Annotated in this window: 114 protein-coding genes and 1 pseudogene (1 of these 115 running past the window's edge); 59 read left to right on the forward strand and 56 right to left on the reverse strand. The window is 59.2% G+C overall.

The window, feature by feature from the left end; translation table 11 throughout:
• Positions 1–450: 450 nt before the first annotated feature.
• The 4 genes from ACRZ9X_RS18050 to ACRZ9X_RS18065 all read right to left on the reverse strand — a co-directional run bounded on the left by ACRZ9X_RS18050 (position 451) and on the right by ACRZ9X_RS18065 (position 3,584).
• Positions 451–1,092: a helix-turn-helix domain-containing protein gene (locus ACRZ9X_RS18050; RefSeq protein WP_480521389.1), complete on the reverse strand. Its 642-nt coding sequence runs from the start codon at positions 1,090–1,092 to the stop codon at positions 451–453.
• 10 nt (positions 1,093–1,102) lie between these two features.
• Positions 1,103–1,285: a helix-turn-helix transcriptional regulator gene (locus ACRZ9X_RS18055; RefSeq protein WP_480521391.1), complete on the reverse strand. Its 183-nt coding sequence runs from the start codon at positions 1,283–1,285 to the stop codon at positions 1,103–1,105.
• Between the two features lie 50 nt (positions 1,286–1,335).
• A complete protein-coding gene (locus tag ACRZ9X_RS18060; RefSeq protein WP_480521393.1) occupies positions 1,336–2,376 on the reverse strand; it encodes a hypothetical protein in 1,041 nt (346 codons plus the stop codon).
• Between the two features lie 116 nt (positions 2,377–2,492).
• A complete protein-coding gene (locus ACRZ9X_RS18065; RefSeq protein WP_480521395.1) occupies positions 2,493–3,584 on the reverse strand; it encodes a tyrosine-type recombinase/integrase in 1,092 nt (363 codons plus the stop codon).
• Between the two features lie 514 nt (positions 3,585–4,098).
• On the opposite strand from ACRZ9X_RS18065, the gene ACRZ9X_RS18070 reads away from it, so the two are divergent.
• Positions 4,099–5,988, forward strand: a complete 1,890-nt coding sequence (locus tag ACRZ9X_RS18070) for a PhoX family protein (RefSeq protein WP_480521397.1) — start codon at positions 4,099–4,101, stop codon at positions 5,986–5,988.
• Positions 5,989–6,038: 50 nt separating this feature from the next.
• On the opposite strand, the gene ACRZ9X_RS18075 is transcribed toward ACRZ9X_RS18070, so the two are convergent.
• A complete protein-coding gene (locus tag ACRZ9X_RS18075; RefSeq protein WP_480521399.1) occupies positions 6,039–6,605 on the reverse strand; it encodes a tetratricopeptide repeat protein in 567 nt (188 codons plus the stop codon).
• 30 nt (positions 6,606–6,635) lie between these two features.
• Entirely contained in the window at positions 6,636–7,124 is a 489-nt protein-coding gene (locus tag ACRZ9X_RS18080; protein ID WP_480521401.1) for an Lrp/AsnC family transcriptional regulator, read from the reverse strand.
• Between the two features lie 102 nt (positions 7,125–7,226).
• On the opposite strand from ACRZ9X_RS18080, the gene putA reads away from it, so the two are divergent.
• Positions 7,227–10,628, forward strand: coding sequence for a bifunctional proline dehydrogenase/L-glutamate gamma-semialdehyde dehydrogenase PutA (putA, locus tag ACRZ9X_RS18085; RefSeq protein WP_480521403.1), 3,402 nt, complete (start codon positions 7,227–7,229; stop codon positions 10,626–10,628).
• A gap of 42 nt (positions 10,629–10,670) precedes the next feature.
• Positions 10,671–11,414: a rhomboid family intramembrane serine protease gene (locus ACRZ9X_RS18090; RefSeq protein WP_480521405.1), complete on the forward strand. Its 744-nt coding sequence runs from the start codon at positions 10,671–10,673 to the stop codon at positions 11,412–11,414.
• Here ACRZ9X_RS18090 and ACRZ9X_RS18095 read toward each other — a convergent pair.
• Positions 11,379–12,221, reverse strand: a complete 843-nt coding sequence (locus ACRZ9X_RS18095) for an IclR family transcriptional regulator (RefSeq protein WP_480521407.1) — start codon at positions 12,219–12,221, stop codon at positions 11,379–11,381. The genes ACRZ9X_RS18090 and ACRZ9X_RS18095 overlap by 36 nt on opposite strands.
• A 188-nt stretch (positions 12,222–12,409) precedes the next feature.
• On the opposite strand from ACRZ9X_RS18095, the gene bhcA reads away from it, so the two are divergent.
• The 4 genes from bhcA to bhcD are packed head-to-tail and all read left to right on the forward strand — an operon-like array spanning position 12,410 to position 16,757.
• Positions 12,410–13,600 carry an L-aspartate--glyoxylate aminotransferase BhcA gene (bhcA, locus tag ACRZ9X_RS18100; protein ID WP_480521409.1) on the forward strand — a complete coding sequence of 397 codons (1,191 nt, stop codon included), beginning with the start codon at positions 12,410–12,412 and terminating at the stop codon, positions 13,598–13,600.
• A gap of 11 nt (positions 13,601–13,611) precedes the next feature.
• Entirely contained in the window at positions 13,612–14,598 is a 987-nt protein-coding gene (gene bhcB, locus ACRZ9X_RS18105; RefSeq protein ID WP_480521411.1) for a beta-hydroxyaspartate dehydratase BhcB, read from the forward strand.
• Positions 14,595–15,758 carry a 3-hydroxy-D-aspartate aldolase BhcC gene (bhcC, locus tag ACRZ9X_RS18110; protein ID WP_480521413.1) on the forward strand — a complete coding sequence of 388 codons (1,164 nt, stop codon included), beginning with the start codon at positions 14,595–14,597 and terminating at the stop codon, positions 15,756–15,758. Before bhcB ends, bhcC begins: the two co-directional genes overlap by 4 nt.
• 33 nt (positions 15,759–15,791) lie before the next feature.
• Positions 15,792–16,757, forward strand: coding sequence for an iminosuccinate reductase BhcD (gene bhcD, locus ACRZ9X_RS18115; RefSeq protein WP_480521649.1), 966 nt, complete (start codon positions 15,792–15,794; stop codon positions 16,755–16,757).
• A gap of 51 nt (positions 16,758–16,808) precedes the next feature.
• On the opposite strand, the gene ACRZ9X_RS18120 is transcribed toward bhcD, so the two are convergent.
• Together ACRZ9X_RS18120 and ACRZ9X_RS18125 are read right to left on the reverse strand one after the other, a co-directional pair.
• Positions 16,809–17,594: an inositol monophosphatase family protein gene (locus ACRZ9X_RS18120; RefSeq protein ID WP_480521415.1), complete on the reverse strand. Its 786-nt coding sequence runs from the start codon at positions 17,592–17,594 to the stop codon at positions 16,809–16,811.
• A gap of 95 nt (positions 17,595–17,689) precedes the next feature.
• On the reverse strand, positions 17,690–18,595 hold the full coding sequence (locus tag ACRZ9X_RS18125) for a LysR family transcriptional regulator (RefSeq protein ID WP_480521417.1): 906 nt from the start codon (positions 18,593–18,595) through the stop codon (positions 17,690–17,692).
• Positions 18,596–18,688: 93 nt separating this feature from the next.
• On the opposite strand from ACRZ9X_RS18125, the gene metF reads away from it, so the two are divergent.
• Positions 18,689–19,555, forward strand: a complete 867-nt coding sequence (gene metF / locus ACRZ9X_RS18130; RefSeq protein ID WP_480521419.1) for a methylenetetrahydrofolate reductase [NAD(P)H] — start codon at positions 18,689–18,691, stop codon at positions 19,553–19,555.
• A gap of 200 nt (positions 19,556–19,755) precedes the next feature.
• Positions 19,756–20,418, forward strand: coding sequence for a J domain-containing protein (locus ACRZ9X_RS18135; RefSeq protein ID WP_480521420.1), 663 nt, complete (start codon positions 19,756–19,758; stop codon positions 20,416–20,418).
• 60 nt (positions 20,419–20,478) lie between these two features.
• On the opposite strand, the gene ACRZ9X_RS18140 is transcribed toward ACRZ9X_RS18135, so the two are convergent.
• Entirely contained in the window at positions 20,479–20,997 is a 519-nt protein-coding gene (locus tag ACRZ9X_RS18140) for a YHS domain-containing (seleno)protein (protein ID WP_480521422.1), read from the reverse strand.
• A 245-nt stretch (positions 20,998–21,242) separates the two neighbouring features.
• Between ACRZ9X_RS18140 and yghU the strand changes: the two genes are divergently transcribed.
• Complete coding sequence (yghU, locus tag ACRZ9X_RS18145; protein WP_480521424.1) at positions 21,243–22,118, forward strand: glutathione-dependent disulfide-bond oxidoreductase; 876 nt, start codon at positions 21,243–21,245, stop codon at positions 22,116–22,118.
• Between the two features lie 26 nt (positions 22,119–22,144).
• On the opposite strand, the gene ACRZ9X_RS18150 is transcribed toward yghU, so the two are convergent.
• Both ACRZ9X_RS18150 and ACRZ9X_RS18155 read right to left on the reverse strand, forming a co-directional pair.
• Positions 22,145–22,933 (reverse strand): SseB family protein, encoded by a 789-nt coding sequence (locus tag ACRZ9X_RS18150; RefSeq protein ID WP_480521426.1) that lies wholly within the window; start codon positions 22,931–22,933, stop codon positions 22,145–22,147.
• A complete protein-coding gene (locus tag ACRZ9X_RS18155) occupies positions 22,926–23,513 on the reverse strand; it encodes a uracil-DNA glycosylase family protein (RefSeq protein WP_480521428.1) in 588 nt (195 codons plus the stop codon). Before ACRZ9X_RS18155 ends, ACRZ9X_RS18150 begins: the two co-directional genes overlap by 8 nt.
• 216 nt (positions 23,514–23,729) lie before the next feature.
• On the opposite strand from ACRZ9X_RS18155, the gene ACRZ9X_RS18160 reads away from it, so the two are divergent.
• The 4 genes from ACRZ9X_RS18160 to ACRZ9X_RS18175 are packed head-to-tail and all read left to right on the forward strand — an operon-like array spanning position 23,730 to position 28,295.
• Positions 23,730–24,389 (forward strand): ABC transporter ATP-binding protein, encoded by a 660-nt coding sequence (locus ACRZ9X_RS18160; protein ID WP_480521430.1) that lies wholly within the window; start codon positions 23,730–23,732, stop codon positions 24,387–24,389.
• Positions 24,367–25,944 carry a KpsE/RkpR family capsule polysaccharide export protein gene (locus tag ACRZ9X_RS18165; RefSeq protein ID WP_480521432.1) on the forward strand — a complete coding sequence of 526 codons (1,578 nt, stop codon included), beginning with the start codon at positions 24,367–24,369 and terminating at the stop codon, positions 25,942–25,944. Before ACRZ9X_RS18160 ends, ACRZ9X_RS18165 begins: the two co-directional genes overlap by 23 nt.
• A gap of 5 nt (positions 25,945–25,949) precedes the next feature.
• On the forward strand, positions 25,950–26,783 hold the full coding sequence (gene kdsA / locus ACRZ9X_RS18170; protein ID WP_480521434.1) for a 3-deoxy-8-phosphooctulonate synthase: 834 nt from the start codon (positions 25,950–25,952) through the stop codon (positions 26,781–26,783).
• 15 nt (positions 26,784–26,798) lie between these two features.
• Entirely contained in the window at positions 26,799–28,295 is a 1,497-nt protein-coding gene (locus tag ACRZ9X_RS18175) for a phosphomannomutase/phosphoglucomutase (RefSeq protein WP_480521436.1), read from the forward strand.
• A gap of 45 nt (positions 28,296–28,340) precedes the next feature.
• On the opposite strand, the gene ACRZ9X_RS18180 is transcribed toward ACRZ9X_RS18175, so the two are convergent.
• Positions 28,341–30,305, reverse strand: coding sequence for an AsmA family protein (locus tag ACRZ9X_RS18180; RefSeq protein ID WP_480521438.1), 1,965 nt, complete (start codon positions 30,303–30,305; stop codon positions 28,341–28,343).
• Positions 30,306–30,403: 98 nt separating this feature from the next.
• Here ACRZ9X_RS18180 and rimO point away from each other — a divergent pair, with 98 nt between their 5' ends.
• Positions 30,404–31,798: a 30S ribosomal protein S12 methylthiotransferase RimO gene (gene rimO / locus ACRZ9X_RS18185; protein ID WP_480521440.1), complete on the forward strand. Its 1,395-nt coding sequence runs from the start codon at positions 30,404–30,406 to the stop codon at positions 31,796–31,798.
• A 61-nt stretch (positions 31,799–31,859) separates the two neighbouring features.
• On the opposite strand, the gene ACRZ9X_RS18190 is transcribed toward rimO, so the two are convergent.
• The 3 genes from ACRZ9X_RS18190 to ACRZ9X_RS18200 form a co-directional block, all read right to left on the reverse strand.
• Complete coding sequence (locus ACRZ9X_RS18190; protein WP_480521442.1) at positions 31,860–32,723, reverse strand: sulfotransferase family 2 domain-containing protein; 864 nt, start codon at positions 32,721–32,723, stop codon at positions 31,860–31,862.
• Positions 32,724–32,804: 81 nt separating this feature from the next.
• A complete protein-coding gene (locus ACRZ9X_RS18195) occupies positions 32,805–33,164 on the reverse strand; it encodes a diacylglycerol kinase (RefSeq protein WP_480521444.1) in 360 nt (119 codons plus the stop codon).
• Between the two features lie 135 nt (positions 33,165–33,299).
• Positions 33,300–33,488, reverse strand: a complete 189-nt coding sequence (locus ACRZ9X_RS18200; protein WP_480521446.1) for a hypothetical protein — start codon at positions 33,486–33,488, stop codon at positions 33,300–33,302.
• A gap of 214 nt (positions 33,489–33,702) precedes the next feature.
• Here ACRZ9X_RS18200 and ACRZ9X_RS18205 point away from each other — a divergent pair, with 214 nt between their 5' ends.
• Complete coding sequence (locus tag ACRZ9X_RS18205) at positions 33,703–33,945, forward strand: CDGSH iron-sulfur domain-containing protein (protein ID WP_480521448.1); 243 nt, start codon at positions 33,703–33,705, stop codon at positions 33,943–33,945.
• A gap of 5 nt (positions 33,946–33,950) precedes the next feature.
• On the opposite strand, the gene ACRZ9X_RS18210 is transcribed toward ACRZ9X_RS18205, so the two are convergent.
• From ACRZ9X_RS18210 to ACRZ9X_RS18230, 5 genes are all read right to left on the reverse strand, one after another.
• Positions 33,951–34,208 (reverse strand): DUF6455 family protein, encoded by a 258-nt coding sequence (locus ACRZ9X_RS18210; RefSeq protein WP_480521450.1) that lies wholly within the window; start codon positions 34,206–34,208, stop codon positions 33,951–33,953.
• A complete protein-coding gene (locus ACRZ9X_RS18215; RefSeq protein ID WP_480521452.1) occupies positions 34,208–34,477 on the reverse strand; it encodes a DUF6455 family protein in 270 nt (89 codons plus the stop codon). The genes ACRZ9X_RS18210 and ACRZ9X_RS18215 overlap by 1 nt, the downstream gene beginning before the upstream one ends.
• A gap of 13 nt (positions 34,478–34,490) precedes the next feature.
• Positions 34,491–34,742 (reverse strand): DUF6455 family protein, encoded by a 252-nt coding sequence (locus ACRZ9X_RS18220; RefSeq protein WP_480521454.1) that lies wholly within the window; start codon positions 34,740–34,742, stop codon positions 34,491–34,493.
• A gap of 70 nt (positions 34,743–34,812) precedes the next feature.
• Positions 34,813–35,181 (reverse strand): YigZ family protein, encoded by a 369-nt coding sequence (locus ACRZ9X_RS18225; RefSeq protein WP_480521456.1) that lies wholly within the window; start codon positions 35,179–35,181, stop codon positions 34,813–34,815.
• On the reverse strand, positions 35,178–35,882 hold the full coding sequence (locus ACRZ9X_RS18230) for a M48 family metallopeptidase (RefSeq protein ID WP_480521458.1): 705 nt from the start codon (positions 35,880–35,882) through the stop codon (positions 35,178–35,180). Before ACRZ9X_RS18230 ends, ACRZ9X_RS18225 begins: the two co-directional genes overlap by 4 nt.
• A 120-nt stretch (positions 35,883–36,002) precedes the next feature.
• Here ACRZ9X_RS18230 and ACRZ9X_RS18235 point away from each other — a divergent pair, with 120 nt between their 5' ends.
• The 3 genes from ACRZ9X_RS18235 to ACRZ9X_RS18245 all read left to right on the forward strand — a co-directional run bounded on the left by ACRZ9X_RS18235 (position 36,003) and on the right by ACRZ9X_RS18245 (position 37,663).
• A complete protein-coding gene (locus ACRZ9X_RS18235) occupies positions 36,003–36,251 on the forward strand; it encodes a hypothetical protein (RefSeq protein ID WP_480521460.1) in 249 nt (82 codons plus the stop codon).
• 144 nt (positions 36,252–36,395) lie between these two features.
• Positions 36,396–36,974 (forward strand): nitroreductase family protein, encoded by a 579-nt coding sequence (locus ACRZ9X_RS18240; protein WP_480521462.1) that lies wholly within the window; start codon positions 36,396–36,398, stop codon positions 36,972–36,974.
• Complete coding sequence (locus ACRZ9X_RS18245; protein WP_480521464.1) at positions 36,971–37,663, forward strand: EI24 domain-containing protein; 693 nt, start codon at positions 36,971–36,973, stop codon at positions 37,661–37,663. Before ACRZ9X_RS18240 ends, ACRZ9X_RS18245 begins: the two co-directional genes overlap by 4 nt.
• A gap of 3 nt (positions 37,664–37,666) precedes the next feature.
• On the opposite strand, the gene ACRZ9X_RS18250 is transcribed toward ACRZ9X_RS18245, so the two are convergent.
• Both ACRZ9X_RS18250 and mce read right to left on the reverse strand, forming a co-directional pair.
• Entirely contained in the window at positions 37,667–37,942 is a 276-nt protein-coding gene (locus ACRZ9X_RS18250; RefSeq protein ID WP_480521466.1) for a DUF1467 family protein, read from the reverse strand.
• A 16-nt stretch (positions 37,943–37,958) separates the two neighbouring features.
• On the reverse strand, positions 37,959–38,363 hold the full coding sequence (gene mce / locus ACRZ9X_RS18255; RefSeq protein ID WP_480521468.1) for a methylmalonyl-CoA epimerase: 405 nt from the start codon (positions 38,361–38,363) through the stop codon (positions 37,959–37,961).
• Between the two features lie 134 nt (positions 38,364–38,497).
• Between mce and ACRZ9X_RS18260 the strand changes: the two genes are divergently transcribed.
• On the forward strand, positions 38,498–39,217 hold the full coding sequence (locus ACRZ9X_RS18260; protein ID WP_480521470.1) for a response regulator: 720 nt from the start codon (positions 38,498–38,500) through the stop codon (positions 39,215–39,217).
• A 216-nt stretch (positions 39,218–39,433) separates the two neighbouring features.
• Here ACRZ9X_RS18260 and aspS read toward each other — a convergent pair whose 3' ends face one another.
• The 4 genes from aspS to ACRZ9X_RS18280 form a co-directional block, all read right to left on the reverse strand.
• On the reverse strand, positions 39,434–41,209 hold the full coding sequence (gene aspS / locus ACRZ9X_RS18265) for an aspartate--tRNA ligase (RefSeq protein ID WP_480521472.1): 1,776 nt from the start codon (positions 41,207–41,209) through the stop codon (positions 39,434–39,436).
• 79 nt (positions 41,210–41,288) lie between these two features.
• Complete coding sequence (locus tag ACRZ9X_RS18270) at positions 41,289–41,960, reverse strand: CPBP family intramembrane glutamic endopeptidase (RefSeq protein WP_480521474.1); 672 nt, start codon at positions 41,958–41,960, stop codon at positions 41,289–41,291.
• Complete coding sequence (locus ACRZ9X_RS18275; protein ID WP_480521476.1) at positions 41,957–42,604, reverse strand: aminotransferase class IV family protein; 648 nt, start codon at positions 42,602–42,604, stop codon at positions 41,957–41,959. The genes ACRZ9X_RS18270 and ACRZ9X_RS18275 overlap by 4 nt, the downstream gene beginning before the upstream one ends.
• Positions 42,559–43,680: an aminodeoxychorismate synthase component I gene (locus ACRZ9X_RS18280; RefSeq protein ID WP_480521478.1), complete on the reverse strand. Its 1,122-nt coding sequence runs from the start codon at positions 43,678–43,680 to the stop codon at positions 42,559–42,561. Before ACRZ9X_RS18280 ends, ACRZ9X_RS18275 begins: the two co-directional genes overlap by 46 nt.
• A 183-nt stretch (positions 43,681–43,863) precedes the next feature.
• On the opposite strand from ACRZ9X_RS18280, the gene carB reads away from it, so the two are divergent.
• From carB to ACRZ9X_RS18295, 3 genes are all read left to right on the forward strand, one after another.
• Positions 43,864–47,208: a carbamoyl-phosphate synthase large subunit gene (carB, locus tag ACRZ9X_RS18285; RefSeq protein ID WP_480521480.1), complete on the forward strand. Its 3,345-nt coding sequence runs from the start codon at positions 43,864–43,866 to the stop codon at positions 47,206–47,208.
• A 141-nt stretch (positions 47,209–47,349) separates the two neighbouring features.
• Positions 47,350–48,474: a beta-ketoacyl-ACP synthase III gene (locus ACRZ9X_RS18290; RefSeq protein ID WP_480521482.1), complete on the forward strand. Its 1,125-nt coding sequence runs from the start codon at positions 47,350–47,352 to the stop codon at positions 48,472–48,474.
• Positions 48,475–48,623: 149 nt separating this feature from the next.
• Positions 48,624–49,196, forward strand: a complete 573-nt coding sequence (locus tag ACRZ9X_RS18295) for a hypothetical protein (protein ID WP_480521484.1) — start codon at positions 48,624–48,626, stop codon at positions 49,194–49,196.
• An 87-nt stretch (positions 49,197–49,283) separates the two neighbouring features.
• On the opposite strand, the gene ACRZ9X_RS18300 is transcribed toward ACRZ9X_RS18295, so the two are convergent.
• Positions 49,284–49,745 carry a hypothetical protein gene (locus ACRZ9X_RS18300; RefSeq protein ID WP_480521486.1) on the reverse strand — a complete coding sequence of 154 codons (462 nt, stop codon included), beginning with the start codon at positions 49,743–49,745 and terminating at the stop codon, positions 49,284–49,286.
• A 355-nt stretch (positions 49,746–50,100) separates the two neighbouring features.
• Between ACRZ9X_RS18300 and ACRZ9X_RS18305 the strand changes: the two genes are divergently transcribed.
• Entirely contained in the window at positions 50,101–50,679 is a 579-nt protein-coding gene (locus ACRZ9X_RS18305; RefSeq protein WP_480521488.1) for a thymidine kinase, read from the forward strand.
• Here the strand turns inward: ACRZ9X_RS18305 and ACRZ9X_RS18310 are convergent.
• The 5 genes from ACRZ9X_RS18310 to ACRZ9X_RS18330 form a co-directional block, all read right to left on the reverse strand.
• On the reverse strand, positions 50,676–51,626 hold the full coding sequence (locus tag ACRZ9X_RS18310) for a 2-hydroxyacid dehydrogenase (protein ID WP_480521490.1): 951 nt from the start codon (positions 51,624–51,626) through the stop codon (positions 50,676–50,678). The two genes, ACRZ9X_RS18305 and ACRZ9X_RS18310, sit on opposite strands and share 4 nt — an antisense overlap.
• Complete coding sequence (locus ACRZ9X_RS18315) at positions 51,626–51,964, reverse strand: tRNA-binding protein (RefSeq protein WP_480521492.1); 339 nt, start codon at positions 51,962–51,964, stop codon at positions 51,626–51,628. The genes ACRZ9X_RS18310 and ACRZ9X_RS18315 overlap by 1 nt, the downstream gene beginning before the upstream one ends.
• The gene (proC, locus tag ACRZ9X_RS18320; RefSeq protein ID WP_480521494.1) at positions 51,957–52,772 is read right to left on the reverse strand and encodes a pyrroline-5-carboxylate reductase; all 816 of its coding nucleotides are present in this window, start codon (positions 52,770–52,772) and stop codon (positions 51,957–51,959) included. Before proC ends, ACRZ9X_RS18315 begins: the two co-directional genes overlap by 8 nt.
• Before the next feature lie 33 nt (positions 52,773–52,805).
• On the reverse strand, positions 52,806–53,306 hold the full coding sequence (locus tag ACRZ9X_RS18325) for a type III secretion system chaperone family protein (RefSeq protein ID WP_480521496.1): 501 nt from the start codon (positions 53,304–53,306) through the stop codon (positions 52,806–52,808).
• 311 nt (positions 53,307–53,617) lie between these two features.
• Positions 53,618–53,866, reverse strand: coding sequence for an accessory factor UbiK family protein (locus ACRZ9X_RS18330; RefSeq protein WP_050604795.1), 249 nt, complete (start codon positions 53,864–53,866; stop codon positions 53,618–53,620).
• Positions 53,867–53,963: 97 nt separating this feature from the next.
• Here ACRZ9X_RS18330 and lgt point away from each other — a divergent pair, with 97 nt between their 5' ends.
• The 4 genes from lgt to ACRZ9X_RS18350 all read left to right on the forward strand — a co-directional run bounded on the left by lgt (position 53,964) and on the right by ACRZ9X_RS18350 (position 58,179).
• Positions 53,964–54,848: a prolipoprotein diacylglyceryl transferase gene (gene lgt, locus ACRZ9X_RS18335; RefSeq protein ID WP_480521498.1), complete on the forward strand. Its 885-nt coding sequence runs from the start codon at positions 53,964–53,966 to the stop codon at positions 54,846–54,848.
• The gene (locus ACRZ9X_RS18340) at positions 54,845–55,912 is read left to right on the forward strand and encodes a class I SAM-dependent methyltransferase (RefSeq protein WP_480521500.1); all 1,068 of its coding nucleotides are present in this window, start codon (positions 54,845–54,847) and stop codon (positions 55,910–55,912) included. The genes lgt and ACRZ9X_RS18340 overlap by 4 nt, the downstream gene beginning before the upstream one ends.
• On the forward strand, positions 55,909–56,667 hold the full coding sequence (gene pgeF / locus ACRZ9X_RS18345) for a peptidoglycan editing factor PgeF (RefSeq protein ID WP_480521502.1): 759 nt from the start codon (positions 55,909–55,911) through the stop codon (positions 56,665–56,667). The genes ACRZ9X_RS18340 and pgeF overlap by 4 nt, the downstream gene beginning before the upstream one ends.
• A gap of 729 nt (positions 56,668–57,396) precedes the next feature.
• Positions 57,397–58,179, forward strand: coding sequence for a Hint domain-containing protein (locus tag ACRZ9X_RS18350; protein ID WP_480521504.1), 783 nt, complete (start codon positions 57,397–57,399; stop codon positions 58,177–58,179).
• Between the two features lie 118 nt (positions 58,180–58,297).
• On the opposite strand, the gene ACRZ9X_RS18355 is transcribed toward ACRZ9X_RS18350, so the two are convergent.
• A complete protein-coding gene (locus ACRZ9X_RS18355) occupies positions 58,298–58,798 on the reverse strand; it encodes an Lrp/AsnC family transcriptional regulator (RefSeq protein ID WP_480521506.1) in 501 nt (166 codons plus the stop codon).
• A 227-nt stretch (positions 58,799–59,025) separates the two neighbouring features.
• Here ACRZ9X_RS18355 and trxB point away from each other — a divergent pair, with 227 nt between their 5' ends.
• The 4 genes from trxB to ACRZ9X_RS18375 all read left to right on the forward strand — a co-directional run bounded on the left by trxB (position 59,026) and on the right by ACRZ9X_RS18375 (position 64,104).
• Positions 59,026–59,967, forward strand: a complete 942-nt coding sequence (trxB, locus tag ACRZ9X_RS18360; protein WP_480521508.1) for a thioredoxin-disulfide reductase — start codon at positions 59,026–59,028, stop codon at positions 59,965–59,967.
• Between the two features lies 1 nt (position 59,968).
• Positions 59,969–60,427, forward strand: coding sequence for an RES family NAD+ phosphorylase (locus ACRZ9X_RS18365; protein ID WP_480521510.1), 459 nt, complete (start codon positions 59,969–59,971; stop codon positions 60,425–60,427).
• 73 nt (positions 60,428–60,500) lie between these two features.
• The gene (locus ACRZ9X_RS18370; protein ID WP_480521512.1) at positions 60,501–62,186 is read left to right on the forward strand and encodes an adenylate/guanylate cyclase domain-containing protein; all 1,686 of its coding nucleotides are present in this window, start codon (positions 60,501–60,503) and stop codon (positions 62,184–62,186) included.
• 199 nt (positions 62,187–62,385) lie between these two features.
• Positions 62,386–64,104 carry a bifunctional sulfate adenylyltransferase/adenylylsulfate kinase gene (locus ACRZ9X_RS18375; RefSeq protein ID WP_480521514.1) on the forward strand — a complete coding sequence of 573 codons (1,719 nt, stop codon included), beginning with the start codon at positions 62,386–62,388 and terminating at the stop codon, positions 64,102–64,104.
• A 68-nt stretch (positions 64,105–64,172) separates the two neighbouring features.
• Here the strand turns inward: ACRZ9X_RS18375 and ACRZ9X_RS18380 are convergent, their stop codons facing one another.
• From ACRZ9X_RS18380 to ACRZ9X_RS18390, 3 genes are all read right to left on the reverse strand, one after another.
• Positions 64,173–65,051, reverse strand: coding sequence for a PhzF family phenazine biosynthesis protein (locus ACRZ9X_RS18380; RefSeq protein WP_480521516.1), 879 nt, complete (start codon positions 65,049–65,051; stop codon positions 64,173–64,175).
• 90 nt (positions 65,052–65,141) lie between these two features.
• Entirely contained in the window at positions 65,142–65,366 is a 225-nt protein-coding gene (locus ACRZ9X_RS18385) for a DUF1150 family protein (RefSeq protein WP_480521518.1), read from the reverse strand.
• Positions 65,367–65,371: 5 nt separating this feature from the next.
• A complete protein-coding gene (locus ACRZ9X_RS18390) occupies positions 65,372–65,785 on the reverse strand; it encodes an Hsp20 family protein (RefSeq protein ID WP_010441788.1) in 414 nt (137 codons plus the stop codon).
• A 164-nt stretch (positions 65,786–65,949) separates the two neighbouring features.
• Between ACRZ9X_RS18390 and ACRZ9X_RS18395 the strand changes: the two genes are divergently transcribed.
• The 4 genes from ACRZ9X_RS18395 to ACRZ9X_RS18410 all read left to right on the forward strand — a co-directional run bounded on the left by ACRZ9X_RS18395 (position 65,950) and on the right by ACRZ9X_RS18410 (position 68,881).
• Positions 65,950–66,174, forward strand: coding sequence for a YdcH family protein (locus ACRZ9X_RS18395; protein ID WP_480521520.1), 225 nt, complete (start codon positions 65,950–65,952; stop codon positions 66,172–66,174).
• Between the two features lie 399 nt (positions 66,175–66,573).
• Positions 66,574–67,059 (forward strand): 5-(carboxyamino)imidazole ribonucleotide mutase, encoded by a 486-nt coding sequence (purE, locus tag ACRZ9X_RS18400; RefSeq protein WP_480521522.1) that lies wholly within the window; start codon positions 66,574–66,576, stop codon positions 67,057–67,059.
• Positions 67,056–67,817: an NAD(P)-binding domain-containing protein gene (locus ACRZ9X_RS18405; protein ID WP_480521524.1), complete on the forward strand. Its 762-nt coding sequence runs from the start codon at positions 67,056–67,058 to the stop codon at positions 67,815–67,817. The genes purE and ACRZ9X_RS18405 overlap by 4 nt, the downstream gene beginning before the upstream one ends.
• Positions 67,814–68,881, forward strand: a complete 1,068-nt coding sequence (locus ACRZ9X_RS18410) for a 5-(carboxyamino)imidazole ribonucleotide synthase (RefSeq protein ID WP_480521526.1) — start codon at positions 67,814–67,816, stop codon at positions 68,879–68,881. Before ACRZ9X_RS18405 ends, ACRZ9X_RS18410 begins: the two co-directional genes overlap by 4 nt.
• 71 nt (positions 68,882–68,952) lie before the next feature.
• On the opposite strand, the gene ACRZ9X_RS18415 is transcribed toward ACRZ9X_RS18410, so the two are convergent.
• The 6 genes from ACRZ9X_RS18415 to ACRZ9X_RS18440 all read right to left on the reverse strand — a co-directional run bounded on the left by ACRZ9X_RS18415 (position 68,953) and on the right by ACRZ9X_RS18440 (position 74,828).
• The gene (locus tag ACRZ9X_RS18415; protein WP_480521528.1) at positions 68,953–70,104 is read right to left on the reverse strand and encodes an alpha-D-ribose 1-methylphosphonate 5-triphosphate diphosphatase; all 1,152 of its coding nucleotides are present in this window, start codon (positions 70,102–70,104) and stop codon (positions 68,953–68,955) included.
• The gene (locus tag ACRZ9X_RS18420) at positions 70,101–70,874 is read right to left on the reverse strand and encodes an esterase/lipase family protein (protein WP_480521530.1); all 774 of its coding nucleotides are present in this window, start codon (positions 70,872–70,874) and stop codon (positions 70,101–70,103) included. Before ACRZ9X_RS18420 ends, ACRZ9X_RS18415 begins: the two co-directional genes overlap by 4 nt.
• Before the next feature lie 38 nt (positions 70,875–70,912).
• Entirely contained in the window at positions 70,913–71,755 is an 843-nt protein-coding gene (locus ACRZ9X_RS18425) for a DMT family transporter (protein ID WP_480521532.1), read from the reverse strand.
• Positions 71,756–72,013: 258 nt separating this feature from the next.
• Positions 72,014–73,657, reverse strand: a complete 1,644-nt coding sequence (gene groL / locus ACRZ9X_RS18430) for a chaperonin GroEL (RefSeq protein ID WP_480521533.1) — start codon at positions 73,655–73,657, stop codon at positions 72,014–72,016.
• 54 nt (positions 73,658–73,711) lie between these two features.
• Complete coding sequence (locus ACRZ9X_RS18435; protein WP_480521535.1) at positions 73,712–73,999, reverse strand: co-chaperone GroES; 288 nt, start codon at positions 73,997–73,999, stop codon at positions 73,712–73,714.
• Between the two features lie 142 nt (positions 74,000–74,141).
• Positions 74,142–74,828, reverse strand: coding sequence for a DUF2161 domain-containing phosphodiesterase (locus ACRZ9X_RS18440; RefSeq protein WP_480521537.1), 687 nt, complete (start codon positions 74,826–74,828; stop codon positions 74,142–74,144).
• Positions 74,829–74,946: 118 nt separating this feature from the next.
• Here ACRZ9X_RS18440 and ACRZ9X_RS18445 point away from each other — a divergent pair, with 118 nt between their 5' ends.
• The 7 genes from ACRZ9X_RS18445 (at position 74,947) to ACRZ9X_RS18475 (ending at position 81,096) form a co-directional block, all read left to right on the forward strand.
• Positions 74,947–75,927, forward strand: coding sequence for a TraB/GumN family protein (locus ACRZ9X_RS18445; RefSeq protein ID WP_480521539.1), 981 nt, complete (start codon positions 74,947–74,949; stop codon positions 75,925–75,927).
• 108 nt (positions 75,928–76,035) lie between these two features.
• Positions 76,036–76,956, forward strand: a complete 921-nt coding sequence (locus ACRZ9X_RS18450) for a manganese-dependent inorganic pyrophosphatase (RefSeq protein ID WP_480521541.1) — start codon at positions 76,036–76,038, stop codon at positions 76,954–76,956.
• Between the two features lie 226 nt (positions 76,957–77,182).
• On the forward strand, positions 77,183–78,058 hold the full coding sequence (locus tag ACRZ9X_RS18455; protein ID WP_480521543.1) for a TIGR01459 family HAD-type hydrolase: 876 nt from the start codon (positions 77,183–77,185) through the stop codon (positions 78,056–78,058).
• Between the two features lie 100 nt (positions 78,059–78,158).
• Positions 78,159–78,602: a MaoC family dehydratase gene (locus ACRZ9X_RS18460; RefSeq protein WP_480521545.1), complete on the forward strand. Its 444-nt coding sequence runs from the start codon at positions 78,159–78,161 to the stop codon at positions 78,600–78,602.
• A 57-nt stretch (positions 78,603–78,659) separates the two neighbouring features.
• Positions 78,660–79,592 (forward strand): bifunctional riboflavin kinase/FAD synthetase, encoded by a 933-nt coding sequence (locus tag ACRZ9X_RS18465; protein ID WP_480521650.1) that lies wholly within the window; start codon positions 78,660–78,662, stop codon positions 79,590–79,592.
• Positions 79,589–80,062 (forward strand): YcgN family cysteine cluster protein, encoded by a 474-nt coding sequence (locus tag ACRZ9X_RS18470; protein ID WP_480521547.1) that lies wholly within the window; start codon positions 79,589–79,591, stop codon positions 80,060–80,062. Before ACRZ9X_RS18465 ends, ACRZ9X_RS18470 begins: the two co-directional genes overlap by 4 nt.
• Positions 80,062–81,096: a threonine aldolase family protein gene (locus tag ACRZ9X_RS18475; RefSeq protein ID WP_480521549.1), complete on the forward strand. Its 1,035-nt coding sequence runs from the start codon at positions 80,062–80,064 to the stop codon at positions 81,094–81,096. The genes ACRZ9X_RS18470 and ACRZ9X_RS18475 overlap by 1 nt, the downstream gene beginning before the upstream one ends.
• 55 nt (positions 81,097–81,151) lie before the next feature.
• On the opposite strand, the gene ACRZ9X_RS18480 is transcribed toward ACRZ9X_RS18475, so the two are convergent.
• Both ACRZ9X_RS18480 and ACRZ9X_RS18485 read right to left on the reverse strand, forming a co-directional pair.
• Positions 81,152–81,967, reverse strand: coding sequence for an alpha/beta fold hydrolase (locus ACRZ9X_RS18480; protein WP_480521551.1), 816 nt, complete (start codon positions 81,965–81,967; stop codon positions 81,152–81,154).
• A gap of 8 nt (positions 81,968–81,975) precedes the next feature.
• The gene (locus tag ACRZ9X_RS18485) at positions 81,976–82,578 is read right to left on the reverse strand and encodes a DsbA family protein (protein ID WP_480521552.1); all 603 of its coding nucleotides are present in this window, start codon (positions 82,576–82,578) and stop codon (positions 81,976–81,978) included.
• 108 nt (positions 82,579–82,686) lie between these two features.
• Between ACRZ9X_RS18485 and ACRZ9X_RS18490 the strand changes: the two genes are divergently transcribed.
• From ACRZ9X_RS18490 to ACRZ9X_RS18525, 8 genes are all read left to right on the forward strand, one after another.
• Positions 82,687–83,706, forward strand: a complete 1,020-nt coding sequence (locus tag ACRZ9X_RS18490; protein ID WP_480521554.1) for a ribose-phosphate pyrophosphokinase — start codon at positions 82,687–82,689, stop codon at positions 83,704–83,706.
• 135 nt (positions 83,707–83,841) lie between these two features.
• Positions 83,842–84,861 (forward strand): carbon-nitrogen hydrolase family protein, encoded by a 1,020-nt coding sequence (locus ACRZ9X_RS18495; protein WP_480521556.1) that lies wholly within the window; start codon positions 83,842–83,844, stop codon positions 84,859–84,861.
• A gap of 393 nt (positions 84,862–85,254) precedes the next feature.
• Positions 85,255–85,683 carry a hypothetical protein gene (locus tag ACRZ9X_RS18500; RefSeq protein WP_480521558.1) on the forward strand — a complete coding sequence of 143 codons (429 nt, stop codon included), beginning with the start codon at positions 85,255–85,257 and terminating at the stop codon, positions 85,681–85,683.
• Positions 85,680–86,342, forward strand: a complete 663-nt coding sequence (locus tag ACRZ9X_RS18505) for a MotA/TolQ/ExbB proton channel family protein (protein ID WP_480521560.1) — start codon at positions 85,680–85,682, stop codon at positions 86,340–86,342. Before ACRZ9X_RS18500 ends, ACRZ9X_RS18505 begins: the two co-directional genes overlap by 4 nt.
• Positions 86,343–86,373: 31 nt before the next feature.
• A complete protein-coding gene (locus ACRZ9X_RS18510; RefSeq protein WP_480521562.1) occupies positions 86,374–86,700 on the forward strand; it encodes an ExbD/TolR family protein in 327 nt (108 codons plus the stop codon).
• A 4-nt stretch (positions 86,701–86,704) separates the two neighbouring features.
• The gene (locus tag ACRZ9X_RS18515) at positions 86,705–87,082 is read left to right on the forward strand and encodes an ExbD/TolR family protein (protein WP_480521563.1); all 378 of its coding nucleotides are present in this window, start codon (positions 86,705–86,707) and stop codon (positions 87,080–87,082) included.
• Positions 87,079–88,212: an energy transducer TonB family protein gene (locus tag ACRZ9X_RS18520; protein ID WP_480521565.1), complete on the forward strand. Its 1,134-nt coding sequence runs from the start codon at positions 87,079–87,081 to the stop codon at positions 88,210–88,212. The genes ACRZ9X_RS18515 and ACRZ9X_RS18520 overlap by 4 nt, the downstream gene beginning before the upstream one ends.
• A 164-nt stretch (positions 88,213–88,376) precedes the next feature.
• Positions 88,377–88,817: a hypothetical protein gene (locus ACRZ9X_RS18525; RefSeq protein ID WP_480521567.1), complete on the forward strand. Its 441-nt coding sequence runs from the start codon at positions 88,377–88,379 to the stop codon at positions 88,815–88,817.
• 7 nt (positions 88,818–88,824) lie between these two features.
• Here ACRZ9X_RS18525 and ACRZ9X_RS18530 read toward each other — a convergent pair whose 3' ends face one another.
• The 5 genes from ACRZ9X_RS18530 to ACRZ9X_RS18550 form a co-directional block, all read right to left on the reverse strand.
• Positions 88,825–89,070: a MoaD/ThiS family protein gene (locus ACRZ9X_RS18530; protein WP_480521569.1), complete on the reverse strand. Its 246-nt coding sequence runs from the start codon at positions 89,068–89,070 to the stop codon at positions 88,825–88,827.
• Complete coding sequence (locus ACRZ9X_RS18535; protein ID WP_480521571.1) at positions 89,063–91,318, reverse strand: xanthine dehydrogenase family protein molybdopterin-binding subunit; 2,256 nt, start codon at positions 91,316–91,318, stop codon at positions 89,063–89,065. The genes ACRZ9X_RS18530 and ACRZ9X_RS18535 overlap by 8 nt, the downstream gene beginning before the upstream one ends.
• Positions 91,318–91,797: a (2Fe-2S)-binding protein gene (locus ACRZ9X_RS18540; RefSeq protein WP_480521573.1), complete on the reverse strand. Its 480-nt coding sequence runs from the start codon at positions 91,795–91,797 to the stop codon at positions 91,318–91,320. Before ACRZ9X_RS18540 ends, ACRZ9X_RS18535 begins: the two co-directional genes overlap by 1 nt.
• Positions 91,794–92,660, reverse strand: coding sequence for an FAD binding domain-containing protein (locus ACRZ9X_RS18545; protein WP_480521575.1), 867 nt, complete (start codon positions 92,658–92,660; stop codon positions 91,794–91,796). Before ACRZ9X_RS18545 ends, ACRZ9X_RS18540 begins: the two co-directional genes overlap by 4 nt.
• Positions 92,661–92,788: 128 nt before the next feature.
• Positions 92,789–96,001, reverse strand: coding sequence for a reductive dehalogenase (locus tag ACRZ9X_RS18550; protein ID WP_480521577.1), 3,213 nt, complete (start codon positions 95,999–96,001; stop codon positions 92,789–92,791).
• A 76-nt stretch (positions 96,002–96,077) separates the two neighbouring features.
• Between ACRZ9X_RS18550 and ACRZ9X_RS18555 the strand changes: the two genes are divergently transcribed.
• A complete protein-coding gene (locus tag ACRZ9X_RS18555; protein ID WP_480521579.1) occupies positions 96,078–96,980 on the forward strand; it encodes a LysR family transcriptional regulator in 903 nt (300 codons plus the stop codon).
• Here ACRZ9X_RS18555 and ACRZ9X_RS18560 read toward each other — a convergent pair.
• Positions 96,971–97,822, reverse strand: a complete 852-nt coding sequence (locus ACRZ9X_RS18560; RefSeq protein WP_480521581.1) for a LysR substrate-binding domain-containing protein — start codon at positions 97,820–97,822, stop codon at positions 96,971–96,973. The genes ACRZ9X_RS18555 and ACRZ9X_RS18560 overlap by 10 nt on opposite strands.
• A gap of 104 nt (positions 97,823–97,926) precedes the next feature.
• Here ACRZ9X_RS18560 and ACRZ9X_RS18565 point away from each other — a divergent pair, with 104 nt between their 5' ends.
• Positions 97,927–98,628, forward strand: a complete 702-nt coding sequence (locus ACRZ9X_RS18565; RefSeq protein WP_480521583.1) for an SDR family oxidoreductase — start codon at positions 97,927–97,929, stop codon at positions 98,626–98,628.
• Between the two features lie 3 nt (positions 98,629–98,631).
• Here the strand turns inward: ACRZ9X_RS18565 and ACRZ9X_RS18570 are convergent, their stop codons facing one another.
• From ACRZ9X_RS18570 to ACRZ9X_RS18580, 3 genes are read right to left on the reverse strand one after another with little or no spacing between them, the layout of a single operon-like run.
• Complete coding sequence (locus ACRZ9X_RS18570; protein ID WP_480521585.1) at positions 98,632–99,903, reverse strand: NAD(P)/FAD-dependent oxidoreductase; 1,272 nt, start codon at positions 99,901–99,903, stop codon at positions 98,632–98,634.
• A 41-nt stretch (positions 99,904–99,944) separates the two neighbouring features.
• Positions 99,945–100,979, reverse strand: coding sequence for an ACP S-malonyltransferase (locus tag ACRZ9X_RS18575; RefSeq protein WP_480521587.1), 1,035 nt, complete (start codon positions 100,977–100,979; stop codon positions 99,945–99,947).
• Complete coding sequence (locus tag ACRZ9X_RS18580; protein WP_480521588.1) at positions 100,976–103,168, reverse strand: dehydrogenase E1 component subunit alpha/beta; 2,193 nt, start codon at positions 103,166–103,168, stop codon at positions 100,976–100,978. Before ACRZ9X_RS18580 ends, ACRZ9X_RS18575 begins: the two co-directional genes overlap by 4 nt.
• Positions 103,169–103,340: 172 nt before the next feature.
• Here ACRZ9X_RS18580 and ACRZ9X_RS18585 point away from each other — a divergent pair, with 172 nt between their 5' ends.
• Entirely contained in the window at positions 103,341–104,231 is an 891-nt protein-coding gene (locus ACRZ9X_RS18585) for a LysR substrate-binding domain-containing protein (protein ID WP_480521589.1), read from the forward strand.
• Position 104,232: 1 nt separating this feature from the next.
• Here ACRZ9X_RS18585 and ACRZ9X_RS18590 read toward each other — a convergent pair whose 3' ends face one another.
• Together ACRZ9X_RS18590 and ACRZ9X_RS18595 are read right to left on the reverse strand one after the other, a co-directional pair.
• Positions 104,233–104,985: a nuclear transport factor 2 family protein gene (locus ACRZ9X_RS18590; RefSeq protein WP_480521590.1), complete on the reverse strand. Its 753-nt coding sequence runs from the start codon at positions 104,983–104,985 to the stop codon at positions 104,233–104,235.
• A gap of 147 nt (positions 104,986–105,132) precedes the next feature.
• Positions 105,133–106,290 (reverse strand): acyl-CoA dehydrogenase family protein, encoded by a 1,158-nt coding sequence (locus ACRZ9X_RS18595; protein WP_480521591.1) that lies wholly within the window; start codon positions 106,288–106,290, stop codon positions 105,133–105,135.
• 232 nt (positions 106,291–106,522) lie between these two features.
• Between ACRZ9X_RS18595 and ACRZ9X_RS18600 the strand changes: the two genes are divergently transcribed.
• From ACRZ9X_RS18600 to ACRZ9X_RS18620, 5 genes and pseudogenes are all read left to right on the forward strand, one after another.
• Positions 106,523–107,149: a pyridoxamine 5'-phosphate oxidase family protein gene (locus ACRZ9X_RS18600; RefSeq protein WP_480521592.1), complete on the forward strand. Its 627-nt coding sequence runs from the start codon at positions 106,523–106,525 to the stop codon at positions 107,147–107,149.
• 128 nt (positions 107,150–107,277) lie between these two features.
• Positions 107,278–109,758: a heavy metal translocating P-type ATPase gene (locus ACRZ9X_RS18605; protein WP_480521593.1), complete on the forward strand. Its 2,481-nt coding sequence runs from the start codon at positions 107,278–107,280 to the stop codon at positions 109,756–109,758.
• A complete protein-coding gene (gene cueR / locus ACRZ9X_RS18610; RefSeq protein WP_480521594.1) occupies positions 109,755–110,144 on the forward strand; it encodes a Cu(I)-responsive transcriptional regulator in 390 nt (129 codons plus the stop codon). Before ACRZ9X_RS18605 ends, cueR begins: the two co-directional genes overlap by 4 nt.
• Before the next feature lie 96 nt (positions 110,145–110,240).
• A pseudogene (locus tag ACRZ9X_RS18615) lies at positions 110,241–111,119 on the forward strand (NAD(P)-dependent oxidoreductase); the annotation flags it as partial.
• 107 nt (positions 111,120–111,226) lie between these two features.
• On the forward strand, positions 111,227–111,494 hold the 5' end (the start) of the coding sequence (locus tag ACRZ9X_RS18620; protein WP_480521595.1) for an aminotransferase class III-fold pyridoxal phosphate-dependent enzyme. It continues 2,798 nt past the right edge of the window; the window shows 268 of its 3,066 coding nt (coding positions 1–268); its start codon is at positions 111,227–111,229; its stop codon lies off the right edge, out of view.

Raw genomic sequence — 111,494 nt, forward strand, 5'->3', positions numbered from 1 at the left:
TGACCGCAGTTCGAGAGGTCCCGCGTTAAAACCACTTTGCCCGGCAGATGACGACTTTACTTGCCGATCAGTGGGGGCAACGAATGTCGCGGCGATGAGAAAGAACTTCCTAAAGAGGAGCAAATATAACTTCACTCTTTACAATTGCATTCCGGGCTCAGAACGGTTCCGACTACATGGTCGATACAGCGCCAAAGACAACTTCACTCTTCAGACCATGTTTGGGAAATTGCCTGAACAGATGATCCTCTTTCCAACATTACGGCAAGTGCAATAAAAGCTGGTGGAGTAGCCCCCTGAAAGTGGTCCACCAACTGGGATACCCCCCCTTTAATTTTGCTCCCGAAAAAATCTGGTTACCCCCACCGGTCCCTTGGCTTAAAGGCTGCAACTTTTGATACCCCCCTCAAGGTATTAGCGCAGTAAAGCGATGACGCCGTGTAACCTGTCCTAGCCGAGCTCTTTGCCGTTCGTTGCCGTGACCCAATTGAAAAATGCAAGGTAACGAGCTGTGTCTTCGTCTTTCGGAAAGCGCGACGGGAACATGTAGTTCCCTGCTCTCCTGAGCAATTGCAGAAGCGCGGCGACGTCACCTGGCCAGTGGTTTTCAAACCAGAGCTTCCAACTCTCCAGAGCACCGCTCTCAAGGTCGGAAATCAGGAGATATGGCATCGGCAAGTTAACCACACTGCTGTCTTTTATGTTCTTTCCTTGGTTTTTATAGGGGGTGACAGCTGTGTCACCCTTGAGCGACAGCAATGTCACTTCTTGGGGTGACAGGCTGTCACCCTTTAAGTCGGGCAGGCAGATCTGATGCGCCCGGTGCGCGCACCGGACTTTGACCCGACGCAGGTACCCTGCCTGCTCCAGCATCTTGATGTAGCGCTGCACCGTTCTCTTATCGACGCCCAAACTTTTTGCCAGAGTCGCATTTTTCGGCCAACAGCGTCCCGTTTCCTTGTTCACAAAAGTATCACACAAACAGCTGGCCAATTGCTTTGCGCCGCGTGACAGGTCGGCGTCTTCATTCACCAGCCTTTTCCAGGTGAAGCGCAGCTTGCTAAACGGGGCGATGCTCTGCGGCTTTTCCATCTGCACCCACCTACACCGTGTTTTCTTCGATCCAGGAATGGATGTCCGCCAACTTATAGCGGACCAGGCGGCCGACACGCACAAAACGCGGGCCTGTCGCGCTCCCCGCCCTGCTTTCAAGAAAGCGTTTGCTGATACCAAACAGCTCTTCCACTTCCGCTCTCGACAGAAGCCTTTCATCATTGGGTTTCATGTAATTACTCCAATAGCGATCCCATTGCCTGGAGCATCACACAAACCGGCCTAGGGCGACTTGGATTGGTTTGGATACTTTTGGAGCAGTTGGGACAGCTCCTCGTTTTTTGCCCATTTGCCTTTATGATTCAGTGCCGCAGAGATCCCTTTTCTCAAACGAGAGACCCTAGCATCGATACTATTCCCCAAGATCTCACTGCCGTGTTTTTCCACGACTTTTTCAGCCGCTCGATACATCGAAATCGCAGGATCAGACAGATAAAGTTCGACTCCGAATAGAATGAATTTCTCATCAGCACGCCCGAACCCACGCTCACGCCTTTTAGGAAACTTGCTCTTATTCGACTGCGCCGCACCCATCGCAGGCGTTGCCTGACTGATATCCCGAGACGCGCTATTGATGCCTACAGTAGCACACGGCACTTGCTCTGCGCCAATGAACATCCAGGTGCAATGCCCCGGATATGGATCAGAATGTGGGTAGTTTTCTAATCCAAGATCACTTTCCGCTTTGTCGAAGCCATAAAGATAGGTCGCCCTATCGATTTCATAGTGACCACCGGTTCCAAACCCCGTGCCGGGCATCATCGGAACATATGCGCCCTCATCTGTTGGCATGAACCCAATCCAATGACCATGCGCGTGCCCGTCCTGCAAATGCCTCCAAAAGATTTGACGACATTCGTACTCTGCCCTGGCATAAGGCCGCAGGACTTGCGACAGATAGTCCTCGCTCAAGAACTCTCGATCAGGGATAGGCAGCCCCGGGCATAAATGCGCACCGCGAAGTGCTGGCCGTTTGCTTCCGGTTCCGGCAGGCGTGTCATACCGCTTTTTGAAGCTGTAGTCTTTCTCGCGCCAGTTGAGATACAGGCGCTGAGTGTGCTCTTGGTGAAGCTTTGCTGCTGCCCCAACTTGGCCTTCAATCTCCGGACGGCAGAGAGAGGCAAGCCCCCTATGCCACTGCAAGCTCTGTTCACCTAGCGCTGGCGCTAAACGCCCATTGGGACAGATCCTGTGTATGACGTCTTGAAAGGCGGCAAGATCGATCTTCGGCTCATCCAAGGCGCATGCTGCATAGTCCAGCAATATCTTATCATAGGGCTCCCGTTTGCAGCGTGGATTCCCATTTAGGTTCGTTCGCAATGGTTTTGTTGGGTCGATCTTTCTACCCTGTGACACGGAAGTGGCCTCCCCCTTGGCAATCAAATAACTGTCCGCTCCCGCCCCGAGCGAGCTTTCAGTTCTTCGCATACAGAGGCCATAGCGGGTCTGAGCGCGTCCAGGGACGGTTTCACATAACGCTGACCGGTGATCGAAAGCGGCGTGTGGTTCAGCAAACGGCCAACTATCTCTTCGAGTATCCCTGCCTCCATTGCCACTGTTGCAAAGGTTCGACGATGGGCGTGGCAGGACCATTGCATACGCTCAGGTCCCTTCAGATGACCTGTGGGGGATTTGGGTGACGGAAACACCCATTGCCGATGCAGGCCGCGCACAGGAGCCAGTATCTCGTGATGTACCTGTGAGATGGGCAGATCAAAGCTGCGCCCATTCTTGGTCATCGGCAAGTGGATGTGATCTTCATGGATCTGCTTCCATTCCAATGTCAACGCCTCGGTCTTGCGAAAGCCTGTGAACAAAAGCAGCTCGTAGAAGACCTTATGAATGGGGTTGTAGAGATCGTCCACTGTTTGACGCCAGAGGCGTAGATCACCGATGATCGCCCCTTCTGGCTTTTCTTCATACCATTCGATGCCCATCGTCGGGCTTTCCGGCAAGTCATGAATACGACGCGCATGGTTCCAGACCGTCCGGAAGTACTTCAAAAGGTGGTTTGCCGCAGATGGCGTTGCCGCCATGGATCTGTGACGCTCGACAACCATCGACTTAGTGATCTCATCCAGTGGCAAGCGCAGCCAATCTTTCAAATGCAGCTCGAACTGCTGGCGCACGCCGGACCGGTGAGCCTCAGACCGAAGCTTGGGACGGGCGAGATAGGTTTCCATGGCAGCCTCAAGCGTCGGCGTTCCTATCTGAATACGCTTGCCCGCTCCCCTGCCCCAGTCCAACGCATATCCCAGTGCTGTCTGGCGTGCAGTATCTGCAGAGATCATCGGATAGCGCCCGATTAAAACCCGTCGCGTTTGACCCCCAACATCTTTCTGAAAGTACCATGTCTTTGACTGTTTCCCGACAAAGAGAACAAGCCCCTTTATCTCGCCATCCCAGTGCTTGGCGGTGCCCCGTTTTGTCTGCGGAACCTTGCGTGCGAATGTCTCTGTGAGCTTTGGCATTTTATCGGCTTTTTGTCGGAAACGGTATGATAGCAACTGTTACCACATGATACGTGGTGAAACATATTATTGAACTAAATGAAATATATAGCAACTACACGATGCTCAGTGAAACTGAGCATCATTGCTTGGAAGGCTGAGGTAATAGCCAGTATACGACGCCCGCTCAGCGAGAGTGGTCTTAGAATACGTAAAGTAGATCGTCAAGCCGCGTTCGGGATCGAAAGAGTGCATTTTTACGGCCCCCTGCGGCGAGCGCCCACGGGGGTTTCGATACCTCATCACAAAATAGTTATCGACCGAGTTGCTGACGCAATCTGCACGGTCAGGATTGGCCGGTCGGACGGCTCGCCTCGGCTCTGCGCCATATAAAAACCTTGATCAGCGCGGGATTGACCACAAGAATGGACGGGCGTGTGTACTGTCGTGATCATTCATCTACCTGTTAACCAACTGTCACATACGCCTCTTACATGCATTCCGTGAACTACCCTCTGAAAGCCAGGAGCCATCCATGAAAGACGTAGATCCAAACACCCTTTCCCCGGACGATTGGGACGAACTGCATTTTCCCCGTCCCGAAGAAAACGACTTTGACCGCGTTGTAGAAAGCGCCATCTCGCGTCGCGGTTTCCTTGCCGGCGTCGTTGCCTTTGGCTCGGGTGCTGCTGCGATGGGCACGGGTCTGCTGAGCTCGACCTCGGCACAGGCGGCAAATGCATCGCGCTTTGCGTTCACACCGATTGCGGCGCAAACCGATGGCACCGTTCACGTGCCGGAAGGGTACGAGTGGAAGATGCTCATGCGTTGGGGCGATCCGTTGTTTTCGGATGCAGACGGGTACGACGTCACCGATGGCGGGCCTGTCGAGAAGTCCGACCGCGTCTTTGGCGAAAACACCGACGGGATGGAGACCTTTTCCTTCCAGGGTCATGAACTGATCGCGATCAACCATGAATACCCGAACGGCAAGATCAACCTGCCTGCCGCGCAGGAAGGCGTTCCGGCCAATGCCGGTGACGTTCTGAAGCTGCAGAATCTTCAGGGTGTTACCGTTATGGAAATCACTGAGGGTGCCGAGGGTTGGTCCGTGGTCAAGGACAGCCCCTTCAACCGCCGTATTCACCACAACACCCCGATGACGCTTGTCGGCCCTGCGGCCGGTCACGATCTGCTCAAGACCGAAGCCGATCCGACGGGCACATCTTCACTGGGCACCATGAACAACTGTGGTGCGGGCAAAACGCCCTGGGGAACCTACCTGACCTGCGAAGAGAACTTTAACGGCTATTTCGGCTCGTCGGACGAAAACGCCAGCTATGACCAAAAGGTTGCGGATGGCTTCAAACGATATGGTGTGAGAGCCGAAAGCTGGAATGGTTACGAACTGTTCGACCCCCGCTTCGACACCTCGAAAAACCCCAACGAGCCGCACCGGGTCGGATGGGTCGTCGAAATCGATCCGACCAAGCCCGACAGCACTCCGGTCAAGCACACCGGTCTGGGTCGTTTCAAACACGAGAATGCCGAGGTCACTTTGGCCGCCGATGGTCGTGTGGTCGTGTATATGGGCGACGATGAACGCGGCGAGTACCTGTACAAGTTTGTCTCGAACGGCACGTATCAGCCGGGCGCGGAAACTCAGAGCTTGCTGAATGACGGCACCTTGTATGTCGCCAAGTTCAACGACGACATGTCAGGCGAGTGGTTGGCGCTGACCCCTGAAACCACAGGCATGGACGCTGCAGACATTGCGATCTTCACACGTATGGCGGCCTCGAAGGCCGGCGGCACCACCATGGACCGCCCCGAATGGGTTGCCTCCAGCCCTGTTGCGGTCGAGGCCTATTGCTGCCTGACCAACAACAAGAACCGGGGCGTGAAGCCCAACGCCGGTGGCGACGACACCTCGGCCAATGGTCCGAATCCGCGCGACGCCAACAATTACGGCCAGATCGTGCGCTGGCGGCCGGCAAATGACGATCACGCCGCGACCGGCTTTGACTGGGATTTGTATGTCATGGCGGGTAACCCGACCGTGCATTCCGATGCCAATGCCGGGTCCTCGAATGTGAACGAAGGCAACCTGTTCAACTCGCCCGACGGCATGGCCATCGACTCGACGGGTCTGGTCTGGATCCAAACGGACGGCAATGACGATAACGAGGAAGACTTCGCAGGCAACGGCAACAACCAGATGCTGGTTGGTGATCCGGTCACCGGAGAAATCGTGCGTTTCATGACCGGCCCGAATGGTTGTGAAGTGACCGGGCTGGCGTGGTCCAGCGACCTGCGCACCATGTTTGTCGGCATCCAGCACCCGGGCAGCAACTGGCCCGACGGCGGAACGCCACGCTCGGCCATCATCACGATCAAGCGCGCCGATAACGGTCTGGTCGGGTAAGAAAACACACTTAAAAGCCCCCGTCCTTTCTGGTTCGGGGGCTTTTTTTGTCAAATATCCTCGCCGGGTATGTCCAACGGCCCACCTGGGGCCATCAGGTGCCGTTCGGACAGCCAGGGATTCAGTTCCAGAGCTTGTAGCAGCGCATCGCGCGCCTCATCCAGCCGTTGAAGTCCCAGTAAGGTCAGCGCCCGACCGCTGATGGCTGCAACATGATCCGGTGACAGTTCGATTGCTTTGTCCAGATCCGGCAGGGCAGCGCCAAAATCCTTTTGCAGAAAATTCGCAAAGGCGCGTTGGTTGTATCCTTCTGCATAAGCCGGGCAATAGGCGATCAGCTTGTCAAAGTCTTCAACAGCGCCCACAAAGTCTCCTGCTCTGAGGCGGGCAACCCCACGATCCAGGGCCTGTTGCGCATTGTCGTCCGGTGCATCGGTCCACAATTCCCACAACTCGCTGGATAGAACACGCGCCGCCTGTTCATCGTCCGCACCTTGTATCCGCGCGATGATCTCGGACACCTGATCCGAGTGATCCGGCGCGGCAGGGCAGTCTGCGGCGACAGCAGGAACGCTGCATGCAGCACACAGACCAAAAGCGATGGCTACGATTTTCATGCACCTATGGTGGCCCGTCTCATCCTTTCGTCAACCCACCCCATCCAACGCACCGGACAAACCAGTTTCCTTCACCGCCTCCATCGCCACGAATGTTGAGGTGCTGGCCACATGCGGCAAGGACGAGAGTTTCTCGGCCAGAACCGCGCGGTATTCTGTCATCGAGCCGGTGCGAATTTTCAGCAAGTAATCGAAATTTGATGCAATCATATGGGCTTGTTCGATCTCGGCGATTTTGCGGACCGCCGCGTTGAATTCGGCCAGCGCTTTCTCGCGCGTGTCCGTCAGGCGGACCTCGACAAAGGCGACGTGGTCAAGCCCAAGACGGATCGGATCAAGCAGCGCGCGATACCCGGTGATGATCCCTTCGGCCTCCAGTCGTTTGACCCGCGCCTGCGTAGGGGATTTCGACAAGCCGATGCGCCGGGCCAGATCCGCGATCGGGATACGCCCCTCCTCGGACAGAATCGACAGGATCGCCTGATCAAACCGATCCAGATCGGGACAGTTCATTTGCATTTCAAAACCTCAAAACTTCAGGTCATTCGCCTTTCAATGCTTCAATGTAAGACGATTGTCCCTGAAAATCGACGATATACTCTCTGAAAGCCCGGAGGACACATGACACACTGCCTGCGCACCCATATCGACACCCAAACCTATGCGGATCAGTCCGACGTTCTGGATCACCTGATCACGCAGGCCAGCCTATCCGACACGGATCGTACGGCGATCTGCGCGGCGGCGGCGCAATTGGTGCGCGACATCCGATCCAGCACATCGCCGGGCATGATGGAAGTTTTCCTGTCCGAATATGGCCTGTCGACCGACGAAGGCGTCGCCCTGATGTGTCTGGCCGAGGCGCTGCTGCGTGTCCCCGATGCCGACACCATCGACGCGCTGATCGAGGACAAGATCGCACCCTCTGATTGGGGCAGACATCTGGGTCAGTCTTCGTCCTCGCTGGTCAATGCCTCGACCTGGGCACTGATGCTGACAGGCAAGGTACTGGACGAAGCCAAGTCCTCTCCGGTCAGCGCCCTGCGTGGCGCGATTAAGCGATTGGGCGAGCCGGTGATCCGCACCGCGGTTGCGCGCGCGATGAAGGAAATGGGTCGCCAGTTCGTTCTGGGCGAGACGATACACTCGGCCATGGACCGCGCTGCCGGGATGGAAGCGAAGGGCTACACCTACTCCTACGACATGCTGGGCGAGGCCGCGCGCACCGAGGCGGATGCCGCCCGGTATCACCTGTCCTATTCCCGCGCCATTGCCGCCATCGCCGATGCGTGCACCCATGACGACATCCGCGCCAACCCGGGTATTTCCGTAAAACTGTCCGCCCTGCATGCCCGCTACGAACTTGCACAGGAACAAAGGGTCATGGAGGAGCTTGTTCCGCGTCTGCGCGCGTTGTGCCTGCTGGCAAAGGCAGCCGGGATGGGGCTGAATGTCGATGCAGAAGAAGCTGATCGCCTGTCGCTCTCTCTGCAAGTGATCGAAGACGTTATGGCCGAACCCGCACTGGCAGGTTGGGACGGGTTCGGAATCGTGGTGCAGGCTTACGGCCCACGTGCCGGGATCGTGCTGGACTCGCTGTATGACATGGCCGAACGCCACGATCGCAAGCTGATGGTCCGGCTGGTCAAAGGGGCTTATTGGGACACCGAGATCAAGCGCGCGCAGGTCGAAGGCGTCGATGGTTTTCCGGTGTTCACCCGCAAGGCGGCGACCGATATTTCCTACATCGCAAATGCGCGCAAACTGCTGAGCATGACCGATCGGATTTATCCCCAGTTTGCCACCCATAACGCCCATACGGTCAGCGCGATCCTTCACATGGCCGATGCGCAACCCTTCGAATTCCAGCGTCTGCACGGCATGGGCGAAACCTTGCATCAGCTGGTCAAGGCACAAGCCGGGACACGTTGTCGTATCTATGCGCCGGTGGGTGCGCATCGCGACCTGCTGGCTTATCTGGTGCGGCGTCTGTTGGAAAATGGCGCCAACTCGTCATTCGTGAATCAGATCGTGGACGAAGTGGTTCCGCCAGAGGAGGTGGCCGCCGATCCGTTCCGAACCATTCACGAACCACCACACCATTTGCCGACCGGTCCCCAGCTGTTCCAGCCCGAGCGCCCCAACTCGCGCGGTTTTGACCTGCGCCACACACCGACACTGGACCGGATCGATGCTGCGCGGGATGGGTTTCGTGCCCATCGCTGGAAAGCTCAACCGTTGTTGTCTGACGCGCCGACGCCCGACGCTGATCACCCGGTGATAAACCCAGCCAACCCGCAGGACAGGCCCGGTACAGTTGCCCCGGCCAGCGCGCAGGATGTGGAACTTGCACTGGCCTCGGCCACGCCATGGCAGGCCGATGCATCCAAGCGCGCGCGCGTTCTGAACACCGCAGCTGACCTTTACGAGGCGCATTTTGGCGAGATCTTTGCGCTTCTGGCCCGCGAGGCGGGGAAATCCCTGCCGGATGCGGTGGCCGAATTGCGCGAGGCGGTTGATTTCCTACGCTACTACGCGGCCAATATCCCCGACGCAAACCCGGCAGGCACGTTCACCTGCATCAGCCCGTGGAATTTTCCGCTGGCGATTTTCACCGGTCAGATTGCGGCCGCTCTGGCCACCGGCAACGCCGTTCTGGCCAAACCCGCGCCGCAAACACCTCTGATCGCGCATCGCGCGGTACAGGTGCTGCACGAGGCTGGCGTTCCGCGAGACGCGCTGCAACTGCTGCCCGGCGGGCCTGCGGTTGGGGCAGCGTTGACTTCAGACCCACGTGTGTCCGGCGTGGCGTTCACAGGTTCGACGGCCACTGCCCGGAAAATCCGAGCGGCGATGGCGGCCAACCTGCGACCCGGCACGCCCCTGATCGCCGAAACCGGCGGGTTGAATGCCATGATCATCGACAGCACAGCCTTGCCCGAACAGGCGGTTCAATCCATCATCGAAAGCGCGTTTCAATCGGCGGGTCAGCGATGCTCGGCGCTGCGCTGCCTTTACGTGCAAGAGGATATTGCAGACGACCTGCTGACGATGCTCATGGGGGCGATGGATGCGCTTCAGGTCGGCGAACCGTGGCTGATCTCGACCGACTGCGGACCGGTCATCGACCGGGACGCCTGGCACGGCATCATGGACCATATCTCGACCGCGCGGGCAGAACGACGCGTTTTGAAAGAGATGCCATCCCCGCCCGAAGGCACGTTTGTCGCGCCGACTTTGATCGAAATCACCGGCATCGCCGCGCTGGAGCGCGAGATTTTCGGCCCCGTCCTGCATGTCGCCCGGTTCAAAGCGTCCGAGATCGATCAGGTGATTGCCGACATAAACGCCACAGGATTCGGCCTGACCTTCGGGCTGCACACCCGCATCGACGACCGCGTCCAGCACATAACCGAGGCGGTTCACGCGGGCAACATCTATGTCAATCGCAACCAGATCGGGGCCATTGTGGGATCACAACCCTTCGGGGGCGAAGGGCTGTCCGGCACCGGTCCCAAGGCCGGCGGGCCGAACTATATGGCGCGGTTCTGCGCGCCGGACCGGCAAAAAACCGATGATAAATGGGAGACCACAATGCGGGATCTGCCTGCCCCGACTGGCCAACCTGCGGCCCCTCAGTCGCGCTCACTTCCCGGGCCGACCGGCGAGTCGAACCGGCTCAGCGAATTTCCCCGCGCGCCCCTGCTGTGCATGGGACCGGGACCGGATGCCACAAATGCTCAGGCCGAGGCGGTCGAGGCCCTGGGCGGCATCGCCATACGGACGACCGGCGCGCTTGATCTGCACCGGCTGGAGAACGTGACAGGCATCTCAGCTGTGCTGTGGTGGGGCGATGACGCCACCGCGCGCGAGATCGAGCTGCATCTGGCCCGCCGGGCAGGACCGATCCTGCCACTGGTTCCCGGACTGCCGGATCGCGCGCGCGTTCTGGGCGAGCGCCACGTATGCGTTGATACCACAGCCGCCGGTGGCAATGCCGCGTTGTTGGGCGGTGCGGCGTAAACGGACCTTGACGCTGAGCCGCTGAACGCCCAGCGTCGCGCCATGTTTCCGATCCGTGATCATAACCCGTCAGGGCGCACGCCCTATGTCGTCTATCTGCTGCTTGCGGCGAACATCCTGATATTTCTCAGCTACGCTTTAGAGATGGGAAATGTGCGTCTGATCGGGTGGCTTTATGACAACTTTGCCGTCATCCCCGCACGGATCACCGGCGGATACGCGTTCGAGACTCTGGTGACCTCAATGTTCCTGCATGGCGGGTGGATGCATCTGGCCGGAAACATGCTGTTTCTGTGGATTTTCGGCGACAACCTGGAAGATGAGATGGGCCACCTGCCCTTCCTGTTGTTCTATCTTGTGGCCGGGATCGGAGCGGGGCTGATTCACGTGGTCACCGGACCACATTCGACGGTCCCCACCATTGGCGCATCCGGGGCAATTGCCGGGGTGATGGGCGGCTATCTGTTGCTGTTTCCGAAGGCGCGCGTGGATATCCTGTTGATCCTGATCGTCTACTTCCGCATCTTCACCATTCCGGCCTTTATCATGCTGGGTGTCTGGCTGGGTATGCAGTTCTTTGGCAGTCTGGCCAGCGACCCAGATCAGGGCGGCGTGGCCTATTGGGCGCATACGGGTGGGTTCTTTGTCGGCCTGATCCTATGCATCCCGCTTTGGCTGCGACGCGGCGGTGTCAACTATTGGAGCCGAACCCACGGGCATCCGCCCCATCCCGAACACAAATACAAGCTGTCACATTCCCGCATCCCCCGCGTACCCCGTCGGTAACAGCCCACCGCTGAGCCGCGTGATCTCTTGCGCGGCAGTTGATACCAAAGCGCCCAGTTCCTCAGCCCGATCCGACCCGAAGCGGACCGTTGGGCCGGACACGGAAATCCCCGCGCGCGGTTCTGCCCTGTCATTGAAAATCGCCGCGCCGATACAGGACATACCCTGATACCGCTCTTCCCGGTCATGAGACCACCCGCGCGCTCGGCTCTGGGCCAGGTCGCGCTGCAACGCCGCGCCCGGAACCAGCGTGTGTTCGGTGAATGCCCTTGGCTCGGTCATGCGCAGCGCTTTGGTTTGGGCGTCCTGTGTCATCGCCGCCAGTATCGCCTTGCCCGTTCCCGACGCATACATCGGCGTCCGGGCTCCCGGCGGAAAAAACGCACGGATCGGGTTCGTCGTCTCGACCTGACCGACAAATACCACCTCGGCCCCATCAGGCACCGCCAGATTGGCGGTTTCACCACTCTCCTGCATCAGCCGCCGCAGGATGGGACGCCCCACCTCAATCACATTATTATGCCGCAGGAACGATGCCCCGGTGCGATAGGCCTCGATCCCGATCATCCAATCCTGACGCTCTTCGTCGAAGGACACAAATCCATGCTTCTGCAAGGTCACCAGAATGCGGTGCGTGGTCGCCGTAGGCACGTTTACCTCACGCGCCAGATCGCTGAGTGCGGTGCGGTCCAGACGGGCGACGGTGGTCAGAACGCCCAACGCGCGATCCAGCGATTGCATGGTCCCGGCCGAGCTTTCCTTGAACAGGGATTTGGGTCTGCCGCGCGGCCTTTTTGTTGGTTCCATCGGTCATCTGCCCCTTTTGTCCGAGAGAGTTTTTCGGTTTGCACTTTTTGTTTGAACAAGAATGAAAAACGGAAAATGCCCTGAAATCATGATCCTAATAATTAAATTACAAAAATGAAAACATTTTTCAAGAAAATTGCATCTCGGCGCGCGATCACGGACACTGATCCAAAGCGGAGGAACTTGCGATGTCCAATCAAAACCCGGTCTTCATTCCCGGTCCCACCAACATCCCTGACAGATTGCGACTGGCCATGCAGGTCCAGACACAGGACCACCGCGCGCCCGATTTCGTTGAAACCTTTGCCCCGGTCCTGGAAGACACAAAGGCGGTGTTTGGCACCACCCAAGGTCAGATCATCACTTTCCCCTCCAGCGGCACCGGCGGATGGGAGGCTGCCATCACCAACACACTCAGCCCCGGCGACACAGTACTGGTGGCCCGGTACGGTGTATTCAGCCACCGTTGGATCGATATGTGTCAGCGTCACGGTCTGGACGTGCGGATCGTCGATTGTCCCTGGGGAAGCGGCGCACCCGCTCACCAGTTTCAGGCTATCCTGACCGAGGACACAACGCATAGCATTCGCGCTGTTCTGGTCACCCACAATGAAACCGCGACAGGCGTGTGTTCAGACATCAACGCGGTACGACAGGCCATGACTGCAGCGGACCACCCGGCGATGCTGTTCGTGGATTGTGTCAGTTCTCTGGCCTCCATGCCCTTTGAGTTTGACCGGTGGGGCGTGGATATCGCGGTGTCGGGGTCGCAAAAGGGCTTCATGCTGGCCACTGGCATGGCGATCCTGTGCGTCAGCCCCAAGGCATTGGATGCGATGAAGGCAGCGAAACTGCCACGCACCTTCTTCGATTTCCGCGACATGATGGCCGCCAACACCTCGGGCGGGTTTCCCTACACCCCGCCGCTGCAACTGATCTATGGGATGCGCGAAAGCCTGAAGATGCTGTTCGAGGAAGGGTTGGACGCCGTCTATGCCCGCCATCACCGGCTGGCCGAAGGCGTCCGCCGTGCGGTTGCGGCCTGGGGGCTGGAGTTGGTCGCGGACGCGCCGGATCTCTACTCGGACACCGTCAGCGCGATCTATGTACCCGACGGGTTTGACAGCAACGTGCTGACCGATCACGCCTTTAACGCCTACGGTGTGTCCTTTGGCATCGGGCTGGGCCAGTTGAACGGCAAGGCCTTCCGGATCGGGCATCTGGGCAGTCTGACGGATGTCATGGTTCTGTCTGGACTTAGCGCCATTGAGATGGCGATGGCCGATCTGAACTATCCCATCACGCTGGGCAGCGGTGTGGCGGCAGCACAGGAATATTATCGCACCGGTCAGTCTGACCGTGCCAAAGCCGCAGCATGAGGAAGGTGAATATGTTGGATCATACCCCAGCCGACCAACTGACGATTGCGGATATGCATACCGCGCATGACCGGATCAGACCGCATATCAGGCGCACGCCTGTCATGGTATCGGATTATTTGAACCAGATGACCGGTGCGCAGCTATTCTTCAAATGCGAAAACTTTCAGGAAGCCGGTGCTTTCAAGGTCCGGGGGGCCTGCAACGCCGTGTTCGGTCTGGACGGTGCCAAGGCGGCCAAAGGTGTGTGTACTCATTCCAGCGGAAACCACGCGCTGTCCCTGTCTTACGCCGCTGGCCGTCGCGGCATCCCATGCAACGTGGTCATGCCCCGCACCGCGCCTCAGGCCAAGAAAGACGCCGTGCGCCGTTACGGCGGCATCATCACCGAGTGCGAACCATCGACCTCGTCCCGCGAGGTCACGTTTGCCGATGTGCAGGCCCGGACCGGTGGGGAATTCGTGCATCCTTATAACGATCCCAGGGTGATTGCAGGGCAGGCCACCTGTTCGGCAGAGCTTCTGGAGCAGACAGGTGGGCTGGATGCGGTGATCGCCCCGATCGGCGGCGGCGGCATGGTCTCGGGCACCTGTTTGACGGTCTCGAATCTGGCCCCGGAAACGGCGATCTATGCATCTGAACCGGAACAGGCTGACGATGCGTATCGCTCGTTCAAGGCCGGGCATATCATCGCCGATGACGCACCCAAAACTGTGGCCGACGGGTTGCTGGTGCCTTTGAAAGAGAACACATGGCATTTCGTCTCAAACCATGTGACCGATATCTTCACGGCCTCAGACGCCGAGATCATCGGGGCGATGAAGCTGATGTGGAAACATCTGCGCGTGGTGAGTGAGCCATCTTCGGCGGTGCCGCTGGCAACAATCCTGAAAAACCCGGACGTGTTTCGGGGCAAACGCGTCGGCGTTATCGTGACCGGCGGCAATGTGGATCTGGATAAGCTGCCCTGGATGGCAGCCGCAGGAGAAACAACATGAATAAATCAGCAAATTTCCACGGGCTTGAAGTCGGCTTTGACATCCCCGCCAGCATCGGCATGAAGGAAAGCGACATTCAGACCCCCTGTCTGATCCTTGATCTGGACGCGTTGGAGCGGAACATCAAGAAGATGGGCGATTATGCCAAAGCCCACGGGATGCGCCACCGGGTCCATGGCAAGATGCATAAATCCGTCGATGTCGCGAAGCTGCAGGAACAATTGGGCGGCGCGGTTGGAGTATGCTGCCAGAAAGTGTCAGAGGCCGAGGTTTTTGCCCGCGGTGGTATTCGGGACATTTTGGTCTCAAACCAGGTGCGCGACCCGGCCAAGATCGACCGTCTGGCGCGCCTGCCCTTGCTGGGGGCGCGCGCTATCGTTTGCGTGGATGATGTGGACAATGTCGCTGACCTGTCTGAAGCGGCGGTTCGGCATGACACAAAGCTTGAGGTGCTTGTGGAAATCGACTGCGGCGCGGGTCGCTGCGGTGTAACGACCACGTCTGCCGTCATCGAAATCGCCAAGGCCGTCGAAGCGGCGCCCAATCTGACGTTCACCGGTATTCAGGCCTATCAGGGCGCGATGCAGCATCTCGACAGCTACGAGGCGCGGAAAGAGAAGCTCGATACCGCAATCGCGATGGTGCGAGACGCGGTGGACGGGCTGAAATCGGAAGGCATCACATGCGAACTGGTCTCGGGCGGCGGCACGGGGTCCTATTATTTCGAAAGCAACTCGGGCGTTTACAACGAATTGCAATGCGGCTCTTACGCGTTCATGGATGCGGATTACGGGCGTATTCTGGACAAGGACGGAAAGCGGATCGATCAGGGAGAATGGGAGAACGCCCTGTTCATCCTGACCAGTGTCATGAGCCATGCCAAGGCCGACAAGGCAATCTGCGACGCAGGGCTCAAGGCGCAATCGGTCGATAGCGGCCTACCATTCATCTTTGGGCGCGATGATGTGGAATACCTCAAATGCTCGGACGAGCATGGTGTGATCGGCGACCCGGATGGCGTGCTGAAGGTTAATGACAAGCTGCGGCTGGTTCCGGGACATTGTGATCCCACCTGCAATGTCCACGACTGGTATGTCGGCGTGCGGAACGGCAAGGTTGAAACCCTGTGGCCGGTCTCGGCTCGCGGCAAGGCGTACTGAGCGATGAGGGATGCGATGGCAACGCAAGAGGGCCTGCTGATTGTAGGCGAGGACCTGTGCGAACAGCTGGTCGGGCGCGATCAGGCGTTCGACGCGGTGCAGGCGGTGTTCGGCGCGATGGCGCGCGGCGGGGCCCGGAACTTTCCCGTCATCCGCGAGGCTTTGGGCCATGCCGATGCGCTTTACGGGTTCAAATCGGGCTTTGACCGCGATGGGCAGGTGCTGGGCGTCAAATCAGGCGGGTATTGGCCCGGCAATATTGATCGCGGCCTGACCAACCATCAGTCTACCGTGTTTCTGTTTGATCCCGACAGCGGGCGTTTGTCGGCTTTGGTCGGGGGCAACTACCTGACGGCATTGCGCACAGCTGCGTCTTCGGCGGTGTCGATCGCGCATCTGGCGCGCACGGATGCCAAAGTTCTGGGCATGGTCGGCGCCGGGCATCAATCGACGTTTCAACTGCGCGCCGCCGCTGAGCAGCGCGCATTCGAAAAGGTCATCGCCTGGAACCCGCACCCCGAGATGCTGCCCCGTCTGGCCGCCGTCGCGGAAGAAATCGGGCTGGGATTCGAGGCGGTCACCCCGCAGGAACTGGGCGCGCAGGCGGATGTGATCATAACCATCACCTCGGCCTTTGAAGCGCTGTTGATGAAAGACTGGATCAAACCCGGCACGCATCTGGCCTGCATGGGGACCGACACAAAGGGCAAGCAAGAGGTCGACCCGGCGCTGGTTGCTGCGGCCAGCGTCTTTACCGATGAGGTCACGCAATCCGTCACCATTGGCGAAGCCCAGCATGCCATCGCTGACGGGTCGCTGACCGAGCAGCAAATCACCCCCATCGGTGCCGTGATCAACGGTGACCACCCGGGGCGGATGTCAGCGGACCAGATCACACTGTTTGACGGAACTGGTGTCGGCTTGCAGGATCTTGCGGTTGCAGCCGTCGCCGCTCGGCTGGCTGACGAGGCCGGGCTGGCGCAGCGGGCAATGCTCTGAGCTAAAAAAGCGCCTCGGACGGGGCGCGCTTGTGTGGTTCTCGACTGGAAATCAGTTGCGGATAACTTTGGCGAACTGGTCAAAGATCGGCTCGTTCGAACATAGCACGTTGCCGTCTTCCAGCACGTTGCCTTCGGAGTTCACGGACTGCACAAAGCCTCCGGCCTCTTTCACGATGATGATCCCCGCGGCGATGTCCCAGGCATTCAGACGGCGTTCCCAGTACCCTTCGTAACGACCGGCGGCCACATAGGCCATATCCAGCGCCGCAGCACCCCAACGACGCACACCGGCACATGCTGGCATTAGACGCGCGAGGTCCTGCAACACTTCGGGCAGGTCCGGACGGCCACCAAAAGGCAGTCCGGTTGCAAAGATCGATTCGATCATGCGGTGACGACCCGAAACGCGAATGCGGGTGTCGTTCATCCACGCGCCTTCGCCCTTTTCGGCAAAGAACATCTCGTCCTTGGCGGGGTCATAGATCACCCCGGCAACGATCTTGCCCTTGTGTTCCAGCGCAATCGAGATCGCCCAATGCGGCAGACCGTGCAGAAAGTTGGTGGTGCCGTCCAACGGATCGACAATCCAGCGCCGGGTCGGGTCTTCGCCGTCCTGACCACCGCCCTCTTCGCCCAGCCAGCCATAGGTCGGGCGGGCGCCCAGCAGTTCCTCTTTCAGGATTTCTTCGGCGGCGATATCGGCCTTGGAAACGAAATCGCCCGCGCCCTTCATTGACACCTGCAGGTTCTCGACTTCACGAAAGTCCTTGACCAGCGACCGCCCCGCCTTGCGCGCGGCTTTGATCATGATGTTGAGATTTGCACTGCCAACCATTTTCCATAGGCTCCTGTCCGGTCAAACCGCGCGTATACTGGGGCAATGCAGCCTTGCCAAGAGGAATGATGCGCATGGCAGCCTTGCGCGTTGCGCTATTCCGCCTGCAGCTTGCGTGCCTCGGTTCCAGCCAATTCGATCAGCTCCTGAACAAAGGGTTTTTCCAGATCCTCGCGACGCACCGCCGCATAGAGGCTACGGGTGACCCCGTCCTTTGTCAGCGGACGTGTCACATAGTCCGAGTTGTATTTGACCTCGCGCACAACCCAATCCGGCAGAACAGAAATGCCTCGGTTCGAGGCGACCAGCAGCAGGATCACAGCCGTCAGCTCAACCTGCCGGATGGCAGCAGGTTCGACTCGCGCGGGGATCAACAACTGGCTGAAGACGTCCAGACGCGTCCGTTCAACCGGGTAGGTAATCAATGTCTGACCGCGAAAATCCTCGGCTTCGATAAACTCTTTCTGTGCCAGCGGATGCGCCGAGGCCGCCACGAACACAGCGTCATAGTCAAACAGCTTAATGAACTCGACCCCGGGCAGGTCTTCTGGGTCCGAAGACACAACCAGATCAACCTCTTCCTTCTGCAACGCGGGCAGCGCATCAAAGGCAAGGCCCGGCCGGATATCGACATCCACATCCCCCCAGGACTTGCGGAAGGCTTCAAGCACCGGAAAAAGCCATTCGAAACAGGCATGGCATTCAATCGCGATATGCATCCGGCCCGTGCGTCCGTCGCGCAAAGATGAAAACTCCTGTTGCGCCGCTTCGACCTGCGGCAGAATCTGCTCGGCCAGCCGCAGCAGCCGCAGGCCCGCTGCCGACAGCTTCATCGGTTTCGAGCGGCGCAAAAACAGCTCGACTCCGGCCTGATCCTCAAGCCCCTTGATCTGATGGCTCAGCGCGGACTGGGTGATGTTCAACTGGTCCGCCGCGCGCGCCAGACCGCCGCATTCATGAATGGCTTTGATCGTGCGGAGATGGCGGAATTCGATGTGCATTTAATTGAACTCATGTTGTTCTTGAAGAATATGAGTTTGTCTCACAATGGATCGAATGGCACAAGAGGACATATTCAAATTCGAGAGGCGACGATGTCCAAACCTGAAATTTCATTTGAGTTCTTTCCCCCAAAGACGCTCGAGGCCTCGTTTCGCCTGTGGGATACAGTGCAGACCCTGGCCCCGCTGGAGCCTCGTTTTGTGTCGGTGACCTACGGCGCTGGCGGCACTACCCGCGAACTGACACGCGAGGCGGTGGCGACCCTGCACAAATCCTCGGGCTTGCCGGTTGCGGCGCACCTGACCTGCGTCGATGCAACCCGCGAAGAAACACTAGAAATCGCGGACACGTTTGCGAAAGCCGGAGTTCGCGACATCGTGGCCCTGCGCGGTGATCCACCAAAGGGTGAAGACCGTTTTGCTCCCCATCCCGATGGCTTTGCCAGTTCGGTCGAACTGATCTCGGCGCTGGCGGAAACCGGGCAATTCAACATCCGCGTCGGTGCTTATCCCGACATTCACCCCGAGGCCCAAAACGCGCGTACCGATGTGGATTGGCTGAAAGCAAAGCTGGACGCGGGCGCAGACGAAGCCCTGACCCAGTTCTTTTTCGAGGCCGAAACCTTCTTTCGCTTCCGCGACGCCTGCGAAAAGGCCGGGATCGACAAGCCGATCGTGCCGGGCATCCTGCCGATTGAAAACTGGAAAGGCGCCCGCAACTTTGCCCGGCGCTGTGGCACCCGAATCCCCGACTGGGTCGAAAATGCCTTTGACAAGGCGCTGCGCGATGATCGCGAAGAACTGCTGGCAACTGCACTTTGCACCGAGCTCTGCTCGGACCTGATTGAGGGCGGAGTGGACAAGCTGCATTTTTACACGCTCAACCGCCCCGAACTTACGCGGGACGTGTGTTTTGCGCTGGGCATCACCCCACGCGCCGAATTGCAGAACGTCGCCTGACATAAAGGCCTTCGGGAACGTTTATCCCGAAGGCCGAACCCGACAGGGGCGGCCCTGCGCAACATTTCCCCATTCCGCAACAATTTTTGCCCGCGCTTCGACACTGTACACGCGAGCGCGCCCAATTCCCGGTGAAATTTGACAAAACCATGGCGAAGATCAAACTGGCGTTAGTGTAATTTTTAAGAGTTTTCCGCGTTATGGAACAAATAGACAGAGTTAGGGCCCGGACCGATGCGTTGCAGGTTCTCGGCCTCGATCACAGCGCCACTGCGAACGACATTCGTGATGCCTGGCGCAAAATCGCATTTCACGGCCATCCCGATCACAAAAGCGGGGATTGCTCGGAGTTTTCCGAAGCAAAAACCGCCTATGACTTTTTGCGGAAAGAGGGGCTTACCCACAAAGCTCCTGAAACTGCGCCTTCGCCACGCCGCCCGCGTCTGAAAAAGCGTGTCATCGACATTGCCGCGGATGATATCGAAGCTTGCCGCACGCTGCTGGACCCGGACCTGGCGCTGTCGGATGACACGGGCAAGACAACTACACCCAAGAAGGGCAATTGCAGCCGAGATTCGGATCATATCCCCGAAGCCATTGGCTGTTTCGGACGCAACCTGACCTATTTCGTGCCAACGCCGGTATGTGAAGGCCCGAATCGGGTGGCTTTGCCCACGACGGTTTTGGCCAGCGACCGGCGGTCCGAAGCAGAGATACTTTCGTTCCAGTCCAAAAGCGCAGGCTCGGGCGAGATTGTCGTACCCGATGCCATCCGCGCGCGCCGGTTTCCTGGCGCCAAAAGCGTGAAAATCCGCTTTGACGCCGATCAGTTCGTCCGGGACGAATTCTGGCTGGCCAGCTGAGCAGAATTCAAACGCAAAAAACCCGGCCAGATTGGCCGGGTTTTGTTTTCCGCCAGCGGATTAGTTGCTGATCGGGCCTTTCGAGGTGAACTTTGGAATGACCGCAGTCGATGCCTTTGCGGGCTCGATACCCGGCCAGTTGCCTTCAGCCAGATTGATGTTGCCCGGGATATCTTCTTCGAAGAAGCCGACAACCACATCGGTGATGTTCAGATACAGCTTGTCGTCCACGATCCGCCACAGGTTCGGGTTTGCCGGGACCTTGCCGCCGCGCGAGACACCGTAGGCACAGTGCCCGTCATATTGCGGTGCGTAATAGGCCGGGTTCTCAAGGAACTTGTCGCGATTTTCTTCGGTCGAGAATGCCCAGGTCGATCCGTTGTACTCGGCCGTGATATCGGAGCGACCCCGCACAGCGGCCGGTTGAGCCTTGCCCACAGGTGCCTGATCCAGGCTGCGATATGCAACAACATCGTAGCCCGAGACGGCGAATCCGGTGCCATCGACATACTGGTCACCTGCAAAGGCGGGAACGGCCAGCGCCAGTGCTGCGGCGAAGGTCAGTGCAAAGCGTTTCATGTAATCGATCCTCATATCCATGCTGGTTTCGATGCACCCTGCGAAGGGGCTGACCAGAGAATAAGTGATTTTACCCCCGCGCGTAGGCCCCCTCGCGGCGCTGTGACATACAACCAGCAAACGTGAGGCAAATCCGGCGGAATGTTACAGTCTCGCCCTGTCATTCGGGGTTGGACTTTACGTTTTGCAATATTAGCTGTGATCTCAGCGGCCCAGCGCCATGGGAATTGAAAGAAAGGCACGAGATGAGCGACGACACCACCTATACCCCACCGAAGGTCTGGACCTGGGACAGCGAAAGCGGCGGACGCTTTGCTAATATCAACCGTCCGATTGCAGGGGCGACTCATGACAAAGACCTGCCTAAAGGCAAGCATCCACTGCAACTTTATTCGCTGGCCACACCCAATGGCGTCAAAGTCACCGTGATGCTCGAGGAGCTTCTTGCTTTGGGCCATGAAGATGCGGAATATGACGCCTGGCTGATCAATATCGGCGAAGGTGACCAGTTCAGTTCGGGCTTTGTCGGGGGCAATCCGAATTCCAAAATCCCGGCCTTGTGGGATCATTCGGGCGATACACCCACAAGGGTGTTTGAAAGCGCCTCGATCCTATTCCACCTGGCAGAGAAGTTCGGGGCATTCTTACCCGAAAGCGGCCCCGAGCGGACCGAGGTGATGAATTGGGTCTTCTGGCAAATGGGCAGCGCACCCTATCTGGGCGGCGGGTTTGGGCATTTCTACGCCTATGCACCGGAAAAATGGGAATACCCGATCAACCGCTTCACCATGGAAACCAAGCGACAGTTGGACGTGCTGGACCGCGAACTGGCCGAAAAGACCTATATCGCGGGCGAAGATTATACCATCGCCGATATGGCGATCTGGCCCTGGTATGGTCAGTTGGTTCTGGGGCGCCTGTACGACGCCGCCGAGTTCCTGGACGTGGAAACCTACAAGAACGTCGTGCGGTGGGCCAAAGCGATCGACGCCCGCCCCGCCGTCAGCCGTGGCCGAATGGTCAACCGCGCCTTTGGCGAACCCCATACTCAACTGCACGAGCGCCACGACGCCAGCGATTTTGAACACCGCACGCAGGACAAGCTGGAACCAGCCGACTGATAGATGGCCTTTCGTCGGTCCGGGGGCTACCTCAGGACCGGCGGCTTTGCCGGGTCCATACCCGGCGTCACGGGCTGTATCGCGGTTGGGGCGGGTTGCGGCAGATCGAACCGTAATCCGACCTTGGCCAAAAGTGCGGATGCCGGATCATCAGCATCGAAAAACCCGACATCCAGGGCTGCCGCCTCGATCCCCGAAAATGTCAGGGCTTCTGACACCGCCCGGGCCAGCGCGGGTTTCGCGGCATCGACCGCTCCGACAAAGCCAAGCAGATGACCCTGCCCGCCTGCTGCGGATTTCGTCCCAACCAGAAAGGCAGCCGTCGCCAACCCGACCGCTGTCGCAAGTTTGGTGTCCAGTGCCTGAAGCAGCGTCTCGGGCAGGTCTGAGGGTGCGTGAAACTCCGAAAGCTTTTGCTGCACTTCCTCCGGTCCGTTTTGCAACGTGCTGGCCAACCAACCCAAAGCCTCGGCCGGGATCAGCATCGAGGATGGTGCAGCGTCCAGGTTCAGTCCCAAGCCGATCCCCTGCCCGGCCAACATAGATGACAGTACCCGGCCAGACAGCGCCACATATGGAACGGGGCGACCAGCGAACCGCGCCAACCGTTCCTCCAGATCAAAGGCCAGAACGAAACGTCCGTCCGCCACCTCGAACAGCTCAGGCGAAATGTTCTCGCCCTGTGCTTCTTCGGTCAGCATCAGGAACAGTTCGCTGTCTGCCAACCTTTCGAAGAACCGCAAGCGCGCGGCATCGTCCTGAGGCGCGGCCTCCATCGCGGCATGAGCTGTGTCCAGCGCCGTCGCTTCAGTCATTCATCACCTCTTGCACCCGCGCGCGCAGAACCGGCAAAAGATCGGCCTCGAACCACGGGTTTTTCTTCAGCCAAGCCGTATTGCGCCATGACGGATGAGGCAAGGCAAAGACCCGCGGCGCATGGTCCCGCCAGCGGCTGACAGTCTCGGTCACCGGCGTTTTTGCGCCCAGATGGTACTTGTGCGCATGCCCGCCGACCAACACGGTCAGCGGAACATCTCCGATCATGTCCATCACCTTGTCATGCCAGGTCCGACCGCAGATCGGTGGCGGCGGCAAATCCGCCTTTCGTTCATTGTAGCCCGGAAAGCAGAAGGCCATCGGTACGATCGAGACCCGGGACCGATCATAAAACTGCGCCTCATCCAACCCTAACCAGTCCCGCAAACGGTCCCCGGAGGGATCAGTAAAGGGTCGCCCGGACTCGTGCACTCTGGCCCCCGGAGCCTGACCGGCAACCAGCACCCGGGCTCCGGGCTGAAACCAGACCACCGGACGCGGTTCATGTGCGGTGAAAGTTGTGGCGAATTTCTCGGAGCAAAGACGACAGGATTTGATTTCCTCGATCAGGGATGACATCGGATCCTTGGCCTTTCTCAATGGTTTGGGATCAAGATAAGGACCATTGAGTTCCGATCAAGAACCGCTTCTGCCTCCCGACGGGCAACACATCCGCGTGGCCTCACCCAATGTGCATTGATCATTTGTTTCATATTTCGACATAATGTGGCCAACAAAGACCGGTAGCACCAACAAATTCAAGCCGCCGCGAAACGAGATAAATACAGGCCGCGCATGCTGGAATTCGAAAACGTCAGCAAGTCTTTCTGGACCGGAAGTCGCCGCAAAGTGATTCTGGATCAGGTGTCGTTTCGCGTCGAACTGGGCACTTCGCTAGGAGTTCTGGCCCCCAATGGCACAGGCAAGACCACGCTGATCAACATGATGGCCGGGCTGGAAAAACCGGACGAAGGGGTGATCCGCCGAGATTGCCGCGTGTCCTTTCCCATGGGGTTTACCGGTGGCGTGGCCAAGCGTCTATCCGCGCTGGAAAACGCGCGTTACATCGCCAAGATCTATGGTATGGACCCGGATTATGTCGAAGCCTATTGCAGTTGGCTGTGCAATCTGGGCGAATATTTCAATCAGCCGCTCGGGACCTATTCGTCAGGTATGCGCGGACGGTTTACCTTTGCCCTGATGCTGGCGCTGGATTTCGATATGTATCTGATTGATGAAGGTATGCCCTCATCGACCGATGTGGAATTCAATAAAAAGGCCGGTGCAATCCTGCAGGAAAGATTGCGCACCACAACGCTGGTCATCGTATCCCACAACCCGAAAGTGCTGGAAAAATTCGCGCGGCAGGCGGCGGTTCTGCTGGACGGGCATCTTTACATGTTTGAAACCTTGGAAGAGGCAAAACAGCTATATGACTACCAAACCCAAGGCTAGAAAATACAACCTCGGTGATGAGCCGCCAAGCGAAGGCACCGCCAAGGCCCGCTCCGAAGCGGTTGCGCGCATTCGGCGCGAAACTCAGGGCGTGGATGGCGGCAACAAACCGGGCGAGGAACTGGATGCGATCAAGCGCGAAGGGCTGACCGGTCGTCAATTGCGTGTGGCCCGAAGACTGGCCCAGAAAAACGGGTTGGCGGCGACCTCGGACTATGATGCCGTCCGACTGCTGCGAAAAAAGGGAATCGATCCGTTTCAGCGCTCGAACCTTCTGGAACTGGCGGCGAATGACACGCCCGAACAGGGCGAAGCCGCCCAGGCCAGGGACAGCGTCAGGACCCAATTGCCACTGCCCGCTGCGGATGTCTCGAAAAACCTGCCCGGCCCCGAGCTTAGCCCGGCACAGCGGCGCGAGTATGAGATCGGTCAGATTCAGAAAGACATCGCCAAACGTCGCCGCCGCAAGGTTCTGGCCTTGTTTGCCCGGCTTGCGGTCTTTGTAATCCTGCCGACGCTTGTTGTTGGTTACTATTTCTACCGCGTGGCAACGCCGATGTATGCCAGCGACTCCGCCTTCTCGATTCTGCAGGCGGATGGTGGCGGGGCCTCGTTCGGCGGACTGCTGGCAGGCACGCAATTTGCCACGGCGCAGGATTCGGTCGCCACGCAGGAGTTTCTGGAATCCAAGGACGCGCTGGAGCGACTGGAGCGGGACACTGGCTTTGCCGAGATTTTCAAGCAGGATTGGATCGACCCGATTCAGCGGCTATCCCCCGATGCCAGCCTGGAAGAGACCCACAAGCTGTACAAACGCATGGTTACCATCGGATACGATCCAAGCGACGGGATCATCCGTATGGAGGTTGCGGCCCCCAGCCCCGAGATTGCGGTCGATTTTTCCAACAGGCTGATCTCGTACGCCGAAGAAACCATCAATGGTCTGACCGAATTGAAACGTGAAGATCAGATGCGGGACGCTCTGCAAAGCTTTGAGGCGGCGCAGGAGGAACGGCGCAAAGCCCAGGAGGCGTTGATTGAGCTACAGATGCAGGGCGCCGTTCTGGACCCGCAAAGCGTCATTGCCAGCCTGCGGGCGCGAATCGATCAATACGAAGTGGAGTTGCAAGACAAAGAACTGCAACTCGCAGCGCTTCTCGACAACCTGCGCCCGAACGAGGCCAAAGTCGAAGGTGTCCGCGCGGATATCCAACGGTTGGAAGTTGTCCTCGCCGAACTGAACTCTGAGATGTTGGATGCCTCGGCTGGCGAAAATTCGCTGGCCCGTCTGAGCGTGCGCATCCAGATGGCCCAGGCTGATCTGGCGGCCCGGGACATGATGCTGCAAACCGCAATGCAGCAAATGGAAACCACCCGGACCGAGGCCAACCGCAAAGTGCGCTATCTGACAGTATCGGTGAATCCTGTGCCCAGCGAAGATGCCAGTTATCCGCGCAAGTTCGAAAATACGATTTTGGCATTCCTGTTGTTTGCTGGTATCTACCTGTTGATCTCGCTTACCGCGTCGGTCCTTCGTGAACAGGTATCTTCGTAAGACATATGAAACATGTAAAAATCGCCGACCTGACCGTCGGCAACGACCTTCCGCTGACCATCGTTGCCGGTCCCTGCCAACTGGAAACCGCCGATCATGCGCAGATGATCGCAGGCAAGATGAAAGAGGCCTGCGATGCCGCAGGCGCGCAATACGTTTTCAAAGCGTCATATGACAAGGCGAACCGGACTTCGTTGTCGGGCAAGCGGGGCATGGGAATCGATGCCGGGCTAAAGGTCCTGGACGACATTCGCAAAACAATGGGCATTCCGGTGCTGACCGATGTCCATACCGAGGCCCAATGCGCCATCGCCGCCGAGGCAGCTGACGTTCTCCAAATTCCGGCATTTCTGTGCCGCCAGACGGATATGCTGCTGGCTGCAGGCAATTCGGGCGCTGTTGTCAACGTCAAGAAAGGGCAGTTTCTGGCCCCGTGGGAGATGCCCAACATCGTCACCAAGATCGAAAGCACGGGAAACCACAACATCCTGCTGACCGAGCGCGGCACCTCGTTTGGCTACAACACGCTGGTGGCCGATATGCGTTCGCTGCCGCAAATGGCCAAAACCGGCTATCCGGTGGTAATGGACGCCACCCATTCCGTGCAGCAACCCGGAGGTCAGGGTGGCTCGTCCGGCGGTCAGCGTGAATTTGCTCCGGTGATGGCCCGCGCTGCGGTGTCGCTGGGCGTTGGGGCGCTGTTTATTGAAACCCACCAGGACCCGGACAATGCGCCGTCTGATGGGCCGAATATGATCCCAATCGATGATATGCCCCATCTTATTGACACATTGATGCGTTTTGATGCGCTGGCCAAAGAGAATCCGATTCAAATTTAACGATTGAGATTTGTAATGATGAAACCCCTTCCCGAGGTGACCCCGAACACCTGGAGCTTTCTGCGCGACCCGATGATCAAGCCCACCGGGTTTCGTGAATATGACGCGCGTTGGAAATATCCTGACGAAATCAACCTGCCCGGCATGACCGCCCTTGGTCTGGGGCTGGGCACCCAGATGCACAAGCGCGGTATCGCCCCTGTGATCGCCGTGGGCAACGATTATCGCGACTATTCCCTGTCGATCAAGAATGCACTGATTGTCGGCCTGATGCAGGCAGGTATTCAGGTCAAGGATATTGGCCCCGCGCTCAGCCCGATGGCCTATTTCGCGCAGTTCCATCTGGATGTGCCAGCGGTGGCAATGGTGACCGCCAGCCATAACCCCAACGGCTGGACCGGCGTCAAAATGGGCTTTGACCGCCCTCTGACTCATGGTCCTGACGAGATGTCCGAGCTGCGCGATATTGTGCTGAACGGCGAAGGCGTCGCCCGCACGGGTGGATCGTATGAGTTCGTCGATGGCGTAAAAGAGGCCTATATCGACGATCTGGTCGGCGATTTCAGAATGTCGCGCCCGCTCAAGGTCGTCTGCGCCACCGGCAACGGCACAGCATCCGCCTTCGCGCCCGAGATTTTCGAGCGCATGGGCGTCGAAGTTGTACCCAGCCATACTGAACTGGATTACACTTTTCCGCATTACAACCCGAACCCCGAAGCAATGGAAATGCTGCACGACATGGCCAATTCGGTCAAATCCAGCGGTGCCGATCTGGCGCTTGGGTTTGACGGCGATGGTGACCGCTGCGGCGTGGTGGATGACGAAGGCGAAGAGATTTTTGCGGACAAGGTTGGCGTCATCATGGCCCGTGATCTGGCCAAGCTGTATCCCGGCTCGACCTTTGTGGCCGACGTGAAATCCACTGGCCTGTTCGCCAGCGACCCGGATCTGCAAGCCAATGAGGTAAAGGCAGACTACTGGAAAACCGGTCACAGCCACATGAAGCGCCGGGTCAAGGAAATCGGCGCGCTGGCGGGATTTGAAAAATCCGGGCACTACTTCCTGGCCGAACCCATCGGGCGAGGCTACGACTGCGGTATGCGGGTCGCAGTTGAGATCTGCAAGCTAATGGATCGCAACCCGGATCAAAGTATGTCTGATCTTCGCAAGGCGCTGCCAAAAACCTGGTCGACACCGACGATGTCGCCCTATGCGTCTGATACCGAGAAATACGACATTCTCAGCCGTCTGGTGGACAAGCTGGTCGCCAAGGCCGATGCAGGTGAAACATTCGCGGGTCGCGCGATCAAAGAGGTCGTCACCGTCAACGGTGCGCGCGTCATCCTGGACAATGGAAGCTGGGGTTTGGTGCGGGCGTCCTCGAACACCCCGAATCTTGTGGTTGTATGCGAAAGCAGCGAAAGCGAGGGGGAAATGCGGGCGATCTTTGCCGATATCGACGCGGTGATCCGCACTGAACCCGGTGTCGGTGATTACGACCAGACCATCTGATCTTGCTTGCAGGGGCTGCACCCTAGTGCAGCCCCACTGACGATCTCAATCCGCGCCCAAAAGCTTCAACAGGCTTTTCTTGGCCTCTTTCTCCAGCTTTTTCTTAAGTGCCTTTTCGGCGTCTTCGGTGCTTTCCACAGTGGTATCAAGTTCTTTCCCGACCTTCCTGAGCACCTTGTCCTTCGCGTCATCTTCAATCTCTTTCAGCTTGCCCTCGGCGGCAGCCTCGATGACCTTTGACAAATCCGGTTTGATCGACGGATTGCTCCACGGTCCTTTGATCTCAACCGGTACGGCGATGCCTTCGCCCGAGTTTGCGCGCAGGGCGACGGGCGTAAACAGATAATCAATATCGCGCGCGCCCAATCCCACGCGCCCCTTGCCGTCGGCGTGGAAGTTGTCCAGCTGCATCAACAAATCCCGGTTTCTCAGGTTCCCGTCCTTGATGGTAAAACTGGCCGTCAGGCTGTTGAACACTGTGGTTCCCCCGGACAAAGCCCCGCGTCCCATCAACCGATCAAGATCAAAGCCAGAGATCACTCCCTTTCCAACGTTGACGTTTCCTTTTCCGCTGAGCGACCGCATGATTTGATCCTCGGACTGGCCAACCCCCAGAAATTCGAGTGCTCCGGACCCGGTTCCCGACAGCCTTTCGACACCGGCCAAATTCGTCAGTGCCTGTTGAATATTGATGTCATCTATTGCCAGCTTGCCGCCAACAGACAGGCCGTTACGGTTATTCGCGACCACCTGCCCGTTCAACTGGCCCGAGAACAGGGTTGCTGGATGCATTTTCAGAACCGCGCGTGAACGGTCCAGTTCCAGCGTCAGATCGCTTGGGCCAAGGGTCAGTCCCGGCACCGCAATCGAGTTAGCTTGCAACCGGACCGTGCCGTTGGCCAGTGAAAGCGCCGAAGCGTCGATGGGGGCCTTGGACCATCCATCGCTCTTTGACGAAGAATTGCGACTACCCTCGCCGTCGCCTCCGCTGCCGGACCCTGCGGCGCGCGACAGATCAAGATCACCCGCATTCACACGGGCGGTGATCCGGGGCACGCTGGCGATCTGAACATCCGCCTCACCCGTCAGGCGATTGTCGTCCAATTGAACTGTCATGTCCCGCAGCGAGATCAGGCCATCCCGGGTGTAAGTCATGGCCCCGGTCACCTCGGCGGTGCGGCCCAACCCATCCGGGACCGATATGTCGCCCTGACCGAAAGCTATCAGCATCTTGTGTGTGTCTTTCGTGGACACCGTCATCTGCCCGTCCATCTCACCGATCAGGTTGACGCGGCCAGAAAACCGGACCGACCCACCTGGAGCCGTCAGGGTTGCCTCAAGCGGGGTGACCACGCCCGAGGCAAAAGCGGGAAGGTCGGGGATTGTCATATCCACATCCACCGCGCCACCGGACACCGGCATGTGGGCCTGCATCTCCATAGGGGCCGACACATCGGGCCAGCGCGCCGACAGGTCGACATTTGCGAAATCCATACTGGTTGCCCCGTCCTCAACGTAGATCAGGCGCGCGCGTGTCAGCTCAAGCTGATCCAAAGTGACGGTGGCGCTTTCCGTCTGAGACGACGCCGTCCCACCCGCCGCAGGTGCGGATGCAGACGAACCGGCGGCCGGGGTCATCTCCCAGTTTCCGCGGCCATCTGTCAGCTCCAGGCGCAGCACCGGGTCTTCGGCCACGATACGTTTGATTTTCAGATCACCCTGCATCAAGGCAGCGGCATCCACCCCAACGGCCAGGCTTTGGGCGCTCAGCATCGGCTCGGGTCCGGCCCAGGGCGCGTTGCCAAAGGTGACTGGGCCGGTTTCCATACCCAAGACGGGCCAGAAAGACAGGTTGACGTCGCCGGACAAGGTCAGCTCACGACCGGTTTGCGCCTTCACCTGCTCGGCAAGAATCGCGCCCAGCTTGTCGCCCGGCATCAACAGCAGCGCACCGATCACCAGACCAATGACCGCCACCACAACGAACAGGATACGTATCAACCACTTCATATTATGCCTGCGCCTTTCCGGCTTGAATACTCTGATGCAAGTCAGCCCTGAGCGCACGGCATTTGCAAGGGAAAGCTTTCCCCTCTATATGCCGCGCCATGAGTACAAACCCGCCCAACCTTCGCCCCGACCTGGCCCCAGCGGCCCGGATTTCCGATACGCCCCGGCGCGGCCAGCCGACGCTGGGCATGGTGTCTTTGGGCTGCCCCAAAGCTCTGGTCGACAGTGAGCGGATCTTGACCCGCTTGCGTGCAGAAGGATACGGGATTTCGCCCGATTATGCAGGGGCCGATGCCGTGATCGTGAATACCTGCGGGTTTCTGGACAGCGCCAAGGCCGAGTCGCTTGAAGCCATCGGCGAAGCTCTGGTTGAGAACGGCAAGGTCATCGTGACCGGGTGTCTGGGGGCTGAACCCGACTATATCCGAGAGCATCATCCGCGCATTTTGGCGGTCACCGGCCCGCATCAATATGAACAGGTTCTGGACGCGGTGCATGCCGCCGTGCCACCCGATCCAAACCCGTTTGTTGATCTTCTACCCGCATCCGGTGTGAAGCTGACGCCACGTCATTACAGCTATCTGAAAATCTCTGAAGGCTGTAACCACAAGTGCAAGTTCTGCATCATCCCCGACATGCGCGGCAAACTGGCCAGCCGTCCGGCCCATGCCATCCTGCGTGAAGCTGAGAAGCTGGTCTTCAACGGCGTCCGCGAGCTGCTGGTGATCTCGCAAGACACCTCGGCCTATGGGTTGGACCGCAAATATGATGTGAACCCGTGGAAAGATCGCGAAGTGCGCAGCCATATCACCGACCTGGCGCGCGAGTTGGGGCAAATGGATGCCTGGGTCCGCCTGCACTACGTCTACCCCTACCCGCATGTGCGCGAGCTGATCCCCCTGATGGCCGATGCAGGCTGCAATGTTCTGCCCTATCTGGACATTCCCTTCCAGCACGCCCACACGGACGTTCTGAAACGCATGGCCCGCCCGGCCGCGGCAGCGCGGACACTGGACGAGATTGCCGCCTGGCGGGCAATCTGCCCGGATATCACGCTACGATCCACCTTCATCGTTGGTTATCCCGGAGAAACCGAGACCGAGTTCCAGACCCTGCTCGACTGGATGGATGAGGCACAGTTGGATCGGGTCGGGTGCTTTCAATACGAAGACGTCAAAGGGGCGCGGTCAAATGACTTGCCCGACCATGTACCCGCCGAAGTCAAACAGGAGCGCTGGGAACGGTTCATGGAGAAAGCGCAGACGATCTCAGAGACAAAGCTGGCCGCCAAGGTCGGTCAGGCGCTGGATGTTATCGTGGACAGTGTCGACGACGAAGCCGCAACCTGCCGTACCAAGGCCGACGCACCCGAGATAGACGGCAACCTGTTCATCGACGAAGGGTTCGAAACCCTGAAACCCGGCGATATCGTCACGGTCGAGGTGGATGAGGCAAGCGATTATGATCTGTGGGGCACAATTGATCAGAAGTAGCCGAACAGACCGCAGCTTTCAGCTTTGACCCTATAAACGGGCGCTGAAAGGGCTTTTTACTTTAAGCACTCGAAGGGTGATCTCTGGTCGCCGCCTCATAGATTCTCAAATCCTGTTCGCAGACTTGATCCAACAAGCTTTTTACGTGTTGAGGTTGGTCATCGTATTTGGGATAACCCGCTTTTGGTGATTTTCGAAGATACTCGACTTCGACCGATAGACCCGTCTTTTCGGAAACCTTTTGAGCAAACTCCGACATGTTCGCTGTGTCCCCTATGACGTCAAAGCTCCGCAAATGTTCAATGGCTTTGGCAGTCCTCTTTCGTGCAATATCCTGAGAGGTATCGCTGCTCTCGAGCACAATCTGAGTGCTTCCGGTGAAAAAGCTTGCGTAACTTCCCCCGCTTCCTGCGCCCGCCATGCTCTCAAGCCATTCCTCTATGCTTACGTCTATCCCGAAATGTTCGCGGTTTTTCTCTTTGTACCGATTGTAGTAGTACGCCGACAGTAACCGATCGATTGGATGGCGGATAAGCGTTAGAAAAACATCGTTGTCCTGTTTTGCCCGCACGGCGGCTTCGGAAAACGGGAAGTGGCCCGTATAAAGCGGGTACCTGTTTTGCATGAATGAGTAAAAAAACACATGCTCACGGTGCAGCATCATAGTTTGCTGCATGATGTCAGAGGCGGCCTTGCTGGCCTTTGTGTCCAAATGGAACTCTGCCTTATGTCGGCGTGCCCCCGCCTTGATATAGGCTTTTCTAAGTGCCGCCCTAACGCTGGAACCCCCACACTTAGGAATATGAAAAAACACGGTGCGCTTCAAAGCCGCTTTTTTCTTGGTGCCAAAAGACCAGCTCCCGGTGTTTTTCGGGGAAAGTTTTGAGAACACGATCTTGTCCACTTCCTGATTGATCAAACCCAACCAGTGCCAAACCGTTTTTGCGTATCGTGTACGTTTAACACGCTTACTGCTCTGCGCTGGAAATCGAGTGTTGCGTGCCCATTATATTGCCGTCTCGATCAAAACAACCACCCAAGCCACACCTGCCGCAATGGCGGTCAGGGCAACTGCCGCACTCGCGGCGTCTTTGGCCTGCCCGGCCAACTCACTACGTTCCGTCGACGTGTGATCCACGGCCCGCTCAATGGCCGTGTTGAACAGCTCTGCAACCAGAACCAGGATTCCCAGGACCAGAATCAAGACACGCAAAACCGGCTCGATTGGTAACAGAATCACCAGTATCGCCGAGATCAGATTGGCCCAGGCCCAGACGCGAAAGGAGTATTCCTGCCTCCATGTGGCCATCAGGCCTTGCCAGCTCCAGCGGGTGCGATCTTTCAGTCGGGAAAAGAAATTACGCATGTGGTCTCCTGTCTCGGGCGGTTGAGAAAGGCACGTTCCCGACCTGGTGCCGAAACGCAAGAAAAAACCGCCCAAAAGGCGGTCTTCCCTGTCGAAGGCAGGTCAGCCCCGCAAAGGGACCGACCTTGAGAATTGTTATTGCGTGACCGGATTACACACGGTCTGGCCGGCCTCGGTCGTTGCCAGTTCATAGCCCGCCGCGCAGCTTGGCGTGCCGAATTTGTCATAGTCCGGCTGAATGAATACCGGGGTAGGCTCTTCCTGCTGCGAGCAGGCGGTCAATACAACGGCGGTGGCGCAGATAGCAGCGAATTTCAGCTTCATGTCCTTCAGTCCTTTATTACTTTTCTGATATTGCCCAGTTTTTCGGGGCCAGTCTCAGGATAAGACCAAGATTGCGGTCTGGCAACCAAGTTGATCACAAATCTGTGAGCAAAGGCAAAGCGCTGCCGGTTGGACTATCCTGTTGCGCGTCCTTTCCTTTCAGCGGCAAAACTCTAATTTGCCAGCTAAGACCAGCCACAGACGGAGAAGCCAGATGTCAGACGCGCCGATTATCGCCCAGAAAACCCCGTATCCGGTCGAAGTCACCGAGGGCAAAAGCTATTTCTGGTGCGCCTGCGGAAAATCCCAACGTCAGCCGTTCTGCGATGGTTCTCATAAAGGAACCGGGTTCGAGCCTGTGAAATACACCGCCGAGACCGACAAGAAGGTGTTCTTTTGTGGATGCAAACACAGCGCGACCCCGCCGCTGTGTGATGGGTCACACGCGAAACTGTAGTACAATCACATCAATGCGTTCAGGGTTTCGGCATTGGCGCAAAATACCGGAGCTTCTTGCGGCTTGACCTGCTGCGTTGCCAGCCAGGCCTGACATTTGTCGCAGCAATCCGCTGCGCGACAATGCGTGACCATATGGGCATAATCCTCGGCGGATAGCTTACCTTCGGCCATGGCTTCGGTCAGGGAAACGCCTAGACACCGGGCCACCGACCGCGTTAACCAGAAGTGCTTTTCAATCTCTCCCAAAACATCTTTTGGCATCAGTTCACCTTTGTGCGTTTTGTCTTGAGCTTTGCAAACCGGGCACGGTTGCAACAGAGCTTTGGCGCGGCCTCGGCAACGTCGTTTTCGTCCAGCCAGTCCGGGCAGGAACTGGCCCACTCGCATCCGCGGCAATACTGGATCATTTCGGCCCATTCCTCTTGGCTCAGCTGACCGGAACGATGTGCATCGACGATATCCGCCCCGGTCGCCCGGCCCATGCGCAAAACCAGCCGCAGATGTGTCATGATCTGTCCAAGTTGCTGCATGGTGCCAGTACTCCTACGGTGCAAGCCGTTTCAACAAGTCCTGATTCCGACAGTATTCCGGGGTGTGTTCGACCCTTTCGTTCTGTGCCAGAAAGTTTTCGCAATGGCCGGGATTCGGGCAGTCAACGCAACGCAGAACCGCATCCGAGATTTCGTCAAACCGCAAAGAGCCCGTTATTGCAGCCTCCTGCAGGTCTACACCCAGCGTCTCGGCCATCCGATCCATAAGAGCCGTATGGCGGCGCAGTGTTTCACGATCTGTCATCAGGCATCCTCTCCCATTGGCGCTTGGGATGGACGCTAGCGTATTTCAGGATTCAAGCCCTTGATGCAGGTCAATCCGCCCCGGACAGGTGATCCAGGTAGGCGCGAGTGGCGTCCTGAACCCGTCGGAACCGGTCTCCACCCAACTTCTTGCCGCCATACCATCGCGTCACGATGACCACATGATCTGACAGACCCGCGCGTTCCATCATTCGCAGAATGACCATGGCCGCCCCGGATTCGCCGTCATCCGCCTTGAGAGCGCCTATTGGCAGGATGGCCGCCCAGGTGTTGTGTGTCGCCTTGGCATAAGCTTTTTCGGATTTCAGCGCGTCAAGCACCACATCAATATCATCGCGGCTGCGCACCGGAGCCCCCGAAACAGCATATTTTGAGCCCCGATCGCTCAGCACCACGCCCAAACGGGTGAGCAGTGTCATCGGGTCAGTCCCAGCCGGGAAGCGGTTTGCAAGACAATCTCGACCCGCTGCGCATTAGGCGGGTGAGAGGCCAGGAAACGATCCCCCGGATCCGGGATACGCTGAAAGAACTCCAGCCCGATCAATGGGCTATATCCGGCCGCATTTGTGATGATTGTTCCCAGCTCATCCGCTTCCAGCTCGAACTGTTTGGAATAGGTTTGCACGCCGACCTCGGCCCCAAGAGCTTGTGCGCGTTCGATCCCTGCGGAATCCTCCCCCTGCTCGCGGGCCAGCTCGCCAAAGATGCGCGCGCTTTCGCTGGCATTGTTCGCCTGACGTGCGATATGCCCCAGAATGTGATGCGCAGCCTCATGGCTCATGACAAAGGCAAGCTCATCCGCATTTTGCGCCGTTTGGATCATCGGTTGCGTGAAGATGATCAAGGGTCGCCCGTTCTTGTCCAGGGTCTGAAACGCATTCGCGGGCGCGCGTGGGTTCAGATCCACGAGAATGACAAAGTCGCAATTGGACGTTTTGCTCCGGCGGCGGCATTCCGCGCTGGCGGCAGGTCCGACGGCGCGGCTGACGTCTTCGAAGGTTTTTGCGGTGGGTTGCAATCCGGTTGAACCCGGCTCCCATTTGGCGGCCGGAACGGCAATTACCGAGGCGGAGTCACATGCCGCCAGAAGCAAAACCAGAAACAGGGCAAGACCACGCATTCCAATTCCTTTCCGCAAGTCCGGCAGCACATCAACATAACCCGGCAAATTCACCGCGACCACAGCCGAATGCACGTTCCATGGGTTGCAATACCCTCTGCAGCCGGTCACTCTGATCACATGTTTTCGATTGAGCACGAATTTGACTCGACGGTCATCACATTGGTGGATGAGGGCCAGAAACCCCTGCAAGAAGATATTGTGATCAATAGCTTCGCCGAATGTGTCACGATTGAGCAATGGGACCCGCGCACCGACACGATGCAGAAGATCACCCTCTCACCCGAGCAGGTGCGCGATCTGGCGGCCGCACTGGATTTGCCCGAGGGTGTTTATCAAATTCGCGAGACTGACCCGGACGGCTCCTGACGCCCCCCTTATACCAAAGTGGCGCCCGCCCGGAAACCACGTTGGTGTCATATTGGAAATCAACCCTCTCGCATTCCGTTTGCCCTTGAAACTCAGCCTCCTCTGACCGACATACACCTATGCCCATGTGAAGGAAGTTAACATATGTCCCTGAAAAGCCCTGCCGCGTTGGAATTTCTGCAGAACCGGCGCTCGCGTCCGGCAAAGACCCTTGTGGCACCCGCGCCCGGGCGCGAGGACCTGCTGCCGCTGTTGACCGCCGCTGCACGCAGCCCGGATCACGGCAAGCTGGAGCCGTGGCGGTTCATCGTGATCGAAAAAGGCGCAATGCGCAGACTATCGGAGTTGACACAGACCCGAGGGCAGGTCCTGGGCAGAACACCGGAAGAACTTGCCAAAGACCGCAGCCAGTTCGACATGGGTCATCTGGCCGTTGCGGTGATCGAGGTTCAAAAGCCGTCCCCCAAGGTTCCGGCCATCGAACAAACTTATTCCGCCGGTGCTGTATGTCTGGCCTTACTGAACGCGGCACTGGCAGCGGGATGGGGGGCCAACTGGCTGTCCGGCTGGCAATCCCATGACCCGGAATTTGGCAAGACAGCATTCGGATTGGCCGAGAACGAACGAATCGCGGGCTTTATCCATATCGCGACCGAAGGTGTCGCGCCGCCTGAACGTCCCCGACCCAATGTGGTGGCGATGACAGAATGGGTCAGTGAATGATCATCCTGAATGCCTTTTTTGCGGCGCTGGGCCAGGTCGGAGATCCCAGATTCCGCGCGGTTTTGCTGCGCGGTGTCGGCTTCACGATCCTTCTGCTGGTCGTGGCCTGTGCCGCAGCGATCTGGCTGATCAACCGGCTGTCGGGAAACGAGATTTCGCTGCCTTTTGTGGGCGCTGTTCCGTGGCTGAACGATGTCCTCAACTATTCGGGCATCTTTCTGGTGCTGATCCTGCCGGTTTTTTTGATGGTACCTGTGGCGTCTGCCATCACCTCGATGTTTCTCGATGAGGTCGCGCAAGCGGTCGAAGACCGGCATTATCCCGCGTTGCCCGGTGTTCCGGGCATTCCCTTCAGCGACGGGCTGCGGGATGCGATCGGCTTTATGGGCGTGTTGATCGCCGCCAACCTCTGCGCGTTGGTCCTCTATGCGATCTTCACACCTCTTGCGCCGTTTATCTTCTGGGCGATGAACGGGTTTCTGCTGGGCCGCGAGTATTTCACACTGGCCGCCATGCGCCGTATCGGACGGGACGCGGCCCGCAAGCTGCGAGCAAAGCATTCAGGAACCATATGGCTGGCTGGAACGCTGATGGCGATCCCTTTGTCCGTACCTCTGGTGAACCTTGTGATCCCGATCATCGGGGCAGCAACTTTCACTCATATCTATCACAAATTGTCCGCGCCCTGAGCATCATTCGCGCGGTGGCAACTGGTTGAGCCAGTCGAAATCCCGTACCGAGATCACACCGGAAATAATGATGCCCGCGATGACGGCCCAAAGCACAACGGTAATGCCGGTGGTGATCCAGAGCTTTTTCTTCATGTGATGCACTTCCGGCGCACCGGCATGGGTGCCCGGAACGATCTCACCCAGATCGCCTTGAGTCTTGATGCGCACCGGCAAGACGACCAGCAGGGTCAGAAACCAGATAACCGCAAATAGAACCAGACCGGCGGTGATCGTCATGGCAGATCCTCCACGTTCAGACCTGTTCCAGTTCGACCAGGCAACCGTTGAAATCTTTGGGATGCAGGAACAAAACGGGTTTCCCATGCGCGCCAATCTTGGGTTCGCCAGATCCCAAAACCCGTGCACCGGTTTCTTTCAGGTGATCGCGCGCGGCGATGATATCCTCGACCTCATAGCACACGTGATGAATCCCGCCCGAAGGGTTTTTCTCCAGAAATCCGTTGATCGGACTGTCATCGCCCAGCGGATACAGCAGTTCGATCTTGGTGTTTGGCAGTTCGATGAACACAACAGTCACACCATGATCAGGTTCATCCTGCGGCGCACCAACCTTGGCCCCCAGCGCGGTCTGATATTGCGCGGATGCGGCCTCCAGATCTGGAACTGCGATGGCAACATGGTTCAGGCGACCGATCATGGAACTCTCCTTTGTTCTGCGCTGCAGCGGTTATGGGGTCAGTTTGCACAAAGGACAAGTGCGCCAAATCGTCGTTAACGCGGTGTTAGCCAGATGTTCCTAGCGTGAGGCATCTGCTGAATAGGAGCTCTGCCATGGACGATTCGGGACCGTTTTCCCCCGCGCCACCCGTTGCGACAAAACTGCGCCCCCTGCTGGGCCAGACCATTCTCGTTGTGGAAGACAGCCGGTATGCTTGCGATGCAATCCGGTTGATGTGCCTTCACAGCGGCGCGCGCATTCGCCGGGCCGATTGCCTGGCATCGGCGCGGAGGCATCTGCAGATTTACCGCCCATCCGTCCTCATCGTTGATCTGGGCCTACCCGATGGATCGGGTGCCGATCTGATCGGTGAACTGTCCGAAGCCACCCCCCGGATCGAGGTCATTCTTGGCCTTTCAGGCGACGACGACGCCCGGGAGGAAGCTCTTTTTGCCGGTGCGGACGGGTTTCTGGCCAAACCCCTGACCTCATTGTCCTACTTTCAGACATCCATCCTGGAACTGCTGCCCGAGGATCGCCGCCCCGGCGGGTTGGACACAGTACGCGACGAAACCATCAACCCCGACCCACTGGCCTATCAGGACGACATGGCCCATATCGCGGATGTTCTGGCTGGCCCGACGATTCCCCGCAGCCTGGACTATGCCGTCCAATTCTTGAGCGGTGTCGCTCGGGACGCTCAGGACGGCACCCTTGCCGAAGCCGTGCGACAACTGGCCCACTCGCGTGCTCGGGGGGCACCGGTTACGGCACAGGCCGCGCGTTTAGCCGGGTTGGTACAGAACCGGTTGGAACGGCAAGAGGCGATCTGAAATGATCATCGCCTACTTTGTCACCGCTTCCGTTCTGTGCGTCTGGTGTTATCGCCAGACCCGCCACGCCGCCAAAGCGATCCGTGTCAGGCGCCACAAAACGACAGAGTTTTGGGATTAGCACAACTGCGCACTGTTGAGCCGACCGACATGTCGACACGGATCGGTGGAACACCCGCAAATGAAAATCGCCCGCGCAATGCGGGTGATACAGCATCAGTCCTGAGGGATGAGCCGAAGCCCCAGTTCCATCAACTGATCCGAGGTCGGATCAGAAGGCGCGTCCATCATCAGATCCTCGGCGCGCTGGTTCATGGGGAACATCATGACCTCGCGGATGTTGGCCTCATCCGCCAACAGCATTACGATGCGGTCAATACCCGCTGCACAGCCACCATGCGGCGGCGCGCCATAGTGGAAGGCATTGAACAGGGCTCCAAAGCGGGATTTCACCTCATCCGCGCCATAGCCTGCCAGTTCAAAGGCTTTCAGCATGATTTCGGGCTTGTGGTTCCGGATCGCTCCCGAGACCAGCTCATAGCCGTTGCAAGCCAGGTCGTACTGATATCCGCGCACGTCCAGAGGGTTGCCGTTCAGCGCCTCCATCCCACCTTGCGGCATCGAGAACGGGTTGTGCTCAAAGTCAATCGCGCCGGTTTCTTCGTCCTGCTCATAGATCGGGAAATCGACGATCCAGGCGAAGGCAAAGCGATCTTTTTCGGTGAGGCCAAGTTCTTCGCCGATCACACCCCGCGCCTTACCGGCGACCTTTTCAAAGGCTTTTGGCTTGCCACCTAGGAAGAACGCCGCATCACCGACACCCAGCCCCAGTTGCTGACGGATCGCTTCGGTCCGCTCAGGCCCGATGTTCTTGGCCAACGGCCCGGCGGCCTCCATCCCCTGCCCCTGATCGCGCCAGAAGATGTAACCCATGCCGGGCAAACCCTCTTTCTGGGCGAATGCGTTCATGCGGTCGCAGAACTTACGGCTGCCACCGCTCGGAGCGGGAATGGCGCGAATTTCGGTACCTTCCTGCTCCAGCAGCTTCGCGAAAATCGCGAAGCCAGAATCGCGGAAGTGGTCGGAGACCACTTGCATTTTAATAGGATTGCGCAGGTCGGGCTTGTCGGTCCCATACCACAGCGCCGAATCCTTGTACGAAATCTGCGGCCAATCCTGATCGACCTTGCGGCCACCACCGAACTCTTCGAACACGCCGGTCAGAACGGGCTGGATCGTGTCGAACACATCCTGCTGCTCGACAAAAGACATCTCAAGGTCAAGCTGGTAGAAATCGGTGGGCGAGCGATCGGCGCGCGGGTCTTCATCGCGGAAGCACGGCGCGATTTGGAAGTACTTGTCAAAGCCCGACATCATGATCAGCTGCTTGAACTGCTGCGGAGCCTGCGGCAGGGCGTAGAACTTGCCCGGATGCAGGCGCGAGGGCACCAGAAAATCGCGCGCGCCTTCGGGCGACGATGCGGTGATGATCGGCGTCTGATACTCGCGGAAGCCCTGGTCCCACATGCGTTTGCGCATCGAGGCCACTACGTCCGAGCGCAGCGTCATGTTCCGCTGCATCGCCTCGCGCCGCAGGTCCAGATAGCGATAGCGCAGGCGGGTTTCCTCGGGGTATTCCTGATCGCCAAACACCATCAGTGGCAGTTCGTCGGACGCACCCAGCACCTCCAATTCCCGCACGTAAACCTCGATCTCACCAGTGGGCAGTTTCGGGTTCACCAAGTCCGGATCGCGCGCTTTGACGGAGCCGTCGATGCGAATACACCATTCAGACCGGACCTTCTCCAGCTCAGCAAAAGCCGCACTGTCGCCGTCACACAAAACCTGCGTCACGCCAAAATGGTCACGCAGGTCGATGAACAATACGCCGCCGTGGTCGCGGACCCGATGCACCCAACCCGACAGGCGGACGGTTTCACCGACATTGGCGGCGGTCAAGGCGGCGCAGGTGTGGCTGCGATAGGCGTGCATCGGTTATATCCCTTCGGGCGCAGAATTCATCGCGCCGATACACCCCGTCAGGCCCGGAAAGTCAAGGCAGGTCGGGCCGTCAAAACGGCCTTTGCACATTGCCGGAATAGAAATAAATGCCCAGACCCGCAGCAAAGATGATGTTCCCGGCAATCGCGTGCAGAAGAACGGCATAAAAGAACGAGCCGCGTCGGCGGTACGCCCATGCAAACAGCAGGCCCCCGGCGAAGGTCATCACGGCGACAAGCCAGCTCCAATACATCAGATGCGCCAATGAAAACAGGGCGGCATTCAGCATATAGGCCCAGCGCCCGTCTGGCAGAATGCCGTGGTAGCGGCGGAAAAACAGCACGCGAAACAGCAACTCCTGCGGCAGGGCCGAGGCCAGCGGATAGCCGATACAGATCACCATCAGTAACTCGGGCCGGTATCGCAGCAGCGCAAAGGCAGCGTCCGGGCGGGTCATCATCACCAGCGCCGAGCACACCGCCACCATCGCAATTGTGAACGCCAGAACCTCAATCCACGACCAGTTGCGCCAGCCATAGCGCAGTTCTGCCCAGGAAAAGCCGGGCGTGTTGTGCAGCAAAACGATGCCCAACCCGGTAAAGGCAAATAGTGAGGGGAACATCCAGTCCGGCGGAAACAGGACCGCGATCAACACCGGCACGGCGACGAAAAACAGTGCGAATTCCAGCCATAGCCGAGGGCGCACCGCCGCGCGTTCCAGCCATTCGTCTTGTTTGGTCACTGCTCAATCAACTCCGCCCGGATCATCCCACGCAGGGAATTGCCCATATGGATGGTTTTCGCATTACGCAGATCGGTCAAGGTCAGAACAGCCTCGACCCCTTGATTTGTGTGCAGAATTTCCTGCCGCAAAACACCCGGCAACAACCCGCTGGACAGCGGCGGGGTCAGGTGCTGGCCATCTGGTGTTTCGATGAAGAGGGTGGTGATCGTGCCCTCACACAGCTCATCCCGTTCGTTCAGGAACACCAGTTCATCGACTCCATCGGGCAAGTTCGCCCGCGCGGTGTCATAAACGGCGCGGCGGGTTGTCTTGTGCTGCAGCCAGGTATCTGCCGAAGACAGCCGCTGTTCGGCGATCCCCAGCCGCCAGAGGGGCGGGTTCGCCGTCAGATCGCCGGTTGTCAGATCAAACTGCCCGCCCCGGTCCAGTGTCAGCCGACACCGCAGCGGACCAACGCCCTGAACCACATTCAAGGCCGCAATCGCCCTGTCGCGGTCAAAAGCGATCCCGAACGCCTCAGCCGACGCCGCCATCCGGCTCAGGTGCCGATCCAGCCGCACAAAGCCGCGCTCTGGCCGAAAGGCCAGGGTTTCGATCAGGCGGAAATCAGGCTCGGCTGGCGGGCAAAGCGCGCTTTCCATAGCGCCTCCTCATATTCCGACGGGGCGGTGCTGTCCCAGACGACGCCGCCGCCCACGTTCAGCGTGGCGGCCCCGTTTTCGACCATCATTGTACGGATGGCCACGTTGAATTCCGACCGGCCATCCGGCGCGGCCCAGCCGATTGTGCCGCAATAGATGTCGCGGGGCCAGGGCTCCAGATCGGACAGGATTTCCATCGCCCGGATCTTGGGCGCGCCGGTGATTGATCCGCACGGGAACAGGGCCGTCAGGATGTCCGACAACCCGGCCCCTTTGTGCAATTGCGCGGCGACCTGCGACACCATCTGGTGCACCGTTGCGTAGGTTTCGACCTTGAAAAGCTCGGGCACCGTGACCGAACCCGGCAGCGCCACGCGGCTGATATCGTTGCGCAAAAGGTCGACGATCATCAGGTTCTCGGCCCGGTTCTTTTCGTCCGACGACAGGAAGGCGCGACGGCGCTCATCCTCGACCGGGTTCTCGGAACGGGGCTGAGTGCCTTTCATAGGACGGGTTTCGATCCGACCCTCAGCATCGGTGCGAAAGAACAATTCGGGCGAGCGGCTGAGCAGGTCCGGCAGCCCGTCCTGTTGCACCAGCGCGCCATGACCCACGGGCTGACCGGCCGCGAGTAAGGCATATAAAGCCGTGCTGTCGCCCGCCATTCTCAGATCAATCGGAAAGGTCAGATTGGCCTGATAGATATCTCCTGCCCCGATCGCCGCATGCACCGCCTGAAACGCAGTGTCATAGCGGGCCTGATCCCAACGGGGCCGAAATTCAGTCACCTCACCACCGGACGCGGGCAACGCCACCCGGTCCGGCGCTTCATAGACGCCAAAGCACAGCAATGGCAGGCGACGCTGCGCAGGCAGGCGCGCGGACAGGCGCGGTTCCAACACGTATCCCAGTTCATAACTGGCGTAACCGGCCAGCCATGCCCCATCGGCGCGGGCCTGATCCAGCGCCGCTAATGCGTCGGGCACATCCTCGGCCCGATCCGCGCAGATCAACTGCGTGGGTTGTTGAAACCGGGTGCCACGCCCGGCCGGTCCCTGATCGAAACGAATCCGCACTTGCACCCCCATTTGCCACGCTCCGCGATATAGAGACTGTGGCGGCGGTGGAAAGAGGGGAAAGCGGCAATTTCGCCCCTGTTTCCGATCCCCCTTGCACCTTTTCGCGCGGTCCCTATAACGCAGGACAATTTGGGTGCCGGGATGGTGCCCTGACTCGCGAAAAAGTGAAGGGACCAGGCCATGCCGAGAAGAACCGACATTCAGTCGATCATGATCATCGGGGCAGGCCCCATTGTCATCGGCCAAGCCTGCGAATTCGACTATTCCGGCGCTCAGGCCTGCAAGGCGCTGCGGGAAGAAGGCTACCGGGTCATTCTGGTGAACTCGAACCCCGCGACGATCATGACCGATCCGGGTCTGGCCGATGCCACCTATATCGAGCCGATCACGCCCGAGGTCGTCGCCAAGATCATCGAGAAAGAGCGCCCCGACGCCCTGCTGCCCACCATGGGCGGACAGACCGGCCTGAACACCTCATTGGCGCTGGAAGAGATGGGTGTGCTGGACAAGTTCGGCGTCGAGATGATCGGCGCCAAGCGCGACGCCATTGAAATGGCCGAAGACCGCGCCCTGTTCCGCGAGGCGATGGACCGGCTGGGCATCGAAAACCCCAAGGCCGAGATCGTGACCGCCCCCAAGGATGAAGACGGCAAGAAAGATCTCGACGCAGGTGTGGCGCTGGCCTTGGACACGCTTGAAACCGTGGGCTTGCCCGCCATCATCCGCCCCGCCTTTACGCTGGGCGGCACGGGCGGCGGCGTGGCGTATAACCGTGAGGATTATATCCATATTTGCCGCTCGGGCATGGATGCCTCACCCGTGGGTCAGATCCTGATCGACGAAAGCCTGTTGGGCTGGAAAGAATACGAGATGGAGGTGGTGCGTGACACCGCTGACAACGCCATCATCGTCTGTTCCATCGAAAACGTCGATCCGATGGGCGTGCACACGGGTGACTCGATCACCGTCGCCCCAGCGCTCACGCTGACCGACAAAGAATACCAGATCATGCGCAACCATTCGATTGCGGTACTGCGCGAGATCGGCGTTGAAACCGGCGGGTCCAACGTGCAATGGGCGATCAACCCGGTCGATGGCCGCATGGTCGTGATCGAGATGAACCCGCGCGTGTCGCGCTCGTCCGCGCTGGCGTCCAAAGCGACCGGTTTCCCGATTGCCAAGATCGCCGCGAAACTGGCCGTGGGGTATACGCTGGACGAGTTGGACAATGACATCACCAAGGTCACGCCCGCCTCGTTCGAGCCGACCATTGACTATGTCGTCACCAAGATCCCGAAATTCGCCTTCGAGAAATTCCCCGGCTCTGAACCCTACCTGACCACTGCGATGAAATCGGTGGGTGAGGCGATGTCTATTGGTCGCACCATCCACGAATCGATGCAAAAAGCGCTGGCTTCGATGGAATCGGGTCTGACCGGGTTTGATGAGGTTGAGATTCCGGGCCTGAACGTAGGCGTCTGGGACGAAGCTGACGACAAGGCCGCCGTGATTAAGGCGATCAGCCAGCAGACACCTGACCGTCTGCGCACCATCGCGCAGGCGATGCGTCATGGTCTGACTGACGACGAAATCTTCGGCGTCACCAAGTTCGACCCGTGGTTCCTGGCCCGTATTCGCGAGATCATCGAGGCCGAGCGGCAGGTGCGCAAAGACGGCCTGCCGGTGACCGAGGATGGCATCCGCAAGCTGAAAATGCTGGGCTTCACCGACGCGCGTCTCGGCAACCTGACCGGTCGCGACGAAGCCAACGTCCGCCGCGCCCGCCGCAATCTGGGCGTCAATGCAGTCTTTAAACGCATCGACACCTGCGCCGCCGAATTTGAGGCACAGACGCCATATATGTACTCGACCTACGAGGCCCCGATGATGGGTGAGGTCGAATGCGAGGCCCGCCCGAGCGACCGCAAAAAGGTCGTCATCCTCGGCGGTGGTCCGAACCGGATCGGTCAGGGGATCGAGTTCGACTATTGCTGCTGTCACGCCTGTTTCGCACTGACCGAGGCGGGCTATGAGACCATCATGATCAACTGCAACCCCGAGACGGTCAGCACCGACTATGACACCTCGGACCGTTTGTATTTTGAGCCGCTGACTTTTGAGCACGTCATGGAAATCCTGACGAAGGAGCAGGAAAACGGCACGCTGCACGGCGTCATCGTTCAATTCGGCGGTCAAACCCCGCTGAAACTGGCCAACGCGCTTGAGGCTGAGGGCATCCCGATCCTGGGCACCACGCCGGACGCGATTGACCTGGCCGAAGACCGTGAACGCTTTCAGGCTCTGGTCAACGATCTGGGCCTGAAACAGCCCAAGAACGGCATCGCCTCGACCGACGAACAGGCGCTTGAGATCGCCGAAGAGATCGGCTTCCCGTTGGTCATCCGCCCCTCTTACGTTCTGGGCGGTCGCGCGATGGAGATCGTGCGCGATATGGATCAGCTGCGGCGTTACATCAACGAGGCCGTGGTGGTCTCGGGCGACAGCCCTGTACTGCTCGACAGCTATCTGGCCGGTGCGGTTGAGCTGGACGTCGATGCGCTGTGCGACGGCACCGACGTGCATGTCGCGGGCATCATGCAGCACATCGAAGAGGCGGGCGTGCATTCGGGTGATTCAGCCTGTTCGCTGCCGCCTTATTCCCTGTCCAAAGAGATCATCGCGCAGATCAAGGATCAGGCGTTCAAACTGGCCAAGGCGCTGAACGTCGTGGGCCTGATGAACGTGCAATTCGCGATCAAGGATGATGAGATTTACCTGATCGAGGTGAACCCCCGCGCCAGCCGCACCGTGCCGTTCGTGGCCAAGGCAACCGACAGTGCGATCGCCTCAATCGCTGCGCGCGTGATGGCCGGAGAGAAGCTGTCGGCCTTCCCGATGCGCCCCGCTTACCAGGAAGGCAAAGACACCAAGATTGCAGACCAGATGACACTGGCCGACCCGGACATGCCGTGGTTCTCGGTGAAAGAGGCGGTCATGCCCTTTGCCCGCTTCCCTGGCGTCGATACCATTCTGGGCCCCGAGATGCGCTCGACCGGCGAGGTGATGGGCTGGGATCGCGACTTCCCGCGCGCCTTCCTCAAGGCGCAGATGGGGGCCGGCATGGTGTTGCCATCCTCGGGGCGTGCGTTCATCTCGATCAAGGATGCGGACAAGGGCAAGGCGATGCTTGAGGCCGCCAAGGTGCTGGTTGAACAAGGCTTTACGCTGGTCGCAACCCGCGGCACGCAAAGCTGGCTGGAAGAACAGGGCGTCGCCTGTGAGGTGGTCAACAAGGTCTATGAGGGCCGCCCGGACGTGGTCGATATGCTGAAAGACGGTCAGGTGCAACTGGTCATGAACACCACCGAAGGCGCGCAGGCGGTTGAGGACAGCAAGGCCATCCGGTCCATCGCGCTGTATGACAAAATCCCCTACTTCACCACCGCCGCAGGGTCGAACGCCGCCGCGCTGGCGATCAAGGCGCAGGCTGAAGGGGATGTCGAGGTCAAGTCTCTGCAAGGATGATTTGGCCGCCCCGTCTGGCGCGCAATCAATGGCAGCAAGCGGTGCAAAGCTGCGCGCCGTTTGCATTCCCTTAGGTCAATACATCTTGATCAAATCTGGCCGGGGCTGCATTTTGTGCAGATCACGAAATCAGGACCCGCCATGTTTACCCCCGCCATCACCGGTTCCGGTGTCTATACGCCCGAAAACATCATCACCAATGCCGAGCTGGTCAAGGCGTTCAACGCCTATGCCGACCGGGTGAATACCGAAAACGCCGAAGCGATCTCGGCCGGGCAGCTCGAGCCTTTGCAGCATTCCTCGGAAGAGTTCATCGTCAAGGCGTCGGGTATCGAAAACCGGTTTGTCATGGACAAGGAAGGCGTCCTGAATCCCGAGATTATGCACCCTACTCTGCGACAGCGCAGCGATGATGAACCGGGGATCATGACCGAGATGGCCGTGGATGCCTGCAAAAAGGCACTCGCGCAGGGCGGACGGTCGGCCGACGAGGTAGATCTGGTGATTTGCGCCGCCTCGAACCACGAACGCGCCTATCCCGCGATTGCCATCGAAATCCAGCAGGCGCTTGGGATCGACGGCTTTGGGTTTGACATGAATGTGGCGTGTTCTTCGGCAACATTCGGTATTCAGGCAGCCGCTGACATGATCCGGTCCGGTTCGGTCCGGTCGGCACTGGTGGTCAACCCCGAGATCTGCTCGGGCCATCTGGAGTGGCGTGACCGGGATTGTCACTTCATCTTTGGCGATGTCGCGACGGCTACTCTGATCGAGCGGGTAGAAGATGCCAAAGGCCCGTATTTCGAGATCCTCTCGACCCGCTGCGCCACGGCGTTCTCCAACAATATCCGCAACAATAACGGCTTCTTGCGCCGCTCGCGTCCGGACGGTGTGGTGGATCGCCGCGATATGCAATTCATGCAAAACGGGCGCAAAGTGTTCAAAGAAGTGCTGCCGATGGTCAGCAAGCATATCAGCGATCACATGGCCGCCGAAGGGGTCGTAAGCGATGATCTGAAACGTCTATGGCTGCATCAGGCGAACAAGACCATGAACGATTTCATCGGCAAAAAGGTCCTGGGACGCGAACCGGAACCCGGCGAACAACCCAACATCCTGCAAGATTACGCCAACACCTCATCCGCCGGGTCCATCATTGCCTTTTCAAAGCACTCGGATGATCTGCAGGAAGGCGATGTCGGGCTGATTTGTTCGTTTGGCGCCGGGTATTCGGTGGGGTCGGTGATCGTAAAACGGCGCGTCTGAGCTTATATCACCGCCCGCCCCCGGGTTTGACGGCGTAGATAACCTAAAGATAAATTCAGGCTTCGGAAATCCACCGTTTAATCGCGGTCCTCATATCGGTCGCGGATGCGCAACGCATCTGCACAACCTGATACGAGGAGCACATTGCGATGCACAGACACACCCGCAACATCCTGCCCGCTTTGGCCTTCGTGCCATTTTTCTCGATCGCGGCCACCGGGGCGATGGCCGAACCCGAAATTTGCACAGTCAATATGGCACGCGCGGCGGCAGATGACGGCGACTATTCCGCGTTATGCGGGTGTTCGCGTGTGACAAAAGGGTTTGTGACCCATCTGCAAAACCGTAGGGACTTTGACGCAATTCTTGGGGCGACCGCCGCCCAGTGTCAGGGGTTGGCAAATCTTTTGTCTGACTTGCCGACAGCCTCGATAAAGACGGCAGATCGCGGCGAAGACCGCAGCAGCGACCTGTCATCGGGGTCCGGGTCAAACGGCAGCGGAAGCCAGTCAGACGGCAGCGATGGTTCATCCGGCAACAATGGTGGCACCCCCGGTGACAGTGGCAGTGATCCCGGCAATGGAGGAGCAGGACCAGGCGATGGCGGTGGTAACGAGCCAGGCAATGGCGGCGGTAAGGGCGGCGATGGCAAACCCGGTAAGGGTGGCGGCAAAGGCGGCGACGGTAAAGGTGGAAAGGACGGCGGCAAAGGGAAAAGATAAACCCGCCAGCGCTACGTCCACAATTTGGATCGATCACCTATAGCTGAGCTGTGCCTGCAGCTCGGCAAATGCCCAACGACCGGTGCGCTAGCTGACGCTTTCTTCTTCCAGATGCAACTTCATCTCGATCAGGACCTGTTGCAGCATGCTGGTTTCCTTCAGCAGACGCTTGGCCTCGTTGACCGTGATGATCCCGTCTTCGATCGCGGCCTGATATTCCGTCATCAACATGGCGAACCGCTGGCTGAGCGCAATGACGTCCGAATTCACCCCACCCGTGCGTGGCGTATCGGAATTCCGGCCATCATATGACAGCGTAATATTCTGCAAATCCGCAAGCGCCGAAGTCACATGCGGATAGTTCGCCGCGTTCTCCAGTCGCGCAACAGCATCAACGGGCATGAACCGGTCGGCATGCTCGTCATTGTCGGAATAATACCGCCCCAAGGTCGCTTTGGATTTTCCGGTAATCTCGCACGCTGCTTCGATTCCAACATCCTTGACCAATGCTTCGGTGTGCTTCTTCAGATAGGCCCCGATATCTGCCATAGTGCTCCCTTTGTTACCTGCGCACCTTCCCTGGGCCTGTCCCTGCCGGGGAAAGGGTAGAGAAATTTCCCATATCCGTACTGTAATTGAAAGACCATAAATGAACTATCCCTCAGATATGCGAGGGTTTTGTGAGTGAGTGGCGGCCGTTCGTGCCGGTAATGAGTAATCGTAAGGCAGATTTTTCGCCTTGCTGTGTCCTGGCCATATCTAGGCCAACGACGTCGCTGTCGCGGACAGAAGGCTATCCATCCCCAAGAGCATCTGCTCGGCCTTTATGACCGTGATGGCGGCGTCACTCCTTTCTGTTCATCCTGTGCTTGCCCCTCCTTGCCGGGGGAATTAGACCCCGCGTATGGCAAAACTCTACTTCAACTATTCGACCATGAACGCGGGTAAATCGACCGTGTTGCTACAAGCCTCGCACAACTACCGCGAGCGGGGGATGGACACCTATCTGATGACCGCTGCGCTGGACGGGCGCGCGGGCGTGGGTCGGATCGCGTCCCGCATCGGTATCTCGGCCGAGGCCGACACGTTCACCGCCACGGATGATGTCTTTGCCATGATCGATGCCCGCCTGTCGCAAGGCACCCTGGCCTGCGTATTTGTGGATGAAGCGCAGTTTCTGACCGAAGATCAGGTCTGGCAACTGGCCCGCGTGGTCGACGACCTGAAACTGCCCGTGCTGGCCTATGGATTGCGCGTGGACTTTCAGGGTCGCCTGTTTCCCGGCTCAGCCGCGCTGCTGGCGCTGGCCGATGAGATGCGCGAGGTCCGCACCATCTGCGAATGCGGGCGCAAGGCGACAATGGTGATTCGGCAAGACGAACATGGCCGCACCATCACCGAAGGCGCGCAGGTTCAGATTGGCGGGAACGAGACATATGTCTCGCTCTGCCGCAAACACTGGCGCGAGGCGATGGGCGGCTAGACCGGGTTGGGCAGCGGGCGGCCTGCGACAAAGGCCGCGACGTTGTCCAGCGCCATATGGCCCATATCTGTCCGCACCTCCTCGGTCGCGGTTCCCAGATGCGGCAGCAACGTCACGTTTTCCATATCCATCAACGCCTGCGGCACGGCGGGTTCGAACTCGTAGACATCCAGTCCGGCCCCTGCAATCTGATTGGTCTGCAACGCAACGATCAGCGCGGATTCGTCCACAACCTCACCCCGGGCGATGTTGATCAGTATCGACGACGGCGTCATGGCCGCAAACACCCGGGTACTGATCAGATGCCGCGTCTCAGCCCCACCGGGAACGGCAAGAACCATGAAATCAACCGATGCCGCCAGCGCGGTCAGGTCGGGCACAAAGGTGGCGGCAAAGTCCAGATCTTTTGCACTGCGCGATTGATAGGCCACCTGCATCCCGAATCCATAGTGGCAGCGCCGGGCAATGGCCTGCCCGATCCGCCCCATGCCCACGATGCCAACGCGTTTACCCGTGACGTGATGACCCAGCATTTGCGTCGGATGCCATCCTTGCCAGTTGCCCGCACGCACCAACCGCTCGCCTTCACCGGCGCGGCGGGCTGTCGTCAGCAGCAGAGTCATGGCGATGTCGGCTGTCGCGTCCGTCACCGCTCCGGGCGTGTTGGTGACGGCAACGCCAGAGGCGCGCGCCGCGTCCACATCAATGTGGTTGTAGCCGACACCGAAATTGGCCAGCAGTTTGCACCGGGGCGCGGCCACGTCCGCAAAGACCTGCGCCGAGAAGAGGTCGCCGAGGGTCGGAACCACCACATCGAATTCAGACAGCGCTCGGCGCATCTCATCCTGCGTCATCGGCTGTGTCTCGGTCCGGAATTCGACATCGAACTCGGCACGAGCGCGGGCCTCGACTGCGGCGGTCATCGGGCGGGCAATCAACAGCTTCATCAGTGCATCCGCCCGCCGGTTGGAACCTGGGAATCCGGGCCAATCAGCACGATCTCGCCATTTTCGTCGGGCAGACCCAGCACCAGAACCTCGGACATGAACCTGCCGATCTGGCGCGGCGGGAAATTCACCACTGCCATCACCTGCTTGCCCGCCAGCGAGGCCGGATCGTAATGTGCGGTGACCTGCGCCGAGGTTTTGCGCTCGCCAATCTCATCCCCGAAATCGATCCACATCTTGATCGCGGGTTTGCGGGCCTCGGGGTAGGGTTCGGCGCGCAGGACCTCGCCCACACGGATATCGACCTTTAGAAAGTCGTCAAATGTAATGTCACTCACGGGACAGCTCCTTGGATCGATCAGTGGCCGCCTTGACGGCGCGATTCAGCAAATCAGGAAATCCGTCTTTCTTATCCATCAGCACCTCAAGCGCGGCTTGTGTTGTGCCATTGGGCGAGGTGACGTTGACGCGCAATTGCGCCGGATCATCCTCGGAGGTCATCGCCAAAGCCCCTGCCCCGGCCACTGTCGATTTGGCCAGTTTCATTGCCAGGGCTTGCGGTAAACCCTGCGCCTCACCGGCGGCGGCCAGCGTTTCGATCAGGTGAAAAACATATGCCGGTCCGGAGCCACTGACCCCGGTAACCGCGTCCATCTGCCCCTCGTCACTCAGCCGTACGGTCTCCCCGATTGCGGACAAAAGTGTTTGGGCCAAAGCCACATCCGCGTCCGAGGCCACAGCGTTGCCAATGAGGGCCGTGATCCCCTGCCGAATCGCTGCCGGAGTGTTCGGCATCGCGCGCACAATCGGGGTATCAGCGCCCAACACAGATTCGAATGTCGCAATCGACGTCCCCGCCGCAACCGAAATGAACAGGCTGTCACCGCCGCCCAACGCCGCGATGGCAGGCAGAGCGTCTCCCATCATCTGCGGTTTAACCGCGACAAGCACCACTGCAGGGGATTCGGGCAACGGCGTGTTGATGTTGACGCCCTGCGCCTTGAGCCAATCCGACGGGTACGGGTCAATTACCCAGACCGACGAGGCAGAGAGGCCATGCTCGAGCCATCCGGCGAGCATGGCCGATCCCATCTTGCCGCATCCCAGAAGAACCAGCCCCTGTTCCGCGACGCGCGACATATCCATGATTGCCCCTCCCCTTTGGTTCGGGGCAAAGCTTTACGCGCGGCCGTAGGCCTCTGCAATGGCGACTTGCATTGCGTCTTCGGGGCTGCGGTTGCCCCAGGTCACCAGTTGAATTGCGGGGTAATAGCGCTCGGCGCTCAGGACGGCGGCGTTGATCATCGTATCGATCTGTTCCGGGCTGGCCATCTGACCGCCCGCCAAAACCAGACCATAGCGATAGACCATCAGTTTCTGGTTCGCCCAATAGGTGAACGCCCCGGCCCAGCACTGATCGTTCATCCGGTTCAGCAGCTCATACAACTCGGTTTCGCGCTCGGACGGAGGCTCCATCTCGAACGAACACACCATGCGCAGAGTTTCGTCAAAATTGGACCAGGCCAGAGTGATCGAATATGTGCGCCACTGCCCTTCCACAGCCATGGCAATCTGGTCATCTCCGATCCGGTCGAAATCCCAATCATGGTGCTCGGCCAAGTGTTCAACAATATCAATCGGATGAAGGTCTTCTTCGAGAAACTGCTCGGAAAGGGCCATAATGCCACCTCACTAATCTCTAGCAATTTGGGGCTGGCAGCGCCCCAGCGCTAGTTGCCTGCACTACAAGCCGGGCTTCCCCCTTAGGCCTGTACTAAATATGGTGCGATGCGAGGCGCGCTGTGACAACCCTATTTATTGGGGATAACAGCAATAAGTTGTGGACGAATGGCAACGGAGCTCAAAATATCGGCGTCCCTTGCAGCTTTGTCTTGATTAAAGCCCGGGAAGCAGCAAAATGCACGACACCGTCCAACCCGGGGCACGGGCTGGACAGTACGTGAATTTTCCTACAATGCTGAAATCTGGTGTTATTTGTCCAGTTTTGCCTCAAGCGCGGCGATGCGCGCTTCAAGCGCCGCATTTTCTTCGCGGGCTTTCTGCGCCATGGCGCGAACGGCATCAAATTCCTCACGCGTGACAAAATCGCGATCGGCGAGCCAGCGGTCGATCATGGATTTCATCGCATTTTCGGCTTCTTCCCGCGCGCCCTGCGCCACGCCCATGGCGTTGGTCATCAGTTGGGAAACATCATCCAGAATCTTGTTGCGGGTTTGCATGGGCTTTCTCCGATTTCGCGGTTGGTCTCTATATGGGGAAAGATCGGCGCAGGCTCAAGGTTGACTTGTCCTGCAAAGCCCGGGCAATGAGACGCACATGCAGGCTGTTCTGAATTTCCCCGATCTGTCGCCCGAATTGTTCTCGATCTCGCTTATGGGGATGGAGTTCGCGCTCAGGTGGTACGCGCTGGCCTATATCGCCGGCATTCTGATTGCATGGCGGATGGGTGTCATGGCGTTGAAACGGCCAGCCTTGTGGCCGGGGCAAGCAGCCCCGATGAAGGCCGATCAGCTTGAAGATTTGCTGACTTGGATCATTCTGGGCGTTATCCTGGGCGGCCGTTTGGGATTTGTTCTGTTCTATCAACCCGCCTATTACCTGACGCACCCACTTGAGATCCTGAAGGTCTGGCAAGGAGGCATGGCGTTTCATGGTGGCTTGTTGGGTGTGGTGATTGCCTCATACCTTTACGCAAGACGCCACCAGATCCCGGCCCTGTCGCTGGCTGACTTGATTGCACATACTGTTCCGCCGGGGTTGTTGCTGGGGCGTCTGGCGAATTTCATCAATGCAGAATTATGGGGTCGTCCCAGCGATGTACCATGGGCCGTGATTTTCCCCGGTGCGGCCGCGCAGGATTGTCCAGATATCGTCGGCCAATGCGCGCGCCACCCCTCGCAACTGTACGAAGCGGCGTTGGAAGGCGTTTTTCTGGGCGCGCTTGTGCTGTGGCTGGTATATCGGCGCGGCGCGTTCAAACGCCCCGGTCTGGTGATGGGCGTATTTTTGGCCGGATACGGAGCTTCACGTTTCATTGTCGAATTCTTCCGGCAACCGGATGCCCAGTTCGTCGCGCCCGGCAATCCGCTTGGTCTGGCCTGGCATATTGGCGGCTACGGTTTGACCATGGGACAAGTGCTGTCATTGCCCATGATCGGGTTGGGCCTGTGGTTTGCCCTGCGCGCACGGTCAGCCAAATGACCTTGACCGACCATCTGCTGAAACTCATCGCCCAAGACGGCCCGATGAGCGTGGCCGATTACATGACCGAATGTCTGCTGCATCCTGTTCACGGGTATTACACGACCCGGGACCCCTTGGGGGCGCAGGGCGACTTTGTCACCGCTCCGGAAATCAGCCAGATGTTTGGCGAGTTGATCGGGCTCAGCCTTGCGCAATGCTGGGTGGATCAGGGTCGTCCCACGCCTTTCACCCTTGCCGAACTGGGGCCCGGTCGCGGTACCCTGATGGCGGATATCCTGCGCGCGACGCGGGGCGTCGCGGGGTTTCACGATGCAGCCGACATCGTGCTGTTCGAGGCATCACCAACTCTGCGCGATATTCAGGCTCGGACGCTGAAGGGTCACGCGCCTCGCTGGGTCGAGTCTGTCACTGACTTGCCCGATGCACCATTGTTTCTGGTCGCGAACGAGTTCTTTGACGCCCTGCCCGTACGCCAGTTCCTGCGCGATGGCTCGGGTTGGCGCGAGCGTTTGATCGGCGTAGAGGGTGCGGCTCTCACCTTTGGACTGGGTCCGCGCACAGCTCAGGTGGCATTGAACGACCGGCTGCAAGACACAAATGACGGCGATCTGGTCGAACTATGTGCCGCCGCCATTCCAATTCTGACAGTGGTCGCCGGTCGGATCGCCACGCATGGCGGGGCGGGGTTGATTGTCGACTATGGCGACTGGCGCTCTCTGGGCGACACGTTTCAGGCAATGCGCGCCCATGAACCCACAGACCCACTGTCTTCCCCCGGGTGTGCGGATCTGACCGCGCATGTGGATTTCGAACCTCTGGCAACCGCGGCGCGCGCCGCCGGCTGCAGGCATTCTCGGCTGACCCCGCAAGGGGTATTTCTGGAACGCCTCGGGATCACGGCCCGAGCACAGGCTTTGGCGAAACCCCTGGGCGGTCCCGTGCTTGAAACGCTGATCGCAGCACATCGCCGGTTGACGCATCCAGAGGAAATGGGAAACCTGTTCAAAGTGCTGGGCCTCTACCCATCATACGCCTCACCACCGCCGGGACTGGAAGCATGACACTGGAAATTCTGACCTCAGAGATCTTGTCGCCGGTGCGCCACGGCTTTTTCACCCGTCGCGGCGGGGCCTCTTCCGGGATATTTTCGGGCTTGAATTGCGGTTTGGGATCTTCTGACCTGACCGAGGCCGTCGCGCTGAACCGGCGTCGGGTCGCGGATGCCATGGATGTACCCCATGACGCGCTGGTTGGCGTGCATCAGGTCCATTCCCCCACTGTCCTGACCATTGACGCGCCTGTTAATGGTGAAAAGCCCAAGGCCGACGCTGTGGTCACAAACACACCGGGATTGGCGCTGACCATTCTGACAGCCGACTGCCAGCCCGTTCTGTTTTCCGATCCTGACGCTAATGTGATCGGGGCCGCACATGCAGGTTGGAAAGGCGCGCTGGACGGTGTTCTTGAGGCCACGCTGGAGGCCATGGAAGCCCTGGGCGCAAGCCGCGCAAACACGGTCGCCGTGATCGGCCCGACAATTTCACAACGCGCTTATGAGGTGGGTCCCGAGTTTCTGGATGACTTCCTGATGAACGCGCCGGAAAACGCCCGTTTCTTTGCAAATGGTAACACTGACAGGCTGCAATTCGACCTGCCCGCCTTTGGATTGCACAGGCTTCGCGAGGCAGGTATCGGGCAGGCAGAGTGGACGCGGCACTGTACGTATTCCGACCCGGACAGGTTCTATTCCTACCGCCGCGCAACACACGCGAAAGAGGCCGATTACGGCCGTCTGATTTCAGCCATCAGATTGTAAATCTGGCCCGAATTAAGGCAATTCTGCCCACTTTCCGCCACATTTATTGTGTTTACCTGAATTAGAATCGTTTCAAATTATCAACGAATCTCAGATGTTTACCTGCTGTTTGCATGCGTTTCGGCTGATTTTCTTAACAAAAAGGAAAATAAAACCTTCAATTTGTCCTCAATTCATCTCGGATCAGCCTTATCCGCGCCGCAAACCGGCATCAGGAATAGATGATAACGGAAACAAGGGCCTCAAGGCCCCAGATGAGCAGGACAGAAACAATGAAGACGAAATCACGCTTTCTTTGCGCAGTTGTGGCGACTGTAAAGGCTCAGGAACCAGAAATGCCCTGGAAACGTGTTTCAAGTCGCTCTGTCAGAGTTGCGCGCCGGTTGGCGGCACGACGCTGACACAGAAATCCCGCGAGGCCAGCTGCCGGCTTCAAGGGGAAAGATCCATGTCAGCCGTTGCTTCGAAGGTTGATATGTGACGTCGCAGATGGGTTTGCGGCAGTTTTTTCGAAGTGTGTCTGCGCAGGCATTTTTCGCCTGCGATTAACGAGTTTGTCTGGGGGGTCATGGTTTTGACCAAAATGCAGCTGTTTTCTTTCGCGGCGCGGCGTCTGTTCGACGACTGCCCTGCGATTGCCCTGTTTCTTAAAGGCAAAGAACACATCCATCAGGCGGAATGCACGGGGGTTCAACCCGCCTTGTTGGTTATTAGAGGGGTGGAAAGTCGATGACTATTCCAAATTCTCTGGCCCGTGCGGCCAGAAATGCGGTCGAGACGTCCGTAATATTACGCGACGCGCCGAGACCAGCAACCAAATCAAAGGCGCAGTTGCGGCGCTATGAAGTGTCAACGCTGCTGGCCAATGGGGAAGTGTCCCAGACACGTCATATTGCACCGGCCTTGCCGATGTTTGAAGACGCGTTCTGCGCCTTCACCCGTGGCTCGCTTGTCGAAACACCACAAGGGCCGATGGCCATCGAGGATCTGCTTCCCGGCGATCAGGTGCTGACGCAGGATGGCGGATCTGAAACCGTGGTCTGGAAAGGCTCGGTCACACTGATTCCGGGACGCGAGGATTCGCGTGGCCGGACCCGACCGCTGACCCGGATCATGGCCGACACGTTTGGCATGCAAAAGCCGATGTCAGGCGTCATCGCGGGCCCTGCCGCGCGATTGCTGGGAACACCTGCGCATCTGCGACATCTCAACGATGGCGCACCGATGCTGACCCCGGTCCGTGAGTTTCAGGATGGAATGAGCGTGATTGAAACCCTGCCGCAGACACCGGTCGAGCTGTTTCACATCTGCCTCAAGCGCCATGCGGTTATTCGGGTCGATGGACTGCAATTTGAGACCTATCATCCCGGTATAAATGCGGTTCGGATGATCAGTCACTCTTTGCGATCCATCTATTTGAATCTATTCTCACATGTAGAATCGCTAAATGATTTTGGCCCGCTGCTGATGCCGCGCGCCGGAGATGGAGAGGTGGACGCGATTCTAGCGTGATTTTGTAACTATTGCTGCAAATGTGGGGGCATCATGCAGATATTACTATGTTGGGTGTTTTTCCTGATGGTGGTCGCGATATTGCCACCATCAGCGACAGGTGTTCAGTCAGTTGGCCTCAGGCCGACCGGTTCATCCGCTCTTCCAATACGTCAAATGGTACGCCTGGCTCGTCTTTTGCGCCTCGGATAACAAGCGACGTCTTGACGCTGGCCACGTTTGGCGTGGTCAGCAATTCGCCCGTCAGAAATTGCTGAAAGCTGGACAAGTCAGGGGCGACGCATTTCAGGATGAAGTCGACCTCGCCGTTCAGCATATGGCATTCGCGGACCAGCGGCCAATCGCGACAACGGTCTTCGAACGCGCTGAGTTCGGATTCCGCCTGACTTTCAAGCCCGACCATCGCAAAGACCTGAACCTCGAACCCCAGTTCGCGGGCATTTACCTCGGCGTGGTAGCCGCGAATATACCCGGATTCCTCTAAAGTACGCACGCGACGCAAACACGGGGGCGCTGAGATTCCGACGCGCTTGGCAAGCTCAACATTGGTCATCCGACCATCCGCCTGCAATTCCGCCAGAATTTTGCGGTCAATTTCATCCAGCCGGGTCGTGACCATTGGGAGCTCCTGTTTTTTCAGTTGTTATAGCAGCAGCGGTTACAGACGCAATTATATTTCACAGCCGCGCAATATTCTTTATTTCACTGACGGATTTCGCCGTTTCATTTGCCTCCCGCATGAAAGTCAACGAGCCGCAGGAAGGGGCTTTAAGCCCCGCCTTGCCATCGCTATATCCATCCGCACCGGGCAAACATGCCCGCAAGGCAGATCGAGTTGGGGGTACCATGGCCGACACAAGACATACCAAGGTTCTGATCATCGGATCGGGACCAGCCGGATACACGGCTGGCGTTTACGCAAGCCGCGCCATGCTGGAGCCCATTCTGGTCCAGGGCATCGAACCCGGTGGCCAATTGACCACCACAACCGAGGTCGAGAACTGGCCCGGTGACACCGAAGTACAAGGCCCCGATCTGATGGTGCGGATGCAGGACCATGCCAAGGCAATGGGCTGTGAGGTCATCGGCGATATCATCAATGATCTGGACCTGAGCCAGCGCCCGTTCACTGCAACGGGTGACAGTGGCACAGTGTACACCGCCGATGCCGTCATTCTGGCCACCGGCGCGCGTGCGAAATGGCTGGGTTTGCCCTCGGAAGAGAAATTCAAAGGCTTCGGCGTGTCTGCCTGCGCCACCTGCGACGGTTTCTTTTATCGTGGGCAAGAAATCGTCGTGATCGGCGGTGGCAACACGGCTGTGGAAGAAGCACTGTTCCTGACCAATTTCGCCAGCAAAGTGACTCTGATCCACCGCCGCGATGAATTGCGGGCTGAAAAAATCCTGCAGGACCGGCTGCTGAAGAACGAGAAAATTGAACCCTTGTGGTTCCATCAGTTGGAAGAGGTCGTCGGTACCGACGCACCGCTGGGTGTGGAAGGTGTCCGAGTCAAACACGTCAAAACCGGTGAGATTAGAGAAATCCCCTGCAAAGGCGTCTTCGTCGCCATCGGCCATGCGCCGGCGAACGAGTTGGTCAAGGACACACTGGAAACCCATATGGGCGGGTATGTCGTCACCAAACCGGGAACCACCGAAACCTCGGTGCCGGGCGTGTTTGCCGCCGGTGACCTGACAGACCACGTCTATCGTCAGGCCGTCACCAGTGCCGGAATGGGATGTATGGCGGCATTGGATGCCGAACGGTTCCTGGCCGAGAACGACTGACATGATCACGGAATTCTCTGGCCCGGTCTGGAGAATTCTGTTCCGCACACAAGCTGACACACCGCTGGCCCCTGCCCGCGCGCCCGAAGGTCGCTTTCATCATTCAGGCCAGTTCGCGATCTATGCATCGCTTAGCGCCGAGGGCGCCGGGGTTGCCATCAAACGCTACGTCTCGGCCAGCGATCCTGTTCGTGTTATCCAGCGGCTGAGGGTGTCAGACGCAAGACTGATGGATTTTCGCGGTCGCACCGAGGTATCGATCGTCTGGCAGGACATTCGGGAAACCGGTCGCCTGTCCCCAACGTGGCAGTATTCCGATCAGGCCCGCGATTCCGGTTCGGACGGGTTGATTTACAGCTCACGATCCCGTCCTGACCTCAGCCATCTGGTATTGTTCAGCGCATGCACTGGCCTGATCTGCGCCGAAGGTGATCCCCGCGACTGGGTCGCTGAAAGGTGACGGCCCCTGCCTTGACCGCTCGGCGCAGCCGTATCAGGATCACACACGACAAAGTGCAAAGCAGGTGATTTTATTGAATAACACTCTTTGGCGTGGCGGATGGGTCAGCCGGCTGAGAATCGCAAGCGGCCTTGTGCTGTTCGTCTTTTCGTTTTTCCATTTCATCAATATTGGCCTTGGCCTGTTTCACACCGATCTGCTGCACGGGATGCAGGACGGAAGGCACGTTGTGACCCGTCACAATCTGGGTGCGATCATCCTCTATGCGGCATTGCTGGTTCACGCTGGCTTGGCCTTTGTGTCGATCGCACAAAGCCGCACCCTGCGCATGCCGTTCAGTCGGGGGCTGCAAGTCGTTTTGGGGTTGCTGATCCCGATCCAGCTGATCTCACATCTGGTGCAGACCCGCTATGCGCATGAGGTTTTCGGCGTCAACGACGAAATGGGATATATCATCCTTCAGATGTGGCCCAGCACCGCCATCTGGATGCAAAGCCTTCTGTTGCTCGTCGTTTGGGTTCACGGTTGTATTGGCCTGCATATGTGGCTGCGGCTGACCGATTGGTGGCAAAAGACGGTGCCCTACCTTATCGGCGTGTCCGTGTTTATTCCAGCTTTCGCGCTGGCGGGTCTTTTGACCGAGGGGCGGCGCATTTGGGCAGATTTTGCCGACCCGGCGCTGCGTGCGCAGTACATCGAGCATTACAACTGGCCCTCACCCGACGCCGCAGCAAATTTGTTTACCGTCAAAGACCACGCGATGACGGCGTTTTGGGCTGCCCTTGCCCTGACGGCCCTGATTTACGTGGGGCGAAAACTGTGGCGGCGACGGCATTCTGTTCGGGTCAGCTATGTGAACGGGCCCGAGATCATCTCGGAAAAGGGGATGACGCTGCTTGAGATGTCGAATGCCAATGGCATCCCGCATACGGCCCTGTGTGGAGGCAAGGGACGCTGCACGACATGCCGGGTGATCGTCGAAGAAGGCGCGGATCATCTGCATCCCCCCAGTGAGATCGAGGCCCGCAGCCTGTCCGCCGTTGGTGCCCCGCAAGGTATGCGCCTGGCCTGTCAGGTGCGTCCGATGGATCCGGTCACGATCTACCGCGTGTTTCGCCCGGATGGGCTGCGCGGTCGTGCACATGCCAGCCAGGGCGAGGAACGTAAGCTGGCCGTTCTGTTTCTGGACATGCGCGGCTTCACGGCCCGCACGGCGGGTCAACTGCCCTATGATATCGTGTTCCTGCTGAACCGCTTCTTTGACGCGATTGTCCCAGCCATCATCGAACATGGCGGTATCGTCGACAAATATATGGGCGACGGGCTGCTGGCGATGTTTGAAACCAAAGACGAGGTCAGCTCGGCCCGTGCCGGGCTGGCCGCCGCTGTCGCAATCGGGCGCGCATTGGAGCTTTTCAACAAACAGCTCGCCGCCGAGGGCAGCCCTGCCATTCGCATCGGCATGGGGTTGCATCTGGGTGATCTGGTGCTGGGCGAGATCGGCGCGGACAAGCACGCCCCACGCACCATCATCGGAGACGCGGTCAACGTGGCCAGCCGTCTTGAAGCGGAAACCAAGGCGCTGAGCGTCGAGCTTCTGGTTTCCCAAGACCTGTTGCTGGCTGCGGGCGTGACATCCGGGATGAACGATCTGCGCGACTTTACCCTGCGCGGCGTCTCACAACCTGTCGCGGCTCTGCCTGTCCGGCGCGCGGCGACTCTGGCGGATCGCTTCCAAGCCGAGGAAGAGGTCGCTTAATCAGGGCCAATGCGCACCGAATCCGGGATTTTGGTTTCCAAATCGGACAATCGGTGAAATTTCCTTCCATTTCGGTCGAAAACGCCGCATATCGTCCTTTGTTTTCGTCCGCCTCTGGACATCTGACATTTACCGGGGCACATGCCCTGCAAACACCCGATATTCACTATCAAAACGACACAGTGACACGAGTATTCCGATGACGATGCTAGCCAATCTCGCCCCTATTCCTGAATTGTATGTCTCATACGAATCTGCCCAAAAACTGAAGGTCGAAGCCGCCGATCTGACCAGCTGGGATCTCAGCCCCCGTCAGATTTGCGATCTGGAATTGCTGATGAATGGCGGGTTCAACCCGTTGAAAGGGTTCCTGAGCGAAGCCGACTACGACAACGTTGTCGAAAACATGCGACTGGCTGATGGAACACTTTGGCCGATGCCGATCACGCTGGACGTCAGCGAAGACTTCGCCGACAAGATCGAGCTGGGTCAGGATATCGCCCTGCGCGACCAAGAGGGCGTGATTCTGGGCACCATGACCGTGACCGACCGCTGGACGCCTGACAAAGCCCGCGAGGCAGAAAAAGTGTTCGGCGCGGATGATGACGCGCATCCGGCCGTAAACTATCTGCACAATGTCGCAGGTAAGGTCTATCTGGGCGGCCCCGTGGTCGGCATCCAGCAGCCGGTGCATTATGACTTCCGCGCCCGTCGCGACACGCCCAACGAGCTGCGCGCGTATTTCCGCAAGCTGGGCTGGCGTCGCATCGTGGCTTTCCAGACCCGCAACCCACTGCACCGCGCGCATCAGGAGCTGACCTTCCGCGCAGCCAAGGAAGCCCAGGCCAACCTGCTGATCCACCCTGTTGTCGGCATGACCAAACCCGGCGACGTCGATCACTTCACCCGCGTGCGCTGCTACGAGGCGGTTCTGGACAAATACCCTGCCTCAACCACTTCGATGAGCCTTCTGAATCTGGCAATGCGCATGGCTGGCCCGCGCGAGGCGGTCTGGCACGGCCTGATCCGCGCCAACCATGGCTGCACACATTTCATCGTCGGTCGTGACCATGCTGGCCCTGGCAAGAACTCGGCTGGTGAAGACTTCTATGGTCCCTACGACGCGCAGGACCTGTTCCGCAAATTCCAGGATGAAATCGGCATCGAAATGGTCGATTTCAAACATATGGTCTACGTGCAGGAACGCGCCCAGTACGAACCCAATGACGAGATCGAAGACAAGGATAACGTCACGATCCTGAACATCTCGGGCACCGAACTGCGTCGCCGTCTGGCCGAAGGTCTGGAAATCCCCGAATGGTTCAGCTTCCCAGAGGTCGTGACCGAGCTGCGCAAGACCAAACCGCCACGCAGCCAGCAGGGTTTTACCGTGTTCTTCACCGGTTTCTCGGGCTCGGGCAAATCCACCATCGCCAACGCTCTGATGGTCAAGCTGATGGAAATGGGTGGCCGTCCCGTGACGCTGCTGGATGGCGACATCGTGCGGAAAAACCTGTCTTCCGAACTGGGCTTTTCGAAAGAGCACCGCGATCTGAACATCCGTCGCATCGGTTATGTGGCGTCTGAAATCACCAAGAATGGCGGCATTGCCATCTGTGCGCCGATCGCGCCGTATGCCTCGACCCGGCGTGCGGTACGTGAAGACATCGAACAGTTCGGTGCCTTTTGCGAGGTCCACGTGGCCACCAGTATCGAGGAATGCGAACGCCGCGACCGCAAAGGCCTGTATAAGCTGGCCCGCGAAGGCAAGATCAAGGAATTCACCGGTATTTCGGACCCGTATGATGTTCCCGCGAACCCTGAACTGAGCGTCGAGACCGAGAATGTCGAGGTCGACAACTGCGCCCATCAGGTTCTGCTGAAACTGGAAAGCATGGGCCTGATCGCCGGGTCCTGATTTCAGATTTCAAAAACACACAGGCCCTCGGAACTCCGGGGGCCTTTTTTGTCTGCGCACGGAATGCCTCAGTCCGGGAGGTCAACCTGCCCGCGCATCAGGATGTGTCCGCGCCCTGCGACCTTGATCCCTGTCATCGCATCCGGCGGCCCGACGCGTGAGACGATCGCCTGTCCGGGACGCCCCATGTCATGGCCCTGTTCCGCGACGAAAGAATCTTTTGGCATCAGCCCGTATTTCCACAAATACGCTGCCATCGCTCCGGTCGCAGAGCCGGTAAACGGGTCCTCTGGCGGGCTGGGCGGCGCGAGCAGAAGCCGCGAGAAGGTATCCCCCGCCTCGGTTGCGCCTTTCAGCGTCACAAGGAACGGCTCGGCCATGTCGGAACCCGAAAAACCGGCCTTTGCGGCCAATTCCCGCAGCGGGTCCTCCGCCAGTCTGGCGGCACGTAGCGCGTCGTGATCCCGCAAGACGGTGATACAGAATGGCAGACCGGTTGAAACAAATTGCGGAGGAGACACTATTGCGTCTTCAGGCAGTCCAATCGTGGATGCGACCAAATCTACCGGAACCAAAGCACCAAATTGCGGGGCCACCTGTGTCATCTCGATCTGGTTACCGTTCAAATTGATCGTGACGATCCCGGCCCCGGTTTCCAGCGTCAGCGCGTTGCCCTGAAACAGACCACGCGACCGCATTGCCGCGACCGTTGCGATGGTGGGATGTCCGGCGAAGGGAATCTCACGGCTGGCCAGAAAGTACCGCACGCGGACGTCGGCCACTTGGGAAGGGCCGGTAAATGTGCATTCAACCAGAGAGGTTTCGCGCACATAAGCCATGCAGGTATCCTGGGACAAGCTGGCACCGCCATGCACCACGGCGCACCCATTGCCGCCGAACGCACGATCCGTAAAAGCGTCTACCCAATCAAAGTCGAACCAGCTCATTCCGCGCGCCCTCCACCATGCGATCCGTTACAGGTTCGCATAGCTTGCCCGGTGGGCTGAAGATGTCACGAGGAAAATAGGGGGGCCGTGTCAGTGCACGGCCACCGGTGAGAAATCATGCTCACGCGCAAGATTGAACGCCAGCTTGCGGTCGGCGACAAGCGCCAGTTGCTGACCGTCCGAATCATGGACGGCGTACAGCTCATCCAAATCGCCTGCCTGCTCGCGCACTTCCCACGGCAGATCGGCTACTTCTACTTTCTTGACATAAACGATCCGGTCGCCTTCGGCGTTGATTTCAATCGGTGTATTCATTGCTCTTACCCCTTCTTGATATTGATCGTTTGCACCACGGTTTCAGGTACGGCGCGGGTCAGGTCCACATGCAGAAGACCGTTTTCCATGATCGCCTCGCCCACTTCGACCCCGTCAGCCAGCACGAACATGCGCTGAAACTGACGCGCCGCGATGCCGCGATGCAGGAATATGCGCCCCTCGCTGTCGTCGCGTTGACGCCCCCGGATGACCAGTTGGCGATCCTCGATGGTGATCGACAGGTCTTCTTCCGCGAACCCGGCCACGGCCAAGGTGATGCGATAGGAAAAATCCGAGGTCTGCTCGATATTATAAGGCGGGTATCCTTCATTTCCGGCCTTTGCAGACCGTTCCAGAAGACGCTCCAATTGCTCGAACCCCAAAAGATGCGGGTATGAGCCCAAGGTAAGTTTCGACACTTGTGTTCGTCCTTTATTGTCAAAGCGACGTGTTTTGCGGCCCCGTTCTCGGCAACCACGTAGAATAGAATATGGGAATATGGCAGGATGTCCACAAGGTCTGGCGGGATAAACCCTGACACACTATCTTGTGTGACAAGCACCACAACAAGCCCGAGTCGCCAATGAACGCCCCCACTGATATTTCGATGAAAACAGACGAAGTTCTGCGGGTTGAATTGGAGGTTTTTCGCCGCCAGCACCGTGATCTGGATGAAGCCATCGCAGCACTGCAATCGACCGGAACGGCAGATCAACTGACCGTCAAACGTTTGAAAAAGCAGAAACTGCGGCTCAAGGACATCATTCGTTTGATCGAAGACCGTCTGACCCCTGACATCATCGCCTGAAGGATGTGGAGCCTTTAACCTAAAGCCCTGCGAGATTGAGCGCCAAACACCTTTTTCATTGTGTTTTGGGGCGTTTTACCGACTTCGATCGCAGTTCACTAGATCATCGGCGATGCGGTGGTTTCTTGTAGAGGCGCAGGCGAATAGAACCATGTAGCATTGCGAGGTGACCCTGGCAGCTGGGTTCCAATTTCGAGCTTCCTGTATTTTACGCATTCTGCATTGAAAATACCCATGTTGCTGTCGTGCTTAGGCGCTTTAGGTTTCGCGCTGTATAGATGGTTGATTGATGCGTCCGCAGCCTCGGGCCAATAGGCGGAAGACACGACTATACCTCATTGCCACGAAGTCGGATTTGGCTATAGTGCGCGCTCTTTCCGAAGGCAGGGATGCAAGCGAATGAGCGACGTGAAAGTGGGGATCATCATGGGCAGTCAATCGGACTGGCCCACGATGAAGGAAGCCGCGGATATTCTGGATGAATTGGATGTTGCGTTTGAGAAACGCATCGTTTCCGCGCACCGCACTCCGGATCGTTTGTGGGACTATGGCAAAACCGCCGTGTCGCGGGGGTTGCAGGTGATCATTGCCGGTGCCGGTGGGGCCGCGCATTTGCCGGGCATGATGGCATCGAAAACGCGGGTTCCGGTGATTGGTGTTCCGGTGCAGACCCGGGCGCTGTCGGGGGTCGACTCGCTGTATTCGATTGTGCAGATGCCAAAAGGCTTTCCGGTCGCCACTATGGCAATTGGCGCGGCTGGCGGAGCGAATGCGGGCCTGATGGCCGCCGGCATTCTGGCGTTGCAGGACGGTGCACTGGCGCAACGTTTGGAGGCGTGGCGCGACGCGTTGTCCGCGTCGATCCCTCAGGAGCCGCAGGGATGAACCGGATCGGCGTTATCGGAACCGGACATATCGCGGCTCCGATGGTCCGGCATCTGGTGGCAAAGGGATTCACGGTTGCCGTGACCGAGCGGAATGCCGAGATATCGGCGGCACTGCAGGCGGAACTGGGCGTACAGGTTGCCGGGCCGCAGGCGGTCATCGATACCTCTGACATCCTGATCCTGTGTCTGCGCCCTCAAGTGGCAGAGGACATTCTACACCCGTTACGGTTTCGTGCCGATCAGCGCATCATCTCGGTCATGGCCTCAGTGTCGACCGCGCAATTGGCGTCGCTCTGCGCTCCGGTCACTGATTTCGTACAGACAATTCCGTTGGGGTTCTTGCAACAGGGCGGATGCCCGTTGGCTGCATTCGGGAATGATGGCTTGCTGGCAGATCTTTTCGCGCCGGAAAACCCGGTCATCAAAGTCGCCGATGAGGCGGCATTGAACGCGCATTTTGCGATTTGCGCGATGGTTCCCGGTATGCTGGACCTGATGGCAACCGGCGCAGGCTGGCTGGCCGAGCGGACCGGGGATGCAGATGGGGCCGAATTTTACGCCACGCAACTTTTGGCAGGGTTTCTGGCCACCATGAAGACCGGAACAGCCGGACGGCTGGCCACCGAACGCGATGCGCTGGCAACTGACGGCACGTTAAGCCTGCAGATGACTGAGGGCCTGCGATCTGGTCAGGCTCATGACGCGCTGCGTACTGCCCTGACAGCCATCGGAAAGCGATTGGAGACAGCACGATGACCGACATTCTCGCCCCTGGTGCAACGATTGGAATTCTGGGCGGTGGCCAACTGGGGCGGATGCTGTCCGTAGCTGCCGCTCGATTGGGCTTTGCAACACATATTTACGAACCCGGCGCAAATCCACCAGCCGGACAGGTTGCCCATCGTGTGACGACGGCAGCTTATGATGATGCCGAGGCTTTGAAAGCTTTCGCTGCCTCGGTCGATGTCATCACCTACGAGTTCGAAAACATCCCGACCGGGGCGCTTGATCTGCTGGAAGCGCATCGACCAATCCGCCCCGGCCGCGAGGCGTTACGTGTCAGTCAGGATAGGCTGACCGAAAAAACCTTTCTCGAGAGTTTGGGCCTGACCACAGCACCGTTTGCAGATATCACCGATCTGGACAGCCTGAACGCGGCAATCGAAGAAATCGGAACGCCCGCGATTCTGAAAACCCGTCGGTTCGGGTATGATGGCAAGGGGCAGGCGCGGCTGCGGTCGCCCGAAGATGCAGCAACGGCCCTAAAGGATATGTCTGGGGCACCAGCCATTCTGGAAGGCTTTGTGAACTTCAGTCACGAGATCTCGATCATCGCAGCCCGGGGGCTGGACGGTCAGGTCGCCTGCTTTGATCCCGGCGAGAACGTGCATCGAGACGGTATCTTGCACACCACGACGGTTCCGGCCCGCTTGGCACCGGCCCAGCGTACAGATGCGGTTTTGCTGGCTGCCAACATCCTGAATGCGCTGAATTATGTGGGTGTCATGGGAGTCGAACTTTTTGTGACACCGCAGGGTCTGATCGTGAACGAGATCGCACCCCGGGTGCATAATTCGGGGCACTGGACACAGAATGGCTGCGCGGTGGACCAGTTCGAGCAGCACATCCGCGCCGTCGCCGGATGGCCTTTGGGCGACGGCCAGAGGCATACGGACGTGGTTATGGAAAACCTGATCGGCGCCGATATGGCGCGGGTGCCGGTGCTGGCGACCGAACGTGATGTCGCCCTGCATCTCTATGGTAAGTCCGAGATCAAGCCTGGGCGCAAGATGGGGCATTTCAACCGCATCGTGCGCTGAGGAAAATTGCGCGTGCCGCGCAATGCCTCCGGCGGGAGTATTTGGGAAAAGATGAAGCGGGATGATCGTGGCTAGCGGACGAAACGGGCCGCGATGTCCCCGGACATGTAGCTGACGCAACCTGCGGACAGAGTGGCTGCAACGCGGTGGCTGGAGGCATCCAGTATGACAAGGTCAGCGCGCTTGCCCGGAGAAATGCTACCCCGATCCGACAGGCCCAGTACACGTGCGGGCCCCGAAGAAACCAGCGCCCACGCCGCCTCAAAATCCAGAAGGCCGGAATTGGCCAGCAGGAGTGCCGCGCGGCGCGGACTGGGGTAGTGATAATCCGAGGCCAGGGCATCACACAGCCCCATGGCAATCAAGTCCAATGCGCTGACATTGCCTTTGTGGGATCCCCCGCGCACGACGTTGGGAGAGCCGAGGATGATATGATCCCCGGACGCGCGCGCGGCTTCAGCCGCCTCGAGAGTTTCCGGGAATTCCGAAATTTGCACACCACGTTTACGCCAAATGGCACGGGTTTGAGCAGTGGCATCATCATGGCTGCCCATTCGAATACCCTGTCCGGCCAGCCTGGCGCAGAGTTTATCCAGAGCGGCGGGCACTTCATCCCGTTGTCTGTGCATGGAAAGCAGCATCTCAAAGTGACGATCAGGGTTACGACCGGCCTTCAGAGCCTGCCCTGTCAGCCGGGGCGGTTTGCGCCCCTCGGCCAGCCGTTCATGCGGCAGGTGATCGTTGAAGACGACGTATGGAACCTGCCATTCAGCGATCCGTTCAGGTAAGCGGGAATAGTCGCCCAACATATGCGTCTCGAACCTGAGCTGAGGCCTCAGATCGGTGACCACCTGATCCTTGACCGCAGCAATAGCACCAAAGACCTGCCCGGCAAAGTCAGGCCCGCGCACGCCGCCTTCCCAGCTGTAGAACTGCGCCAGAACTGCGGTTGTGATGCCGTTTGCGGCCAGTTCAGCCTCGACGGATAAGATGCCTTCGTCCATCTGTTTCATAGCCCCACGGCGCGGTGCGATATGGCGTTCGAAACCATCGCCGTGCAGGTCAATGATACCAGGCAGAACAAGATAGCCAGAGAGGTCAATCTGCCGCCCTGCCGGAGCGGTCTGAAACACACCATCAGCCAGGGAAACAGAAGCCCCAGTCAAGCCGTGCCCGGGCAACAACGCATCCGCGCCCGTTAGTGTCAGGCTCAAGCCGGTCACTGAGACGGCTCCGACACGGGTTCCGAGCAATCCTGACCGATGCAGATTTCGTCGATGATATCCAACACCCCGTCCAACCATGTGATCTGAGGGTCAAAACGGCCAAATTCGATGAAGTGCAACGCCTGCGCCATCACGCGCGGATTGTTCATCATGAAAGTATGGGTGACAGGCATGACGATGTGGTCTTTCATCCCATCAACCTTGGTGGACTCGACCGAAACCTTACCGTCATCCTTGCCGTCGATCAGCGACGAAAACAGCAGGTTCAGTGAGTGCTCGCCCGCGATAACACCAAGCTCGAAATCGACCGGCGGCAATTGGCGTGGAATACCTTCGGGGCCCGTGCCCAAGGCCAGACCGGCGGGGCCATTCAGCATTCCGAACACTTCAAAGGCGCTCAGCTCATCCACCAATTGGCTGCCCTGGTTTGGCGGCCCGAGCATGACCACACGGCCCAGGTTCTCAGGATGGTTATCCTGCAACCAATAACGCAACAGAATACCACCCATCGAGTGCGCTACGACATTGATCTTGTCATCGCCGCACTTCGCAAACGCTTCGGGCAGGGTTTGATCTGCCAGTTCCGGAATCGGAAGATCAGTCGAGGGATACCCCGGACGCACCACCTGGTACCCATGCGCCTTGAACAGTTGGTCCATGACCGCAAATGAAGCGTCAGTCCGCGCCAGGCCGTGCAAAAGCACAACGCATTTCGCATGGGCCGCAAAGGGCGTGCAAAACAGAAAGAGGGCAAGCAGAAATCTCATACCCGCCAGATAAGTCCAAACCAAATGTGATGAAACCCCTACTGCGCCCGCAACCGCAGAACGGCCAGCGCAATACCGCCAAGAACGAGTGTTGCCCCAAGGATCAGCCGCACGCTGGCAGTTTCTCCCAACAGAGTGACACCGCCAGCGATGGCTATTACCGGAACGCTCAACTGCACCACCGCCGCTGTGGTCGGTGCCAGTTGGGGCAGCACCCGATACCACAGCGCATATCCCATGCCCGATGTCACACCGCCCGACAGACCCGCCCAAAGATACCCGGCGGCAGTCATGTGCCAATCTCCGCCGAACAACAATAATGCCAAAGCCGTCACCGGCAACGCTACAACGAAATTGGCCGCTGTCCCGGCCAGCGCATCCGGCTCGGACCGTCCCACCAGAGAGTAGATGGCCCAGCCGATCCCAGCCGCACACATCAACGCAGCCCCCGCCGGATTGACCTGTACGTCACCCGTAGGCCAAAGAACCCAGGCCAACCCTGCCAGAGCAATCGTTGCACCGGCGACCTGACGCAGATCAGGAGCGTTCCCCGTCGTCGATGTCACAGCGAACATCGTGATCTGGACCACGCCAAACAGGATCAGCGCGCCCAGACCAGCGTCCAGCGTCAAATACGCAATGGAAAAGCCGATCATATACAAGGACAAAGATCCGGCCCCTGCAATCCGACGCCGGCTTCGCACAGGCAAAGACCCCGCCCGCAGCGCGACCAATCCAGCCAGAACCAAGGCACCCGCAAGCACGCGTACAACTGCAAACCCCGCCGGATCACTAGCACCGCTTTCAACGGCCAGACGGTTCAAAATAGAATTCGCAGCAAAGGCGCACATCGTCAGGGTGGTGAGAAGAAATAACCTCATATCAGCCCCATATCCGTTTCCGGACGTTTTGCACACTCACATTCCTCTGAGCCCACCCAACTCTTCATCTTTTCAAAAATACTCCTGCCGGAGGCATGACCGCGCAGCGGGCATTCCATGTAAAACGGGCCAAACGAAACGGGGCCGCCCGAAGGCGACCCCATCAACAAGCTTCATGGCGTCCCTCTCGGCAGCGTGGCCATATTGGCCACGCGCCTGTCGGGATCGGCAGAATTTCCTGACGGAAATTCGCCGTGCTTACATCATGCCGCCCATGCCGCCCATGTCGGGCATGCCGCCGGCAGGTGCCGCGCCTTCTTTGGCGGGCTTGTCGGCAACCATGGCTTCGGTGGTGACCAGCAGGCCAGCAACCGAGGCTGCGTCTTCCAGAGCGGTACGGACAACTTTGGCTGGGTCAATCACGCCGAACGAGAACATGTCGCCATATTCTTCGGTCTGCGCGTTGAAACCAAAGGCTGCGTCCGAAGACTCGCGGACCTTGCCCGCAACAACCGCACCGTCAACACCCGCGTTCTCGGCGATCTGGCGCAGCGGCGATTCGATGGCCTTGCGCACGATGTTGATGCCTGCGTTCTGGTCCGCATTTGCGCCTTCCAGATCGTCCAGTGCTTTACCGGCCTGAACCAGAGCAACACCGCCGCCCACAACAACGCCTTCCTGCACAGCAGCGCGCGTTGCGTTCAGAGCATCGTCCACACGGTCCTTACGCTCTTTCACTTCAACTTCGGTCATGCCGCCGACGCGGATAACGGCAACACCGCCTGCCAGTTTGGCAACGCGCTCTTGCAGCTTCTCACGGTCGTAGTCCGACGAGGTTTCTTCGATCTGAGTGCGGATCTGAGCAACACGTGCTTCGATCTCGGCTTTCTCGCCAGCACCGTCGACGATGGTGGTTTCGTCTTTGGTGATTTCGATTTTTTTGGCGGTGCCCAGCATGTCCATGGTCACGGACTCGAGCTTCATGCCCAGATCTTCCGAGATGACCTGACCGCCGGTCAGGATCGCGATGTCCTGCAGCATGGCTTTGCGGCGATCGCCGAAGCCCGGTGCTTTGACAGCAGCAATTTTCAGGCCGCCGCGCAGTTTGTTAACAACCAGAGTCGCCAGCGCTTCGCCTTCAACGTCTTCCGCGATGATCAGCAGCGGCTTTTGCGACTGGATCACCTGCTCGAGCAGCGGAACCATCGGCTGCAGCGAGGACAGTTTCTTTTCGTGCAGCAGGATCATGCAGTCGTCGAGCTCTGCGATCATCTTGTCTGCGTTGGTGACGAAGTAAGGCGACAGGTAGCCACGGTCGAACTGCATACCTTCGACAACGTCGGTCTCGGTTTCCAGACCTTTGTTTTCTTCGACGGTGATGACGCCTTCGTTGCCAACCTTCTGCATCGCGTCTGCGATCTGCTGACCGATTTCGGCTTCGCCGTTGGCCGAGATGGTGCCAACCTGAGCAACTTCGGCCGAGTCTTTGACTTCGCGCGAAGCCGACTTGATGCCTTCAACAACCTTGGCGGTCGCCAGGTCGATGCCGCGCTTCAGGTCCATCGGGTTCAGGCCAGCTGCAACCTGCTTGAGACCTTCGCGAACGATGGCTTGGGCCAGAACGGTTGCGGTGGTGGTGCCGTCGCCGGCTTCGTCATTGGTGCGGCTGGCGACTTCTTTCACCATCTGCGCGCCCATGTTTTCGAACTTGTCTTCCAGTTCGATTTCCTTGGCAACCGAAACACCGTCTTTGGTGATGCGCGGCGCGCCGAAGGATTTGTCCAGAACCACGTTGCGGCCTTTGGGGCCCAGGGTCACTTTAACAGCATCGGCCAGAACATTTACGCCTGCCAGCATGCGGTTACGGGCATCGGTGTCGAACTTGACGTCCTTTGCAGCCATGTCGTTTCTCCTTGAGAAAAAGTAATGAAATGAAGATCAGAGAAAGCGCGTGGCTTACTCGATGATCCCCATGATGTCGCTTTCTTTCATCATCAGCAGCTCTTCGCCGCCAACCTGAACCTCGGTGCCCGACCATTTGCCGAACAGGATCTTGTCGCCGGCTTTTACAGCCATTGCGATCAGTTCGCCGCTGTCCTTGCGTGCGCCTTCGCCGGTTGCAACGACTTCGCCTTCGCTGGGCTTTTCTTTTGCGCTATCGGGAATGATCAGACCACCAGCGGTTTTCTCTTCGCTTTCTACGCGACGAACCAGCACACGGTCATGAAGCGGTTTCAATGCCATCTTTGCAGCTCCTTGGGCTCAAAGTTTGTTTATCCTCCCCTCGCCGACCGGCGAGGCGTTAGCACTCATGCTTGCCGAGTGATAACGACGCATAGCTAGGGGGTGGAAAGTGCCGAGTCAACAAGCTGTGATAGAAATATTTTTACAAACCGGTCTCGTCGGGCTGGTCCCAGCTATAGGCCCAGTGTTTCAAGCCTTCCGACCCAGCATCTGACAGAGCGTAGACGCCCTTTTCCACTTTTTCGAACCACCCGTAGTGGTTCTCGCGCATCAAACGGGTAGCTACGGAAACGCCCGTAGCGCGGGCGACATCCGCCCCCCTGCAGGCACCGCTTTCCGCAAGATGAGCCGCGCATTTCAATGCATCCTGACGGTAGGCGGTGACAATTCCGTGCCGTGTCGCGCCGCCCGCGTTGGGATCGCCCTCAAGGCGCTCGAACGCGCGCAGCAATCGCGCCGCCTTTTCTTTACTTTTGCGCGGCGCAAACGGACCGGGGTCGCACTGCACCTCGACAACACCATCGGCGCGCACGGTAATCAGGCCCAGACCCAACCTGCGGCAGAGCGCCAGATTGTCCCTGAGCGCCCGGCGCGCCGAGCGCCCTTTGGGCTTGCAGACACCGATATATACCTGATCCGTCAATTTCAGACGCGCGATCGCCTGATGAAACAAAGCCAACGAGAACCGGAGCTTCAATTCTACGATCACCGGCTCATCTTCACCCCGGACGGCGACAATATCAGCGGCGCCGACCTCGCCTTTGACAGTGTAGCCCTGGCGTTCTAACAGCGCCTTTATGGGCGGATATAGATCCTGCTCACGCTCCATGCGGCCATGCTAGGCCATTTGGCGGGAAATGCCAGCGACCCTGATGACAGACTGGCCTTGAACCCCGGCACGGGGCCGGGCAATGTCTGTGCAAACCTGATGTTGCCGGGATATCCGCATGCGTTTTCTACTCAGCTTTATCTTTCTTGTTTTACCGGTCTGCGTGCACGCCGCTTGCGAAGGGCGCGACCTGCGACTGGACATGACGCCGGAAGAACACGCCGAGCTGCAAGCCGCACTGACCGACATCCCGTTTCCCGAGGGCAATCACTGGGTGGCGCGTAAAGGCGACACGGTCTTGCATCTGGTCGGAACGCTCCACACCAACGACGCGCGCATGGATGCGGTTGTTGAGCGGCTCGCCCCCGTTCTTGGGTCGGCTGACACATTCTATTTCGAAGTGACCCAGGAACAGATGGCCGATTTTGAACAGGGACTGGCCAAGGATCTCAGCCCGGTCATGATCACCTCGGGCCCTACCCTGATCGACATGATGCCCGAAAAGGACTGGGCTGCCCTGTCCGCCACGTTGGCCGAGCGCGGCATACCGGGCTGGATGGCCGCCAAAATGCGCCCCTGGTTCCTCAGCATGATGCTGGGCATCCCACCTTGCATGATGCAAAACCCGGACGCGGATCGCGGTATGGATGCCCGCCTGACCGAACTGGCCGAAGCGCGCGGTATCCCGCAGCGCTCGTTGGAACAGATCGATGATCTGATGGCTATGTTCGACAGCCATTCGCTGGAGGATCAGGTGCAATCGCTGATCCGTCTGGCCGGAGCTCTGCAGGCTGGCGAGGATCAGCTGGCGACAATGGCAAACGCCTATCTCGAAGAGAAACACGCCGAGATCATTCAACTGGCCCGCCTGCAAGGGGCCGGGCAGTCCGGACTGACCCAGGCCGAATTTGACGCCGAATGGGACGGGTTCGAACAGCAATTGCTGGTGCAACGCAACAACAACTGGATGGCCCACATTCTGGAAATTCAGGATCAGACGGCTGTGATCGCTGTCGGGGCCGGGCATCTGGCCGGAGACCACGGATTGCTGAACCTGTTGCGGCATGCCGGGTACGACCTGCAACGCGCACACTTCTGAGCGTAACGGTTAAAAAACACCCTTCGTCGCAGGGGGCGCAAGTACAGGTGACATCCGTGCCAGACGTCCCTATAAGGCGCGCAAATCTACCATCCTCAGGACTCTGACATGACAACTCTCGTATTTGGCCACAAATCCCCCGACACCGATTCCACTGGATCCCCGATCCTGTGGTCCTGGTACCTGAACGAAGTCAAAGGTCAGGCGGTCGAGCCTGTTTTACTGGGTGAGCCCAACACCGAAGCCGCGTTCATGTTGCAGGAATGGGACCTGCCAAAGCCTCGCATCATCTCTGAGGTGGCCGAGGACACAGCTGTTGTCATCGTTGACACCAACAACCCCGCCGAACTGCCCGACAACATCAACAATGCCGACATCCGCGCCATCATCGACCACCACAAACTGGTCGGCGGGCTTGAAACCAAAGGACCGATCGATATAACCGTGCGTCCGCTGGCCTGCACCGCAACCATCATGATCGATATGATCGGTGCCGATGTCGCGAAAATGCCCGACGCCATCAAAGGCGCGGCCCTGACATGCATCCTCTCGGACACGCTGGAATTCCGGTCTCCGACCACAACAGCCCACGACCGCACTGTTGCCGAGAAACTGGCCGCTGAGCTGGAACTCGATATTCCAACTTATGCCGCTGAGATGTTTGCGGCCAAGTCTGACGTCTCGACATTCTCGGACGCGGAACTGATCCGCATGGACAGCAAAGAATACGAAGTCGACGGCACCAAATTCCGCGTCTCAGTTCTGGAAACCACTGCCCCGGGCGTTGTGCTGGACCGCAAAGACAGCCTGGCAGAATCGATGGTGGATGTTGCCAAAGAAGATGGCGTGGATCAGGTTCTTCTGTTCGTTGTCGACATCCTGAACGAAGAGGCGACACTGCTGGTGCCCAATGATCTGGTAAAATCCGTCGCCGAGAAAAGCTTTGGCGCATCAGTCGAAGGTAACGCCGTGGTGCTGCCGGGTATCATGAGCCGGAAAAAACAGATCATCCCCAACCTCAAGGTCTGATCCCGATCAACAGTGCCCGGTTCGGGCGCAACTTTTTGCGAGGCTCTGCCTCGCGCTCCGGGAGATTTGAAGCCAGATGAATGAAGGATCCCCTGCTTCATCTGGCCAAAAATATCCTGGGGGAGTCGCCCGCAGGGCGGCGGGGGCAAAGCCCCCTACTGGCCAAACCGGACGTCCTCTGTCATAGGCTGATGGGATATTGCTTCCGCGTCAACAGAGGCCAAACATGACTCAGATCATTCACGCGCTGTCCGAAATTTCCAACCGCTACAAAGCGCTTTTTGTTGATCTTTGGGGTTGTGTTCACAACGGCATCACAGCCTATCCCGAGGCTGTGGCGGCCTTGCAAGACTATCGCCACGCAGGTGGAATCGTGGTTCTGGTTACCAATTCTCCGAAACCGCGCGCTGGTGTGAGCGAGCAATTGCGGCAGTTCGGCGTACCTGTCGATGCCTATGACACCATTGCCACCAGCGGGGATTCTGCAAGGTCCGCCATGTTTCGGGGTGCGGTGGGCGAAAAGGTCTATTTCATGGGAGAATGGACTCGGGACGCCGGTTTTTTTGAGCCCCTGAAACTGCTACATCATCCGATCCGGATTGAGCGTGTCCCGCTGGACCAGGCCGAAGGGATCGTCTGTTGCGGCCCCTTTGATCCCATGGCTAACCCAGAAATCAATCGTGCTGATTTCCTGTACGCAAAGCAAAAAGGCATGAAGCTGCTTTGTGCCAACCCCGATATTGTCGTGGATCGCGGCGAGGTACGGGAATGGTGCGCCGGGGCTCTGGCGCGGCTTTATACCGAGATGGGTGGCGAGAGCCTGTATTTCGGGAAACCACATCCACCGATCTACGATCTGGCGCGGCGCAGGTTGCAGGAATTGGGCCATGATATCTCTGATGACGATATTCTGGTGATCGGCGACGGGCCACACACGGACATTCTGGGGGGTATGGGCGAAGGGATTGATTCTCTTTTCATCTCTGGCGGGCTGGCCGCCGCCGAGACCAAAACGTCGCACCACCCGCACCACGATTCCTTAACCTCTTATATCGAAAGAGAGAATATCAATCCAACCTACACGATTGGCCGCTTGCGGTAGTCAGAAAACTCTTGATTTTCTGCAGTTGCAAAGTAATAAAGTTACCCAATATGGGTAACTAAAGATTTTTTGTTGCCTTCCGAATCTGAATGAGGGTGACATGTTGGACAATCTTCCGCGCGGCACGATCTGCATCGAAGACATCGAAATGGGCATGACCCGCCACTTGCGCAAAGTGGTGACGGACGAAGATATCGAGATGTTCGCGCAGGTTTCGACCGACCGGAACCCAGTGCATCTGGATGATGATTACGCCCGCGACACGATCTTTGAAGGCCGCATCGCGCATGGGATGCTGACCGCGGGGCTGATATCGGCCGTCATCGGTGAACAACTGCCGGGACATGGAACGGTTTACATGGGCCAGTCGTTGAAATTCCTGGCGCCCGTACGTCCCGGGGACATGGTTTATGCCGAAGTCAAGGTGATCGACATCGACTTTTCCAAGCGGCGCGTGAAGCTGGATTGCCATTGTGCCGTCGGAGGTAAAAAAGTGCTGGTGGGCGAAGCTATGGTATTGGCCCCATCCCGCAAGTTCGACTAAGTCCGATGGCCTGAGAAGGCCTTGAACTCGTTGCATAGCCCGGCTACCCACAGGCTTATGCAAATCATCCGGGATTTTCAGTTTGTCGACCCTGAAGACCGTGGCGCAAGCGTCGCGATCGGGAATTTCGATGGCGTTCACATCGGGCACCAATCCGTCATCGATCTGGCCCGCATCGCAGCCCCTGATGCGCCTTTGGGAGTGATGACATTTGAACCGCATCCGCGCGAGTTTTTTGCCCCCGAGACCCCGCCCTTCCGGTTGATGCGGGGCAATGCACGGGCGCACCGACTTGAGAAGCTGGGCGTTCAGAAGCTTTATGAATTACCGTTCAACGCTGCTCTGGCGGGGCTCACGCCGCAGGAATTTGCCCGAAACGTGATTTGTAGCGGGTTGGGGTTGTCGCATGTTGTGGTCGGTTCAGACTTCTGCTTTGGCAAAGGCCGCAGCGGAACTGCGCAGGATATGGCCCGGTTTGGACAGGACATGGGGTTTGGGGTGACAATTGCGCCCTTGATGGAGCGGTCCCGGAATGTTGTGTCTTCCACCGCAATCCGCACCGCACTTTCCGAAGGCCGCCCGCGCGATGCGGCGTCGATGCTGGGGCATTGGCACCGGATCGAAGGCAAAGTGATTGGTGGCGAGCAGATGGGACGTGAACTGGGCTATCCCACTGCGAACATGTCCATCGAAGGGCTGCATCCGCCCAAATATGGCGTCTATGCCGTTCTGGTCGATGTATTGGATGGGCCCCATCAGGGCAGCTACCAAGGGGCGGCGTCGATCGGAACCCGACCGATGTTTCAGGGTGAAGTGCCCAATATCGAGACGTTCCTTTTCGATTTCTCTGGCGATCTTTATGGCGCGACACTTTCGGTTGGTCTGGTCGAATACCTGCGCCCGGAACAGACCTTTGACGGGCTGGGCGGGCTGGTCGCGCAAATGGATGCCGACTGTGTCAAGGCGCGCGCGATACTGGCCGCGTCATGACACGTGACCCGATCGACCGCACCGGTCTGAGCCCTCGCTTCTGGGAACGCAAACCCCTGCGAAAGATGAACCAGCAGGAATGGGAAGCGCTGTGCGACGGCTGCGGAAAATGCTGCCTTAACAAACTGGAAGACGAGGACTCGGGTGAGGTTGCACTGACCTGTGTGGCCTGCCGTTTGCTGGATGACGAGTCCTGTCGCTGCACCCAATACGACATCCGTCACCAGTTCGTGCCGGAATGCATCGTGATGAAGCCCGATAACATCGACAACCACGCCTATTGGTTGCCCCAAACCTGCGCCTATCGGTTGCTGTGGGAGGGGAAACCGCTTTACGACTGGCATCCGTTGATATCTGGTACGCCGGACAGTGTGCACGCCGCCGGGGTCTCGGTTCAGGGACGCACGGTGTCCGAGTTCGAAACTCCCATGGAAGAATGGGAAGACTATATCATTGAGGAGCCGTTCTGATGCACTTTGCCTCTGACAATTCCGGGCCTGTTCATCCCGAAGTGCTGGCCGCACTGACCGAGGCCAACTCGGGCTATCAGATGGCTTACGGTGCCGACACGCTGATGGATGAGGTGCGGGAGCGCATTCGGACGATATTCGAGGCACCGGACGCCGCTGTATATCTGGTGGCGACGGGAACAGCAGCCAACTCACTGGTTTTGGCGACGCTGGCTCAGCCGTGGGAGACTGTATTCTGTTCGCCGGTATCCCATATTCATGAAGATGAGTGCAACGCGCCTGAGTTTTACAGCGGCGCCAAGCTTACGTTGGTTCCGGGCAGAGACAAGATGGACCCGGACGCCTTGCGCGGTTGCATATTGGCGGAAGAAACCCGCGGTGTGCATGGACCTCAGCGTGGCCCGGTATCGATTACGCAAGTGACCGAACGCGGATCGGTCTATTCCCTGTCCGAGTTACAAGCCGTTTGTAGCGTCGCCAAGGACTATGGCCTGCCGGTGCATCTGGACGGTGCGCGATTTGCAAACGCTCTGGTGGCGCTGAATTGCTCGGCGGCGGAGATGACATGGAAAGCAGGCGTCGATGCGGTGAGTTTCGGCGGCACCAAGAATGGGTTGATGGGGGTCGAGGCCGTTGTGTTCTTCGATCAAAGCAAGGCCTGGGAGTTTGAGTTGCGGCGCAAGCGGGCGGCGCATCTGTTTTCAAAACATCGATATCTGTCGGCGCAGATGGCTGCTTATCTGCGCGATGATCTGTGGCTGAGATCCGCGCGCAAAGCCAATGCCAATTGTGCAAGGCTTGTTGAGGGTCTGCGCGCGGCCGGGGCAAAATTCGCACATGAGCCGCAGGCCAACATCGTATTTGCTGACCTGCCGCGCCGCCAGCACAAGGTGCTGCATGATGCCGGCGTGGCCTATCATCTGTGGGGCGGGTCTTTGGAAGGTGCGGATGAGGATGAATTGCTGACCTGCCGGATGGTCTGTGACTGGTCGCTTGCGACAGACGAAATCGACCGCTTTATAGCTTTGTTGTGAGCGGTATGGGGGCTCTGCCCCCGCCGCGGCAAGCCGCGTCTCCCCCGAGGTATTTTTAAACAGAAGAAGGGGGGCGGGTGACCCAGACATTCCGGATCTTTTCTGCCGCAAGCACCGGGTGCGAAATCGGCAGCATATGTCCCGCGCCGGCAATGGTTGCCACGTGCGCTTTGGGTAAACGGCGGCCAAGACCCTGACAGATTGCGGGGATGACAGGGTGCGTCAGGCTGCCGTGCAGGATCAGGACCGGCATGGTTACGCGTTCAAAAACCCCGGGGGTGAGCATACCTTTGTGATCCTTGAACAGAACTTTGTCGACCGCTGGCACGATGGCCATGCCTCGCGACATCGCGGCGCGGGTTCTGTCGGACAGATCGGGCCAGCGCGGGCTGTCGCCTACGCTCCACATTCGGTTGAATAGCCTGGCGGCAAGTGTCACATCTGCCCTCTCCAACGCCTCAATATAAGGCCGGGCATCGGCATCATGTTGCGCCATAAGCTCTGGCGCGTCGGCGGCGGCGATTGCGAAAAAGACCGGCTCGATCAGGGTCAGGGTACGGATCAGGTCAGGGTGCCTAGTCGCAAGCGACAGGGCCACCACCGCGCCGAATGAATGCCCGATAACATCCATGGGTTCATTCAGAAGCGCGGTGAATTGAGCGGTAATGAGGTCGAAAACGTCGCCCTGCCCGTCCCAATCCCGGCTTCGCCCATGTGACGGCATATCCGGCGCGATGAGTGTGACCTGATCCCGCATCGCGGTGGCCAGACCGACCCAGGCGCCGGAATGCGCCAGTGTGCAATGCAGGGCAAGCGCTGTGCGCCCGCCCTGTCCCAATGTTCTGACGAACGGTGCGTCAGGGACGTCCATACAGATCGTCAGGCCTTAGTTTCGGTCAGATGACGATCCAGATCCTGCAGCTTGTCCTGCCCCCAAAAGCGCTGACCGTCCTCGGTGATATAGAACGGCGCACCAAAAGCGCCGCGATCCACGGCCTCTTCCAGATTGGCGGCATAGGTTTCCGCGCCCTCCAGCAATCCACTATCAGCAAGGTTTGGATCAAAGCCGGCCTGGCTGAGGCAATCCCGGATCACGGTATCCTCTGCGATGTCTTTTTCTTCGGCCCAGCAGGCGCGCAGCAGGGAATGCACAAGCTGACCCACATCGCCCGACCCGTCCCTGGCCGCCGCGATCACGGCATAGGAAGATGGGGCCATATTGGTGGGCCAATGCGCCGGTTGAATGTTGAATTCCATCCCCAGGTTCTTTGCCTGACGCTGCAATTCCTGCGCCCGGTACTCGACCCGCGACACATGCCGGTCCTTCGGCGCGGTGCCGCCGGTGCGTGCGAACAATCCCATGATATCCAGCGGTTTGTAGGTGATCGTGGCACCGTGTTTGGCCGCGACCTCCTCAAGCCGGGTTCCCGCAAGGTAGGTATATGGCGAGATTGTCGCAAAATAATAGTCGATATGGGCCATCTTCACTTTCTCCGCTTCGTTATCTTTGCGGGACGGTAAGGCCATGCTAAGCGGTGTCAACATCACGAATCTGTCACATTAGCCTTTGCTGCCCGGGGATATCAGCCGATGCCGACACTCAACGAACCCAAGCTTATCGCTGGGAACGCCAATCTTCCGCTTGCCGAAACCATTGCCCGCCGTATGAGCCTGTATCGTGGTGTCGATCAGGGATTGGTCGATGCACGGGTTGAACGGTTCAATGACGGCGAGATTTTCGTCGAGGTTTTCGAGAATGTGCGCGGCGAGGATATGTTCATCGTCCAGCCGACCTCGAACCCGGCCAATGACAACCTGATGGAACTTCTGATCATCGCCGACGCGTTGCGCAGATCGTCGGCCCAGCGCATCACTGCCGTGATACCGTATTTCGGTTATGCCCGTCAGGATCGGCGCACCAAAGCGCGCACGCCCATCAGTGCCAAACTGGTTGCCAACATGCTGACCGGAGCCGGGATCGAGCGTATCCTGACCATGGATCTGCACGCGGCCCAGATTCAGGGCTTTTTCGATATGCCGGTCGACAATCTTTATGCCTCGCCGATCTTTGCGCTGGACGTGAAAAACCAGTTCAAGGGCCAAATGGACGAGATTATGGTGGTCTCACCGGATGTAGGCGGTGTCGCCCGCGCACGCGAATTGGCGAAGCGGATCAACGCACCCTTGTCAATCGTGGACAAACGTCGCGAGAAAGCGGGCGAAGTGGCCGAGATGACGGTAATCGGCGACGTGAAGGACAAGATCTGCCTGATCATCGACGACATCTGCGACACTGCCGGAACCCTGTGCAAAGCGGCACAGGTGCTGATGGATAACGGAGCGAAGGAAGTTCATTCCTATATCACCCATGGCGTCATGAGCGGACCCGCAGTCGAACGTGTCACCAGTTCGGTGATGAAATCGCTGGTCCTGTCCGACACGATTCAGCCCACCAAAGAAGTCGCGCAAGCCAAGAACATCCGTATCGTGCCGACTGCGCCGATCTTCACGCAGGCAATCCTGAATATCTGGAACGGCACCAGTGTCTCGTCTCTGTTCGAGGACAAAACGCTGACACCGATCTATGAGTCGATGTATCAAAGGGACTAGGTCAGGCCTTGTGAACGGCAGAACCGACCGCTCCACCGCTCAATCTGAGTGCTTTTTCCGCCCGAACTGAGACCCGGGCAAATCCGTGATATGGCAAACTCCCACCTGACAGATTGAAGGTGGGAGGACATCAAGATGATTGCACCGTTCAAGGCCGCCGCGGTTCAGGCAGCGCCCGAGTTTCTGGATTTGGACGCGGGTGTCGACAAGGCGATCAAACTGATCGAAGACGCTGCTGCCCAAGGCGCGAAAATTATCGCGTTTCCCGAAACTTGGTTGCCGGGCTACCCGTGGTACATCTGGCTGGACGCCACCGCGATGTATATGCCGCTTGTTCCGCAATATGTGGCCAACTCGATGGTTGCGGGCAGCGAACAGGACAAGCGGCTGGCCAAAGCTGCAAAAGACAACAGCATTCATGTCGTCATGGGCCTGTCGTGGAATGTGGGCGGCACGCTTTACATGGGGCAGTGGCACTATGGCTCGGATGGCGAGGTTATCTCGCGCCGTCGCAAGCTGAAACCCACTCATGTGGAACGCACCGTTTATGGTGAGGGTGATGGCAGCGACATGGTCGTGTATGACACAGAGCTTGGCCGGGTCGGTGCGCTGTGCTGCTGGGAACATATCCAACCATTGAACAAATACGCGATGTATGCCCAGAACGAACAGATCCACGTTGCTGCCTGGCCCAGTTTCTCGGTCTACGAAGGCGGTGCTTACGCGTTGGGACCCGAGGTGAACACGGCCGCCAGCCGGATGTACGCGGTGGAGGGTCAGTGTTTCGTGCTGGCAGCCTGCGCCACCGTGTCGGATAAAATGATCGAATTTCTGTGTGACACTCCGGTCAAGCAGCAGTTGCTGAAACCCGGCGGGGGTTATGCCCGCATCTTCGGGCCGGATGGGTCCCCGCTGGGCGAAAATCTTGCTCCGGACCAGGAAGGTCTGGTCATCGCAGATATCGATCTGAACATGATCGCCATTGGCAAAGCCGCCGCAGACCCCTGTGGCCACTATTCGCGCCCGGATGTGTTCCGATTGATGTTCAACAACAAGCCAAGCCCACCCGTCATGGCATTTGACAATGAATACGCGCGCGAGACCCAAATGTCGGAACCTGCGGGAACATCTGAGACTCAAGCACCATCCAGCTGAGTTTCCAGCGGCATATTGAGGGACAGGGCGCGCGGCTATAACGGTCGCGCGCGCACATGTCGCCCGCCGATACAATAGACTGGCCAGATCAAACGGGTTGCACCCGCCTACGGCTGGCATCGGAAAAAATGGCGAATGATCGGCCCATTTGACGGGGTGATCGCGACGTTACTCTGCGTGAGATTTTAGGCGCGGGAAAGCGACGGCTGCGCCCCCGTCCCTATTCAGCTATCAGAAAAACGCCAAGTTTATCGGCAAGTGCCTGCGCACGCAGCCTTCACATTGCCGTCTGTGACCCTTTCACCGTCACAGGGACTGGGATATGTCGGTTACAGAGGTTGCCAAGCCCGGCAACCATCCACATCTAGCGCAGAGCCAACCGGAGCCTTTCGTATGTTGTTTCGCCGCCTCGCTCTTTTCGCCCTCCTTGCAGGTGCGTTCCCCGCAATCCTTCACGCGCAGGAGGCATCGTCACCGGGTCTCAATCTTGAGCTGAACACCGTGCAGGATGTCAACGGAGCCTGCCGCCTGACCTTTCTGGCCCGAAACGACACGGGCACATCCATCGACAAGGCCGTGTTCGAAACCGTGATATTCGACGCCGCCGGCAGTGTGGTCAGCCTGTCGCTGTTCGACTTTCGCGATTTGCCAGCGGACCGGCCTCGTGTTCGGCAGTTTGATCTTGCGGGCATGTCCTGCGACTCCGTCGGGCAGACCCTGATCAACGGGGCCAGCACCTGCATCGTCGGCGGGGCCAACAGCTCGGTCTGCCGCGAAGCGCTTACCCTGCGCAGCCGGGTCAAAGTGGAGCTGATCGGATGAGCTTTTTGGACGCCCTGCGCGAAATTCTGGCCCTGGGCGGGCCGGTTGTTGCCATCCTGATCGTGATGTCAGTTCTGACGCTGGCGGTCACGCTTTACAAACTCTGGCAATTTGCGGCCTCGGGGGTCGGGCGGCACCGTGTTCTGTCCCAGGCGCTGGACGCGTGGGACGCAGGCGATCGCCAGACCGCCCGCGCGCGCCTGTCGGATAGCCACAGCTATCTTGCGCCCCTGGTGGCAGCCGCGATGGACGCGCCGCAGACACCGGGCCTGAATGACCGGCTGGATGCCGAGGCCGGGCTTGCACTTGCGGGCCTTGAACGCGGCTTTCGCCTGCTGGACACCGTCGCGCAGCTGGCCCCGCTGCTGGGGTTGTTCGGGACAGTTCTGGGCATGATCGAAGCCTTCCAAAGCCTGCAATCCGCCGGATCGTCGGTCGATCCGTCGCTGTTGGCAGGCGGCATCTGGGTGGCACTGGTAACGACGGCAGTGGGGCTTGCGGTGGCCATGCCGACCTCGATGGTATTGTCGTGGTTCGAAAGCCGAACCGCACGCGAACGGGTGTTCGCCGACAAGGCGTTGCGCACCATTCTGGTGCCGGGCCAGACCATAACCGCGGCCGAGATGCAGCCCGCCACAGCCACGCCGAGCCATGCGTAACCGGGCCCCGTTTGTTCGACGGCCCCTGTCGATGACCCCTCTCATCGATGTCATTTTCCTGTTGTTGCTGTTCTTCATGCTGACATCGACATTCTCAAGATTTGCCGAAATCGAGCTGAGCAACGCGACCGCCGGAACCGCAAGCTCGGACGAACCCGCCGAGCGTGTGTTCGTCCAACTTGGGGCCGAGCGCCTGACGCTGAACGGCGCTCTGTTGGAGCTTGACGCGCTGGCGGATGAGCTCACGCAGGGACAGGTTCTGGTCAGTCTAGACCCTGACACATCCGCCCAACGGGTTGTTGACCTGCTGGTCAGGTTGCGCGGGCGCGAGGGTCTGAGCGTACTGGTGTTGGAATGAGCCGATGATCCGTCAGACGCAAAAACGGCGCAAACGCGACTCGACGATTGCATTGATCAATGTCGTGTTTCTGATGCTCGTTTTCTTTCTAATTGCCGGAACCGTCGCTGTGCCTTTGGATCCCGAACTGGAGCTTGTCAGCACAGATGATCTGGACGGCCGAGAGCCGCCGGACGCATTGGTCCTGCACAAAGACGGCACGCTGAGCTTTCGCGGGGTACAGACGGACCCGCTGGCCTATATGGCGGATCATGAAACCGGGCCCGTCCGCATTGTTCCCGACCGGGATGTTCCGGGTCCGCGCCTGATCGAGGTGACCAGCGAGCTTCGCCGCAATGGGGCAGCGTCGGTGTTTCTGGTGACCGAAAAGGCGCTGCAATGATACGCGGGTCGGTCTTTGTTGCCATGCTGGCCGTATTGCTATCGGTCGTGGCACATGTTTACGGCCTGACAATGACCGCGACGCCCCGATCCGAAGAGGCGTCGAACACCGGCAATTCCGACGCTGTTGAGCTCGGCAGCGCGTTTGAAGATCTGGCAGATACCGCCCCCGAGCCGGTCGAGCCTGAAACAGCCGAAGCCCCCGAGCCGCCGGTAGAAGAGGCGCCGCAGCCGGAACCCGAACCGGCGGAAATCCCCGTCAGCGAGGCGCTGGTCGCCGCCGAAAACCCGCAAAATGTTCCCTCGCCGGATTTCGGGGAAAGCGATGTGGTGCAACCGGTCACTTCCGAGGCTGAAGAAACGCAAGCGGTGGATCCGACGGACGGGGACGGCGCTGCAAGCGACGATGTGTCGGAAACACCCCCAGTTGAGCCCGACACTGTCACTGAAGTTCCGCAGGGAACGAGCGTCGAGACCACCGAACCCATCGACACGGCGCAGGACAACCCGGTTGCCGAGCCTGCGCAACAGATCGCGGCCTTGCCTGCTCCGGTCGTGACACCGACACCCGAAGCGACCATCCCCGTAGTGCCGCTTGAGCAGACACAGGTCGAGCCCGAGATCGTGGAGCCCCAGGAAGACGCCGAAGCGACGGAACAGGCTGTGACGGCCTCACTCCGCCCCCGCCTGCCCGAGCGTCCTCCTTCGACGGAACGGGCGGGCGCACCCAACGGGTCCGATGAATTTGCCAGCCTGCGCTTTCCCAGTCAGGTGATTGAATCGCCACTGACCACCTATCGGCGTGAGGGTGTCGATACCTTTACTGGTGGCAATACCGGCAACAGTTCGGGCGGACGGAGCACCGGAAATTCGGACCGGACCAATTACGCGGGGCGTGTTCTGGTTCACTTGAACCGGGCGCCTACCATTTTTGTGTCATCGCGCGGCTTTGCCCGCGTGTTTTTCGAGATCAGCCCGGACGGGTCGCTGGCATGGGTCGATATCATCGACAGTTCAGGCTCGCGCGAGATCGACCGCGCCGCCAAAGATCAGGTCCGGGCAGCCGCCCCCTTCCCGCCCCCGCCCGGTGGAGTCAGCCGAAAACTGTCGTTCTTTTACCAAAACAGTTAACGGCCACGGAAGAATCGTTTTGTGAATACTGCGATTTTGGATCGACAGACAACGGGCACCCCTCTCGCGACATAGCTGACCTGTTATCAGGGTTTATTGGGGAATTTGCGCCATAATCCCCACCTTGGTTTCAGGCCCCAAACGGGTCAGATTAAGGAGGCATGATGAAACGGATCAAAACAGCTCATCTGCTGGCCACCGCAATTTTGCTTGCCAGCGGTGTCGCAGGACATGCGACACAGCACGACGATCAGCCCATCATTCATGACACAGGCTTTAAATCAGTTCCTGCCGTTGCAGTGCAGGATGCGAGTGGAACGCCACAGATTCACCGCCACTTTGGCATTGTACCGCAAGACCTACCCACCACGGCGGTCGCTAAGGTGCCCGTCGTCAAGGCGAGCAGCATCAAAAGCAAATTCAGCTACAAGTTCAAATACGGCTCATTCAAAAAACACAAATCGAAGAAGCACAAAGTCAAACCTGTGAAGAAACAGAAGGGATACTACACCCCATACTCCAAGTTTGGCCGCTCAAAATACAAAGGCAAATCATATCGCGGACATCATTACCGCTATAAATCCAATCGCTACCACCGGTACTGAAAACCGGCTAACCGCCCCGCAGGCGTTGCATCAGATAGACCTCGCTGCCCTCCGGGATCGGTTCGGTTAGTCCAGTGGCGATGACACGACCATTGATGGCGATGGACACGCCTGCATCTATCGGGGCCTGAAGCTGCGGATGCGCACGAACCAGTTCCTGCAACATCTCGCCCGTGGTCCGGGCCTCGACAGCCACCACCTGCTGGCCCCCGGTCAGAGACCGGAGGCCAGACCAGAGGTGAACCTCAACCATTGTCCTTGAGCGCCGCCAGAATGCGCGGCGGGGACATCGGCAATTGCTTCATTCGCACACCTGCAGCATTGGACACCGCGTTGGCGATGGCGGCCAATGGAGGCACAATGCCCGTCTCGCCCACGCCGCGCACACCAAATGGATGGCCGGGGTTCGGAACCTCGACAATCACCGTGTCGATCATCGGCAGGTCGCTGGCAACAGGAACGCGATAGTCGAGGAAAATCGAATTCTGCAACCGACCATCCTCGCCATAGATGTATTCTTCGTTCAGCGCCCAGCCGATGCCTTGCGCGGCACCGCCCTGAAACTGACCCTCGACATAGGTCGGGTGGATTGCTTTGCCAGCGTCCTGAATGACCGTGTAACGGGTGATGCTGGTCTTGCCCGTTTCCGGATCGACTTCGGCATCGACGATATGGGTGCCGAAGGACACGCCCGCGCCTTCAGGCGTAGCTTCGAAATGACCCGAGATGGGCCCTCCGGTCGCGCCCATATTCGCCGTGATATCGGCCAATGGCAGCGGATCAAAATCACCTGCATTGGGGCCCGAAGGCACCGCGCAGCCGTTTTCCCATTTCACCGCATCCACAGGAATACCCCATTTGGTCGCCGCGCGTTCACACAGACGTTCCACCGCATGTTTGGCCGCCTTGATGGTGGCCAGACCCGAGGCATAAGTCACACGGCTGCCGTGGCTGACATCGTTATAGCCCAGAGTCGCCGTATCCGCGACGGTGACGCGGATGTTCTCGTAGGGAATACCCAGCACCTCAGCCGCCATCAGCGCCATTGATGCGCGCGAGCCGCCAATATCAGGCGTACCGACCATGACCTGCGCCGAGCCGTCCTGAGACAGGGCCAACGACACGGATGTCTCGCCGCCATGGTTGAACCAGAAACCGCAGGAAATGCCGCGCCCCTGCCCCGGTTTCAACGGAGCAGAATAATGCGGATGCGCTTTGGCCGCTTCCAGTGTTTCGACCAGACCGATGCGTTCGTAGGTTGGGCCATAGCTGGCCTTGGTGCCCTCATGCGCGGCGTTCTTCAAGCGCACATCCACCGGGTCGAGACCCAGCTTGTTGCACAGCTCATCCAGAACGGATTCGACCGCAAAGGCCCCCATCGGCGCGCCGGGCGCGCGATACGCCGCCTGTTTCGGACGGTTGGCCAGCACATCATATCCCACCTGCCGCACATTGGTCAGGTTGTAGGGCGCGAAGGCACACATTGCGGTTAAATCACCGGGGGCACCGGGGAAAGCGCCGCCTTGAAGGCGAAATGTGCCCTCGGCTGCCGTGATCGTGCCGTCTTTCTTCATACCGATCTTGATATCCATCGACGCCGACGAGGTCGGGCCGGTCGCCCGGAATACCTCGGAGCGGGACATCACGATCTTGACCGGACGGTTGGCTTTGCGGCTCAGCGCCAGAGACACCGGCTCGATGAACACAGTGGTCTTGCCGCCGAACCCGCCGCCGATCTCGGAGGCGGTGACGCGCAGTTGCGAGGTTTCGATCCCCAGAAGCGCCGCGCAGGTCTTCTGCACGATCCAATGCCCCTGGGTGCAGCACCACAGCTCACCCTTGCCATCAGCGCCCAGTGATCCCAGGCAGGCGTGGGGTTCGATGTAACCCTGATGGGTGGCCTCGGTCGTGAAGCTGTCTTCGATGACCAGATCGGCCTCGGCGAACCCGGCCTCGACATCGCCGTGTCCGCTTTCGTGATAGCGCACGACGTTGGGATGCATCCCTTCGGGGACGGAGTAATCTGCTGCGCCCTCGCGGATCACGGGGGCATCCGGGGCCATCGCCTTGTCCACATCGGTGACGTGGGGCAAGATTTCGTATTCGACCTCGATCAGTTTCAGCGCGTCGCGGGCGGCCAGCGCCGAAGTCGCAGCCACGGCGGCAATTGCGTGGCCGTCATACAGCACCTTTTCGCCCGCCATGACGTTTTCCAGAACGTTCCAGAATTCGCCATCCAGACCGGGAAAGAACGGCACATCGGCAAAATCGGCGCGGGTGACGACGGCTTTGACGTCCTTGTGCGCTTCGGCCTTCGAGGTGTCGATCTTGACGATCCGCGCATGGGCATGGGGCGAGCGCAGGATGGCACCGTGCAACATGCCGGGCGCATAGGCATCGGCCCCGAACTTGGCGCGGCCTGTGACCTTGTCCAGACCGTCGGGGCGGTCGGGGCGTGTGCCGACAAAGGTGAATTCGGATTTGCGATCGTCCAGAGCCATTATGACGCCTCCCGCATTTCAGCCGCCGTATCCATCACGGCGCGAATGATTTTGTCATATCCCGTACACCGGCACAGGTTGCCTGCCAGCCAGTACCGGGTTTCTTCTTCGGTCGGGTTGGGGTTTTTCTCAAGCAGCGACTTCGCCGCAACCAGAATGCCCGGGGTGCAGATGCCGCATTGCAGGGCGGCATATTCGATCATCTTTTTCTGCAAGGGATGCAGGACGTCGCCTTCGGCAATCCCTTCGACCGTTTCGATCTGCTTACCCTCGGCCTCGACCCCCAGCATCAGGCAGGAGCAGACCAGACGGCCATCGACGCTGACGGAACAGGCTCCGCAATCGCCGGTGCCGCAGCCCTCTTTCGCGCCGGTCAGATTCAGCTTGTCGCGCAGACAATCCAGCAGGGTTTCGCGCGGGTCGCAGAGGTATTCGACCGCGTCCCCATTGACGGTGGTGGATACGTGGAACTTGCTCATGCTTGTTCTCCCTTCGCACGGGCATAGGCGATTTTTGCGGCGCGCTTGGCCAGCACTCCGGCCACTTCGGTGCGGAAGGCAATGGTGCCGCGTTTGTCGTCGATCGGGTTGCAAGCGGCCGAGGCCGCAGCAGCCAGCGCGTCCAGTGCGGCGTCATCCAGCGTGCTGCCGATGATCGCCTTGGCACAGTCTTCAACCAGCAAGACGGTTGGCGCGACGGCCCCCAACGAGACGCGGGCTTCGCTCACCGTGTCGCCGTCCAGACGCAGGCTAACGCCAACGCCGACTACGGCGATATCCATCTCGGTGCGCGGAATGAAACGCAGGTACGCATCGCCCGCATTGTCACCGCGCGCCGGAACATTCACAGCCGAGATCAACTCGCCCTTGGCCAACGATGTTTTGCCGGGGCCGGTCGGGATGTCCTCAACCGCGACCGAACGCGCGCCATCGGGACCAGTGACCGTCAATGTCACACCAGCGGCCACCATCGCTGGTACCGAGTCCGCCGCCGGAGAGCCGTTGCACAGGTTACCGGTCAGGGTCGCCCGACCCTGTATCTGGGTCGAGCCAATGAGGTCCATCGCCTCGACCAATCCGGGCCAGTCGCGGCTCAGATCAGCATGTTCACTCATCTCGGCGCCGGTCACGGCGACGCCCAGCGTCCAACTGCCATCAACATTCCGGGCGATGTCGCTGACGCCGTCGATCTTCTTGATGTCGATCAGCGTGTCAGGCGTGACCAGTTCCGAGCGCAGCTGCACCAGAACATCGGTTCCACCAGCCAGAAACCGCGTGATGCCCGTTGCGTTTGCGGCCAGCGCCGAGGCTTCGGCAAAGCTGGCGGGGCTGTGATAATCCATGAAAATACCTCGCACCTGTCGATCAGGATTCATTAGGGATCGCAGTGGACGTTAGTGCAGCAACCCTACCGCGTCCATGGGTGGAACGACCAATTTTTGTGATCAGCGTTATCGTTTCCGGATATCAATCAGAGGTCAATCTCGATCATGCCATCCGATTCCGCCGCCCGGCTTTGACACAGAATGATCGCGCCTTCGCGTTGCTTGTTGGACAGCACAAAATCCCGATGCTCTATTTCGCCTGATACCACGCCACATTTGCAGACCCCGCAAATGCCATCAGCGCATTTCACGTCCACGTGAATACCAGCTTCATTCAACACCTGAGCGGCGTCTTTGTCCGCCGGAACGTGCAACTCGCGTCCCGAACGGACGAGGCGCAGGGTAAACGGATGATTTTCATAGTCCGGCTGTTCAGGAACCGAAAAATACTCCAGATGCCGGGCCTCTTCCGGGAACCCCTGCGCCTCAGCCGCCTGAATCACGCCGTCCATGAACCGGTCCGGGCCGCAGGTGTAGACGTGCCAGCCCGTCTGATAGCCACTCAGGATCGCATCCAGATCGGCGCGGGTGCCTTCGTCCGAGAAATGGTAATGGACGTGGTCAGCCCAGTGCATCGCCGCCAGATCGTCCAGATAGCCCGCGCCTGCACGGGTGCTGGCCGAGTAGTGCAGTTCAAACGGTTTTCCCAAGGCGTGCAATCGATGCGCAAAGGCGATCATCGGCGTGATGCCGATGCCGCCGCCCATAAGGAAGGTTTTGGTGGCGGTCTCATCAAGCTCGAAATGGTTGATCGGTTTCGAGATGAAGACCTTTCGCCCTTCGTCAAAGATCCGATGCAACAGGGCCGAACCACCGCGCCCCTCATCTTCGCGCAGCACGCCAATCTGATAGGTCGCGCGATCCGAGGGGTCGCCGGACATCGAATATTGCCGCAGAAACTCGGGCGCAACCAACACGTCCAGATGTGCACCGGCGGTCCATTCGGGCAGCGGCGCGCCGTTAAGGGTCGAGAACTCGTATTTCGTGACATCTGAGGTCATCTTGTCGACCTTGGTCAGTTCCACCCGCATTACCGGCGCGTCCCCTGCGATCTGATAGCGGTGGATGACCGACGTATCCCCCGCGTCCTTGCGCGTCTTGTAATCCTCCGCCGTGACCATCGCCTCATAAGCGGCGATCCCGGCCTCGCGGTCCATATGGAACGGGTATGGCCACGGGTGCGGCGCAAGCGGGGCGGGATAGACAGCCAGCGTTTGATCCTCATATTTCAGGTCCAGATCGGTTTGCAGATCGCGCCGGTTCAGCGGATGGACAGAGGGCCGATAGGCGCCGTCCGCCTGCAACTCGATATCCCACCACCATTTCTTGACATCGTTGAGCCCGCCATTGCCAACCGCATCGTCCAGCTTGGCCAATGCAGGGGCCGCTGAGGGGATATTCATCGCGGCCCAGCGGAAGGGACGTTCCTTGAAGATGCCTTCAAGGTTCCACGGGCAGGTTTTCATACAGCGTCCGCACATCGCCCCACCCGGCGTGGTGATCCGGTAAGTAGCGCATTTCTGGCTGTCGGACTTCCAGATTTCATAGCCATTGAACATCAGCTTCGGCCCGGCGGTGATCGCCCCCGAGGGGCACTCGCGGGCGCATTTGTTACAGCTTTCGCAAAACGTCTGCAGGCCGAAATCAATCGGCTTGTCATGCGCCATCGGCATGTCGGTCGTCACCACACCCGATTTCAGACGCGGGCCGAGATAGGGGTTCAGGATCACCTCTCCTATCCGGCTGACTTCGCCCAAGCCGGACAGCAATAACAGCGGAGGCTGCAGCACCTCGCCATCCATAACCGTATGCGCCTTGGCCTTGTAGCCGAGGTTGCGGATCTGCTGCGCGATCACGCCCCCCAGCAGCGAAAAACGCAGATAAGCACGCATGGATTGAGCGACGCTAATCCAGTCATCTCCACTGGCCCCCTCCATCGTCTCATAGCCCTGATCGATGATCATGCTGACGGCTTGATCGTGGGGCGGCACGATCTCCTCCCCCGTGGCGTCGTGCGAATACCAGCTCCAATCCGGGCACCGGCTGAGGCCTACCGCGTCGACGCCCAGAAAATACGTCGCGGTCTTGATGTTCGCGGCATTTCGCTCGGCATCCGTGGGGCGTTGGACCTCAGCGCTCTCTCCGTCTTGCAGCAGAACAAACGCCCCAAGCGCGCGCCGTTGGGCAAAGCTGGGCGCGGCCTTGCGGGCGTAGTGCCCGCCCTTCGCCCCGTCCTGCAGCGCCTTGCCCATATCGCCGAACTGCGCACGGGCGAACATATCCGCACGTTTCGGCACGCGGGCGACGTTTTCCTCGTCAATGTAGGTGGTTGGCTGTTCGACCCGTTTCAGTTTTTCAAACGGATGCGCCCCGTCCACATAGCGGCGCTTGGCATAGGCATCCCGGTTCAGCGCGTTCTTGGCAAAGCCCGCGCCCAGCCACCACGCCGGACCTTGCGTGCGGAACCACGGCTGGTCGGCCATCGGGCACAGGGGGCGATCATGCGCAATCTCCATCTCGGTGGTCACAGCGGCCAGACCGAAGCGCTTGCCCAGCCAAGGCGCAATCACCTCACCCCCCTCAACCGAGCCCAGCCCCGCCGCAACAGCCAGCTTGCCCAGATCAACCTCGGACGACATCGCCGTATGGGCGCGCGCGTCAAAGCCCAACAGCCGAATGTAGTTGGCGATGACCACAGCGTTCTCGGTGGCCAGCAGACAGGCGCGATGGTCCTGCGCATCCATGATCCATTCGGCCCCGGGTTCCGCCGGATCAGGATCGCGATTGTGTTCATAGAGGAAGACAATCGCATGGCGATGGCTATTCATCGGGCGCGGCGCGGCCTCCATGCTTTCCTTTAGGTCCGCCATAATGACATCGATACCCGAGGCCAGCGTCTTGGTTTGACGTGTCTTCAGGGCATGCGCCAACCGGTCGATATCGGGGTTGCGGCGCGGCTCGGGCAGCATCGCCTCGGCTGGCAAAGGCCCACACCCCATCATCGACGCATCGTTGAAATAGCCAAACGCCTTGAGGTGATCCGCGCGTTCCTGCGGGTCTGCCGGAATCTCGGCCATCGCAGGGTTCACAAACCCGTCGCGGATGGCGTCCATCATCGCCTGAAACTCACCCATTGCATTCACGATGCTTTGGGGTTGGTCCGGTCGCTGAAAGCTGAGCGGCGGCATCGCTGCAACGCGTGTCAGATCAGGCATCCCGTCCTGCCGGGCCAACCGCTCCGACGGGTATGATCCCATATGAACCGGCCGGTTCTTGTCCGAGAAAAAACGGATCCCCATCGCGCGCCTCCTGCTTGCTACCGACCATCTAAACCTGCAATGTCACCAAATCCATTCATGAATAGTCATATACGGCATGAGCAAAACTGATTTCACCGATCTTGACGGCAAGGTCCTGCGGGTGTTCCTGACGATACTCGAAGAAAGCTCGGTTTCAAAAGCCGCCGACCGGCTGGGCGTGACGCAATCGGCGATCAGTCACACGCTGGCCAAACTGCGGCAGGTGCTGGGCGATCCGCTGTTTGTGCGCTCCGGTCAGGGCCTGACCCCGACCGAACGTGCGTTGTCGTTGAAAGAACCGGTGCAGCAGGTGCTGGACGGGATGCGGGCACTGACGCAGGGGCGACCCTTTGATCCGCTATCCGAGCAGATCGACGTGCAGATCGCCACCAATGACATGCCGCGTGAGTTGATCTTTCCCGATCTGTTGCGCACAACCCGCGCCGAGGGTGTGCGCCTGGGGCTAGAGTTCATCCCTTCGGGCGTCCCAGACCCTGACCTGCTGCGCAGCGACCGGTGTCAGTTGATGTTGACGCCGCTGCCGCCTGACGGGCCGGATATCTTTCAGAAACGGCTAGTCACCAGCCCCTTGATGGTGTTCTACGACGCAGCACGGCGCGATCCACCGGCGGATTGGCAGGCCTATTGCAACAGCGACCATGTCGAGGTGCGCTTTGCAGACGGCCGCAATGCCCGCGCCGTGATGCGCGGCGTGGATCAAAGCCAGATCAGACCGCCCGTCGTGACCCTGCCCCATTTCAACGCCATCCCTCCTTTTGTGAAAGGCAGCGACCTAATCTCAACCGACACGGCGTTGATGAAACGCGGGCCGCTGGCCGCGCTGGACTGCGCGCCGCTACCGTTCAAATGCGAGCCGGTATCGATCTACATGGTCTGGCACCAACGTCTGGCCAACGATCCGGCGCATCGCTGGTTGCGAAACCGGATTGAGGCCATCGCCAGCCCGCTTCAGGACTGAGACAGCAGCCAGTCGCGCATCTGTTTCACCAGTTCCGGCTGGCGTGGCTTTTGCGGGGTGACGATGAAAAAGCTCAGGTCGTCGACCAGCACTTCGGACAGCGGTTGCACCAGCCGCCCCGAGGCCAGTTCAGACGACACAAGCGGCGCATGGGCCAGCGCAAAGCCCTGCCCGGCGATTGCGGCATCAATCGCAAGGCTGGTCTGACTGAAACTCATCATTCGGGGCCGCCCTTCAACCCCGGCGCGGTCCAGAAACAGTGGCCATAGCCCATGTGTGTCGCTGAGCAGAACGTGCTGCATCAAATCGCCCGGATTGGATACCTGCGCGGCCAGACCCGGGTTGCCCACAACGACGAACTCATTTGAAAACAATGGGGTAGAGGTCAACCCCTGAGACAGAGGCGCCCGACTTTGGCGCACTGCGATATCAACGCCGTCCGACCGGAAATCGGCCAACCGCTCGCGCGCGTCGATCTGCACCGAGATATCGGGATAGAGCATTACAAAATCATTCAAACGCGGCACCAGCCATTTTGATGCAAAACTGGGCGTGACCGAGATGGTGATCTGACGCTGACCCGAGAGATCATCAACAGCCTCTTCAATCAGCCGGAACGCCCGGCGCAGGGGCGCGTGGAACCTGCGCCCGGCCTCAGTCAGGCGCAAACCGCGCGGCAGACGTTCGAACAACGGTGCGCCCAGCCGCGCCTCAAGCCCGCGCACCTGTTGGGCGACAGCGCCTTGGGTAACGCCCAGTTCTTCGGCAGCGAGGCGGAAGTTCAGATGTCGGGCCGAGGCCTCAAAGGCGCGTATCGCGTTGAGTGGCGGGAGTGCGGGCATCACAAAGACAGTAGATTTTCTACATCTTTAGCGCAGCAGAACTGATTGGTCAAACGGGTCGCACCACCCCATCTTACCGCCAGACAACACAAAGGATCACCGAGATGGGAAAAGTAGCTTTGATCACCGCAGGCGGCAGCGGCATGGGGGCGGACAGTGCGCGCAGGTTGGCGGCGGATGGGTTCAAGGTCGGCATCCTGTCCTCGTCCGGCAAGGGTGAGGCGCTTGCCCACGAACTGGGCGGCGTGGGCATCACCGGGTCGAACCAGTCCACGGACGACCTGCAAAAGCTGGTCGATGCGGCGATGGCCCATTGGGGGCGGATCGACGTCTTGGTGAACTCGGCAGGCCACGGGCCGCGCGCCCCGGTGCTGGAGTTGACCGATGATGACTGGCACGCTGGCATGGATGTCTATTTCATGAACGCCGTGCGCCCCACACGGCTGGTCACCCCGATCATGCAGGCGCAGGGCGGCGGGTCGATCATCAATATCTCGACCTTCGCCGCGTTCGAGCCCGATCCGGTGTTTCCGACCTCGGGCGTGTTCCGCGCGGGGCTGGCGGCGTTCACCAAGCTGTTCTCGGACAAATACGCCACTGACAACATCCGCATGAATAACGTCCTGCCCGGCTTCATCGATAGCCTGCCCGAGAAAGAGGAATTCCGCGCCCGCATCCCGATGGGTCGCTACGGGCGCAGCTATGATGAGATCGCCTCGGTCGTGGCAATGCTGGCCTCTGACGGAGGCGGGTATATCACCGGGCAGAACATCCGGGTCGATGGTGGCATCACCCGGTCGGTCTGAGGTTCAGAACCGGGCCTTGACGAAATGCGTCAGCGCCGCGCCGGTTTCGAAATAGGCGCGGCGCAGTCCGATCCAGCGTTCGCTGTAACCTTCGACCGCGGGAACGGGTAGCAGCGCGGGGTCGTCCCGCAACAGGCTCTGTGCGCATAGGCGCCCAAACACCGTGCCCGGGCCGATGCCACGGCCGGAATAGCCGTGAACCGACAGCGCGTTCGGCCCGATCTTTGTGATCTTGGGGATATGGTCAGAGGTCATCGCGATGCGCCCGTGCCAGCCTTGCTCAAAGGGCTGATCGGCGAGTTGAGGATAAAGTGCGGCCAGCTTGCGTTTGATCCACGCGGTATGCGTCACGGCACCCGCATGACCTAAATCCCCCATCGCGCCCAGAATGAAGCGACCCTGCTGATCCATACGGAACGACGTCATGATCAGGCCGGTGTCCCAGCAACCTTCTCCGCCCGGCAGTATGCTAGCCCGCAGGTTGTCGGTCAGAGGCGCGGTTGCGTATTGGAAGTAGTAGACCGGGACATAGGCGGGGGCGGTTTCGGGCAGGCTCTGGTGATAGGCGTTGGTGGCTTGGATGACCGATCTGGCACGCACCGTGCCCTGTGGGGTCGTCAGAACCCAGTCGCCGCTGTCGCGCTGCATGGCCTGAACCGGGCTTTGCGTGCAGATCTGCGCCCCGGACTGCTGTGCAGCCCGTGCAAGGCCACGTGCATAAGCCAGGGGCTGAATGGTTCCGGCGCGCGGATCGAACAACGCCCCGTGAAACGCTGCGCTGCCCGTGCGGGTCCGGGTCTGATCCGGCGACAGCAATTCAACGGGCGCGCCCGCGGCGCTGAGTTGGTTATGGCGGGCCTGCAGGTCTCGGAAGCCCGCCGGGGAGTGCGCACAATGCAGGGTACCGTTTCGGACAGGTTCGCAAGCGATCCCGTGCGCGTCGATCAGATCGAACACATCCCCCGGGGCTGCAGCCAAAAGATCAATCAGCCTGTCCCCGACCTCATCCCCCAGATGCGCCCGTATCTCGGCAGGAGGCAACCAGAGGCCTGCATTGGCCAGCCCAACATTGCGGCCTGACCCTCCGTGCCCGATCTCCTGCGCTTCAAGCAGACAGACTGAGGCCCCTGCCTGCGCCGCTATTAGGGCGGCGGAGCAACCGGTATAGCCGCCGCCAATCACCGCGAGATCGACGGTTACATCGCGGGTCAGTGCGGCGCTGTCGACCTGCTCGCCGCAGGTATCCAGCCAAAGGGATTGGTTGTGGTCGCTCACGTCAGGCTCCGTGCAAGGTCACTGTGCATTAGAGCGCGGGATCAGCCGGTGGCAAGCGCGCGCTGATCGTCTCGGCCCATGGCGATCAGGAACGGCTGCGCCTCCTGCCGGGCCTGAAAGGCGGACTTGTCGCCCATGCCGCGCCAGTTCGACAAGACCAGCGATTGGGCCAAGGCTCCGCTCAGCGTCGCGCCGGGGCCGGTGACGATGAACAGATCAGGTGCGAACTCGCGCGCCGCGGTCTGGATCGCGCGGGTGAAATCATAGGGCTCGGTCACTTGATGGCCCAGAGTATAGTCCCACAACGCCCGCGTATCTGTCGCCCCGGGCCACCAGATCTTGCCACGCCCATCAATCAAGGGGCGCTCGGGCTGGTCGAAGAGATCAGCCCCCAGTCGCGCCCGCCCCTCTGCCGCGACCGGAGCCTGCAGGGCGGTGTGAAATGCGGCGTGATTGGCCAAGCGCATGGGAAAACGGTCCTGCACATTTGACTGAGACGCCTCGAAAGCTCTGAGCCCGTCCTCATTGCCCGCCAGAACCAGCATCCCGCCTAGATCAATCGACAGCGCCAGAGCGTGATCTTCGAGCGCATTGATCCGGGCCACCTCGGCCAGCAGGTCGGCTTTGCGGGCCGGGTCATCGGCCCAGCTGTCACCGGTGAAAGGATAGACCAGTTGACCACCGATCAGATGGTCCTGCATCAGCGTGCCCATTGTGTTCACCACGCGGAATCCGTTCTCGGGCGACAATGCGCCCCCGGCGGCCATTGCGATATACCAGCCCATCGAGTTCCCGGTGACAGCGACCACCTCGATGTCACTCGCCAGGGCCCGGGCATCGGCCAGGGATGCGGCGTAGATCAGGGGCGAGGCCACATCGCCACGCGAATACTTGCTGACAGTATAGCGACTTGCAGCGTCCAGAGCCGTGACGACCTCTTGTCCGGACTCGGCGCGGATGGCGTCGAAACTGTGGAACATCTGCATCCGGTCCGCATGGTGGCGGTGTAGATACCCCAGCTCGGGCTTGTTATAGGTGCCCCTGCCCGGGCAGATCACAACGGCGGTACGGGTCATGATGCGCCTCCGGTCAGTTTGAGCGCGGCGGCGACAATGCCGTCTTTCGAAGGCAGCGGCGCGGCATAGGCCGGGCCTGTTGCGATGAAACAATCCTCGGCCACCACGCGGGCGGTTGGAGTGGCGGGACTTTCTTCGTCGAAGAAAGTCATCAGCGCCTCGGACTGACTTCCGGTCCGGCGGCATTCGTCGACAATCAAAACATGCGCGCATGTTTTGGAGGCCGCGCGCAGGGCCTCGACCGGCATAGGGGCCAGCCAGCGCAGGTCGATGATCCGTGTCTTCAGGCCTGCCGCCTGCAATTCGGGCAGCGCCTGTTGTGACAGGTAATGCCCGTTGCCATAGGTCACGATGGCCAGATCGGTGCCGTCCCCATGCACGCCGACCTCGCCCAACGGGATGCGCTGATCCGCTGAGGGGTAGGTGGTCATCCAACCCGCATCCTGCGGCGCGTGCAGATCGCGCATGGGATAAAGCGCGATGGGTTCCAGAAACACCACGACCCGTTGCTCCTCACGCGCCAAACGCACGCATTCGCGCAGCATCTGCGCCGCATCTGAGCCGGTCGACGGGCAGGCAATAATGACACCGGGAATATCCCGCAGAACGGCCAGAGAATTGTCGTTGTGGAAATGTCCGCCAAAGCCCTTCTGATAGCCCAGCCCCGCGATCCGCAGCACCATCGGGTTGGTGAACTGACCGTTCGAGAAAAAGGGCAAGGTCGCCGCCTCACCCCTGATCTGGTCTTCGGCATTGTGCAGATAAGCGAGGAACTGGATTTCGGGGATTGGAATAAACCCGTTATGGCCCATGCCGATGGCAAGACCCAGAATGGACTGCTCGTCCAGCAAGGTGTCGATCACCCGATCCGGGCCAAAGCGCTGTTGCAGTTTCTGCGTCACGCCATAAACGCCGCCCTTGCGGCCCACATCTTCGCCCATGCAGACGATCTCGCCATGTTCCAGCATCAGTTCGGTCAGCGCCCAGTTGATCAGGCGGCTCATGGGCTGCGGCTCGTCCATCGCGCGCATATCGCCGCCAAAGGCTTTGGCCCGCGCCTCGGCGCTGGGGCCGTTGGTCGGGCGGCAGGCGCGTTTGGGCGGGATCAAGCTGGCCATAACCTCGGTCGCATTGGCCAAATGCGGGCGCGAGGCCGCCTCAGCCGCCACACGGTCGGTGCGCGCGCAAGTCTCTTCGTAGATTTCCAACGCCTGATCCGGCGACAGGGCACCCGCCTGATCCAGCAGGCGCACCGAATGCAGCAGGGGATCGTTGGCCTCATCCGCCTCGACCTCGGATTTCGGCAGATAGGTCGTGGGCACATCCGCGCCCGCATGGCCATAAAGGCGCACGGTTTTCAGATGCAGGAAGGCCGGTTTGCGGCGCGTGCGGACGTAGTCGGCAGCCTGCTGCGCCACGGCAAACGTCTCATAGATATCCAGACCATTGGCCTGAAAATACTTGATCCCGGGCCGATGCTCCATCGAGGCCTGGATCCACCCTTTCGGCGTCTTGACCGAAATCCCGATCCCGTTGTCTTCGCAGGCAAACAGCAGCGGCAGGGGCGTCGATTGCACGCTGGTCCAGCCCGCCGTGTTGATCGCCCCCTGCGCGGTGGAATGGTTGGCCGAGGCATCGCCAAAGGAACACATCGCGATTCCGTCCTCGGGCAATTCGCGATGTTCCGGGTCATGCCGCCGCGCGGCACCCAGACTATAGGCCGCGCCCACCGCCTTGGGCAGATGGCTGGCAATGGTCGAGGTTTGCGGCGGGATCATCAGCGCCTTCGAGCCCAAAACCTTGTGCCGCCCGCCCGAGGTCGGATCCTCGGAAGAACAGGCAAAACTCAGCAGCATGTCCCAGGCGATCTGCTGGCCCGGAACCTGTTCGGCGCGGGCGATCTGGAACGCCGCATCGCGGTAATGCAGAAACGCGATATCCGTCGGGCGCAGCGCATGGGCCACGGCCGCCATCCCCTCATGCCCCGAGGAGCCGATCGTATAAAACCCCTGCCCCGCCTTCTGCATGGCGCGGCTGGTCCTGTCCAACGCCCGGCTCAGCACTTGCGAGCGAAACAGCGACACGGCATCTGTATCGCTCAACCCCGGGCGCGGCGGCGCACCTTCGGGCAGGTCGCGGCTCGCTACGCGGGTCAGGAAGTTCTCATGTACGATTTGGGCGCGGTCCATGGGTCTTGCCTTGTTTGGTCAGTGTCATCGGCCAATGACGGATTTGTCACGCGCCCCGCCATGGATTTCAAGGTTGCCAGAGGCACGGGCACAGGGGCCATCTTGCACTCATGTCTCTGGTCGCTGGAAAAAACCAGTGCTATTGCATGTAAAAGGTATGAGGATTTGTCATATGATCGCGCCACGCCGGTTCCTGCCCTCGATCTCGTCCCTGCTGGCGCTTGAGGCTGTGGACAGGCTGGGCAGCGCCTCGGCTGCGGCGGAAGAGTTATCCTTGACGCAAAGCGCCATCAGCCGTCAGCTAAAAACGATGGAAGATCAGCTGGGCGTACAGCTGATCGAGCGCAGTCAGATGCGGCTGCACCTGACGCCTGCGGCCAAAGACTATGTGCAAATCGCAAGGTCTGCCGTGCAGGATCTGGCGCAGGCGGCGCTGAAGCTCAAGGCAAACCCGGCGGGCGGATCGCTTGATCTGTCAATCCTGCCCGCCTTCGGGATGCACTGGCTGGCCCCCCGGTTGCAGGATTTTGCGCGCCGCCACCCCGAGGTCACGGTCAATCTGGGCACCCGGCTGAAACCGTTCGATTTCTCGGCTGAACCGTTTGATGCAGCCATCCATTTCGGCCAGAAGGACTGGGCCGGCGTCCACTACCTGCCGATCATGCGAGAACAGGTTCTGCCGGTTTGTGCGCCGGGGTTGAAAGAGACCGCGCATGAGACACTGGACGCCTTGCGTAGCGCCCCCCTGCTGCATCTCGACTCGCGCCCGGACGCTTGGGAGAGATGGTTTGAAATGCAGGGTGCGCAGGTCTCGGGCCTGCGAGGAATGCTGTTTGACCAGTTTTCCACCATGATACAGGCGACCATCCACGGGCTGGGCGTGAGTTTGCTACCCTCGTATCTGGTGCACGATGATCTGGAAACGGGGCGCCTGGTGACCGCCTGGCAGGGGCCGCCCGTCAGTCTGGGTGACTATTATCTGGTCTGGCCCACCGACCGTGCCATGCCCGAGCCGCTGAAATCCTTCAAAGATTGGCTGCAGGACCAACTGGCATCAGGATAGGTCAAAACTTGCCATTGTCGTTTTTCCATTGCGCGCGCGGAGCGATGGCCTCGACCGTATCCCAGTGCTCGACAATCTTGCCGTCTGCGACGCGGAACAGATCATAGAATGCGCTGTGTCGGCCCTGAAATGCACCTTCGCAGACGGTTAAGACAAAATCACCCTCGGCCAGCACACGATGCAGACGCTGGTAGTTCACCGTATTGGCATCCGACAATTCAGCACGCAGGGCACTGACGTCATCGGACAGGCGCGGGTTATGCTCGACATAGGTCTCCGCATCAATGCAGGCCGCGATCTGATCCAGATCACCCGCGATCAGAGCCGTTTCGACAAACGACCGCACGAAGGCGCGGTTTTGCTCGGTCAGGGCGAGGTCGCCCGCCTCTGTCATCCCATCAACCATGCTATGGCCCGCGGCATTGGGGCCTTGGCGGGGCTGAATATTGTCCCAATGCTCCACCGCCTGACCATCCTCAAACCGGAACACCTCGAACCCGATATTGCGGCGCGAGAAATCATACTCGGTATGGGCAAAGACAAAGGCCCCGTCTTCGAACGCGCGGGCAATGTTCACGCGCGGAGAGGTCTCGGACAGGCGTTTGAACAGCGCCGCCAAGCCTTCGCTGCCTTCATGAGTCTGCGGGTTGTGCTGGATATAGCGCGCCTCGTTCACAATCGAGACCGGACCGGTATCACCGGTTTCAATGCTTTTGAGTAAGGCGCATATGCGGGATTTGTTCGACGCGGCCAAGGGCGGGCTCCTTCTCATCAGACCAGTTGCGGCGATCATGGCAGGTGGGCTGCAGATCAGCAAATCCGGAAACGACAGAAAGCTGCCCGGCCCAACGGGAGGAGACGTTCCGCAAGGAATGTCGACGACGGGCGGGAGCGCTTTGCCTCAGACGTCCAGCGAACGGGCGATGAGCTCTTTCATCACCTCATTGGTGCCGCCATAGATCATCTGCACCCGCGCATCCGCATAGAGCCGCGCGATCGGATACTCCATCATGAAGCCATAACCGCCAAAGAGCTGCAGGCATTCGTGCATGATCTCGTTCTGCACCTCCGAACCCCAGTACTTCACCATCGAAGCTGTCGCCGCATCCAGCTCTCCGGCCTCCAACTTGCCGATGCAATCGTTGACGAAACTCCGCAACACCTCGGCCTTGGTCTTGCACTCGGCCAGTTTGAACCGCGTGTTCTGAAAATCCATCACGCGCTGACCAAACGCTTTGCGCTCCTGCGTGTATCGGACGGTCTCGGCAATCGCGAAGTCAATCGCGCCCAGCGCCATGATCCCGATCGTCAGACGCTCCCATGGCAACTGCTTCATCAACTGGTAGAAACCCTGCCCCTCGTCCGGACCGATCAGGTTCGTCATCGGGACCTTCACGTCCTCAAAAAACAACTCGGCCGTGTCATTGCCCTTCATGCCCAGCTTTTTGAGATTGCGCCCCCGGCGAAAGCCGTCTGCCTGATCCACTTCGACGACGATCAGGGATATCCCCCTGGAGCCCTGCGACTTGTCGGTTTTCGCAACCACGATGACCAGATCCGCCGTCTGGCCATTGGTGATGAATATCTTGGAGCCGTTGAGGCGGTAGGAATTTCCGTCCTTCTCAGCCGTGGTGCGCACCGACTGGAGATCGGACCCGGTCCCCGGTTCGGTCATTGCGATCGCTCCAACGATCTCGCCCGAGGCGAGACCCGGCAGCCATTTTTGCTTTTGTTCCTCGCTGCCATAGGCCGAAAGGTAATGCGTGACGATGGATTGAATGCCGTAGCCCCATCCGATATCGCCGCGCGCGGCTTGTTCGTACAGTGTAATCGAGTCGAACCCCATCCCTCCGCCAACGCCACCGTAGTCTTCGGAAATCGACCCTGCCATCAGCCCCGTCTGACCTGCCTGTCGCCAGAAATCACGATCCACGACGCCATTTGCCACCCAGGCTTCCACTTTGGGCACAAGTGCATCATCCATGAACCGCCCGACCATATCGGCGAACATGCGATGTTCGTCGGTGACCCATGCGGCTGTGCTTGTGAACAGAGACATCTCAAACCCTCCGAAACCGTTGGCGCCACGCTACGTGTCGCGGATCGGACTGCCAATGCACCAGGGATCATCGCGCAAAAGAACGCTGCGTAATCTCATAAATCGACCGGGCAAAGGCCCCGGCTTCACGCTTTTGTTCTTGTGCTTTCCGGAAAGGACACTTTTCCCCTAGACTGGCCTCTGGTTGCGCCGCCCACCGCCGAATCCCAAGTGACCCGCGAAAGGAATTCCTATGCCCCGCGCCTTTGCAGAACTGACATTCACACCCTCTGTGCGCGCGCACCAGGAACGTCAGGGGTCATCTGGCACCTATGCAAAAGCGCTCGAAGGCGACACGCGTGTTGGTCATGAAATCGGACCCGCCGAAGAAGCCTTCATTCACGCGTGCGACGGCTTCTATCAGGCCACCGTGTCCGAAACCGGCTGGCCCTATGTACAATATCGCGGCGGACCTGTCGGTTTCCTGAAGGTGCTGGACCCGCGCACAATCGCGTATGCGGATCTGACGGGAAACAAGCAATATATTTCGCGTGGGAATCTGGATGGCAACGACCGGGTTGCGCTGATTCTGATGGATTATGCCAATCAAAGACGGTTGAAGGTTCTGGGGCGCATGACCTTTGCAGAAGGCGTCGATGCCGCGGCAGGGCTTGTGTCCCAAGGCACTGAAACACCCGTTGAACGCGCGGCTTTTCTGACTGTTGAAGCACTGGACTGGAATTGCCCGCGCCATATCACACCGCGCTTTACCGAGGCGGAATTGCGCCCGCATTTGAACAAGCTGGGCCAACAACTTGCGCATTTGCAGGCCGAAAACAGACGCTTGCAACAAGAACTGAACGCGTCGAAATCCCCCTGAAGCCGCGCCATCCACAATTCGCGCAAAACTGCGGCAAACATATGGTCGCAGGTCGCGCCTAATCCCTTGACCTTCCCGTGACTGGAACCCTTATCTGACGTGTGTATTTCATAGCCGGGAAGACACGCATGGCACAGGATCAACAGGTTCGGATCAGGATCAACGGCATGGGGTGCGCCTCATGCGTGGGCCGGGTTGAGACGGCACTGGCTTCCGTGGAAGGCGTGACCGGCGCTTCGGTCAATCTGGCCACCGAGACGGCTCAGGTGGTCTATGACGGGGCTTGTCCCGATCTAGTCAGTGCGTTGGAGGCAGCGGGATACCGTGCGGTCACACACACAGCGATTCTGGAGGTTGACGGCATGAGCTGCGCGTCATGTGTGGCCCGCAGCGAGCGACTGTTAACCAACGAGGCCAGTGTCGTTTCCGCGCAGGTCAATCTGGCGACCGGCAAGGCGCATGTGACCTATCTGGACACGGCAACCGACCCTGCAGCACTTGCCAGCCTACTGACGAGCGCGGGCTACCCCGCGCACGTGATCGCTCAGGATAGTGCCACGGTCGAAACAGACAGGCGGGAAACAGAAATCACATCCCTGCGGCGTGCCACCATCCTTGCGGCTATATTGGCTCTGCCGGTGTTTGTGCTGGAGATGGGCGGTCATATGGTGCCTGCATTCCACCATTGGGTCCAGGCCACATTGGGCAGTCAGCTGAGCCACCTGATCCAGTTTGCTTTGACCTCGGCGTTGCTTCTTGGCCCCGGACGTCAGTTCTATTCCAAAGGCATACCGTCGCTACTGCGGGGTGCTCCCGATATGAACGCGCTGGTCGCAATGGGAACAGGCGCGGCGTATCTGTATTCGGTAGTCGCCACCTTTGCACCCAACGCGCTGCCTGCGGGCACTGCAAATGTGTATTTCGAAGCAGCCGCGGTCATTGTCGTACTGATCCTTCTGGGCCGGTTTATGGAAGCCCGTGCCAAAGGACGGACCGGAACCGCCATCCACAAATTGGTGGGGCTGCAGCCCAAAACTGCCCGGGTTGAGCGGGATGGACAGATCGTGGACCGCCCGATCTCTGACATCACCGTCGGCGACGTTCTTCAAATCCGTCCGGGCGAACGCGTTCCGGTGGACGGAGACGTTCTGGACGGCGCCTCTTACATCGACGAGAGCATGATCACCGGTGAACCCGTTCCGGTTGGCAAATCCGCCGGGGATCCGGTCGTCGGCGGAACGGTGAATGGCACCGGTGCGCTTCGTATGCGTGCAACCCGGGTGGGGGCCGATACGGTGCTGGCGCAAGTCATCTCGCTGGTTGAACAGGCGCAGGGCGCGAAGCTGCCGATTCAGGGGGTGGTGGACCGGCTTACCTTCTATTTTGTCCCGGCGGTTATCGGAACGGCCCTTTTGACCGTTCTGATCTGGCTGACCTTTGGGCCCACGCCTGCCCTGCCGCTGGCCTTGGTTGCAGGCGTTTCGGTGCTGATCATCGCCTGCCCCTGCGCGATGGGGCTGGCCACGCCGACGTCGATCATGGTCGGAACCGGACGCGCCGCTGAACTTGGAGTGCTGTTCCGCAAGGGCGACGCGTTGCAACAGTTGCAACAGGCCAAGGTCGTTGCACTGGACAAAACCGGCACCCTCACTCGGGGCCGCCCCGAGCTGGACGACGTCATTTTGACCAGCGGCTTTGATCGTGCCCGGGTTCTGCGCCTTGCCGCAGCCGCCGAAGCGCGCTCAGAACACCCTATCGCCCGGGCGATAACCCGGGCCGGGCCATCCGAATTGCCTGGCATCGACGCTTTCGAGTCACTGACCGGGCTCGGATTGACCGCCTCGGTCGAAGGTCATGAAGTTTTGATCGGCTCTGACCGGTTGATGGAGCAGCACGGGCTCGATCTGTCGCACCTCAAACCGGCGGCAGACCAGCGCGCGGCCGAGGGCGCGACACCTGTCTATGTGGCCATCGACAACGTCGCGGCGGCGGTACTGACTGTCTCGGACCTGATCAAGCCCGGCACAGAGGAGGCTTTGACCCGCCTGCATCAGATGGGGCTCAAACTGGCGATGATCACCGGAGATAACGCGCGCACGGCACAGGCGCTGGCCGATCGTCTGGGCATTGACCACGTCACATCTGAGGTTCTGCCGGATGGCAAAGTGGCTGCCATAAATGCATTGCAAAAGGATTTTGGCACACTGGCCTTTGTGGGCGACGGCATCAATGACGCGCCCGCACTGGCAACGGCGGACACCGGCATCGCGATTGGCACCGGCACGGACGTGGCCATTGAAACAGCCGATGTCGTTTTGATGTCCGGTGATCTGCGCGGGGTGGCAAACGCGATCGAGATCAGCCGCAGAACCATGGGCAACATCAGGCAGAATCTGGGCTGGGCCTTTGGCTACAATACTCTGTTGATCCCGGTGGCGGCGGGCGTCCTCTATCCGTTTGGTGGGCATATGCTGTCGCCAGCTCTGGCGGCTGGAGCCATGGCATTGTCCAGCGTCTTTGTCGTAACCAACGCCCTGCGGCTGCGCCGTGTACAGGCCACCCCAGCCGAAAACGGCGCGACCGCATCCGTACAAGAGGCAACTGCATGAATATCGGAGATGTCGCCGCCCAGACCGGCCTGCCGGCCAAGACAATCCGCTATTATGAGGAGATCGACTTGATCAAACCCCTGCGCGACGACAATGGCTATCGTCGGTTTCGGGCGCAGGATGTGCACAAGCTGAACTTTCTGGGCCGCGCCCGGGCCTTGGGCTTCACCATCGAGGATTGCCGCACCCTGATGGCGCTTTATGAGGATGAAACCCGCGCCAGCGCAGATGTAAAACGTGTGGCGCGGGATCATCTGGGTCAGATCGACGCCAAGATCGCAGATCTGCAATCCATGCGCGATACGCTGAGCCATCTGGTTGACGCCTGCGCCGGGGATGACCGGCCCGATTGTCCGATCCTGAAGGATCTGAGCCGCAAGTCATAAGCTGGGGTTGCCCTTTGGGCCGCGCTTTGCTTTGTCTCTGCTAAACAATCCGGCGACCCGCGCAACCCGGCGCAGGGCTGGACAGCGGAGAGGAACGCAACAATGGCAAAAATCGCATTTTTGGGCTTGGGCGTCATGGGGTATCCCATGGCCGGACACCTTCAGGCGGCAGGCCATCAGGTTACGGTTTACAACCGCACCACGGCCAAAGCAGAGAAATGGGTGGCCGAGCACGGCGGGGCAATGGCGCCTACGCCCAAGCAGGCGGCGCAAGGGGCTGATTTTGTAATGGCCTGCGTCGGCAATGACGACGATCTGCGCATGGTTTGTACGGGTGATGAGGGTGCTTTTCACGGCATGGCCGAAGGGGCGATTTTTGTCGATCATACAACCGTGTCGGCGAAAGTGACGCGCGAGCTGTTTGAGGCGGCAAAAAATGCCGGGCTGAATTTCGTGGATGCCCCGATCTCGGGCGGGCAGGCCGGGGCCGAGAACGCCGTTTTGTCGATCATGTGCGGCGGGGAACAGGCGGCTTATGACGCTGCCGAACCGGTGATGCAGGTCTATTCGAAGATCTGCCGGCGCATCGGCGACAGCGGGGCGGGCCAGATGACCAAGATGTGCAACCAGATTGCTATTGCCGGAGTTGTTCAGGGCCTCAGCGAGGCATTGCATTTTGCCGAGAAAGCCGGGTTGGATGGCCGGGCCGTGGTTGAAGTTATCAGCCAGGGTGCTGCCGGCAGTTGGCAGATGGAAAATCGCTACGAAACCATGCTGGACGATCATTTCGAACATGGGTTCGCCGTGGACTGGATGCGCAAGGATCTTGGGATTTGCCTGGATACAGCGGATGAAACCGCCGCGTCACTTCCGCTGACGGCTCTGGTCGATCAGTTCTATAAGGACGTGCAAAAATTGGGCGGCGGGCGCTGGGATACATCTTCGTTGATCAAACGTCTGCGCGCGATGGGCTGAAGTCAAAGGGGGGCTGTCTGCCCCCCATCGCGCCAAGGCGCGATTCCCCCCGAGGATATTTTTGGCCAGATGAAGTGGATCCCGGTCGCAGCCGGGAAAGGGGTTGCATGAGTGAATTGACGTCGTTTTGGGCGCATGCCCTGCATCAGCATTGGGGCCTTGCGGCGCGGTTGACGCGGCTGGATGGCGAATTTGATCTGAACTTTCTGGTCGAGGCCCGGAATGGCCAGGATTACGTTCTGAAAGTCATGCGGCCCGGTTGCGATCAGGGGTTGGTCGATCTGCAGATCAGCGCATTGGATCATATCTTGACGCAGGCCCCGGGACTGCCCCTGCCAAAAGTCATGCGCGATTTGAAAGGGGCGCAACTGGTCG

It is taken from the genome of Ruegeria sp. AL1 (assembly GCF_056540905.1).

Excerpts from the sequence above, each read along its gene's own strand:
- ACRZ9X_RS18050 (WP_480521389.1), bottom strand. The coding sequence starts at position 1,092 with ATGGAAAAGCCGCAGAGCATCGCCCCGTTTAGCAAGCTGCGCTTCACC.
- ACRZ9X_RS18055 (WP_480521391.1), bottom strand. The coding sequence starts at position 1,285 with ATGAAACCCAATGATGAAAGGCTTCTGTCGAGAGCGGAAGTGGAAGAG.
- ACRZ9X_RS18065 (WP_480521395.1), bottom strand. The coding sequence starts at position 3,584 with ATGCCAAAGCTCACAGAGACATTCGCACGCAAGGTTCCGCAGACAAAA.
- ACRZ9X_RS18070 (WP_480521397.1), top strand. The coding sequence starts at position 4,099 with ATGAAAGACGTAGATCCAAACACCCTTTCCCCGGACGATTGGGACGAA.
- ACRZ9X_RS18075 (WP_480521399.1), bottom strand. The coding sequence starts at position 6,605 with ATGAAAATCGTAGCCATCGCTTTTGGTCTGTGTGCTGCATGCAGCGTT.
- ACRZ9X_RS18080 (WP_480521401.1), bottom strand. The coding sequence starts at position 7,124 with ATGCAAATGAACTGTCCCGATCTGGATCGGTTTGATCAGGCGATCCTG.
- putA (WP_480521403.1), top strand. The coding sequence starts at position 7,227 with ATGACACACTGCCTGCGCACCCATATCGACACCCAAACCTATGCGGAT.
- ACRZ9X_RS18090 (WP_480521405.1), top strand. The coding sequence starts at position 10,671 with ATGTTTCCGATCCGTGATCATAACCCGTCAGGGCGCACGCCCTATGTC.
- ACRZ9X_RS18095 (WP_480521407.1), bottom strand. The coding sequence starts at position 12,221 with ATGGAACCAACAAAAAGGCCGCGCGGCAGACCCAAATCCCTGTTCAAG.
- bhcA (WP_480521409.1), top strand. The coding sequence starts at position 12,410 with ATGTCCAATCAAAACCCGGTCTTCATTCCCGGTCCCACCAACATCCCT.
- bhcB (WP_480521411.1), top strand. The coding sequence starts at position 13,612 with ATGTTGGATCATACCCCAGCCGACCAACTGACGATTGCGGATATGCAT.
- bhcC (WP_480521413.1), top strand. The coding sequence starts at position 14,595 with ATGAATAAATCAGCAAATTTCCACGGGCTTGAAGTCGGCTTTGACATC.
- ACRZ9X_RS18120 (WP_480521415.1), bottom strand. The coding sequence starts at position 17,594 with ATGGTTGGCAGTGCAAATCTCAACATCATGATCAAAGCCGCGCGCAAG.
- ACRZ9X_RS18125 (WP_480521417.1), bottom strand. The coding sequence starts at position 18,595 with ATGCACATCGAATTCCGCCATCTCCGCACGATCAAAGCCATTCATGAA.
- metF (WP_480521419.1), top strand. The coding sequence starts at position 18,689 with ATGTCCAAACCTGAAATTTCATTTGAGTTCTTTCCCCCAAAGACGCTC.
- ACRZ9X_RS18135 (WP_480521420.1), top strand. The coding sequence starts at position 19,756 with ATGGAACAAATAGACAGAGTTAGGGCCCGGACCGATGCGTTGCAGGTT.
- ACRZ9X_RS18140 (WP_480521422.1), bottom strand. The coding sequence starts at position 20,997 with ATGAAACGCTTTGCACTGACCTTCGCCGCAGCACTGGCGCTGGCCGTT.
- yghU (WP_480521424.1), top strand. The coding sequence starts at position 21,243 with ATGAGCGACGACACCACCTATACCCCACCGAAGGTCTGGACCTGGGAC.
- ACRZ9X_RS18150 (WP_480521426.1), bottom strand. The coding sequence starts at position 22,933 with ATGACTGAAGCGACGGCGCTGGACACAGCTCATGCCGCGATGGAGGCC.
- ACRZ9X_RS18155 (WP_480521428.1), bottom strand. The coding sequence starts at position 23,513 with ATGTCATCCCTGATCGAGGAAATCAAATCCTGTCGTCTTTGCTCCGAG.
- ACRZ9X_RS18160 (WP_480521430.1), top strand. The coding sequence starts at position 23,730 with ATGCTGGAATTCGAAAACGTCAGCAAGTCTTTCTGGACCGGAAGTCGC.
- ACRZ9X_RS18165 (WP_480521432.1), top strand. The coding sequence starts at position 24,367 with ATGACTACCAAACCCAAGGCTAGAAAATACAACCTCGGTGATGAGCCG.
- kdsA (WP_480521434.1), top strand. The coding sequence starts at position 25,950 with ATGAAACATGTAAAAATCGCCGACCTGACCGTCGGCAACGACCTTCCG.
- ACRZ9X_RS18175 (WP_480521436.1), top strand. The coding sequence starts at position 26,799 with ATGATGAAACCCCTTCCCGAGGTGACCCCGAACACCTGGAGCTTTCTG.
- ACRZ9X_RS18180 (WP_480521438.1), bottom strand. The coding sequence starts at position 30,305 with ATGAAGTGGTTGATACGTATCCTGTTCGTTGTGGTGGCGGTCATTGGT.
- rimO (WP_480521440.1), top strand. The coding sequence starts at position 30,404 with ATGAGTACAAACCCGCCCAACCTTCGCCCCGACCTGGCCCCAGCGGCC.
- ACRZ9X_RS18195 (WP_480521444.1), bottom strand. The coding sequence starts at position 33,164 with ATGCGTAATTTCTTTTCCCGACTGAAAGATCGCACCCGCTGGAGCTGG.
- ACRZ9X_RS18200 (WP_480521446.1), bottom strand. The coding sequence starts at position 33,488 with ATGAAGCTGAAATTCGCTGCTATCTGCGCCACCGCCGTTGTATTGACC.
- ACRZ9X_RS18205 (WP_480521448.1), top strand. The coding sequence starts at position 33,703 with ATGTCAGACGCGCCGATTATCGCCCAGAAAACCCCGTATCCGGTCGAA.
- ACRZ9X_RS18210 (WP_480521450.1), bottom strand. The coding sequence starts at position 34,208 with ATGCCAAAAGATGTTTTGGGAGAGATTGAAAAGCACTTCTGGTTAACG.
- ACRZ9X_RS18215 (WP_480521452.1), bottom strand. The coding sequence starts at position 34,477 with ATGCAGCAACTTGGACAGATCATGACACATCTGCGGCTGGTTTTGCGC.
- ACRZ9X_RS18220 (WP_480521454.1), bottom strand. The coding sequence starts at position 34,742 with ATGACAGATCGTGAAACACTGCGCCGCCATACGGCTCTTATGGATCGG.
- ACRZ9X_RS18225 (WP_480521456.1), bottom strand. The coding sequence starts at position 35,181 with ATGACACTGCTCACCCGTTTGGGCGTGGTGCTGAGCGATCGGGGCTCA.
- ACRZ9X_RS18230 (WP_480521458.1), bottom strand. The coding sequence starts at position 35,882 with ATGCGTGGTCTTGCCCTGTTTCTGGTTTTGCTTCTGGCGGCATGTGAC.
- ACRZ9X_RS18235 (WP_480521460.1), top strand. The coding sequence starts at position 36,003 with ATGTTTTCGATTGAGCACGAATTTGACTCGACGGTCATCACATTGGTG.
- ACRZ9X_RS18240 (WP_480521462.1), top strand. The coding sequence starts at position 36,396 with ATGTCCCTGAAAAGCCCTGCCGCGTTGGAATTTCTGCAGAACCGGCGC.
- ACRZ9X_RS18245 (WP_480521464.1), top strand. The coding sequence starts at position 36,971 with ATGATCATCCTGAATGCCTTTTTTGCGGCGCTGGGCCAGGTCGGAGAT.
- ACRZ9X_RS18250 (WP_480521466.1), bottom strand. The coding sequence starts at position 37,942 with ATGACGATCACCGCCGGTCTGGTTCTATTTGCGGTTATCTGGTTTCTG.
- mce (WP_480521468.1), bottom strand. The coding sequence starts at position 38,363 with ATGATCGGTCGCCTGAACCATGTTGCCATCGCAGTTCCAGATCTGGAG.
- ACRZ9X_RS18260 (WP_480521470.1), top strand. The coding sequence starts at position 38,498 with ATGGACGATTCGGGACCGTTTTCCCCCGCGCCACCCGTTGCGACAAAA.
- aspS (WP_480521472.1), bottom strand. The coding sequence starts at position 41,209 with ATGCACGCCTATCGCAGCCACACCTGCGCCGCCTTGACCGCCGCCAAT.
- ACRZ9X_RS18275 (WP_480521476.1), bottom strand. The coding sequence starts at position 42,604 with ATGGAAAGCGCGCTTTGCCCGCCAGCCGAGCCTGATTTCCGCCTGATC.
- carB (WP_480521480.1), top strand. The coding sequence starts at position 43,864 with ATGCCGAGAAGAACCGACATTCAGTCGATCATGATCATCGGGGCAGGC.
- ACRZ9X_RS18290 (WP_480521482.1), top strand. The coding sequence starts at position 47,350 with ATGTTTACCCCCGCCATCACCGGTTCCGGTGTCTATACGCCCGAAAAC.
- ACRZ9X_RS18295 (WP_480521484.1), top strand. The coding sequence starts at position 48,624 with ATGCACAGACACACCCGCAACATCCTGCCCGCTTTGGCCTTCGTGCCA.
- ACRZ9X_RS18300 (WP_480521486.1), bottom strand. The coding sequence starts at position 49,745 with ATGGCAGATATCGGGGCCTATCTGAAGAAGCACACCGAAGCATTGGTC.
- ACRZ9X_RS18305 (WP_480521488.1), top strand. The coding sequence starts at position 50,101 with ATGGCAAAACTCTACTTCAACTATTCGACCATGAACGCGGGTAAATCG.
- ACRZ9X_RS18310 (WP_480521490.1), bottom strand. The coding sequence starts at position 51,626 with ATGAAGCTGTTGATTGCCCGCCCGATGACCGCCGCAGTCGAGGCCCGC.
- proC (WP_480521494.1), bottom strand. The coding sequence starts at position 52,772 with ATGGATATGTCGCGCGTCGCGGAACAGGGGCTGGTTCTTCTGGGATGC.
- ACRZ9X_RS18325 (WP_480521496.1), bottom strand. The coding sequence starts at position 53,306 with ATGGCCCTTTCCGAGCAGTTTCTCGAAGAAGACCTTCATCCGATTGAT.
- ACRZ9X_RS18330 (WP_050604795.1), bottom strand. The coding sequence starts at position 53,866 with ATGCAAACCCGCAACAAGATTCTGGATGATGTTTCCCAACTGATGACC.
- lgt (WP_480521498.1), top strand. The coding sequence starts at position 53,964 with ATGCAGGCTGTTCTGAATTTCCCCGATCTGTCGCCCGAATTGTTCTCG.
- ACRZ9X_RS18340 (WP_480521500.1), top strand. The coding sequence starts at position 54,845 with ATGACCTTGACCGACCATCTGCTGAAACTCATCGCCCAAGACGGCCCG.
- pgeF (WP_480521502.1), top strand. The coding sequence starts at position 55,909 with ATGACACTGGAAATTCTGACCTCAGAGATCTTGTCGCCGGTGCGCCAC.
- ACRZ9X_RS18350 (WP_480521504.1), top strand. The coding sequence starts at position 57,397 with ATGACTATTCCAAATTCTCTGGCCCGTGCGGCCAGAAATGCGGTCGAG.
- ACRZ9X_RS18355 (WP_480521506.1), bottom strand. The coding sequence starts at position 58,798 with ATGGTCACGACCCGGCTGGATGAAATTGACCGCAAAATTCTGGCGGAA.
- trxB (WP_480521508.1), top strand. The coding sequence starts at position 59,026 with ATGGCCGACACAAGACATACCAAGGTTCTGATCATCGGATCGGGACCA.
- ACRZ9X_RS18365 (WP_480521510.1), top strand. The coding sequence starts at position 59,969 with ATGATCACGGAATTCTCTGGCCCGGTCTGGAGAATTCTGTTCCGCACA.
- ACRZ9X_RS18375 (WP_480521514.1), top strand. The coding sequence starts at position 62,386 with ATGACGATGCTAGCCAATCTCGCCCCTATTCCTGAATTGTATGTCTCA.
- ACRZ9X_RS18380 (WP_480521516.1), bottom strand. The coding sequence starts at position 65,051 with ATGAGCTGGTTCGACTTTGATTGGGTAGACGCTTTTACGGATCGTGCG.
- ACRZ9X_RS18385 (WP_480521518.1), bottom strand. The coding sequence starts at position 65,366 with ATGAATACACCGATTGAAATCAACGCCGAAGGCGACCGGATCGTTTAT.
- ACRZ9X_RS18395 (WP_480521520.1), top strand. The coding sequence starts at position 65,950 with ATGAACGCCCCCACTGATATTTCGATGAAAACAGACGAAGTTCTGCGG.
- purE (WP_480521522.1), top strand. The coding sequence starts at position 66,574 with ATGAGCGACGTGAAAGTGGGGATCATCATGGGCAGTCAATCGGACTGG.
- ACRZ9X_RS18405 (WP_480521524.1), top strand. The coding sequence starts at position 67,056 with ATGAACCGGATCGGCGTTATCGGAACCGGACATATCGCGGCTCCGATG.
- ACRZ9X_RS18410 (WP_480521526.1), top strand. The coding sequence starts at position 67,814 with ATGACCGACATTCTCGCCCCTGGTGCAACGATTGGAATTCTGGGCGGT.
- ACRZ9X_RS18420 (WP_480521530.1), bottom strand. The coding sequence starts at position 70,874 with ATGAGATTTCTGCTTGCCCTCTTTCTGTTTTGCACGCCCTTTGCGGCC.
- ACRZ9X_RS18425 (WP_480521532.1), bottom strand. The coding sequence starts at position 71,755 with ATGAGGTTATTTCTTCTCACCACCCTGACGATGTGCGCCTTTGCTGCG.
- groL (WP_480521533.1), bottom strand. The coding sequence starts at position 73,657 with ATGGCTGCAAAGGACGTCAAGTTCGACACCGATGCCCGTAACCGCATG.
- ACRZ9X_RS18435 (WP_480521535.1), bottom strand. The coding sequence starts at position 73,999 with ATGGCATTGAAACCGCTTCATGACCGTGTGCTGGTTCGTCGCGTAGAA.
- ACRZ9X_RS18440 (WP_480521537.1), bottom strand. The coding sequence starts at position 74,828 with ATGGAGCGTGAGCAGGATCTATATCCGCCCATAAAGGCGCTGTTAGAA.
- ACRZ9X_RS18445 (WP_480521539.1), top strand. The coding sequence starts at position 74,947 with ATGCGTTTTCTACTCAGCTTTATCTTTCTTGTTTTACCGGTCTGCGTG.
- ACRZ9X_RS18450 (WP_480521541.1), top strand. The coding sequence starts at position 76,036 with ATGACAACTCTCGTATTTGGCCACAAATCCCCCGACACCGATTCCACT.
- ACRZ9X_RS18455 (WP_480521543.1), top strand. The coding sequence starts at position 77,183 with ATGACTCAGATCATTCACGCGCTGTCCGAAATTTCCAACCGCTACAAA.
- ACRZ9X_RS18460 (WP_480521545.1), top strand. The coding sequence starts at position 78,159 with ATGTTGGACAATCTTCCGCGCGGCACGATCTGCATCGAAGACATCGAA.
- ACRZ9X_RS18465 (WP_480521650.1), top strand. The coding sequence starts at position 78,660 with ATGCAAATCATCCGGGATTTTCAGTTTGTCGACCCTGAAGACCGTGGC.
- ACRZ9X_RS18470 (WP_480521547.1), top strand. The coding sequence starts at position 79,589 with ATGACACGTGACCCGATCGACCGCACCGGTCTGAGCCCTCGCTTCTGG.
- ACRZ9X_RS18475 (WP_480521549.1), top strand. The coding sequence starts at position 80,062 with ATGCACTTTGCCTCTGACAATTCCGGGCCTGTTCATCCCGAAGTGCTG.
- ACRZ9X_RS18480 (WP_480521551.1), bottom strand. The coding sequence starts at position 81,967 with ATGGACGTCCCTGACGCACCGTTCGTCAGAACATTGGGACAGGGCGGG.
- ACRZ9X_RS18485 (WP_480521552.1), bottom strand. The coding sequence starts at position 82,578 with ATGGCCCATATCGACTATTATTTTGCGACAATCTCGCCATATACCTAC.
- ACRZ9X_RS18490 (WP_480521554.1), top strand. The coding sequence starts at position 82,687 with ATGCCGACACTCAACGAACCCAAGCTTATCGCTGGGAACGCCAATCTT.
- ACRZ9X_RS18495 (WP_480521556.1), top strand. The coding sequence starts at position 83,842 with ATGATTGCACCGTTCAAGGCCGCCGCGGTTCAGGCAGCGCCCGAGTTT.
- ACRZ9X_RS18500 (WP_480521558.1), top strand. The coding sequence starts at position 85,255 with ATGTTGTTTCGCCGCCTCGCTCTTTTCGCCCTCCTTGCAGGTGCGTTC.
- ACRZ9X_RS18505 (WP_480521560.1), top strand. The coding sequence starts at position 85,680 with ATGAGCTTTTTGGACGCCCTGCGCGAAATTCTGGCCCTGGGCGGGCCG.
- ACRZ9X_RS18510 (WP_480521562.1), top strand. The coding sequence starts at position 86,374 with ATGACCCCTCTCATCGATGTCATTTTCCTGTTGTTGCTGTTCTTCATG.
- ACRZ9X_RS18515 (WP_480521563.1), top strand. The coding sequence starts at position 86,705 with ATGATCCGTCAGACGCAAAAACGGCGCAAACGCGACTCGACGATTGCA.
- ACRZ9X_RS18520 (WP_480521565.1), top strand. The coding sequence starts at position 87,079 with ATGATACGCGGGTCGGTCTTTGTTGCCATGCTGGCCGTATTGCTATCG.
- ACRZ9X_RS18525 (WP_480521567.1), top strand. The coding sequence starts at position 88,377 with ATGAAACGGATCAAAACAGCTCATCTGCTGGCCACCGCAATTTTGCTT.
- ACRZ9X_RS18530 (WP_480521569.1), bottom strand. The coding sequence starts at position 89,070 with ATGGTTGAGGTTCACCTCTGGTCTGGCCTCCGGTCTCTGACCGGGGGC.
- ACRZ9X_RS18535 (WP_480521571.1), bottom strand. The coding sequence starts at position 91,318 with ATGGCTCTGGACGATCGCAAATCCGAATTCACCTTTGTCGGCACACGC.
- ACRZ9X_RS18540 (WP_480521573.1), bottom strand. The coding sequence starts at position 91,797 with ATGAGCAAGTTCCACGTATCCACCACCGTCAATGGGGACGCGGTCGAA.
- ACRZ9X_RS18545 (WP_480521575.1), bottom strand. The coding sequence starts at position 92,660 with ATGGATTATCACAGCCCCGCCAGCTTTGCCGAAGCCTCGGCGCTGGCC.
- ACRZ9X_RS18550 (WP_480521577.1), bottom strand. The coding sequence starts at position 96,001 with ATGGGGATCCGTTTTTTCTCGGACAAGAACCGGCCGGTTCATATGGGA.
- ACRZ9X_RS18555 (WP_480521579.1), top strand. The coding sequence starts at position 96,078 with ATGAGCAAAACTGATTTCACCGATCTTGACGGCAAGGTCCTGCGGGTG.
- ACRZ9X_RS18560 (WP_480521581.1), bottom strand. The coding sequence starts at position 97,822 with ATGCCCGCACTCCCGCCACTCAACGCGATACGCGCCTTTGAGGCCTCG.
- ACRZ9X_RS18565 (WP_480521583.1), top strand. The coding sequence starts at position 97,927 with ATGGGAAAAGTAGCTTTGATCACCGCAGGCGGCAGCGGCATGGGGGCG.
- ACRZ9X_RS18575 (WP_480521587.1), bottom strand. The coding sequence starts at position 100,979 with ATGACCCGTACCGCCGTTGTGATCTGCCCGGGCAGGGGCACCTATAAC.
- ACRZ9X_RS18580 (WP_480521588.1), bottom strand. The coding sequence starts at position 103,168 with ATGGACCGCGCCCAAATCGTACATGAGAACTTCCTGACCCGCGTAGCG.
- ACRZ9X_RS18585 (WP_480521589.1), top strand. The coding sequence starts at position 103,341 with ATGATCGCGCCACGCCGGTTCCTGCCCTCGATCTCGTCCCTGCTGGCG.
- ACRZ9X_RS18595 (WP_480521591.1), bottom strand. The coding sequence starts at position 106,290 with ATGTCTCTGTTCACAAGCACAGCCGCATGGGTCACCGACGAACATCGC.
- ACRZ9X_RS18600 (WP_480521592.1), top strand. The coding sequence starts at position 106,523 with ATGCCCCGCGCCTTTGCAGAACTGACATTCACACCCTCTGTGCGCGCG.
- ACRZ9X_RS18605 (WP_480521593.1), top strand. The coding sequence starts at position 107,278 with ATGGCACAGGATCAACAGGTTCGGATCAGGATCAACGGCATGGGGTGC.
- cueR (WP_480521594.1), top strand. The coding sequence starts at position 109,755 with ATGAATATCGGAGATGTCGCCGCCCAGACCGGCCTGCCGGCCAAGACA.